The organism is Fenollaria sp. C0166D3 (genome assembly GCF_056590255.1).
Genome location: NZ_JBWPVU010000002.1, coordinates 1 through 115,343 on the forward strand (window position 1 = coordinate 1; position 115,343 = coordinate 115,343).

The following is a 115,343-nucleotide window of genomic DNA, read 5'->3' on the forward strand; positions in this document are numbered from 1 at the left end:
TGGATTGAAATAAATACAAGATTATCAAATGGTACTATACCGCTGGTCGCGCCCCATACGGGCGCGTGGATTGAAATATAGCTTCAAGTAAAACTGTAGGTGTCATTATTTAGTCGCGCCCTTCATGGGCGCGTGGATTGAAATAAATACAAGATTATCAAATGGTACTATACCGCTGGTCGCGCCCCATACGGGCGCGTGGATTGAAATCTTATCCATCAATATCCTCTCCTTTTAAATCTTCGTCAGTCGCGCCCCATACGGGCGCGTGGATTGAAATTACTTCAAGTTTATCTTTATTCAGTCTTTTGCTTTTGTCGCGCCCCATACGGGCGCGTGGATTGAAATCGTCTGTTATTGTACATTTTTACACGAAATGATATTTTGCCCTACTTGGGCGAATGAATTGTAATTTTAAGGAGATGATAATGTGCTTGATCCTAAATATTTATCATATCTAACAAAGAAAAAAGCAAAGACTGAACTCGGTTATGAATGCATCGTTTTGACGAAGGACACGCCTAAGTATTTATTTGATGAGTACATGAAAATTGTCAAGGAGCAAGACGAAAGAATTGCTCGAGGCGAGCGAATAATTATGTATTAAGGCTTAGATTATTTTGGGTATATATTTACTAAGGAGTTGATATTATGAGGAAAAACTTGGGTGTTAAACCATATTTCATGCCGCTTCCTGTCTTGCTTGTAGCGACTTACAACGAAGACGGCTCTGCGAACGCCATGAATGCGGCTTATGGTACTTTGGGCGATTTTACTAAGGTTTCCATTTACATTGGCAAGGGCAAGAGGACCATAATCAATGCTATGCGTGAAAAGGCTTTCACTGTGTCTTTTGCGGATGAGGCTCACATGGTCGATGCGGACTACGTTGGCATGACTAGCGGAAACAAGGTTCAAAACAAGCTTGCGAAAACTTCTTTTGAAACGGCTAAGTCTGAGTTTGTGAATGCGCCTGTCATCACTAATCTACCTATGACTATTGAGTGCGAGCTTATTGACTACGATGAAGTGAGTGAGAACCTTATCGGCGAGATTAAAAATATTTCTATTGATGAGAAATATCTTCGTGAAGATGGCTCTATTGATACAGCTAAGATGAATCTCATTTTTTACAACGCTTGCGAAAACACTTATAATTTGTTAGGCGAAAAGCTTGCTAAGGCTTATGATATTGGCAAGAAGCTTATGGAATAGGAGGGCAATATGATTCTTATTGGATACAAAAAATGCACTACATGCAAGGGCATTGAAAAGATGCTTGATGAAAAGAATATAAAATACACTTACAGGGAGATTGACAAGGATGTTCCGACTGTGAAGGAACTAAAGGCGTGGCACAAGGCGTCGGATCTTGACATCAAGCGTTTCTTCAACACTTCGGGTCTTGTTTATAGGGACATGAATCTCAAGGACAAGCTGGCTGATATGAGTGAGGATGAAAAATACAAGCTTTTATCGACTAATGGCATGCTTGTGAAGAGACCGATACTTATCAAGGACGATGGCTCTTTCGTGGCTGTGGGTCCTGATGTAAAAAAATATTTAGCGTAAGAAAAACGGACTGGGTTCATCTCAGTCCGTTTTCATATGCATTTATTTAATTATTCCTAAATTTATTTTTGCTCTTAATACGCGCAAAACGTGTTCGTCGATATCTGTTTCTTTGATCTCGCCATTTGCCACTGCTGCCTTAACAGCTGCTATGTCATTAATAAAGTCTGTTGAGCAAAGCATGTCGGCGCCTGCCTTAAGTGCAAGTACTGCGGCATTCTTCTTGTCTACAAACTTCTTCACGCCTTGCATTGCCAAATCATCTGTGATGATGACGCCATCAAAGGCTAGTTCATCTCTTAAAATTTTATGAACTGCTGGGGATATGGATGCGGGCGCATTCTTATCCATGGCCTCTACTATATTGTGTGAGACAAGTACCATCGATGCCTTGGCGTCAATCCCTGCCTTGAATGGAAGAAAGTCTTCGCTCTTAAATTTTTCCACTGGTCTTTTGTCATGAACAAGGTCTGTGTGGGTGTCCTTGTTATTGCCATAGCCTGGGAAATGTTTTAGGACGCTGCCCATGTGCGCTTCGTTCATCACACTAACAACGCTTTTTACATATTCTGCGGTTTCGGCTGGGCTCTTCGCGAAGCTTCTTTTGTATATAAAGTCATTTTTATTCGTGGAAATATCTGCGACTGGCGCAAAATTTAGATTGATGCCAATGCTTTTTAATAGCTCTGATTTTTCTTTCGCGTCTTTTTTAATTCGCTCCATGCCGCCATGCTTATACAAATACTGCGGCGAGGCGAATGGATATTTACGGAAATTCTTGTTTGTGCTCACACGATTTACTGTGCCGCCTTCTTCGTCCACAGCTATGAACATAGGGATCGCCAAAGCATTTTGATAGCTTTGTATATTTTTTACTACTACGTCTTTCGTTTTGCCTTTAAAATCTCTTCCAAATAATATATAGCCGCCTAAGTGATGCTTCTTAGCGAGTGCTGCTGCATCTTTCTCGGGGCAGCGCGCGATAAATATCTGGCCAATCTTTTCATCTAAGGACATCTTTTCTAATATCTTTTCCTCTTTTGTCTTCTCTATGAGTTTTTTCTCCTCTATCGGCTTTGCCTTGTCATTTACTTTTGCTTCGCCATTTACTTTTGCCTTGTCATTTACTTTTGCTTCGTCATTTACTTTTGCCTCGTTTTGTAAATTTGCATCGTTTTTCGCCTTACACGTTACAAACACAGTCATTGACATAATAATAAAAAGTGTTAATAAAATTTTCTTTTTCATCTTATTTCACATTCCTTACGAGTATTGCCTTGATCTTGACGTCTTGAGAGCGCCACTTTGTCTCGTACTCGCTGATAAAGTCGTCTTGGAACTCATCTATCATCAAATCGTCCGTCTTGAAAAGTATCTCGAAGCCTTCGTTTTCAAAATATTTTAGCGACGCTTCATAAAGACCATAATCGTCGGTCTTGAGCCTAATAGTCCCATCGCGCTTAAGAATTTTTTTATACATCTTCAGTTGATCGGGGTAAGTTAATCTTCTTTTGTGCTGTTTATTTTTTGGCCATGGGTTCGGGAAGTTTATATAAATTTCTTCGACCTCATTATCAGCAAAGTACTCATCGACGTTTCTGATGTCTGCAAGCACCAGCCTTACGTTCGACGTGTCCTCTTCTTCAAGCATGCGCTTTGCATAAACGAGGCAGCCCTCTTCCATATCGATGCCGACGAAATTTTTCTCCTTAAATGTATTTTTCAAATAATTTATAAAGCTGCCCATGCCCGAGCCAAGTTCTAGGTAGATGGGACTATCATTGCCGAAGTCCTCATGCCATTTGCCATTGTTCTCCATGGGTCTGTATCTAAAGATGGGGCTCTCTTTAAGTTCAGGCAGCGCCCACCATTTTTTTCTCATTCTCATTTTATCACCAAGATTAGTTTAGCATATGATGGCTAAAATTGCAAGTTTGTGTTATAATATTTACATGAAGGGGGTTTATATATGTTAGCTCTTGTAAGTGGCGCTTCGCGAGGAATTGGCAGGGCCATAGCGATTGAGTTTGCCAAAAAAGGATACGATGTCTGCATCAATTACCATGAGCATGGTGATGAAGCGATGAAAATTTTAGATGAGGTTAAAAAATATTCTAACGGCTTTGTTTATGGGGCAGACGTTTCAAATTATGATGAAGTTTGTAAATTAAAGGAAGAAATATTTAAAAGATATAAAAGAATTGATGTGCTTGTGAATAATGCGGGCGTGGCTTTGACTAAGCTTGTGCAAGAAACGAGCGAAGAGGAATATGATTATGTATTTAACACGAATATGAAGGGCGTCTTCAACATGACTAAGGCTTTTATTAAGCCGATGATACATGAGGGCGCAGGATGCATAATTAACGTAACGAGCATGTGGGGCGAGACGGGAGCCGCGATGGAGACTGTTTATAGCGCATCGAAGGGAGCTGTCATCGCTTTTACTAAGGCGGTCGCGAAGGAAGCAGCACCATCGGGCGTGAGAGTGAACGCCATAAGCCTAGGCTGCATAGCAACGGACATGATGAAGGTGTATTCAGAGGCTGAAATAGATATGCTTCGTGATGAAACGCCGCTTGAGGCCATCGGAACGGCAGAGGACGCGGCGAAGGCGGCAGTTTTCTTAGCATCACAGGACGCAAAATTCATTACGGGCGAAGTGCTTCGTGTGAACGGGGGATTTTATATATGAAAAAAAAGAAAACTCTTCCAATTATAATCATCGCTCTGCTATTAGCCATAAATATATTTACTCTTTTATTTTTAAATATAGTAAATGTTACTGGTGATAGCATGGCGCCTGTGGCAAATGATGGGGATAAATTTCTTGCGATTAAAAAGCCTTTATTCAGTGATATTAAAAGAGGCGATATTGTCGGAGCAAGGTCTGAAGCCCTAGGCATTGACATGATTAAAAGGGTAGTGGGTCTGCCAGGTGAACATGTTGAAGTGACAAGAAAAGAAGGACTTTTGATAAATGGCAAGAGAATTTACGAGACTTATCTTGAAGATAAATATATGAATGATTTTTCTTGGGTAGATAGGGACAATGGCTGGACGCTTGCTGATGATGAGGTCTTTTTAATGGGTGACAATAGGGCTATAAGTACTGACTCGAGGTCTTTTGGACCACTTAAGATAGATGAAATTGATCATAAGATAGTATTGAAACTGAAAGATAGCAAAAAAAGATAGGGACTATAAAGTCTCTATCTTTTTTGATATAGCGGGTATCATTTGTTTTTTTCTTGAAAGAAGTCCATCGACTGTAAACTCGTTATCTACAAGCTCTTTATCGAAGGCTGAGGCGATGCTTTCTTTGTACGAGCCTTGCACTAAAACTAGTGAATACTCTTTAAGTATATCAGTTATCATCAGTACGAATGTGTCTTCTTGATTCTTTTCTATCGTTTCTTTCATCAGATTTAGTAAATCATCTTTTCTCTTTTTCACTTCATCCATATCCATGGTCATGACTTGAGCGACGCGTATCTTTTTCTTCGCGATATTAAATGACTTCACATCCATCTTTAGTAGGTCTTCACTCGCTACGTCCTTGATGCTTGCCGCTTCAGTAAACATATCTATAGCGTAGACATCTGGATCGATGCTAGCTATTGGCGCAAGAAAGTCTATCATTTTCGCGTCTGTCCTCGTGCTTGTTGGAGATTTTAATAAAAGTGTGTCTGAGATGATGGCTGAGATTAATAGCCCAGCTATATGCTTTGGAATTACTATGCCATTCTCAATAAACATCTTTGTGATGATGGTAGCTGTCGAGCCCAATGGCTCGTTCCTAAAGTATAGTGGCAGCTTTGTCTCGACGTTGGCAACTCTGTGGTGGTCGATGATTTCAAGGATTTCAGCCTCTTCAATGTCGTCGACGGATTGAGTTCTTTCGTTGTGATCGACTAGGATGATGTTTTTCTTCTTATCGTCAAGCAAGTGATAACGGCTGACTGTGTTTATGACGTTGCCGTCGTTATCAAGGACTGGGAAGCAGCGGAACCTGTTTTTGTTCATCTCGGCCTTGACGTCCGAAACAAAATCTTGTATGTGGAAGGTCTTGATGCCATCCTTTGTCATCGCGTACGACACGGGCACGCTCAGTGGAAGTACCCTCGATGCCATGAAGGAGTCGTACTCAGTCGATATGATGCTGATGCCTTTTTCCTTCGCCAAATTTAAGATTTTCTCGCTTATGTCGAAGCCACCAGTCACTATCATGCAAGAAACGTTTCTCTTGATCGCGTCTTCTTGAGCGTCCTCTCTGTCGCCGAGTATAACGACATCGTCTGCTTCGATACGATCCTCAATCATCTTTGGGTCCATAGCGTATATCGCCATGCGGCCAAGAGGCTTTCTGTAGCCATCGTTAATGACGGTACCCTTTAAGACCTCAACAACATTTTTAAATGGCGTATCAGCCTTGCTAAGGATTGTGTCGTCAAAGATGTTTGTATAAATCTCTGTGATATCCTTAAGACCTATGATGCCACTCATCTTTCCGGCCTTGTCAATGACTATGAGTACATAAGCATTCTTCTCGCGAAGTAAGTTAATCGCTTCGTATAGAGAGGCGTCCTCGTCTATAAGCACGGCGTCATCAAGATCAACATCCTTTAATTTTATCTTCATCGTTGTTAATAGCTTTGGCTCGTCTACGCCAAAGTGCTTTAAAACGAATTTTGTTTCCTTATTTAAATCGCCGAGCCTAACTGCTTTTGCATCGTATTTGCCAAGACTATTGACAAGGTAAGCGTAGGAGATAGCACTCGCGATTGAATCCGTATCAGGTACCTTATGACCTGAGACGTAAACTTTTTTATTCATTAAATCACCTTCCATATTATATTCATATACTATAACACATTTTGATGAAAAAATAAAGGATTTAGTAGTTAATTTTGCAAAAAGCCTTGAAAAATTATTTCGATTGTAGTAAAATTGATTGATATAAAAGAAAAGAGGTACTTATGTCAAAGAATTATGAAATAAATATGACGGAGGGAAAACTCCTTCCAAAGTTAATAAAGTTTTCGATACCCTTGATGCTATCGAGCACCTTGCAGCTATTCTTTAACGCCGCCGATGTTATAGTTGTCGGACGTTACGCAGGGGACGCTGCACTTGCCGCAGTTGGATCGACCGGCGCATTGATTAACCTACTCATCAATTTATTCATCGGTATATCGATAGGCGCGAGCGTGCTTATGGGTCAGGCGATAGGTAAGGGCTCATACAAGGACGCGCAAGATACGCTTCATACGTCGATGCTATCGGGTTTACTTGGCGGCTTCATCATGATAGCCGTCGGCTACTTTTCAGCAAGGCCAATGCTTGAACTGATGCAAACACCCGAGGAAGTCATTGATCTAGCGACACTTTATATGCAGATCTACTTCATGGGCATGCCGGGATTTATGATATATAACTTCGGCGCCTCGATACTTAGAGCAGCAGGCGACACAAAGAGGCCGCTTTACTATTTAGCCATCTCAGGCGTTATGAACATAGTTTTAAATTTATACTTTGTAATAGTTTTAAAGAAGACAGTTGACGGAGTTGCTCTTGCTACCATCATCTCAGAAGCTTTCTCAGCCGTGCTAATAGTTTTGTGCTTGATGAAGAGCGACGGCTACTTGAACTTAAAGCTAGATAAATTAAAGATGGATTGGAAAAAGTTTGGCGAAATGCTTAGGATAGGATTGCCATCAGGCTTTACAGGGGCACTATTTAGTATATCCAATATGCTTATACAATCCTCAATCAACTCCTTCGGTAAGCTTGTTGTCGCTGCAAACACTGCAGCTGGCAACATCGAAGGCTTCGTCTTTATGGCGATGGATGCCATTTACCAAGCCTCACTATCATTTGCCTCGCAAAATATGGGTGCAAAAAAGCTTGACAGAGTTGACGAGATACTTAAGACAACCATCGTCATGGTGTCAGTCGTGGGTCTAGTCCTAGGCATAGGCGCTTATCTAGCAGGTAATTTCTTACTAAAATTATATACACCAAACCCAGAAGTTATCGAGATCGCGATGCTAAGGCTAGGTGTCATATCGACAACATATTTACTTTGCGGCATCATGGACGTTTACTCAGGTGTAATACGCGCGATGGGTTACTCATTAACACCTATGATCATAGCTGTCGTATGCATTTGCGGCTTTAGAATATTGTGGATTATGAGTGTATTTCAAAAGTATCACGAGCAATGGATTTTGTATATCTCATATCCATTGTCCTGGTTATTGACTACCATAGTCTACGTCTTTACTTATATCTATGTGAAGAAGAAGGTTAAAGAACGTTTTGCCTTGGAAGAAAATAATTAGGCGAAGGGCTTGACAAAAACGAAAATTATATATATAATGATTAGTGAACTTAATAAGTCTCATAAAGAGTGACGGAGGGAATAGGCCCTATGAAGTCCGGCAACCTGCTAGCAAGGTGCCAAATCCTACAGCGCAGCTGAAAGATGAGAAGAACGAACCTTCAGCTATGAAGGTTTTTTTATTTTACAAGATGCGCCGCGAGAATATATTTGCGGCTTTATATTAGAAAAATTTATAAAAATTAATAAGGAGGAAGATTATGTATAAAAAACTATTTACATCTGAATCGGTTACAGAAGGTCATCCTGACAAGGTTTGCGACCAAATATCAGATGCAATTTTGGATGAGATACTAGAAAAAGATCCAGAGGCGAGATGCGCGATCGAAACAACTGCATCAACTGGCTACGTTTTAGTATCAGGACAAATCACAACAAACTGCTACGTTGATATACAAGCGGTAGTTAGAAGGGTTATAGCTGACATAGGCTACACTAGAGGAAAATTCGGTTTCGATGCAGAAAATTGCGCTGTACTTGTATCGATCGAAGAACAATCTAAGGATATAGCACTAGGCGTTGACAAGGCGCTTGAGACTAAAGAAAAATCAAAAGATAAATATGATTTAATAGGTGCAGGCGACCAAGGTATGATGTTTGGCTACGCTTGTAATGAGACAGAAGTTTATATGCCACTAGCCATATACTTATCACATAAGCTAGCAAGAAGGCTAGCTGAAGTGCGTAAGGACGGCACACTAAGCTACTTAAGACCAGACGGAAAGACACAAGTAACTATCGAATACGATGGAGACAAGCCAAAGAGAGTCCACACTATAGTTGTTTCTACTCAACATAAAGAAGGCGTTAGTCTTGACAAGATTAAGAAGGACATCATAGAACACGTTATAAAACCAGTAGTTGATCCAAAACTAATTGATGACGAAACTATCATCTACGTGAACCCAACAGGACGTTTCGTTATAGGCGGACCAAAGGGAGACACAGGTCTAACAGGTAGAAAGATTATCGTTGACACATACGGCGGCTACTGCAGACATGGCGGAGGAGCCTTCTCAGGAAAGGACGCTACAAAGGTAGATAGATCCGCTTCATACGCAGTAAGACACGTTGCGAAAAATTTAGTAGCAGCAGGCCTTTGCGATAGATGCGAAATACAAGTTTCATACGCAATAGGCATAGCAAAGCCGATATCCATAAACGTAGATACATTTGGAACAGGCAAGATCGAAGAGACAAAGATACTTGAGATAGTTGAAAAAGTATTCGACCTTCGTCCAGCCTTCATCATCGACTACTATGACCTAAGAAAACCAATTTTCCACAAGATTACTAACTACGGCCACTTCGGTCGTGACGATATAGATCTTCCTTGGGAAAGATTAGAAAAAGTTGACGAGATCAAAAAACTTGCTGGAGAAATTAAATAGTATATAAATTATATATATAATAGGAAGAGAACTATGAGCGACGTGCCCATAGTTCTTTTTTGCTTGTGAAAATGGATGGTATATGCCGAGCGATAGACATATGATGGGAGGTAGACATATGCCGGGCGATAGACATATGACAAGAGGTAGATATATGACGGACGATTGCTTTACGCCGCGTGATTCTTTAATCGCGTCCATCGTTTTGCGCCTACTTTGATATTCGTGAAAGCATTAGCACGGCAAAAGATATTACAAAAAATTAATATTTTATACATTTCACTTATATACTCACTTCTATAAAGATAAAATAAAATATACATAAATAAATTTATATATATGTGATACTTTTACTTGACATATGATTTTATTCGTTATATAATGCAAAATAATCGTTGAAACATAGTAAATATCACGGTTTACGGATTAATATATTTTGAAAATCGTAATAAGAATTAATGAAAGAAGGGGAATCATGAAAAAAGGAAGGAAAATATTAGCTTGTTTGATTTTGATGGTGCTAGTACTAAGCCAAGTGCCAACAAACTTGCTTGTTCGCGCAGAAGAAGGCGAAGAAACGAAATATAATTTAAGTTTCGAGCTTGAAAGAGATGCGAGTGCTTTAAACGAAATTTATCAAAAGCATAATGAGGCTGAGAATGAAAGTGAAAAGGCAGATGAAGAGGCTAGTGATAAAGAGGCCGATGGCGAAGCAGATGCAAATAAAGATAACGAGACAGTAGTTGATTTAAGTCAAGAAACAGAAGCTGAAGAAAATTCATCTGAAGAAACAAAGCCAGTAGACGAAGCAAAACCAACAGAAGAAACAAATGATGAAGCTGATTCAGCTGCAGATGAAGGCGAAGAAGCAGTAGTCTTGCCATCAGGCGGAGGCGAAGGCTCTGCGAAAGAAAAGGCAGAAGAAGTAAAGGACCTAAATATCACATATACACTTCACATAAAAGGCGAAACTGAAAAGACTATGGAAAAGATAGTCACTTATTCAGTAGAAAAAGCCGATTTCCTTGGAGATCTAAAATTCGAAGGCATTGAAACATTAAGCAATGAGCTAGAAGTGAAGTATTACAGTAAAGAAGATGGATCAAGCTTTGACGAGAAATCTGAAAATTTTGATTTGTATTTAGAAACAAACTCAGAAAAAACTGTATTAGAATTACCAAGAATAGGCGAAAAAGAAGATTCACTAAGAGTAAAGGAAAGTAATTTTGAAGAATCAATAGAAATAAACGAAGAAAAAGTTAATGAAGCAGCGGGTAATCCAAACGCTACAGCAATTTATCTAAATGGAACATCAGGTAATGACGACAACGACGGACTATCTATAGAAAATCCTGTAAAGACATTTGCAAGAGCAAAGACATTAGCTACAGCAAATCAAAATATTGAAAAAATAATAGTAACTGGTCAAACATATATTGAAGGAGATATTTCATTATCTGGAACAAATGCAAAAGTAATTAGAAGCATTGATTACAATGGATTTTTATTTAGCGTTCCAAGTGGAAAAACTGTTACACTATCAAATATTATTATAGATGGTAATTATGATGTAAATAAAAACATTGGAAAGTCATTAATTGAAGTAAAATCAGATGCAACACTTAATATTAATGAAGGTGCTGTATTAAGAAATAACAAGATAATGGATATTAAAAACACAGCTTCACGAGGCGGAGCAATAAATGCATTTAATGCGACTATCAATATGACTGGAGGATCTGTAGAAAAAAATCAAGCAACATATGGTGGAGGAATTTATTTATATGGATCTACAATGAATTTCTCTGGCGGCATCGTTCAAAAAAATAGATCGGAACGAGTTATTGATTATGCATATGGCAAACAAGTTTATTCTGCTGGCGGGGGCATAATAGCTAACGAGGGGTCAACTATCAATATGTCGAGTGAAGCCAAAGTATTGAATAATTTTGCGGCTGAAATAGGCGGAGGTATTAGCTTGGGAAGCAACCAAGTAGGAGCTGGAAACACTTTAAATATGAATGGCGGTAAAATTGATGGTAATACAGCAGGTTCATCTGGCGGAGGAATTTTTATACAGGCAAAATATGGTAGAGGAGGAGCATCGAAAGCTTTTATTAGTGGCGGCCAAATTACCAATAACAAAATGGATGGAAGTGGAGTAACATATATGGCTTTTGGCGGCGGCGGTATCTATGTAAATGGTGCTACTTCCAAATATGGCGGGAATGGATACTTATATTTAACAAATGCTATAATAACAAATAATAAAGCTGATTACCAAGGCTCTGGGTACGCTGCTTGCCCTATATCAAAAACTACGATATATGTTAATGATGGTGTTGCTTTGTATGAAAACAAATCAAAAGATTTGTATATTTACTGTAATACTAGTGAAGAAGAATATCTTACACATGCTGGCAACCCTAATTATTGGCTTTCAAAACGAATGCTTGGTGGACCATTGTATGAATGGATAGATTTAAAAAATGGTAAATTATTACCAGAAGAAAATTATGAAACGTTCGTGGAAATTGAACAACATCATGATTATATTCATTTATATACAAAAAACAAAGCAAATAACTTTACAAATGCACTTGCAAAGGTCTATATAACTGGCAATGAATCAGCAACAAGAGGAGCTGGTATAGGAAGTAACGGAACAGTTATATTTGGAACTGATAATAAGACTACAGAATTAAAAGTTAAAAAAGAATGGAATGATGACAACAATAAAGATGAAAAACGTCCAAGCTCTATAAAGGTCAAATTGATGGCTAGTATTGAGGGAGATAGTAATAAATATGAAGTGGAAACCATTGAGCTTAACGAAGAAAACCAATGGAGCTATGAATTTAAAGATCTTCCATCTGAAAGCAATAAAAAAGAAATTAAATATACAGTAAAAGAAGCTGGCGAAAAAGAAGGCAAAATCACTTTCGATGGCAAAGAATTTAAAGTAAGCTATTCTGGAGACGAAAAAGATGGTTATACTATCACAAACACACCTGAAGAACCTGATAAAGAAACAAAAGAAATCAAAGTAAGTAAAGTTTGGGATACAGCTGACAAAAAAGCCTTTGCAAATGAAATCACTGTTGAATTATATAAAAACAATGAAAATACAAAAAAAACATTAATTTTAAACGCAGAAAACGAATGGAAAGGCAGCTTTAAAGATCTTGACATTAAAGACAAAAACGATAATGAAATTACTTACACTATAAAAGAAGCTGGCGAAACATATGGCAAAATCAATTTTGATGGCAAAGAATTTAAAGTAAGCTATTCTGGAAACGAAAAAGATGGCTACACTATCACAAATAGCTACTATCCACCAGAAGAGCCAAATAAAGAATACAGAGACATCTTTGTAGAAAAAGCTTGGGAGATAAGAGGCATGAAGCCTATTAGCCATATCGAAGTAGAATTATATAGAGACGGAGAAGCTACTGGAAATACTCTAGTCTTAAGCGAAGCGAGTGGCTGGAGCGGAAGCTTTAAGAACTTAGAGAAAGCCTCTGATGGCGGACACATCTATGACTATAGCGTTAAAGAAATTGGCGAAAAGTTCTACACTGTAGAAATATCTGGTGAATACTACGAAGTTATATACAGAGGCAATATGGATAGTGGCTTCACTATAATCAATAGAGAAGAGCCAAAGAAGCCTCAAAGAAGAAACATAAGAGTTGTAAAAGTTTGGGACGTCACAAATGAAATACCAGTTGATGAAATTCAAGTTGAGCTATACAAAGACGGAAGAGCAACAGGAAATGTGATTACACTTAGCAAGGCTAATGGCTGGAGGGGACGCTTCGAAGACTTACTTGCTTATGACGCGGAAGGCGTTAAATACGAGTACAGCGTAAGAGAAGTGGGCGAAGCATCGCGCATGATTAGCATATCAGGCAGTGACTACGATGTTAGCTACGCTGGCGATATGGATCACTCATTTATAATCACAAACAGAGAAAATATTCCGCCAAAGAAAAAGACTGAAGTAAGAGTAAGTAAAACTTGGGAAACAAGTGGCGAGACAGAAGCGGTTCAAGCTGAATTATATATGGACGGAGCTGCTACAGGTAAGACTATCACACTTAGTGAGGCTAATGGCTGGAGCGGCGCCTTTACTGATCTTGATCTAGAAGACGCTAAAGGCAATAAGCACGTATACACTGTTAAGGAAATAGGTGAAGCAGGGGGCCAATACACAATTGGCGAAAGAGTATTTACTGTTAGCTACTCAGGCGATATGCATAGTGGCATCACAATAATCAATACTGAAGAACCACCTGAAGAAGAAAGAGAAAAGGAACCGCCTAAACCAAAGCACAAGGACAAACCTGACGAGCCAAAAGAAAAAGAAACACCACCTGAAAAACACTTAATACCAAAGACTGGTGTTGAAGAAGAAACTTTATCCATAATCTTAGCACTACTTGTTCTAGTCGGACTATTCTTTGTAAAGAGAAAAATTAATGAGGGTAAAAGTAAATAGATTTTAGAAGATATCTGCTAGGCGATATATATGCTTAGCAGATATATTTTATATATAATAGGAAGAGAACTATGAGACGCGTTGCCATAGTTCTTTTTTTCTTGTGAAAATGGATGCCATATGCCGAGCGATTGCCATATGACGCGCGATAGATATATGACGGGAGGTAGATATATGACTGGAGGTAGACATATGACGAGCGATTACTTTATGACGGGCGATTCGTTAATCGTGTAAATCGTTTTGCACCTACTTCGATTTTGGCAAAACCATAAGCAAGGCAAAAACGCTTTAGCAAAATTGTAAAAATATTTTAATTATTTGCAAAAAAATGCTTGACATTTGTCTTGACTTATTATATAATTATAAATTGCATAATTAGGATTTAAAATGGGTTTTTATTCTCAAAATCTTAGTTTAGGGTACGACATATAGTAGGTTATTTTGATAAGGGGTGAATATTTGGATGCTACATCCTGTTGAAAACGGAAAAAGAACTAGAATGAGTTATTCTAGGATAAAAGAAGCTTGCGAGATGCCAAATTTTATTGAGGTACAAACTGCATCGTTTGACTGGTTTTTACATGACGGCTTAAAGGAAGCTTTTGACGACATATCACCTATTGATGACAATGGTGGTAGCTTAGTATTGGAGTTTGTCAATTATACTATAGGAAAGGAACTAAAGTATACTGAAGAAGAGTCCAGAATTAAGGACACAAACTACAGTGCTCCTCTTAGAGCAAGGGTTAGACTAATTAACAAAGACACTGGAGAGGTTAAAGAGCAAGAAGTATTTATGGGAGACATACCTATCATGACTGATAAGGGTACTTTCATAATCAATGGTGGAGAAAGGGTTGTTGTTTCACAAGTCGTTCGTTCGCCAGGCTGCTACTACAAGAAGGAAATCAATAAGAATGGTGAGCTTGATTACAGCGCAACTATCATACCAAACCGTGGGGCTTGGCTTGAATTTGAAACTGATGCGAGTGGCGCTTTATATGTAAAGATTGATAAGAACAGAAAAGTTATCATCACATCACTTCTTAGAGCTTTAGGTGTTGTTTCTGATCTTGAAATTGTTGAAACATTAGGTGAAACTAATGATTTACTAACAACTCTTGAAAAGGATACTGCAAAGACTCAAGACGAGGCTTTGATTGAGATCTACAAGAGACTTAGACCAGGCGAACCAGAAGCCGTAGACAGTGCTAAATCACTACTTAATAATCTATTCTTTGACCCTAAGAGATACGACTTAGCTAAAGTCGGAAGATATAAGTTCAACAAGAAGCTATCTATAGCAAGAAGGATAGAAAATCACACTCTTGCCATGGATGCGGTGAACCCTATCACAGGTGAATTAATCTATGAAAAGGGCACTCATCTTGATAGACCTATGGCGCAAAAGATTGAAGATAACTTTGTTAATACCATTGACATAGTTTTGGATAATGGTGAAGAGATCAGGGTTGTAGGTAATAACTTTGTATATCCTGAAGCTTTTGATACAAAGGTTAATTTTGAAGAGCTTGGACTTAAGGATAAGATTTATGCACCACTAATGCATGAACTTATGGACGAAGCTAAGGACGACGAAGAGCTTAAAAACTTAATCATAGAAAATATTAAAGAAATATATCCAAAGAGAATTGAAATTGATGACATAATCAGCGCTATCAACTACCAATTCAACTTAATGCGTGGCGTTGGTCAATTTGACAACATCGACCACCTAGGTAACAGACGTGTAAGAAGCGTTGGCGAATTACTTCAAAATCAATTCAGAATCGGTCTTTCCAGAATGGAGAGAGTTATTCGTGAAAGAATGACTACTCAAGACCCTGAAGCTGCTACTCCTCAAAGTCTTATCAACATAAGACCAGTAGTTGCCTCACTTAAGGAGTTCTTCGGTTCATCACAACTTTCTCAATTCATGGACCAAACTAACCCTCTTAGTGAGTTAACTCATAAGAGAAGAATGTCTGCTTTAGGACCTGGAGGACTTTCAAGGGATAGAGCTGGCTTTGAAGTAAGAGATATTCATAACTCACAATACGCTAGAATGTGCCCTATCGAAACGCCAGAAGGACCAAACATCGGCCTTATCACATCACTTGCATCATTTGCAAGGATCAATGAATATGGTTTTATCGAAGCTCCTTATAGAAAGGTAGAAAAAGGTACAGGAAAAGTTACTGATGAGATTGAATACATCAGCGCTGATGTTGAAGATGAGTGCATCATAGCTCAAGCTAACGAGCCAATTGACGAAAAAGGCTACTTTAAAAACGACATCATTGTTGCTAGAAGTAAGGCTGAAAACGATACTTTGATGGACATGTTCAAAAAAGAAGAAATCGATTACATGGACGTTTCACCTAGACAAATAGTTTCAGTTGGTACAGCGATGATACCATTCTTGGAAAACGACGACGCAAACCGTGCACTAATGGGCTCAAACATGCAAAGACAAGCAGTTCCACTACTTATGACAGAAGCACCTATCGTTGCGACTGGTATTGAGTATAAGGCTGCTAAGGACTCAGGCGTATGTGTTGTCGCTAAAAACGACGGTATTGTTAAAAAAGTTGATGCGAAGAGCATCGTTATTGAAAATAAAGACAAGAACATTGATTCATATAAATTAATCAAATTTACAAGCTCTAACCAAGGCACTACTATTAACCAAAGACCTATAGTACAAGCGGGCGAAAAGGTTAAGAAGGGCGATGTAATTGCGGACGGACCAAGCACTAACCTTGGTGAAATGTCACTAGGAAAGAACATCTTAGTAGCGTTTATGACTTGGGAAGGCTATAACTATGAAGACGCGATACTAATCAACGAAAGACTTGTTTATGAAGATGTATTGACATCTATTCACATAGAAGAATACGAATCAGAATCAAGAGATACAAAGCTTGGACCTGAAGAAATTACTAGAGATATTCCAAACACAAGTGAAGAGCTTCTTAAGAACCTTGACAAAGACGGTATCATAAGGATCGGAGCTGAAGTTAAGGCTGGAGACATCTTAGTTGGTAAGGTTACTCCTAAGGGAGAAAAGGATTTACCTGCTGAAGAAAGACTGTTAAGAGCTATATTTGGAGAAAAATCAAGAGAAGTAAGAGATACATCTCTTAAGGTGCCTCACGGCGAAGCTGGTATAGTTGTTGACGTTAAGGAATTTACAAGAGAAAATGCTGATGAACTATCACCTGGCGTAAACAGGATGGTCAGAGTATATATCGCTACAAAGAGAAAGATCTCTGTTGGTGACAAGATGTGCGGTAGACACGGTAACAAGGGTGTTATTTCAAGAATACTTCCTGAAGAGGACATGCCATACTTACCAGACGGCACACCACTACAAATCCTACTAAACCCAATGGGTGTACCATCTCGTATGAACCTTGGACAAGTACTTGAAGTTCACTTGGGTATGGCGGCTAAAAAGCTTGGTATGTACGTTTCAACACCAGTATTTGACGGTGCTAACGAAAACGACATACTTGAAGCGCTTGACAAGGCAGGATACCCTAAGAGCGGTAAAATCTATCTAAGAGACGGAAGAACAGGAAAGTTATTCGACAATCCAGTAACAGTTGGTTACATGTATATGCTTAAGCTTCACCACTTAGTTGACGAAAAGATTCACGCAAGAAGCATCGGACCTTACTCACTAGTTACTCAACAACCACTTGGTGGTAAGGCACAATTTGGCGGACAAAGATTCGGGGAAATGGAAGTTTGGGCCCTTGAAGGTTATGGTGCAAGTCACGTTCTTCAAGAGATATTAACTGTTAAGTCCGACGATATCAATGGCCGTGTTAAGACATACGAAGCCATTGTTAAAGGAAAGAACATTCCAGAACCAGGTATACCTGAATCATTCAAGGTACTTGTAAAGGAACTTCAAAGTTTACTTCTTGACGTTAAGGTCCTTGACCAAGACGACAATGAGATGGAACTTGATGATGAAGATGATTTCATGAACGAAAGAGAAATCATTGCAGGCGACTTCAAGAGCATGGACACTGATTATAAAGAAGATGAAGAATTTGTAAACTTCTTTGACGAAGAATCATCCAAGGGCACAGATGATGAAGATGACATTGATTACGACGAAGATGATGTGGATGAAGATGACTACGATGAAGATGACGATGAAGACATCGAAGAGGATATTGACGAAGATTTCGAAGATATAGATGAAGAAGATTTGGACATGGACGACGATCTAGACATAGGCAGCGACATCGACGAGATTGATGAAGACCTAGACTTAGATGACGATAGTTCTTTGTAGAAAGACAAGGAGGAAGGTAATTTGTTCGAATTAAATAAATTTAACAGTATTCAAATAGGCCTTGCATCAAGCCAAGACATCAGAGAGTGGTCTAAGGGAGAAGTTAAAAAACCAGAAACAATAAATTACAGAACATTAAAGCCAGAAGCAGAAGGCTTGTTCTGTGAAAAGATATTTGGACCTGTAAAAGACTGGACTTGTCACTGCGGTAAATACAACAAGATTAGATACAAAGGCATGATATGCGATAAGTGCGGCGTTGAAATCACAAGAGCTAAGGTAAGACGTGAAAGGATGGGCCACATAGAGCTTGCTAGTCCATGTACACACATTTGGTACCTTAAAGGAACACCTTCAAGGATAGCCATAGTACTTGACGTTTCACCAAAAGAGCTTGAACACGTTGTTTACTTCGCTTCATATATAGTTATGGATCCAGGCAAAACTGGCTTAAAGTATAAACAAATCTTAAATGAACAAGAATATTCAGAAGCTATAGATATGTTTGGCTACGGCTCATTCGATGCTAGGATGGGTGCAGAAGCTATACTTGAATTGCTTAAGGCCATAGACCTAGATAAAGAAGCACAAGAATTAACAGAAGAGCTTGAAGGCGCATCCACACAAAAGAAGATTAAAGTTTTAAGAAAGCTTGAAACTATCGAATCATTCAGACAATCAGGCAACAGACCTGAGTGGATGGTTATCGAAGCACTTCCAGTTATACCACCAGATTTAAGACCTATGGTTCAACTAGACGGCGGTAGATTTGCGACAAGCGATTTAAACGATTTATATAGAAGAGTTATCAACAGAAACAACAGACTTAGAAGACTACTTGAACTAAACGCACCAGAAATCATTACAAGAAACGAAAAGAGAATGCTTCAAGAAGCAGTTGACGCACTGATTGATAACGGCAGACGCGGAAGAGCAGTAACTGGTCCTGGCAACAGACCGCTTAAGTCTCTATCCGATATGATAAAGGGTAAACAAGGTAGATTTAGACAAAACTTACTAGGTAAGAGAGTTGACTACTCAGGTAGATCTGTAATTGTTGTAGGACCTAAGCTAAAGTTCTACCAATGCGGTCTTCCTAAGATGATGGCACTAGAACTGTTCAAGCCATTTGTTATGAGAAGACTTGTTGAAACAGGCAAGGCTCATAACATTAAGAGCGCTAAGAGAATGGTAGAGAGAGCTAAATCAGATATTTGGGACGTACTTGAATACGTTATCAAGGATCACCCAGTACTATTAAACAGGGCACCGACTCTTCACAGACTTGGTATTCAAGCCTTTGAACCAGTTTTAGTTGAAGGTAAGGCTATCAAGCTACATCCATTGGTATGTTCAGCATATAACGCGGACTTCGACGGTGACCAAATGGCGGTGCATCTACCACTATCAATAGAAGCACAAGCTGAAGCAAGATTATTAATGCTTTCAATTAACAATATCTTAGCACCAAAGGATGGTAAGCCAATTTCAATACCATCACAAGACATGGTACTAGGCTGCTATTACATGACACTTGACATAGAAGGAAGCAAGGGTTCAGGCCACATCTTCGAAGATTACGACGAGATGATAAAGGCTTATCAATTAGGACTTATAGACCTACACGCAAGAGTTAAGGTTAGAGTAAAAATTGATGAAGAGGACAGAGGCAAACTAGTTGAATCAACTGTTGGAAGATTCATTCTTAATAAGAAGATACCTCAAGACCTTGGCTTTGTAAATAGAGAAGAAGATCCATACTCACTAGAAATTGACAGAGTTGTTTCAAAGAAGACTCTCGGAACTATACTTGATAAGTGCTATCAAAAACACGGTAACATCGTTACTAGTAAGCTACTAGACCACATCAAATCAACTGGTTATAAGCACTCAACACTTTCAGCAGTATCTATATCTATGGCGGACGTTGTAGTTCCTAAGGAAAAGACTGAGCTTATAGACAAGGCACAAAAGGAAGTAGAAAAGTACGAAAGAGCTTACAGAGACGGTTTCATGACTGAAGAAGAAAGATACGAAGGCGTTATCAATATTTGGAACGGCATCACTGATGAAGTTACTGAAGCGCTTATGAAGTCACTAGATCCATTAAACAACATCTTCATCATGGCGGACTCAGGAGCCAGAGGTAGTAAGAACCAAATCCGTCAATTAGGTGGTATGCGTGGTCTGATGGCATCATCAACTGGTAAGACAGTAGAAATCCCTATCAAGTCAAACTTTAGAGAGGGACTATCAGTACTAGAGTTCTTCCTATCTTCACACGGTTCTAGAAAGGGTCTATCAGACATCGCCTTGAAGACAGCAGACTCTGGTTACCTAACAAGAAGATTAGTTGACGTATCTCAAGACGTTATAGTAACGGAAGACGATTGCCATACTGATGAAGGACACACTGTTAGAACTATAAGAGATGGCAAAGAAATTCTTGAAGAGCTAGAAGAAAGACTTGTAGGCAGATATGCTTTTGAAGATATAGTAAATCCAAAAGATGGTTCAATCATCGTAAAGAAGGACGAACTTATAGATGAAGAGACAGCTCACTTTATTCAAGAGATAGGCATAGAAGAAGTTAAGGTAAGAAGCGTTCTTACTTGTCAAACTAAGCACGGCGTTTGCGCTAAGTGCTACGGAAGAAACTTAGCAACAGGCAATATCGTAAACATTGGTGAATCAGTTGGTATCATCGCCGCTCAATCAATAGGCGAGCCAGGTACACAGCTTACAATGAGAAACTTCCACTCAGGTGGGGTAGCCAACGCAGACGATATCACTCAAGGTCTTCCAAGAGTTGAAGAACTTTTCGAAGCTAGAAAGCCAAAAGGACAAGCGCAAATCGCTCAAATTTCAGGTACTGTATCAATCAATGAAGACGATCCACAACAAAGAGTCATTGTTATTACAGATGACAAAGAAGGCATCGCAGTTGATCATCCTGTAAATTATGCGGCAAGACTTAAAGTTCATGAAGGCGACTACATCGAAAAAGGTAAAGAAATCACAGAAGGTAACGCATCACCTCAAGAAATCATGAAGGTTCTTGGCGTAGAAGGCGTTGAAGACTATATAATAAAAGAAGTACAAAGAGTATATAGAATGACAGGTATCGATATCAATGACAAGCACATTGAAATCATCTGTAAACAAATGCTTAAGAAAGTAAGGATAGAAGCACAAAACGATTCTTCATTCTTACCAGGAGCACTTGTAAACATATACGACTTCATTCATGAAAACAAAAAACTTAAAGAAGAAGGCAAAGTACCAGCAGAAGGTAAGAGAATATTACTTGGTATATCCAAGTCATCACTAGCAACAGATTCATTCTTATCAGCAGCTTCATTCCAAGAAACAACAAGAGTATTAACAGAAGCAGCCATCAGAGGTAAGAAAGATGAGTTAGTAGGACTTAAGGAAAACGTTATCATAGGTAAGATCATACCAGCAGGTACAGGCATGCTTAAGTACAGAAACATCAAAGTTAAAGAAGACGAAACAGTTTTGAAGAAACAATTAGAAGAAGAACAAAAGAGAAAGAAGAGAGAGATAGACGACACAAATCTATTCAAAGACTTTGATGAAGATGAAAAAGAAAAGAAGACTAAGAAAGAAGAAGATAAAAAAGAAAATGAAGAGGTAAAAGATAATCAAGACGCTATCGAACTAGACAAGATTATCAAAGACCTACTTAATGAAGAAAAAGAAAGAAAGTCTTCTAAAGATAATTAGTATATTTAAAAAATAAATATAAGTGGAGACAGTCAAGATATTTTACCTAAATTTAACGAAAAATATCTTGACTTTTTCCGTAATGCGTGGTACAATTCTCTTATGTGTGAAAGTTCACGCTATTAATAGAGCTAAAGGAGGATGCTTAATGGATACCGACACCTTGGGGCCGAATTGTGTAGTAGGCTATAAACAGGTAACAAGGGGGCTAAAATCCGATCTCTTTAAACAGGTTTTTATCGCTCTTGATGCAGATAAGCACATAAAGACGCTTATCGAAGAAGAGGCAAGTAAAAACTCTGTTGATGTTGTTTATGTAAACACAAAAGAAGAGCTTGGAAAACTCTGTGGTATTGAAATAAACGCAGCTGCCGCTGCTTTATTAAAATAAATTTTTATGTAAGGAGGTGCTTTGATGCCAACGATTAATCAATTGATCAAAAAAGGAAGATCAAAAGTAGTTTACAAATCTAAATCACCAGCTTTAGATACAACTTATAACTCACTTAAGAAGAAACAATCTTTAGTAAATGCTCCACAAAAAAGAGGAGTATGTGTTGCTGTAAAGACAGTTACACCTAAGAAGCCAAACTCTGCCTTAAGAAAAGTTGCTAAAGTTAGACTAGTTAATGGATATGAAGTTTCAGCTTACATCCCAGGAATTGGTCACAACTTACAAGAACACAGTGTTGTTCTTATAAGAGGTGGAAGAGTAAAAGACCTTCCCGGCGTACGTTACCACATAATTAGAGGTACACTAGATACAGCTGGAGTTGAAAACAGAAGACAAAGTAGGTCTAAATACGGTTCTAAGAAACCTAAAGAAGAAAAGAAGTAAAAAACATTTTTAGTCGTTGAAATGCAAAGCATTAAATAGATGATGAGCATTTTGGCGCTAGACGGCTTTTAGAGATTTGCCGAGTACCAATGAATCTACTAAGATAGTTAAGGAGGGAAGAAAAAGTGCCAAGAAAAGGACACGTGCCTAAACGTGAAGTAATGCCTGACGCAAGATACAATGATGTTGTAGTAACAAAGTTAATAAACTCAATCATGCTAGACGGCAAAAAAGGCTTAGCTCAAAGCATAGTTTACGGGGCATTTGATATAGTTGCAGAAAAGACAGGTGAAGACGCTCTTGAACAATTCTACAAGGCTATGAATAACATCATGCCAGTACTAGAAGTTAAGGCAAGACGTATTGGTGGTGCCAACTACCAAGTTCCATTGGAAGTAAGACCTGAAAGAAGACAAACTCTAGCAATAAGATGGCTTGTACAATACTCCAGAGCAAGAGGAGAAAAGACAATGACTGAAAGATTAGCAAAAGAGTTGATGGACGCAGCCAACGGTCAAGGAGCTTCTGTTAAGAAGAGAGAAGAAGTTCACAGAATGGCTGAAGCAAATAAAGCATTTGCACATTATAGATATTAATAATAAGGGGGAAAACTTGTGCCAAGAGAAATTGCACTAAAAGATGTCAGAAACATCGGTATTATGGCGCACATTGACGCAGGTAAAACAACCACAACAGAAAGAATTCTATTCTATACAGGAAAGATTCATAAGATAGGAGAAACTCATGAAGGTGCTGCTACCATGGACTTCATGGCGCAAGAACAAGAAAGAGGTATCACTATCGGTTCAGCAGCAACAACATGTTACTGGAAAAACCACAGAATCAATATTATAGATACACCGGGCCACGTTGACTTTACAGTTGAAGTTGAACGTTCCCTAAGAGTTCTAGACGGTGCGGTTGCTTTATACGACGCTAAAGGGGGAGTTGAACCTCAAAGCGAGACTGTATGGCGTCAAGCAGACAAATACGGTGTACCTAGACTTGCATTTGTTAATAAAATGGACGTCGTAGGTGCAAACTTTGACAGAACACTAAAGATGATGAGAGAAAGATTAAACGCTCATCCAATAGCTGTTCAATTACCAATAGGTAAAGAAGATACATTTAGAGGTATCATAGACCTAATCGCAATGAAAGCTGAATTATACGAAGACGATCTAGGAACAGTGATCCAAGAATCAGACGTTCCAGAAGATCTAGTAGAAACAGCTAAAAAATATAGAGAAGAAATGATCGAAGAAATCGCTGATTTCGACGAAGAAGTTATGGAACTTTACTTAAATGGTGAAGACGTTCCTAACGACATGATAAAAAAAGTATTAAGAAGAGAATGCGTTGCAAACCAAGTAACACCAGTTCTATGCGGTAGTGCATATAAAAACAAAGGTGTACAATTCCTTCTAGATGCTATAGTAGACTATTTGCCATCACCTATCGATATACCAGCAGTTACTGGTACAGATAGAGACGGAGAAATAACTGAAAGACCAGCATCAGATACTGAACCATTAGCAGCATTAGCATTTAAGATAGTTACAGACCCATTCGTAGGTAAACTTGCTTATGCAAGAATCTACTCAGGCGTTCTAAAGAGCGGTTCTTATGTATTTAACTCATCAAAGGGTAAGAGAGAAAGAATCGGACGTATCGTATTAATGCATGCTGATAAGAGAGAAGAAATCGAAGAAGCATATGCAGGATCCATCGTTGCTATAGTAGGATTAAAGCTTACAGGTACTGGTGATACACTATGTGCTGAAGACAAACCAATCATATTAGAAGATATGGAGTTCCCAGAACCAGTTATCTCAGTAGCGATAGAACCAAAGACAAAAGCTTCACAAGATAAGATGACACAAGCACTACTAAAGCTTGCTGAAGAAGACCCAACATTTAGAACATATACAGATGAGGAAACAGGTCAAACAATCATCGCCGGCATGGGTGAACTTCACCTAGAAATCATTGTAGACAGACTTTTAAGAGAGTTCAAAGTAGAAGCAAACGTTGGTAATCCACAAGTTGCATACAAAGAATCAATCAAGTCAGCTGCAGAAGGCGAAGGTAAATACGTTAAACAATCAGGCGGTCGTGGACAATACGGTCACGCAAGAATCAAAATCGAACCACAACCAGCAGGAAAAGGTTACGAATTTGTTAACGCAATCGTTGGTGGAGCTATTCCAAAAGAATACATCGGACCAGTTGACCAAGGTATACAAGAAGCACTACAATCAGGTGTTATTGCTGGATACCCAGTACTTGATGTAAAAGTTACACTATACGATGGTTCATACCACGAAGTCGACTCATCAGAAATGGCATTTAAGATTGCCGGTTCTATGGCAATAAAAGATGCACTAAAGAAAGCAACACCTACACTACTTGAACCTATGATGAAAGTTGAAGTTACTACACCAGAAGAATACATGGGAGACGTAATTGGCGACTTGAACTCAAGAAGAGGTAGAATAGAAGGTATGGAACTTGATAACGGAGCTCAACACGTAAAAGCATTCGTTCCACTTTCAGAAATGTTTGGATACGCAACAAGCCTTAGAAGTAACACACAAGGTAGAGCTAACTACTCAATGCAATTCGATCACTACGATCCAGTTCCAAACAGTATATTAGATAAAGTCATTGGTAATAAATAATTTTTATAGGAGGTAAAAAATGGCTAAACAAAAATATGAAAGAACAAAACCACATGTTAACATTGGTACAATCGGTCACGTTGACCACGGTAAAACAACATTAACAGCAGCTATAACATTAGTACTAAACAAAAGATACGGTAGCGGTGAATTCGTAGACTACGCAAACATCGATAAGGCTCCAGAAGAAAGAGCTAGAGGTATAACAATCAGTACTTCACACGTTGAATACGAAACACCAAAAAGACACTACGCACACGTTGACTGCCCAGGCCACGCCGACTATGTTAAGAACATGATTACAGGTGCTGCTCAAATGGACGGCGCTATCCTAGTAGTATCAGCTGCAGACGGTCCAATGCCTCAAACAAGAGAACATATCCTACTTGCTAGACAAGTTGGCGTTCCTAAGATTGCAGTATTCCTAAACAAAGAAGACCAAGTAGACGACCCAGAACTAATTGAATTAGTTGAAATGGAAGTTAGAGAACTACTTAGCGAATACGACTTCGACGGAGATAACACTCCTATCGTTGTAGGTTCAGCACTTAAAGCTCTAGAAGATCCAGACGGAGAATGGGGAGACAAGATCATTAAACTTATGGAAGAAGTTGACGAATACATCCCTCAACCAGAAAGAGCTACAGACCAACCATTCCTAATGCCAGTAGAAGACATCTTCTCAATCACTGGTAGAGGTACAGTTGCTACAGGTAGAGTAGAAAGAGGTACAGTTAAGGTTGGAGATACAGTTGAACTAGTTGGTTTAACAAACGAAGTAAGAGACGTAGTAGTAACAGGCGTTGAAATGTTCCACAAACTACTAGACGTAGCAGAAGCTGGAGATAACGTAGGTCTATTACTAAGAGGTGTTCAAAGAAACGAAATCGAAAGAGGTCAAGTACTTGCTGCACCTAAGACAATCAAACCACACACTAAATTTAAATCAGAAGTATACGTATTAACAAAAGAAGAAGGTGGACGTCATACTCCATTCTTCAACGGTTACAGACCACAATTCTACTTCAGAACTACAGACGTTACAGGTAACATCACACTTGAAGACGGAGTAGAAATGGTAATGCCTGGTGATAACGCTAGATTTAACATCGAACTTATCACACCTATCGCTATTGAAAAAGGACTTAAGTTTGCTATCAGAGAAGGCGGTAGAACAGTAGGAGCCGGAGTTGTAACTGAAATTATCGAATAATTTCGATTGATATAGTTATATAGATTTTAAAGAGAGCTGAAAGGCTCTCTTTTTTTGTGTGTATTCTGTAAAATTTTGTTTTTATTCCTTGCAATATTAAGCATAAAGATGTATAATAGACAAATATAATGTAATTTATTATTTATATTATATCATGCAAATTACTTTGTAAATATATAAATGGAAGGAGGTGAAAATAGTGAAAAAAAGAGTTATAATAATTTTTTTAACTTTGCTTTTTACTATTCTAGCATTTGGTAAAGTAGATCTAAATGCAAAAACAAAAGATGAAGGAACACAATTGGAGGTAACATCCCTAAGTGAAGCAGCATCAGAAACAGAAGAAAGAAAAGAAATAGTGGAAACACCTCAAGAAGATAAAGAAAGTAAAAAAACAGATGAAAATCTAGAGGAAAAACAAAATCTTGAAACAAAAGAAGAAAGTGAAAATCTAGAAGAAAAGGCAGAAAAAAAGTCATCTGAGGAAGAAAAAGAAGCTAAAGAAGCAGAAAAAACTGAAACAGAAAACAAAACAGAAGAAGAAATAAAGAAAGAAATAAAAGAAGAAGCAGAAGATCAACATGTTTCTGATGCAGAAAAAGACGCTGTTGATCAAGAAAGCAAAGAAGAAAAAATTACAAAAGACGAAGAAAAAGCTGAAGAAAAGATCGAAGAAGAAAAGAAGCCAGAAGAAACAAAAGATGCTGATGCTAAAACAGACGAAGAAAAGGCTAAAGAAGGTACAGAAGAAAAGGCTGAAGAAAAAGCTGAAGAAGGCGAAAATACTGAAGCAAATGCAGATGCAAAAGAGCTAAAGGCTGGTGAAACACTTGAAATATCTGAACTAGCTGAAAACCCTATAGCTTTAGGAGCAGGACAAGGCCAAGGCAATGGAACTGTTGTTGAAGTAAGAACGTTTGAAGAATTGAAAAAAGCAATTGAAGAAGCAGGTTCTAATCCAACAGTTATTAAAATAATGCAAAGTTTTACATTACCAGAAACTTTAACTATCGGAAAAGATCAAGATATTACTTTAACTGCAAATAACGATCGTATAGAAGAAACTTGGGATCCGATAAAAAGACCAGCTGATTATGCTGATGAAGGTGAAGCAAAACAAAGAGAGATTATCGAAGAAGGCAGGAAACGTGGTGAAAAAGCTTTAGAAAAAGCTGATTTAGAGAAAAATCCACTACCTAGTGAAGAGAAAGACATCATTATAAAAAGAGCTGCTGACTTTATTAATGATACTTTATTTAATGTCAAAGGTAAACTTACCCTTGGTACAGAAGACTCTGCAGTTTATATCGACGGAAATGGGGACAAAGCACGTACTGCATTTGACAACAAAGGCTCTGTTATAGATGTTACTGGCGAACTTACAATGAAGAATGCCGTTATTATGAATTCGTATAATAAGCATGGCTATACTGGCCCAGTACGCATTAATGAAGGCGGAAAATTCACTATGGAAGGCGGTAGAATTTCTAAAAATACTTCCTTCGAGCAAATTGACCAAGATTACACACGTCCTTATGCTGCAGGAGCAGTATTTGTACAACCTGGTGGAACCTTTACCATGAAAAACGGTTTGATTGATAATAACCACGGCGGTCTAACTGGTGGCGTATTCGCTGGAAGTCTATGGGGTTCTAGTGGAAAACCTGCTGAAGTTTTGATTAACGGAGGTATAATTGCTAACAATCGTTCAGCCACTCGCTATCAAATGGGTGGAGGCCTTAATGGTTTTCCAGCTTCAAAAATAACAATTACCGACGGAATTATTGCAGGAAATAAATCTTCCAATACCGGTGGAGCAATTGGCATTTCCTCCCAATATATTGGCAGTCCAGACAATACCTTAGGAGCTGAAAAAGCATCTATTAATACAAATTATGATAATTTCATAAAAACAAACAAAGCTGAGGCTTTTATTGACGGTGGTTTGATTTACAAGAACAGAGCCATTTCATCCGGCGGCGGCATCTATATAGACTCCAATGATGTCAATCTTGGCAGAACTATGATTTTAGATAATAAAGCAGGACAATTTGGCGGAGGTATTTATGCTTCCTTCCCACCAATTACACAAAAACTAGAAGATATTCTAATTACTGAAAACAAAGCAAAGGGCTGGTATTCAGCTAGTATTATTGGCGGTAGCAATGGCGGTGGCCTTTGGAACTGTCCTACAGGCTTTGTTCACATCGGTGACGGCCACAGCGTTTATGTTTACAACAATGACTCCGGTAGCTATGGAAAAGATATTACTTTCTCTAAAAAGACTTGGAGTTACAAATTAAACAAGATTAATCTTGAAGGCGAATTTTATTCACACATTTCTCCAGTTACTAAAGACAAGAACATTATAAAGTTTTTAGAAGACGGTCCGAAAAAAAGCGAGGGAGTAGATATTCCAGAACGCCTTTCTTACCATAGACAATTCACTCACTTGAAGGCCATTTATAGCGAGGCGCTTATCAAAGAAGCTTGGAAAAACTCTAAGACTTTTGTTTTGGGTAACCAAGCCAATAATGGCGCTGGAGTTGGCTCAAATGCCAATATTACAACACCAAAAGACAAAGGCGATTATGGCATTGAAGTAAATAAAAAATGGGATGAACGAATTGATAAAAAAGATATTCCTAAAGAAATAAAGGCGGATCTTTTCATAGTGCCTCTAGATAAGGATCAAAAATATGTAAAAGCAAATTACGGCAATGATAATTCGCTTTTCAAATACGGTGAAATTACCCTAAGCAAAGAAAACAATTGGCACAGTCGTTTTGACACAAATTACTTCAATGGGGCTAATAAAGAAGAAATTCTTAAAAAGCTTGGAATAAAAGATTTTTCAGATATCGGTCTACCTGATGATGCTTATCAAATGGACCATGGACTACCTTTTACTGCAAAAGAATTGGAAGCAAAAGGCTATAAGTATATGGTCATAGAGCAAGGTGACGATTTCTTTGTAGAATATTCTGAAGAAAAACCGACAGAAGGTAAAACTGAAAAAGCTGGTGTACTTGAAATCACTAGAGAATATAATGAAAAATATGATGATGCAGACGTTAGAAGTGATAAAGATTTATACTTATATTTCTATGACCCAGTAAAACAAGTTTTAACTCGCCTTGGTAAAACAAGTATTCATGAAGATGAAAATACACCAGGAATAGGAAAAGCAAGTTTTACACACCCACTTCTATTAAAAAAGGTTTCAGAATATAAATATTATGGAGCTTACCGTAAATTTACTGAATATGAAGGTTGGGGCGATGTTGAAGGCTATCACAATAGGAATCACGGTTATGCTATTGTTTTAACAGAAAATAAAGACGGCACATTAACTGTAGAAGTACCATATTTATGGCTTAACGACTTTTACGAGGATGTAGGATTTACAGCAAGTCAAACTAAAGAGAAAAAAGATTATTCAGTTCAAGGAAATAAAAACCATAGCTTTACTCTATCGAACTCACCTTGGGGCAAATTAGATGTAGAAAAGTCTTGGAAGAATATTAAAGAAGAAGATCAACCTAAGTCTATTGACTTTTACTTGCTATTAGATGGCAAACGTGTTATAGATGACTATGATGAGAGCGGAAAGCCTATCTATAAAAAACTTACCTTAAGAGATAAAGACAAGTGGAAGGGTAGCTTTGATAAACTTGATCCAAAAGCATTAGCAGCTGGAAAATATACTCTTGAAGAAGACTCAGATATCTTTGCACCAGAGTTTATCAACAATATAGAAAAGTTTATAATTCGTATAGGCTACGCTAATACCTATCATGAAGAAGGTCAAGCGGAAAACGAAAGTACTTCCACGAGCGGACATTTTAAATCATATGTTTATAAAAATGAGGACGGGACATATCGAGGCGTCAAGTTGAATTTATATCTTGATGGTAAAAAAGTGGATACTCAAGAATTTACGTTCACTGCACAATATGATGAGTCATTGGGTAGGACGTTTACAAACATGAAAGACCATGTCTTGTTTAAAGAGCTTGAAGTTGAAACTTATGGTCAAAATATTCCTGTTAAATACTATGATGTGATTAGCAATGAAACAAATCTTGAAGAATACAATTTCTATATAAAAAGAGATGAAGATGGAGCCTATGCTCTATACTTACCTCGCTTGGTCATTGATGGAGTACCATATGCAGATTTATTTATTGCTGAAAAGTTAGAGCCTAATCCACCTTATGATAGTCACGAGAGAACAACTATCATTAATCCTTTAAAAGCTAAAGAAGATTGGCAAATAAAGGCTGACAACAACTATGGTCCAGATCATATGATTGAATTTTTGAAGGAATGGTTTGGTGGAGACAATAATATTCCTGAAGAAATTACAGTTATTGTGACAAACGAAAAAGGTGAGCTTAAAGAAATCAAACTTACTAAGGAAGGTAATTGGCAAGAGACTATAGAAAACTTAAAGGGAACTCTTCGTAAGCATGGATATTCCATTAAGGAAGTGGAGGTTCCAGGCTATACTAGTGAGATTAAGACAGAAAAAGCTGGATTAAAAGTAATCGGAAAGGATGAGGATGGCAAAGAGATTATCCTTAATTATATGAGTGATGAAATTAAAAATATTTTAGCAAAGGGAAATTATCGTTATGAAGTTTTTGAGCTTTCAGAAGAAGATAAAGAAAAAGAATTTAATGAAGCTAATTTAAATACCTTTATCAAAGTAGAAAAACAAAAAGACGGTAGATATATCATCCGCTATGCAAAAAATATGACACTAAGAGAAGTGTTCTCTGTTAACATTAAAAACACAGAAACACCACCAGAAACGCCACCAGAAACACCACCTGAAACACCACCTGAAACACCACCAGAAACGCCACCTGAAGAACCTGAGGAACCAGAAGAAAGGTCTAAAGAACCAGAAAAACCAAAAGAAAAACCAAAAGAACCAGAAAAACACATAATACCAAAGACTGGCGTTACAGAAGATGTTTTAGGAATCTTCTTAGGCTTAATGATTTTACTTGGACTTGTATATATCAAGAAAAAGTATATCTTAGAAAAAAGTAAATAGTTAGATCTATTATCACAGATATCTGCTAGGCAATATGAGCTTGGCAGATATTTTTTGCAAAAAAATAGTAGGAAGCATCTCTTCCTACTATATATACATATCTATTAAAAATTATCTACTTAAACTCAAATGTAGTCATCTTTTCTTCGCCGCCATCGCCTTTGTAGACTAGCTCGAACTTTTCGGCTTTGCCTTTTGCGTGATTGAAGTAGAAAAGCGCGTGCTCTGTCTTGCCGCTTGCGATATTTATCTTGAACTTGGCTGCATCGTACTTACCTCTGTCTGTGTAAAGTGTTGCGCTAAGCAGCTCTCTGTCCCATTTCTCAGTGCTCATAAGTTTTGCTCTTACTTCCATACCCTCAGTAACTTTACCAAGTGATATGAACTGTATATTGATTTTGTCTTTATCAAAGTCACTTACTTGCCAAGCGTGTGGCTCGTACATCGATGGTGCGAACTTGAATACATCGTCTTTATCCTTGTAGATGTAGATGTACTGCGCCGTATTTGAGTTGTTAAAGCTCAAAGTGTATCTAAGCTCGATTGCATGTTCATCAACTTGGCTCGCTTCAACGTCTGATACTTCGATGTCAATGTCTTTAAGTGCTTCGCTCGTCTCTTTGTTAAGTGCCCTGTATTCATCACGCGTCATGTCAACCGCTGTCAAATACTCATCGCTAACCATCTCTGAGAAGGCTTCATAATTTTTCTCTGCTATACTCTTCTTAATAAAGCGTTTAAGCGCATTAACAAAGTCGTCGTCGATGTCATCAGCTTTTGGCTCTTTGCCCTCAGTAACGTTCCAGTCTTTTATCTCTTCTTTTGTAAACTTCGTCTCTTTTTCTGAACATGCTGTCAATGCCATAAGCATGGCCACTAGCATAGTTATAAATAAAATAAATTTCTTTTTCATAATTCACCTCAACATGAATATATTACTACATCCACGGCAATTTGTCAAGCTTGACAAAACGCGGCTCTTGATGTAAGATTTAGCTAGTAGGTGATAAGATGGATTTAGTTTTATATAGAAGATTTTTTCACAAAATCCCCGAGCTCGGCTTTGAAGAAGTGAAGACGACTAAGGAGATCATTAAAATACTTGAAAATTTTAATTGTAAACTTTATTATGGCAGGGCGCTTTACGAAAAGGGCGCCAAAAGCGATATGAGTGACATCGACAAGGGCTTTACTGGGGTAATGGCTGAGTTTGGCGTGGCTCCGTACTTTTTATTCAGGGCCGATATCGACGGGCTCAAGATAAAGGAAACGGCGGATATAACGCATTTGCCGAATATATTTGGTTTTGCCTCGACTAATGGCAATATGCATGCCTGTGGTCACGACGGACACATAGCCTTGGCACTTAGCTTATGCGAGCGCTTTAGCAAGTCTGGGGAAGCGGCTAGAGTGCTTTTTCAACCCGCAGAAGAAGGGGTTCGCGGCGCAAGAAGCATGGCGGATTTTATTACGGAGGATGTGGGTGGATTTTTATCCTATCACATTGGTTTAGGCGAGGAAAAGGGCTACATCGGCGTTGGAACGACTGATTTTTTAGCGACTACCAAGCTTGATATGAGCTTTTTTGGAAAGGCGGCGCACGCAGCAAACGCTCCTGAAAAGGGAATCAGCGCCCTTACTATTGCCATGGCTTTCATGGATATGATAAAAGATCTTACAATTGACGCTCACAGCAAAAAATTTATAAACATCGGTATAATAAATGGCGGCGGCCAAAGAAATGCTGTCATGGACAAAATCACTTTGGGTATGGACCTTAGAAGTGATAGTGACGAAGCGATGGATGAGATGCTTGAGTCGATGGAGAAGATTGCGAAATGTGTATCCGAGGCAAAGGGCGGAAAATACGAGATGAATGTGCTTGCGAGGGCCAATGCATATAAGGAAGAGAATATTGGTTTAGTTGATAGAGTGATTGAAAAACTTAAGGCAAATGAGATAAAGACTCACAGGATGCCAAGTTTTGGCGCGAGTGAAGATGTGACTTTTTATCTTAAGAAGCTTAAGAGCTGCGGCGTTCCAGCCATGCACATGATGCTGGGAACGAATTTAAAGGGACCGCACCACAGCGACACATTTGACTTTGACGAGGAGGACTTAGAATACTTCTACAAGGCTATTGGCCTAGCATATGAGGAGATGAAAGAAGAGTGATAAGCTCTTCTTTTTTAGTCTCTTTAAACTTTTCGCGTATCATCTTGATAAAATCATTGCAAAAAAAATCTATATGTGTTATAATATTTTTGTGAAGAAATTATTATCTTCACGCTAAATTTTTTTACATATAACGCTTTTATAAAGTAAATTGATAAAATAACTATATTTATATGAGGAGGAAAAAATATGAAGGCTTACGATGCAAGCAAAATCAGAAACGTATCCCTTTTGGGACACAGTAGCAGTGGTAAAACTATGCTAGTTGAATCACTTTTATACGCAACAGGGGCTATCTCTAGGATGGGTAAGGTTGAAGACGGAAATACTGTTGGAGACTTCTCCAAAGAAGAGATACAAAGAAAGGTTTCTATCAATACAAAGGTTATTCCTGTAGAATATAATGATGTTAAATACAATTTCCTTGATACACCTGGTTACTTCGACTTCATTGGCGAGATGTATGGTGCAAAGAGAGCGTCGGAAGGCTCTATACTAGTTATTGACGCGCAAGCAGGCGTTGAAGTAGGAACTGAAAAAGCGTGGAAGAACTTAAATAAATATCACACTCCAAGATTTATCTTTTTAAATAAGATGGATAAGGAAAATGTTAAATTCGACGAAGTTTTGGAAGATATAAAAACAAAACTTGGTGGACACATAGTTCCGCTAGTTATGCCGATAGGTGAAGCTGAAGGCTTTAAGGGCATGGTTGACTTAATTCAAGATAAGGCTTACAGCTACGAAGGTAGAAAGAGAACTGAAATTCCTGTTCCAGCTGAGTGGGATGGCTACATTGAAAAGCTTAGAGGCGAGTTAAATGAAGTCGTTGCTGAAACATCTGAAGAGCTTATGGAAAAGTATTTCGCAGGTGAAGCCTTTACTGATGCTGAATTTAAAGAAGGTATAAAGCAAGCTGTTAGAAATGGTGAATTAACTATACTTATGGTAGGCAGCGTTGAAAAAGGCATAGGCATGGAACTACTTCTTCATAAGATACAAAGATATTTTCCTGCACCAAACGAAGTAGGCGCATACACTGGTACTTGGGAAGATAAAGAAGAATTGAGAAAAGTTGATGAAAACGAACCATTCTCGGCAGTTGTTTTCAAGACTATAGTTGACCCATTCGTAGGAAAGTTATCACTATTTAAGGTTATATCTGGTAAGATTACTAAATCTACACCATTATACAATGCAAGTCAAGAAGTAGATGAAAAGCTTGGCGGATTATTCTACTTAAGAGGTAAGACTCAAATCGATACTGATAGCATCATCGCAGGAGATATCGGTGCTACAAGTAAACTTGAACACGCTCGCACTGGCGATACGCTATGCGACAAGGCTCATCCTGTTATATTCGAGAGAATTAGGTATCCAAAGCCAACTTTATATATGTCGGTAAGACCTGTAAAGCAAGGCGAAGACGAAAAGATAGGCGTTGCGCTTAACAAGATGACTGCAGAAGACCCAACATTTGAAGTAATTAGAAATCATGAGACTAAGGAACTTTTAATTGGTGGTCAAGGTAACATGCAATTAACAGTTATTAAAGATAAATTGAAAAACACATTTGGCGTTGAGATTGAACTTGACGATCCAAAGATTGCTTACAGAGAAACTATTAGACAAAAGGCTGAAGTTCAAGGTAAGCACAAAAAACAATCAGGCGGCGCTGGTCAATACGGTGACGTTTGGGTAAGATTTGAACCGCATGATGGAGATGACTTTGTCTTTGCCGAAGAAGTATTCGGTGGAGCAGTTCCAAAGAACTTCTTCCCAGCAGTTGAAAAAGGTCTTAGAGAATCGCTTGAACATGGCGTTTTAGCAGGCTACCCAGTAGTACATGTTAAGGCAACATTATACGATGGTTCATACCACGACGTTGACTCAAACGAAATGGCGTTCAAGATTGCTGCACAACTAGCATTTAAGAAGGGTATGCAAGAAGCAAAACCAATCCTTCTTGAACCTATAGTTAAGGCAGAAATAAAAGTGCCAGAAAGCTATCTAGGCGACGTTATGGGCGATATGAACAAACGTAGAGGAAGAATCTTAGGTATAGACTCACAAGATGATGGTACACAAGTAATTACAGCAGAAGTACCTCATTCAGAAATGTTTAGATACGCAATAGACCTAAGAGCGATGACACAAGCAAGAGGCTCCTTCCAAATGGACTTTGTTAGATACGAAGAAGTACCACAAGACCATGCAAATAAGATTATAGAAGCAGCAAACGCAGAAAAAAATAAATAATAATAAATATACGCAAATAGTATTTAATATATTTTTTCATGTTTTACATCGCTGAAAGCGATGGCAAGGTTCACGGGACCCACCCGAAGCTAAAAAAGCATACACAAATAATATTAATATATTTTTTCAAGTGCGAAGCACCAAGGTTCTCGGGACCCAATAGACGCTTTAGCGTCGTCATTGGGTGAGGTCCTTCTATTTATTCTCTTCCGCTGCCGGAGGCAGCGGTACGAGCAAGAAGAAAAATTTTATAATAAATTGAATATACACAAATAATATATTTTTCATATTTATTCTCTTAGAGAAACACATGGGTTAATACTCATGTGTTTTTCTTTTATCCAAACAAGTCCATTCACAATTCTGGTGGAAATTTATACAAAATAGTTACACTTAATGTTTATCCATTGCACATCTTGGGTACTTATGTTATAATAGTCAAAGAAGGTCAAAGGTGAGAATATGTTAAGCGATGAAATACAATATTTTTTAAACAATTTAATTGAAGAAGAAGGCGGCAGCATACTTATCAAAAGAAGTGATATTGCCGTTAGATTCAACTGTTCGCCAAGTCAAATCAACTATGTTTTGACGACAAGGTTTGCGCCTCACTTTGGTTACTACATTCAGTCGAGAAGGGGCGAGGGCGGCTATATCAAGATCGAGAAGCTTGATCTTTTAGAGGATGAAGACGCATACAAAGAGATACTCATGGAAGCTATTGGCGACAGCATCACCATAAAAGAAGCTCACGACATCATCAGAAAGCTTTGTGATGACGAGATCATTACAAAGGATGAGAAGGAGATAATACTTGCTTCGATTGACGATAGGGCTCTTGCCATTGACATAGACAAGAGAAATGCACTTAGAAGCGATATATTAAAGAACATCCTATTGGTTTTACTGAAAAGGGGGTAGTAAAATGTTATGCGATGAATGCCACAAGAATGAAGCGATGATTAATTTAAAGCTGATATTGGACGGCGAAATAATTGAAAAACACTTATGCACTGAATGTGCACTAAAGGACTTTAACGAAATGAATCAAGGAGAATATGGAGAATATACGGATATGAATATAAATGAAAGCGATATAAGGAGCCTTTTTGAGGGCTTGCAAAAGCTATTTGGCTCGTTCGAAACTTATGAGTTCGAGGAAAAGGAGTGCCCGAACTGCCACATGAAGTTCAGTGATTTCAACAAGAACAGAACGCTTGGCTGCGAGGAGTGCTACAAGACTTTTGCCTACGAGATCAGACCGATTTTGAACTCTCTAAGGGGCGAAAAAACTTATGAGGGCCTACTACCAAAGAGGTATATGGACGCAAATCCTATGCACATGGAGATTATCTCTCTTAAGAAGGAGCTAGAAGCCGCAATACAAGATGAAAACTACGAGAGAGCTGCTGAGCTTAGGGACGAGATCAAGGCGAAGTCCACGAAGGAGAAGGTGGAAGATGGCGAAATCAATGACAATTTACAATAAATATATACTAAACACGATAGTTTCTCTAAAGAGGAACATCAAGGGCTACAAGTACCCTGACATGCTGATGTGGTCTAAGCTTAACGAGATTTTGAATATGGTTTTGGAAGCTTTAAAAAACACTAGCTACAGTTTTATGCTTTATGAAGTATCAAATATGGATAAGGAAAAGTTTGAATACTTTTTAGCTAAGGGTTTTATGGATGAGTCAGTCAAAGAGAATATTACTAGAACGAAGCTTTTGCTTGATGAGGACAAGTCCATCGCCATAGTTATAAATAACAATGACCATATTGAGATCAGAGTTCTTGGCACGGCAAGCGCTGACGAGCTTGTTGACATCGCCATAGACGTGGAGCGTGAGCTTGATAAGTCAATCGAGTTCCAATTCGACGAAAACTACGGTTATCTTACGAGTGACCCCGTTAACATTGGTAATGGCATAAGTATAGCCAAAATCGTTCACTTATACAGAAGGGACGAGTTTAACAAGGACGAGCTAAAGAGCGATGATATGTCTAAGATTAGGCTTACACCGCTTGTGGGACCAAATGGTTCTAAGATAGAGGACATCTACATCTTAGACGCTAATGTAAACAAGTTTACTAATATTGAGTCGTTTAAAAAGCTTTCCATGCTGACTGACCAAAACGTAATTGTTTATGAGAATGAAAATAGACGCAGGTACCTTGAGCAAAATTACATCTTGATGAAGGATAGAATTATGAAGGCTTTGGAGATGATTAAGGTGGCGAGCCTTATCAGCTACGACGAGGCACTTATCTACCTATCGAACCTGATGTTCGCAAGGAGCATGGACTTACTTGATCCAGCTGATGTAAGCATCGACGCGGCTCTTTACCAAATGATAACGCCTGAAGCTATCGAGTATACTTATTCCATTAGCAATAAGTCAGAAATTGACCAAAAGAGAGCGACTATACTTAGGGAAAAGCTTGGCAAAGTAAAATTCATTGACAAGGATATTAAGGAAGAAGAAAATAATTTATAGATTTATATATAAGAAAGGAGATAAATATGGCAGTTTTTGGAAGATTTACTAGAAATGCAAGATTCTCATTTCAAATAGCCGAGGAAGAAGCTAGAAGGATGTTCAAAAGCGAAGTTGATCTTTCTCACGTTTTAATCGGCATTTTAAGCGCAAACACGACTAAGGCATCTGAAATTTTGAGGCAAAACGGCCTCGAAATGGAAGCCCTTAGAGAAATGGTGGAAAAACTATCTGTGCTTGACGTGAAAAAGCCAGAGGATATATATTATTCAGCAAGTTTGAAATATGTGATTGAGGAGTCCATCAAGATGGCAAACCAAGCAGGAGCGCCAATTGTAACGACTGAGCACATACTATACTCAATTATAAAAATGAACGAAGCGCCTGTATCCATTATCTTGGAGAGATTTGGCGTAGATAGAGAGAGGGTTCTTTCAGCTCTTTCAAGCTACCTAAATAGCCTAAGAAGCTTTAATCAAGGCGGCTTCCAAGACGAAGACGGCTTTGATGATGATGCCGCTGATGATGGTGAAGCACTTCAAAAATACACTTTGGACTTAAATGAGCTTGCGATAAAAGATAAGATAGATCCTGTAATTGGCAGAGCATCTGAAATTGAGAGACTTATTCAAATACTAATGAGAAGGACGAAGAACAATCCTGTTCTAATCGGTGAACCAGGTGTCGGCAAGACAGCCATCGCCGAAGGTCTAGCTCAAAGGATTGTTTCAGGCAATGTTCCTGAAATCATCAGAGATAAAAAGATATTCTCCCTTGACTTAACTAGTCTAATAGCTGGATCAAAGTACAGGGGCGAGTTTGAGAGCAGAATCAAGAATTTACTTGAAGAGCTTGGAGAAAGAGACGATGTAATTCTATTTATAGATGAAATTCATACTATAGTAGGAGCGGGCTCGTCAGAAGGTTCGCTTGACGCGTCAAACATACTAAAACCATACCTTACAAGAGGCGAGATACAAATCATTGGCGCGACTACTGTTGATGAATACAGAAAATATGTTGAAAAGGATGCGGCACTTGAAAGAAGGCTTCAAACCATCATGGTGGAAGAGCCTAGTGAAGAAGATGCTATAAAGATTATAGAAGGACTTAAAGACAAGTACGAAGCGCATCACAGAGTATTAATCTCGCACGAAGCCATCGAGGCGGCTGTGACATTATCAAAGAGATATATCTCAGATAGATATTTGCCAGACAAGGCCATAGACCTAATCGACGAGGCACAATCACTTGTTAGAATGAAAAATTATGTTAGACCACTATCACTTAAGGAGATAGAGGACGAGCTAAAAGAGATTGCATCTGAAAAGATTCAGGCGATACAAGCACAAGACTTTGAAAAGGCGGCTCAGCTAAGGGACAAGGAGCGCGAGCTTAAGGACAAGATGGACCTAGACAGAACTGAGTGGAAGCAAAAGTCCGAGCTTAACAGCATGAAGATTGGCTTTGACGATATTGCAAGAGTTGTCTCGAAATGGACTGGCATACCTGTTGAAAAGCTTAGCGAAGAAGAAAAGGAAAAACTATTAAACTTAGATAAGAAGCTAAAATCAAGAGTCATAGGTCAAGACGAGGCGATAGATGTACTTAGCCACTCGATAAAGAGGGCGAGGGTCGGCTTAAAGGACAAGAACAAGCCGATAGGCAGCTTTATCTTTGTTGGACCGACTGGTGTGGGTAAAACTTATCTTGCCAAAGCGCTTGCAGAGAGCCTATTTAACGATGAAAACGCTATGATACGTATAGACATGAGTGAGTACATGGAAAAGTACAGCGTATCTAAGCTTATAGGTTCGCCACCAGGTTATGTTGGCTACGATGAAGGCGGACAGCTAACTGAAGCGATTAGGAAGAAACCATTTTCGGTAGTTTTATTTGATGAGATTGAAAAAGCGCATCCAGATGTATTTAACGCTTTACTACAGCTTCTTGACGATGGTAGATTAACTGACTCAAAGGGAAGAACTGTCGATTTTAAAAACGCTGTCATCATCATGACTAGTAACGTTGGTGCAAGTAGATTCAAAAAGCAAAATACTTATGGTTTTGGCGATGCATCAAGCGAAGAAAGAAGTGAAAAGAAGAAGATTTCCGAGATTGCTAACGAAGAGCTTAAGAAGACATTTAGACCAGAGTTTTTAAACAGGGTCGACGACATCGTTGTATTTAATCAATTAAAAGAGAAAGATATAGAAAAAATCGTTCACTTGATGGCGGAAGACCTTAAGGCAAAACTTAAGGAGATGGGCCTAAATATCGAGATAGACAAGTCTGTTGAAGATGAGATTGCGAAGAAGGGCTTTGACCTTGAATATGGCGCAAGACCTTTAGAGAGAACATTTAAGAAGATGATAGAGGATAGATTATCTGAAGAAATTTTGAAAAATAATGTTTCTAAGGATAAGAGCATCACTATTTACTATAATGGTAAGGAATTGGAATTTAAAAATGGCAAAGAAGAAGAGCTTGTACAAGTGTAGCGAGTGCGGCTACGAATCCAGCGGCTACTTAGGCAAATGCCCCGAGTGTGGTTCTTGGGGCAGCCTTAAGGAAGTTTTGGAGGATACAAAAAAAGCAGTAAAAAAAGAAAAAAGCGTAAGAAGCAAGGCGATGCAGCTAAAGACTGTCACTTCCTCAAACTCAGATAGGCTTAAGACAAGCTTCGAAGAGTTTAACAGAGTTATGGGCGAGGGCATAGTTAAGGACTCGGTCACAATACTTACAGCTAAGCCGGGCGCCGGCAAAAGTACACTTCTTTTGCAAATAGCGAACGACGCGTGCAAAAAAGGCCTTAAAGTTTTATACGCTTCTGGAGAAGAGTCAGAGAGCCAAATCAAGCAAAGGGCAGACAGGATACTTGATACTATCGAGGATGATCTATACATCATAAGCGATATGAGCCTTGACAATATTAAGGAAGAAGTCCTTAGGGTCGACGCGGACATGGTAGTCGTTGACTCAATACAAACTGTTGAGCTAGATGAGTACAAGCCATCAAGACCTGCCTCACCAACACAAACAGTTGAGTGTGCTTATGAATTAGTTAATCTTGCAAAAAATATACAAAGGCCTCGTATAGTTTTTATCGTGGGTCAAATGACTAAAGATGATGAATTAAGAGGCGTTAGAACACTAGAGCACCTTGTAGATACCGTTCTAGTTATGGATACTTATCAAAACGATTCCTTAAGAACCATTGTCGCGAGCAAAAATCGTTATGGAGCTACAGGCGAGATGGGCTTTATGAATATGCAAGAGAAGGGCCTTGTATCGATTGACAATCCGAGCGAGTACTTTGTTTCGTCAAGGAAGGAAAACAATTTCCCTGGCAGTGCCATAACCGTAAATATGGAGGGGACTAGACCAGTTATACTTGAGGTCGAAGCTCTTGTAACGAAGTCATATACACCATATCCATCGCGTATAAGCGAGAATATGTCAAGAGAAAAACTAAATACACTGCTTTCGATCATGGAGAAGAGATTAAATGTCGATATGTTTGATAAAAACGTCGTAATCAAGTCCATGGGCGGACTTAAGCTTAAAGAAGACGCATCAAACCTTGCTTTAATCGCGGCAATATATTCACAGCTAGTGAACAAGGTATTGCGCTCAGACACTGTATATATAGCCGACATATCTTTAACGGGCGAACTTAAAAAAGTGCCTCAGCTTGAGAGGAGACTTAAAGAAGCCGAACGCATGGGCTATAAGAGGGCAGTGATTAGTAGCGAAGCAAAACTATCGACAAAGTTTACAAAACTAGAGCTAATTAAATGCTCTTCCTTAATAGATGCACTAAAAATATAATAGATGCACTAAATATTTGAAAAAAATCTATAAAAGGCTTGACAAAGATTATATAATATGATATCATAAAACTTTACTTTTTAGCCAAACTGTGATATAATATACTATAGGTATGAGATTATCATCTAAGGAAAAGGGAGGCGAGAAGTATGTATGAAGTAGGAGATATGGTTTGTTATCCAATGCATGGAGCGGGCATCATAGTTGACATAGAAAAGAAAAACATTCTAGGCAAGAGTGAGGAGTATTTTGTTGTTAAGATACCTATAGGTGCTATGAAGGTTATGATACCTGTTAAAAATGCAGAAAAAAGAGGGATAAGATCAATCATTGAGAAAGAAAAGTTAAAAGATGTAGTTGAAGTATTAAAGGAAGAACCGACAAAGATGAGCACTAACTGGAACAAAAGAGTTAGGGATAATACTGCGATTTTGAAGGAAGGAGACATCTTCGAAGTTGCTAAAGTTTACCGTAACCTAAAGAGCTTGGATGATAAGAGAAATCTTTCGACCGGAGAAAAAAAGATACTTCACGACACAAAGAACATTTTGATGAGTGAAATGATACTCTCTTCCGGCAAATCATACGAAGAAATTGACAAGATTATCTACGAGGCAGTAGAGTAGGAGGAAAAATGTTTAAAAAAATTATGAAAGTCGTCATGCTCCTCATAGGCGGAGCAGCAGGCTACGGCGTAAGTTTATTGGCCATCAGCCTTGTACCAACATTTCATAATTATAGTATCTATGTATCGGTATTTTTATCCATTTTATTTGCAATTATTTTTTATTTATTGTCAGATACTATATTTACACGACTTATTAATGTTGGTGACAGGGTTGAGATTGAGCTAAGAAGGTTCACAAGCTTGGACCTTATCTTAGGTTTAGCAGGTTTATTACTAGGGCTAGTCATAGCATTTTTGCTATCGCAGCTCGCTATGAACATAGGTATACCAGTACTTGGACCAGTTTTGTCCGTTATATTCTATATACTATTTCCATATATTGGGATTATAGTTACGACTAGAAGAAAGGACATTTCAAATATTGGAGAGAAATTTACTCAAAAGAGCACAGTAAAAAAATCAAAGAAAAAAGATACAAATCTATACAAAATTCTTGACACATCTGTTATAATAGATGGTAGGATTAAAGACATCGCTAGCTCAGGTTTTATTGAAGGTACTTTAGTAATACCTAATTTTGTCTTGCAAGAACTTCAGCACATAGCTGATTCGGCGGACGATCAAAGAAGAAAAAGAGGTAGACGCGGTCTAGACATACTTAAGCAAATGCAAAACGAAGCGATAGTTGATATTGAAATATCAAACGAAAAGATTGATACAGTCGAAGAGATTGATGACAAGATACTTGAACTTGCCGCTATGATGGACGCAAAAGTCCTTACTAATGACTACAACCTAAACAAGGTTGCCCAAGTTAGAGGCATAGAAGTCCTTAATATCAACGAGCTTGCCAATGCAGTTAAGCCAGTTATATTACCGAGCGAAGAACTTGTAGTTGAGATAGTTAGAGCGGGTAAAGAAAAGAACCAAGGCCTTGCTTATCTTTCTGATGGCACGATGATAGTTGTTGAAGAAGCTAAGAAGAGGATAGGCGAAAAGCTCAAGGTCGAGATAACAACAGTGCTTCAAACAGCTGCTGGCAAGATGATGTTTGCTAAGATTAAAGAATAGTTGGAGGAAATTTATGATAGAGAATAACTTTGTCTCAGTTATAATTGCCGCTGCAGGCATGAGTAACAGGATGGGTTCAAAGGTCAACAAAGCTTTTCTGCGCATAAATGACAAGCCAATACTTGCTCATACCATAGAAAAGTTTGAAAGATCAAAGTACATCGACGAGATAATTATTGTCTGTAAAGAAGACGAGATAGATTACACAAGAAAAGAAATTGTGAACAGATATAAATTTACTAAAGTCGTTAACATTGTTAAAGGCGGTAAGGAGAGACAGGATTCAGTATATAACGGCATCAAAGCCATAAACGTTAATGCTGACATAGTTTTAACACACGATGGAGCGAGACCTTTTATCAGAACTGAAACCATTAACAAAGCTGTTGAAACGGTTCTAAATTGCGATGCCTGCGTTGTTGGCGTCAAGGTTAAGGACACAATCAAGTCAGTTAACGAAGACGACACAGTTCATCATACGCCAAAGAGGTCGCTTTTGTGGCAAGCGCAAAGCCCACAATGCTTTAAGAAAGAAATTTTGCTTAAGGGCTACGAACATGCTATAAAAGAAAATATATTAGCAACAGATGACTCGGCACTCGTTGAATTTGCTGGAGTTGAGGTAAAGATGCTTGAAGGTCACTACGACAATATCAAGATAACTACGCCAGAAGATTTAGTTATAGCCGAGATCTTCAATACGAACTGGAAGCAAAGGCTTAAAAGCACAGGAGCATTCTAATGGATATCAGAATTGGTAATGGCTATGACGTGCATAAGCTGGTCGAAGGCAGAGATTTAATACTTGGCGGAGTAAAGATAGATTACGAGAAGGGCCTACTGGGTCACAGCGACGCAGATGTACTTATACATGCGATCATGGACGCCATCTTAGGCGCTATGGCGAAGGAAGATATTGGCTATCACTTTCCTGACACAAGCGACGACTACCTTGACATCGACTCAAGAGTGCTTCTTAGAAGGGTCTATGCCATGGTCAAGGAAGAGGGCTACAGCATTTCAAATATAGATGCGACTGTCATCATGCAAAGGCCAAAACTAAGACCATATATAGATGAGATGAGAGCAAATATTGCAAAAGACCTTGAGCTAAGCATAGACAGAGTGAGCGTAAAAGCTACAACTACTGAAAATTTAGGCTTCGAAGGTAGAGAAGAAGGCGTAAGCTGCATAGCGAGCGCACTACTACTAAAGTAGTATTTATTAACATTTTATTAAGATAAGATTAAAAAAATTTACAATCACGCTTAAAAGTGGTATAATAACTATGGTAAAATTTTAAGGAGGTAATACACATGAAAAAATTATTATCATTAGCTTTAGTGCTTGTACTAGCATTTTCACTAGTAGCTTGCTCAAAGCCAGCAGAAAACAAACCAGCAGATCAAGGAACAGAAAGCGTTCCAGCAGATCAAGCTGATAGCGTTCAAACAGGAGAAAAAGCAACTATGACAGGTGATGAAGTAGTAGCACTACAAGCAGACGCTGAACAAGAAGGCAAATACGTTATCGTTGACGTAAGAAGCGCTGAAGAATACGCTGCAGGTCACATCAAAGACGCAAAGAACATTCCTTTAGATGACATCAAGAACGATGCATCAGTTCTAGACGCTGACAAAGACAAAAAGATCGTTTTATATTGCAACTCTGGTAAAAAATCTGGAGAAGCTCAAGACGCTCTATTAGCAGCTGGTTACACAGACGTTGTTAACGCTGACGGCGTTAAGACTTATGAATACGATTTAGTAACTGAATAGTATTTAATCTATTAAATGAAAAAGAGCGAATGATCGCTCTTTTTTTATGGCTGTATAATATCTATTGGGGAATAAATCCTCAATAAATATTATACAGCCTATTTATTTTACAGGCAATTTACAAATATCTAATGTCACTCTTACAAATTACTAGTATCATGTACAAGGATTATGACAGAGAAAAGCTCTATCAATAATCAATTGATGATTACTATAATACTGGAGGAAACATTGAAGAAGCTAATAAACGTAACACTTGTAATCATACTGATTGCAATATACATATTTTATAGAAGAGTTGACTTTGGCGATGTCAGGTGGGACACAAAAGATGTTCACTATGTTAAAGCAGAAGTTTTAGAAGTTTTGGAAGAAGACCTTAGTGAAAAGTATAATTATCTAAAGCTTGGCTCACAAAAGTTAAAGGTTAAGATATTAGAAGGCAAAGAAGCTGGTAAAGAGAAGATTATTGACAACACTTTGTTCAATACTAGTTCTATACTTGCTAAGAGCGGTATAAGGATTATATTATTGATAAATTCACCAGAAGGCGTAGAACCATATTATACAGTGTATAACTATGACAGAAGCATTGCTATAGCCATATACATAGGACTCTTTATACTCCTACTTTACGCTGTAGGTAAGAAAAATGGATTAAAGAGTGCTTTAGCCTTGATTATAAGTATATACATCATAGCTTTATACATGCTTCCATCTATCTACATAGGAAGACCAATAATACTTGTTACTCTTGTGACCATACTATTAGCAAGTTTATACTCTGCTGTGATTATCTTTGGTTATTCGCTCATAGGCTTGGTTAATATAATCTCAATACTAATATCATTTATCCTAGTCGCAGTCCTATCATATCTAGTATCACTTACATCACACCTTTCAGGTTTTGTTGATCCTAATGCAGAAGGCTTGTTCTATATAGTAGAAAAGACAGGTATGCAGCTTCAATATCTTTTCTTTGCAGGCATTGCTATATCAACATATGGAGCTGCAAAAGATGTGTCTGTATCCATAAGTTCTGCTTTGCTAGAAATTAAAACATTAAACAAAAAAATGGGTTCAAAAGATCTATTTAAATCAGGAATGAATATAGGCAAAGACATAATCGCAACGATGGTAGATACACTTATATTTGCTTTTATAGGCAGTTCACTTACAACAGTACTTTCACTTATGTCATATGGCGTGCAATTCAACCAGCTTATTAGCAGTAACTTCTTTAGCATGGAACTTGCCAATGGTTTGATTGCTACAAGTGTTGTAGTTATGATGGTACCTATATCGGCATACATTTCAAGTCTAGTATACAATGTTGAAGATAAAAGCATGTTAAGGAAATTTTTAACAAAATAAATCAATTCTATTCAAATTCATATCAAGTTTTAAGGAGGAAAAAAATGAAATCAAAAAGAATTGTAAGCTTAGTTTTAGTTTTTCTAATCTTATTAAGTACTTTTTCATTTGATTTGAAAGCAAATGATGCTATCATAAATGAAGAAGTCACAAGCGAAGATAACGAAGCAAAGCTTTCGGATGAAGCAAATGAAGAAGAAGCAAGCGAAGACAATGAAGAAAAGCTTTCAGATGAAACAAATGAAGAAGAAGCAAATTCACCAGTAGATGAAAGTTTATCAGAAGAAAACACAGATGAAGCTAGTGATGATACTATTTCTTTCGATGATAATTGGACATATTTTGAAGATGGAGTGGATCCATCATCAAATGCAGGATCCAATATGTGGGCCTTTGGTCAATACAATAAAGATGCTGCAGCCAAAACTGGACAAGCACCTTTTGGAGCAAAAAGAGGAGAAGCTTACAACGTTGGTGGACTTAAGAGTGAAACAACACTAAGACATTATAAAGATGATAACTCTACTACAATTCCTACATACTTTTTTGTAAAGAAATTCAATGTAGAAGATACAACGTCACTTTGGGGCAAGAGCTTAAACTTTGATATCACGTATGACGACGCTGTTATTGTATATTTGAACAGAAACAAAATTTATGAAGGCAATATTCCAGAAGGTGGATTTGCTTCGATTCTTGATTACGGATGTGCTAGACAACTGGCAGATCCAATAAAAGACAAAGTGAGCATACCTGAAGACACTTGGAGAGTATACTTATCTAGTGGAGAGAATGTTTTAGCAGTAGAATTACACCAAGGATCAAAATCAAGTTCAGACATATACTTTGATTTAGAAAACTTTAGATTTGAAGACGTAACAGAAGTTAAAGATGAATTCTATACACCAGTATTGACTATAGGTAGTGATGAAAGCGAAAGAAACTTCACTTGGTATAACAAGGTTGTAGCCAATGGATATCTTGAAGTAAAGAATCTTAGTGACGCGCAAGATGTACAATTAATCGAATGCGCTCCGCATGAAGATAACAAGAAGGCAGGATATGCTAGCTACCAAGCAAAAATCACTGGATTAAAAGCAGACACTGAGTATGAATATACTTATTGGAACGGTGAAGGCGGAGAAAAATCAGAGCCTGTTAGATTTAAGACAGCCAAAGAAGGCGACTTCTCATTCTTCCTTGTAGGCGACCCACAAATAGGTGCGAGCCGCGATGGACTAGGCACAGATACAGATAGATGGGACAATACTTTAAACATCCTTAAAGATAGAATGAGTGATGACACTAAGAACTTTGCATTTTTATTAAGCGCAGGAGACCAAATCAACAACTACTCATTTAACGAAGAAGAGTATCAAAGCTTTATCGAAAGAAGTGCATTAAAAGGCATGACACTTGCACCAGTTATCGGTAACCACGATGGCGAAGGCGACGCAAGAAGTGGTTACTTTGAACACTTCGCACTACCTGATTTAGAGGACAGTAACAGAGCAGACTATGCTTATGTATACAACAAGACACTATTCATATCTCTTGACTCAACAAAAGGTTGGGATGCTGCAAGACACAACGATTTTGTTAAAAAGACTGTTGAAAAATACAAAGACAAAGTGAACTGGAAAGTATTGACATTCCATCACGCAATATATTCAGTTGCATCACACGCTATCGATGCTGATATATTTAATAGAAGAAAATATATTCCTGAGCTTGTTAAAGACAACGGCATAGATGCAGTTCTTATGGGACACGATCACGTTTATGTAAGATCACACATAATGGATGGACCTCAGGCACTAGTTAAGTGGGACAATGATGAGGAAGGAAAGGCACCGAGCGAGTATACAAATCCAGAAGGTGCGCTATATATAACAGTAAACTCTGGAACAGGAACAAAACATTACAATATAAGAAATCAAATATTTGAATATTCAGCAGTACAAAATCAAGAATATGTTCCAAACTATTCTGAAATCTCTGTTACTGATAATACATTCAAAGTTGTAACTTATAGACTTGATGGATCTGTTGTAGATGAAGTGACATTGAAGAAAGATTCAGATGAAAAACAAGAAGAAAAACTTCCTGATGGCGAGATTTCACAAACTTGGACATACTTTGATGAAGGCATTGATCCAGCAAAAGTTGAAGACAGATATAGTTGGACAAAGGGCGAATTCAATCAAGACGTAGCCGCAAAGGAAGCTAGTGGTAACTTCGGTTCACTTAATGGAGAAAAGTACTACTTAAAAGATGAGTACTATGACTACGCATTTAGCGCTGACAATCAATTAAAGCAAAAAGAAAATAAGAAGAACTATCCAGCATATTTCTTTGTAAACTCATTCAATGTAGAAAATCTAGAAGAATTCAAAGCTAAGTATCCAAACATAAATCTAGGTATTGGATATCAAGATGCAGTTATTATGTATCTAAATGGTCATAAGATTTGGCAAGCAAATGCATTAGATTCATACGAAGACAATCTTTCATATGGAGCTGGAAAAACTACAGGCGTAGTTTATAAGATTATAGACAATGCATGGAGGACTGCAATTGCACCAGTGGAAGAAGAAACAGTTCTTACTAACAGAAAGTTTGCTGATTATTTACAAGAAGGAAAGAACTATATCGCATTTGAAGTGCATTCTAGAGATGAAGAAAGTTCAGGAGTATATTTTGACTTATACGACTTTGCTTTTGAAGACGGCATAGCACCTGACAAAGCCTTATTCTATACACCTGTTATGACTATAGGTAATGATCAAAGCGAAAGAAACTTTACTTGGTATAACAATGTTTTAGCACAAGGTTATGTAGAAGTTAAGGAACTTGGCAAAGACGACACAGCTAAAACATTTATGGCTCAAATGAATGAGAACAATCGTAAGAATGTATACGTTAACTATCAAGCAAAAATCACAGGACTAAAAGCAGACACTGAGTATGAATATACTTACTGGAATGGTGAAGGCGGAGAAAAATCAGAACCTGAAAGATTTAAGACAGCTAAAGAAGGCGACTTTTCATTCTTCTTAGTAGGCGACCCACAAATTGGCGCAAGCGGCGATAAGGAAGGCGACGCAAAAGCATGGGATACTACATTAAATAAAATGTCTGAAAGAATGAAAGACGATAGCAAGAACTTTGCCTTTTTACTAAGCGCAGGAGACCAAATCAATAATTTTGATAACAATGAAGATGAATACAAGTTATACATCGAAAGAAGTGCATTAAAAGGTATGACACTTGCACCAGTCATTGGCAACCATGATGGAGAAGGAAACGCAAGAAGCGGATACTTTGAACATTTTGCTCTGCCAGACTTAAATGAAGAAGGAAGAGCAGACTATGCTTATGTATACAACAACACACTGTTCATGTCACTGGATTCGACATATGGATGGGATGCTGCAAGACACAACGATTTTATTAAAAAGACTGTTGAAAAATACAAAGACAAAGTTGACTGGAAAGTGTTGACATTCCACCACTCAATATATTCAGTTGCATCGCACGCTGAAGACTCAGATATATTAAACAGAAGAAAATATATTCCACAAATAGTAAAAGAAAATGGCATAGATGCAGTTCTTATGGGACACGACCACGTTTATGTAAGATCACACATAATGGATGGAGCTGAGCCACTTGTAAAGTGGGAGAATGACGAGGAAGGAAAAGCACCAAGCGAGTATCTAGATCCTAAGGGAGCTCTATACATCACAGCAAACTCAGGTTCAGGATCAAAACATTATAATATTAAAAATCAAAAATTCAACTACTCAGCAGTACAAAATCAAGAATATGTTCCTAACTACTCAGAAGTATCAGTCACTAAAGATACATTTAGAATTGTGACATATAGAGTGGCAGATGGAACAGTTGTTGATGATGTTACATTGAGAAAAACTGTGGAAGAAACTCCAGAGCCAGAACCAGAAGATCCAACTCCAACACCAGAACCAGAAAAACCAACACCAAAGCCAGATGATAATGACGATGACGATGCTATAGTACTACCAATAGATGAAGAAGTAGTAAGAAGACCAAGAAGACCAAGAACAGATAAAAAAGAAGAAAAGAAAGAAGAAGCGCCAAAAACAGAAGAAAAAACAGAAGAAATCAAAACAACAAAGATAAGTCCTATAGAAGTAGCTGATAAAGTCTTGCCAGTTAATTTCACAGACATAGTCAATGAAAGAAGGGCAGATGCTATCATTAATCTTGCTTCAAGAGGCGTCTTAGCAGGTATGAGCAAAGATAAGTTCATGCCAGAAACAACAGTTACAAGAGCCATGGTAGCTGCAGTCTTCATGAGAATATCAAGAGATAAGTTTATAAACACAAGTATGAGCGCAAAAGATATCACTGTGAAAGACTGGTATTTCAATTCAGTTAAGTGGGCAATGACACATGGTATTGTGGCCGGATACCCAGACGGATCATTCAAGCCTATGAAAAAAGTAAGTAGACAAGAATTAGCCGTTATGCTTGAAGGACTACTTAAACTATATAATATAAATATGCCTAACGTAGTTGACGTTGACTATAGCGCATATAGCTACCTACCAGCATGGAGCCGCGATGCAGTTATAGACGTAGTTAGAAAAGGCTTGTTAGAAGTAAATAAGGAAGGAAAAGATGCATTTGATAAAGAAGTAAGCCGTGCTGACTTTGCATACGCAATTGATAAGATAGTTGAGTTTGCATTAAACAATTAGTTTTTAATAAGATATAGCTAAGAATAATTGATATGTACCCTCTTTACTTGATGAACGAGTAAGGAGGGTATTTTTTTGTAAAATTATATTAAATAAAAATCAAATACTTTACTCACACTTAACATATTGCACATACAAGATTAACAAAGCTCATGTATCATAAACAAGTAATTGAGATATGAAAATTATTTAGGAGGATGTATGAGTAAGATTTCTTTAAGACATGTATATAAAAAGTATGAGAATGGAATCGATAACGCTGTTAAAGACTTTAATCTTGAAGTAGAAGACAAAGAGTTCATAGTCTTTGTTGGGCCATCGGGCTGCGGCAAGTCCACAACGCTTAGGATGATAGCTGGACTTGAAGACATTAGTGAGGGTGAGCTACTAATCGATGGCAAGAGAATGAACGAGGTAGCACCAAAAGACAGAGGCACCGCAATGGTCTTTCAAAATTATGCTCTGTACCCACACTTAAATGTTTATGACAATATTGGTTTTGGGCTAAAGATTCGTGGCGTTGACAAGGATATTAGAGATAAAAGTATTAGAGAAACTGCCGAAAAACTTGGTTTAACTGAGTACCTAAAGAGAAAGCCGGTTGAGCTATCAGGCGGACAAAAGCAAAGGGTAGCTTTAGGCAGGGCCATAGTTAGAGACGCTGAAATCTTTTTAATGGATGAGCCTCTATCGAACCTTGATGCTAAGCTTAGAATACACATGAGAGAAGAGCTTGTTGAGCTACAAAGGGAGCTGGGCTCAACTGTTATATACGTAACTCACGATCAAACAGAGGCTATGACTATGGCTACAAGGATAGTTTGTTTAAAAGATGGCGTGATTCAACAAGTTGGCACTCCAAAGGAGCTTTATGAAAACCCTAGCAATGTCTTTGTTGCGGGCTTTTTAGGAGCACCGCCAATGAACTTTATCAAAGGAAAAATTAGATATGGAAAACTTTATAATAGCAAAGGAAGGGCTCTTGCAAATTATTCTAATGTTGATAATAAAGATGTAATCATGGGCATTAGGCCTGAGCACATTAGAATTACTGATAATGAAGATGACTTTGCACTAAAGATTAAGATGGTAGAGCTATTAGGAGCAGATTACCATATACATGGTGAGCTAGATGGAGATGAGATAACTCTTAGAGCAGATGCAAAGCTTGATATCGAGTCAAAAAGCGAGATACATATTGCTTTTGTGACAGAAAATATCTTGTTATTTGATGCTAAGACTCAAAACAGAATTTTCTGGGAGGCGACAGATGGAGCTAAGTAGAGAAGTAAGCAAAGCAAAAGAAAAAAGCAAGGCAAAAAGAGTTCGTGGAGTAAAAAGCATAAGCTTCTCAGGCTTCCTTGTCTATATAGTTTTGCCACTAATACCGCTTTTGGTATTTTGGTTCATTCCGATGATAGCGTCATTCTTACTAAGCTTTACAGATTGGGACTATATCAGCCCGACATTTAATGTAGTTGGCGCACAAAACTACAAGGACATACTTAGTAGTGATGCCTTTTGGCAAGCACTTAAAAATACTTTGTTATTTGGCCTAGGAACAGTAGTTCCGACACTTATCTTTGGTTTTTTGATGGCAATACTCATAGATAAGTTTAGACGCGGCAAAGAGCTTATACAAGGCTTTTTATTCGCACCATGGATTACACCGATGGTTGCTATGTCTATAGTATGGAGCTGGATGTTTAGACCAGATATCGGCCTTATCAATAGAGGGCTAGCTATTTTTGGAATAAGTGGACCAAACTGGTTAACAGACTCAAACACAGCGCTTATCGCTGTAATGATAGTAACCGTATGGAAGACATCGGGCTGGTGCATGCTTTATTATGCAGATGCCATCAGCAAGATACCAAAGGATTTATTCGAAGCATATGAGCTTGAAGGCTCAAGCGTTTGGCAAAAGATAAAGTACATCTATATGCCGATGACAGCAAAGACAACACTGTTCTTAGCTGTTATAAGCCTTATCAACTCAATACAAGCCTACGACCAAATCAGTGTACTAACACGTGGCGGCCCAGCAGGATCAACAAGAACACTGCTTTATTTATTCTATCAAATGGCCTTCGAGCAATTCAACATGGGTAAGGCGACAACGGTAACCATGATTATGGTCGTCATTACTGGTATACTCGCTGGACTTATGTTTATCTTGCAAAAGAAGTTCGCAAATAGGTGATAAAGATGAAAAAACAAATTAAATTAGTAAATATAATAATAGTTACAATAGTAAGTATCATTACCTTCTTCCCACTTTTATGGATGTTTTCAAACTCATTTAAGAGTGCGGAAAGCATAATCAGAGAGCCGATGAGATTAGCTCCAGAATTCTTTGACTTAAGAAATTTTAGAGGCGTTTTAGAGCAAGCACCATTTGACCTATATATTTTTAACAGTATAATCACATCCATCGCGATAGTTGTACTTCAAATGCTAACGTCTATACTCATGGGATATGGTTTGTCACGCTTTAAGTTCAAGGGAAAGAAAGTTTTATTTGGGGCAATACTACTAACGTATATGCTGCCAGCTGCGGCAACTTATGTACCGAGCTATGTAATACTTGCTAAGATGAATTTAATAGATACACTAACAGGCATCGTAATATCAAACGCAGCGAGCGTCTTTGCCATATATATGATTTATCAAACATTTTCATCCATACCAAAGGAGCTTATCGAAGCGGCTGAGATGGACGGAGCAAATAACTGGCAGATTCTTTGGAGAGTTTTGGTACCAGTAGCAAAGTCTACAATACTTACAACTGCTTTAATTCAGTTCGTGGCGATGTATAATAACTACATGTGGCCATCACTTATAACTAACAGCAAAAAGAATTATCTAATAAGCGTTGGCTTAAATATATTCTTTAATTCAAGAGGAAATTTTACTCAAAACCTACCTATGCTCATGGCAGCTAATGCGATTGCGGTACTTCCGCTATTAATATTATTTTTAGTATTACAAAAGTGGTTTATCAAAGGCATCAGTGACAACGGCATAAAAGGCTAAAATTATCATTATAGGAGGAAAAAAATGAAAAAATTAAGAAGTTTAGCTGTAATACTTTTAGTATTATCACTAGTATTTACAGCATGTTCACCAGCTGCTAAGGAAGCTATGGACGAAGGAGATAAGACTACAAGCGCTGAAGCAAATGAGTCAAAGAGCGAAGAAAAGAAAGATGAAACAGCTAGCGATAAGCCAGTTGAAATTCAATTCTGGTATGGATTAGGTTCTGTAGCTGGAGAAACTATGGAAGAAATTATTAATGATTTTAACAATTCACAAGACAAGGTAAAGGTAACAGGCGTTCAACAAGCCGACTACGACGAAACTTATCAAAAGGTTCAAGCAGCTATTGCAGCTAATCAAGCACCAGCAGTTTTCATAGGTAGCAAGATTAAAGAAATGGGTGAAGCAGGTCTATTGGCTGACTTAACACCATATATCGACGAAAGAACACCTCTTGATGATTATCTAGATGTATTCATGAAGCCGGATCAAATCGATGGCAAAGTATATGCCTTTCCAGCTTATGGCACAACTCAAGTTATTTACTATAGAAAAGATTTACTTGAAGAAGCAGGATTAGATCCTCAAGATGTATATTCATCTTGGGACAAAATTTTCGAAGCATCAAAGACAATGCAAGAAAAAGGCATAGCTGACTGGGGTCACCTAGTTATGTGGGGTCCAGATAACCTATCAGACATTGCTTATAGCAATGGCGGTACTGTATTGTCAGAAGACGGTAAGACAGTAACTATCAACTCGCCTGAATGGATTGAGGCTTGGGACTTTGTTAGAAAGCAAATTTTTGATAATAAAACTACTAAAATTGAATCAGGCGGACAAGGCTGGGAATATTGGTACAGAACTATTGATAACGTTATGAATGGTACTGCAATGAGCTATACAGGTTCATCAGGAGATAAGGGCGACCTTGATTTTACAAAGATCGACTCGATTCCTCAACCATCACTACATGATAAGAATGGTAAGGCTCAAGCGGGCGCACACAGCTTATTAGTTCCAGCATGTGTATCAGAAGAACAAAAGAAAGCTGCTTATGAATGGATAGCATACTTCACAAGCCCAGAAATATCTGCTAAGTGGTCAATGAAAATTGGTTATATCCCTGTTAGAAAGAGCACTATGGATATCGAAGAGTACAAGAAATTTACAGAAGAAAGTCCATATGCAAAGGTACCTTATGAACAAGCACTTACAGCTACACCAGTGTTTGTAGACCCAACTAAGGGACAAATCATAGACGCTTTAAAGATAGCTGCAGATAAAGTTGAATTACAAAACGTTCCAGCTAAGGAAGCACTTGACGAAGCACAAAAAGTAGCTCAAAAAGCACTTGATGAAGTACTAAATAAGTAAGATTATAATTTGGGCGTCTCTATATGAGGCGCTTATTTTTTAATGAGAGGTATATATGCAAAGAGAAAAATTCTTAGATATAAAGTTAAATAAGGCTTATGACGTAGTAAATTTCACTATTGATAAAGATATCAAGGCCCTAACAATTAAGTGGAGCAATAACAAACAGTTTTTTAGCGCCTACGTTTTCGGTCCAGATAAAAAGCTTTATGCACAGATAATAGCTGCGAAGGAAAGTGGCGAAAGGCGCATAGCTACTATCCAATCTAGCTGTTCGCCTTGCTGCCAAAGCTTTAAGCCTAATATAGCTAAGGGCGTTTGGAGTCTTGAATATGGCGTTCTAAATATGTGTGACGCAGATGATATCAGTCTTGAAATTTATGAAGGAGATTTAGATAGTGAAGAAAATATTTTTAATGAAGTAAATTTATTTGATAGCATAAAGATGATGGATGATGGACCTAAGAAAACTTCTTATGCGGCGGACTTCCACACTCACACCATATATTCAGACGGTAAAATGTCTAGAGAAGCCAATAATGATGTGGCGATAAAGCAAGGACTGGACTTCTTTGTGCCAACAGATCACAATGTCTATCACTACACATGGCCAAAGCATGAGGGCTTAAAGATCTATCCAGGCATAGAGATAACATCTAGCCTTGGTCACATCAACCTATTATTTGCAGAAAAAACGCCATTTGCAGAGCATGCGATATATGAGATTGAAGACGAAGAAGCACTTGTAAGGATAATCAAAGAGGCAAAGGACTACTCACTGATTTCAGTGAACCATCCATGCATGCCGCCGTGGGACTTTCATGCAAAATCATTTCCGCTTGACTTAATCACGTTTATGGAAGTGATCAACGACCCGACATATATGACATCTAAAAAGGCAATCAAAGACGCCATAAAAGCCTGGAACTACTTATTAAACGACGGCTACAGAGTCATATCCATAGGCGGAAGTGATTCACACTTACTTCCAGAAGAAAAATATGAGGGTTCAGTATATCCATCGCTTTTAGGAGACCCAAAAACCATAGTTTACGCAAAAGAGAACACAGCCGAAGCTCTTAAAGACGCGATGCTGGCTGGAGAAGTGTCTGTGACTAGATCAAAGGAGATAAAGCTTAGTGCCAATGGCTTAGCAAGAGAAAATGAAAACTTCACTGGAAGAGCAAGCTTAAGAGCGGAATTACTCGAAAACAATTTTCATTCATCAGCTCTTCATATATCTTGGCTAATCGATGGCGAGTGCGTTAAAGATGAAAAGGCTAAAGAGTCGATGTTCAGTATTGAAATAGACAGCGCTTACCACTGGATAAGGGTAGATGTTTGGGACGAAGATGGCAATCTTTATGGCTACACTAATCCCATTTTCTTCAATAGAAAGACTAAAGAGCATGAAATGAAGGTCTGGGGCGATTTGATGGAGAAGATGTCAAATGAAAAATAATATAAAGGGCGTAATATTTGATAAAGACGGAACGCTTTTAAAATTTACTGACATTTGGAGGCTTAGTTTAGAAGATCTTTTTGATTATTATGAGCTTGGTGAAGCTGATAAGCTAGATATAAGGCAGGTAGTAGGAGTGAATGAAGACCACAGTATTAGAGAAAATTCTATACTTGCCTCAGGGACTATAGCTGATTTAGCAGAAGTATTTAGTAAATATGTTGACAAAAGTAAAGAAGCTCTTGATAAAGAGATAAGTGATTTCTTTTTAGCTTACTTAGATAAGCATCCAGAATTGATTGTGGGGACGTGTGATGTTAAAAAATGTTTTGACGCGCTAAAGAAACTTGATATCAAAGTAGCTGTCATAACAGCTGATAGCTTTAAGCAAGCGAAACTAAGTTTTGAGATGCTTGGCGTATATGATGAAATAGATTTTTTAGCAGCAGCTGATTTTTATCCAAATAAACCAGATCCATCATCATTAGATGCTTTTTGTAAAAATTTTGGACTAAGTAGAAAAGAAGTAGCCGTTGTAGGCGACTCACTAATAGATTTAGAGCTAGGTAAAGTAGCTGGGCTTGCTGTTGGAGTAACGTGCGGCGTAGGCACAAAAGAGATGCTTATAAAGGATGCGGATATAGTTTTGGATACGCCACTTGATTTAATAAAAGTATTAAGATAAGTAAATAAATATTAATTGGGTATAAGAGATGTGTGAAGCGTATATTGCTTTACACATTTTTGCGTTTAAGGAGATATATATGAAGAACTTACTTATTATTTTTACAAGGGTACCCATTGAGGGGCACACAAAGACGCGTCTCGAAGATTTTTTATCTAAGAAAGATATAGTTTTATTTCACAAGAATCTTATTAAAAGGCTTGTAAATGAACTTAAGTCTGATAAATGGGATTTAGAAGTGCATGCGACGCCTATTGACAAGGTAGATGTACTTAAAGAAATTTTACCAAATGAAGTATACAAGGCGCAAGCTGAGGGAAATCTCTTTGAGAGAATGGAGCTTGCCATCGATACGGCTCTTAAGAATTATGAAAAGGTCGCTCTCATTGGTTCTGACATCTATGACATTAGCAAAAAAGATATCGAGGCCGCCTTTGCAGCGCTTGATACAAACGATATAGTTTTTAATCCATCATCGGACGGTGGCTATTCACTAGTCGCGTCGAAGATTAATTTAGCGAATAAACTTAATATAGATTTTAAAAATAAATCAATGATACTCGAAGAAACTATTAAAAATTCTAATACTTCGCTAATTAAGAGCCTTAGAAGCATTGATGATATTGACACGAAAGAGGATCTATTATATAATTACTTTGGAAAAATTGTAGATTTTTTAAGTAAGGATGAGATTATCTTAGATGGCAAAAAAATAAAGCTTGACGAGACAATTTTTCACGACTTAATTAATATAAATAATTGGGGGAATAATAATGAAGAAGAAGAAAATTTCTAAGATAGTACTTATTTCTATCATATTACTAGTAATAGTACTGTATTTTGCAGTACCAAGTTTTAATGCGACTATGAAAAAATTCGTGACAGAGCTAGGAAGCTTGAATTTAGAATCGGTTATTGAGTTAATCAGAGGTTACGGTGCGTATGCAGCAGTTATTTCATTCTTTTTAATGATCCTTCAATCAGTACTTGCACCCATACCAGCGCTTTTAATCACTTTATCTAATGCGGCAGTATTTGGCTGGTGGAAGGGCGCACTTCTTTCATTCTGGTCAGCTATGGCTGGAGCTGCATTATGCTTCTATATCGCTAGAACACTAGGTAGAGACTATGTTGAAAAGGTTGTTACTAAGACTGGCCTTGCAAAAGTTGATGAATTCTTTGAAAGATACGGCAAAAACTCAATACTTATCTGTAGACTACTTCCATTTGTTTCCTTTGACATAGTTAGTTACGCAGCAGGCCTAACACCTATAAAGTTCTGGGACTTCTTCCTAGCAACAGGTCTTGGACAACTACCAGCAACTATCGTTTACTCATACTTAGGTAATTTAGCTGGCTCTACAAAGACTATATTTATATCTATAGTTTCCGTTGTTGCTCTAAGTGCCTTAGTTTATATGATAGGCAAGATATATAATGACAAGAAAAAAGCAAATAAATCCAATTAAAATACTGAGCCTATTACTCATAATAATAGGCTCCGTTCTAGTTATAAAGTACGTGCCGATGGAAAAGCTCAAGGCCTTTATCGAAGAGCGAAGAGAGCTTTCAGAAGTCTTATACGTAGCAGCTTTTGCGATACTGCCTGTATTTTTCTTCCCAGTGCCAGTCCTTGCGCTTATAGCCGCTGCCTTATTTGGCTTTGTAAAGGGAAGTCTCTTGACCATGGTAGGAGCGCTTTTAAATATGTCTATCATGTTTGTCATCGCAAGATACATCGGCAGAGACTTTGTCAGCGCCTTGGTTCATAAGCACGTGAGCAAAAAGACTTACGATAGATATTTTGCCAAAGATGCCAAGATCGCATCAGGACTGTTTTTACTTAGGCTTACGCCAATCATTCCATACAATATACTTAATTATGCTTATCCCTTAACTGATATTAGCTTTTGGAAGTATTTAATCGTTTCTTTCTTGGGGATAATGCCTGGAACGCTTGTTTACCTAAACCTAGGTGACAAGATTAAAGACTACAAGTCCAAAGAGTTTCTGATTGCAGTTTTAATCATGCTCGCACTTGTAATAATTTCAGTTTTGCTGACAAAGTATGTTAACAAGAAAAATGATAGCAATAGTAGTTCCAGTATATAAGGAAGAAAAAAGCATAGAGCGCTTCATAAGGCACTTATATAGCTTAGATGGAGACTTCAAAGTCTATATAGCTTATGCCGGTGGTGGAGACGCTACGCTTGATGTGCTTCATAAACTAAACAAGGAATTTCCATTTAAGGTAGTTATGAGCGAAAAATCTCGCTCAATTCAGATGAATACAGGCTTTAAAGAAACTACCGAAGAAAAAATAATGTTTTTGCACGCAGATTCATATTTAGATAAGGACGCCATAGTCAAGATGGACAAGGCACTTGATAAATACAGCGCCGCAGCCATAAAGATAAAATTTACTAGCAAAAGATTTTTAATGAAAGTCGTTGCCTTTAGATCAAATCTAAGATTAAAATTATATAATATTGCCTATGGAGATCAAGTTATGTCATTTAGGCGCGAGAAGTTCATAAACATGGGCATGTTTAAGGAACTGCCACTTATGGAAGACTACGAAATGTCTAGGAGACTCAAAAAAGAAGGAACAAGGATAAAGGCTATAGACTCATACGTTACGACAGATGCAAGACGCTTTGAACAGACGGGTATACTTAAGACCATAATACTAATGAAAAAATTAAAATTTATGTTTTTGCTTGGCTACCCGATTGAAGAGATCACAAGGAGATACAGAGATGAAAGATGATAATAAAAATTATTTAGAATATGTCAAAGAGACTTGCCTCGACTGCTCGCTATGCACACAAAACTGCGATTTTCTAACGAAGTATGGCCTTGACCTAGCAGATTTTGCGTCAAGAGATGATTTAGCCTACTCATGTTTTTTATGCGGTAGATGCTATGAGGTCTGTCCCGTTGATTTAGACGGCAGAGAGATCTCACTAATACATAGGAAAAATGAGGGCTTCGGCATGATGAAGTTTGAGAAGTCCCTATATAAGTTCAGAAATAACTCAAATAAAGAGACGAAGGATTTATTATGGCTTGGCTGCTCATTTCCAAGAGCATTCCCAGAAACAACAAAGAAGATGATAGAGATATTTAAGGACGATGGCTGTGACTACTCAATCGACTGCTGTGGAAAGCCAGTCTTTGAGAGCGGTGACAAGGAGCGTGCGCAAAACAACATTGATCACGTCAAAATGCTTTTACTTAAGAAAAAAGTAAAGAGAGTCGTTACATGCTGCCCAAACTGCTACCACTTCTTTAAAGATTACACAGACATAAACGTAATAACAATATATGAAAAGCTTCACGAGCTAGGCGTAGGCAAGGTTTTTGAAGATGAGTTTCATATCTATCACCCATGTCCAGACAAAGTTCATAAAGAGATGTTTAAAGATTTAAAATACTTTATGCCAAACGCCAAAAGCGATTACAAAGACGTTCTATGCTGCGGCCTAGGTGGACTTGCTAGCCGCGATGAACCCGAGATAGCGAAAGCATTCCTAGATAGACTTAAAAATTATGAGAGCATGGTCACAACATATTGCGCAAGCTGCTCGATACAGTTTACAAAAAATCAAATACCTAATCAGCACGCACTTACCATGATACTTGGCACAAACGAAAAAGTCGTTCCAACAAGCCTAGCTAGATTAATAAAGATGAAATTTTATGGCGGAAGATAAATTATAGACGGAAATACAAAAGCAGATGCACATCACATAGTGCATCTGCTTCTTTTATATCTGATATATTATTCTTCTTTTTTTACCTGCAAATACTTTGGCCTTTTATAAAATGTATCTAGTAGTGGCACCATAAAGGCAGCTATGAATCCACCGGAGAAGCCGTTATTATAAAGGTTCAGTCCAGCATGAAGGCCGCCGACGTTGTTTATAAGCGCCATGTGCAAGAAGCCTGCCAAGAAGCCTGCGAAGCTACCGTAGTAGTTTGAGATTGGGCAAAGTGTTGTGCCGAAAAGGCTAGCAAGTAGAAGTGCTGTGTCATGCGGGTTGTAGACATTGATCAGGCTCGCGACGTATATGCCTAAGAATATTGGCAGGGCGTTTCTTATGTCTTTACCGATAAAGGCAAAGCCCATGATTGTCAGTATGCCGCCGATGATTGGCCCGTTTAGCTCGCCTCCGACAAGTATTACATAAAGCGTCGATACTATGCCAAGTGTGCCAGCGTTTATCAGGCAGGCGCCGCTACCAAATTCTGCTTCGTAATTTTGAAGCATGGGCCCTATCCTCTTAAGAAGTTTAAAATAATTTATAAGTGCATTTTTTTCGCAAAATCCCAAAATTATGAAAAGCATCGACAAAAGCAAAAGTAGTGGCAGGAACTTATCGTTGTATCCACTCAAGACTATGTGTCTTTGTGGCAGCTCTATATTTATGGTCTTTAAAAAGCCTGAGTAGAACATGGCGATGATGCCTGCTGTGAATCCGCCATTGTAAAGGTTAAAGCCCTTATGAAACTCTTTGAATGGTTTTAAAAGCGGCGTAAATATAAAGCCTACTAAAAAGCCTGCGAAGAAGGCACAGACCACGCCAAAGACGCCGCCAACTAGTAAGTAGACGTTCGTCACCATGGGTGCAAGCGATGTAACGAAGAGGGCGTTTGCGATATTGTCTTCGATCTTGATTTTGTAAAGCCTTGTGAAGGCGATGACGCCAAACATTAGCGGCATTGAATTAAGTAGATTCTTGCCGAAGAGCGAGAAGCCCGACACAACGAAGACGGCGGCTATATGTATGCCTCTTAAGTCTATCTTTCTAATATTCATTATCATTATCGAGAATAAAGTGACTATGGAGCTATTAACAAGGGCGGCACCGATGTTTGCAAGCTTCATATAGTCTGTCACGAGAGATGCCGATGAGACGCAGATGATATTTAGACCATTCACAATTTCATCTGGCGTGTTAAAGGCAAAGCCCGTTATAAATAAAAATATGGCGTATAAGTATAAAATTAAGTACTTATTTTTATAATCACTAAGGTTAATCATGCTATGCGCCTCCTTATCTTATATATATTTTACCATAAATATGGATAAAATTGATATAATATTTTTTGTGATTTATTTAGGCGGATTGGGTATATATAAATTGAGCGAAAGGCTCAATAAGGAGGTAAAAATGACAAATTTAATAGGTAAACAATTAGACGAATTTAAGGTAAATGCATTTCAAGCAGGAAAGGACTTCTTTCAAGTAACAAACGAAGACTTAAAGGGTCACTGGAGTGTACTTTTCTTCTACCCAGGAGACTTTACATTTGTATGCCCAACTGAACTAGAAGCACTTGCTGAAGAATATGAAAACTTTAAGAAAGCTGGCTGCGAAGTATATTCAGTTTCAACTGACTCTGAATTTGTTCACATGGAATGGCAAAAAACATCTCCAGCTGTATCAAAAGCAAAATACGTTATGCTAGCTGACAGAGCATTTGAACTTTCTAGAATGCTAGGAGTATTAAACGAAGAAGAAGGACAAGCTTACAGAGGATCATTTGTAATCAATCCTGACGGCGTTATCACTGCTTATGAAATCCACGACATGGGTATAGGCAGAAGCCCTAAGGAATTACTAAGAAAGGTAGAAGCTTCAAAATTTGTTAACGAGCACGGAGACAAAGTCTGCCCAGCTAACTGGATGCCAGGCGAAGACACACTTACACCAGGCATGGACCTAGTAGGTACAATCTAAGATATTTACAAGAGTAGGCGCATCTATGCCTACTCTTTTTTACGTCTAGTCCATTTTAAAAAATTATCAAGATAAAGGGATAATTCGCTTGACGTATTAATATATTTGGATGTATAATAAATATATAGGCAAAACTATGTGTGTAAATTAAGGAGGTTATTTTATGAGAAAAACAGAGTGTACAACTATATTAGTTGGTAAAAAAGCGTCAATAGATGGAACTATCATCATCGCGAGAAACGAAGACTACCACGACGCTATAAACCTAAAGAAATTTGTGGTTCATGAAGATAAACCAAACGGAAGCACTTATGAATCAGATAACACAAAGGTTAAAGTTGAATTGCCAAAGGGCGCAATGAGATATACAGCTATCCCATCAGATGATAAGAACGAGCCAGGTGCTTATGCCGAAGCAGGTTTTAACGAACTAGGCGTTGCAGTTAGCTCGACTGAAAGCTTATACGGCAACGAAAGAGTTTTAGCTCTTGACCCACTAGTTCTTGATGGTATCGCAGAAGACGCTATAAATGACTTAGTTACACCATATGCAAAATCAGCTCGTGACGGAATTAAATTCTTAGGCGAACTTATTAAGAAATATGGTTCAGCTGAAGGCAATGGTATCTTGTTCGCGGACAAAGACGAAGCTTGGTATATGGAGATACCTACAGGACATCACTGGGTAGCTGTTAGAATACCTGATGATTGCTACGCAGTTGCTCCAAACCACGTTTGCATCGAACAAATAGACTTTAATGACAAAGAAAACTATATGTGGTCAGAAGGCATGGAAGAATTTGTTAAAGAAAATAACTTAAATCCAGACTTCGAAGGATTTAACTTTAGAAAAGTTTTCGGCACATATAGAGAGCTAGACAGAGTTTATAACACACCAAGAGCTTGGTACGCACATAAATTATTATCCTCATGCGACTGCGACCCAACTTGCGGCGACATACCATTTATAAAGAAAGCTACAAAAAAGATTTCAGTAGAAGACTGCGCTAAAGTTTTAGGCTCACACTATAACGAAACAGAATTTGACCCACTAGGCTGGCAAGGAACAGAGCAAGAAAAGAAGAGATTCAGATGCATCTCACTTTCAAGAACAGCTCACTCACATATCTTACAAGTATATCCAGACCTAGACGAAAAACTTAGAGGAGTAACTTGGTTATCCTTCGGAACAACAGCATTCAACCCATACGTACCGTTCTTTAACTACGTTGAAGACACACCAAGAGAATACAGAACAGTTCCTGAAAAGATGGACATCGACAACGCTTACTGGCTAGCAAAAGTCTTCGCATACTATGCAGAAGAACATTACAAGCTTTTCAATAGAGACACACACGAGTTCTTACAACGTATGGCAATCTATGGCAGACAAAGAGTTATGGAAGTTCAAAAAGGAGCAAAGGGCTTAGACGACAAAGCACTTATGAAGTACTTGACAGAAGAAAACCAAAAGACAGCCACTTACTTCATCGAAGAAACAAAGAAGCAATTACAAGATTACGCAACAAGAGCTTTGTTCACTTCAAAATTAACTTTCCAAATGGATAAAAACTTATAGAATTTAATATTATGTATATGGATGGGGCCTTATGATGAGGCTCCATTTTTTGCTTTAGCATGAAAATAAATTATATGAGCTTGACAAATAATATGGTGGGGGTATAATGTATATATAGTCTAAAATAACTGGAGTAATTAATGAAGGAGGTACTTTATGAAAAAGTATATTAAAGCAAATTTAAAATATTTGATTCTGTCAATTTTATTTGCACTACTAAGCACTGTATCATTTTATTTTATAACAAGAAATATGGGTAAAGTTGTTGATGCGGCAGGAGCAGGAAACTTCGAAATCATCAAAAAAAGCTCTTTATATGCACTTTTATTCATAGTTCTATGGGTTTTTACTTCTTATCTAATGCTTAATTCTAGCAACAATTTTTCAAATAACGTTGCCTTATCATTAAACAGAGATTATTGCAGAGCAGTATTTTTAATGCCAACTGCTATATATGATAAGAAATCAAATGATTATTACATAAATTTAATGAACGAGGACTTAAACATACTTAGAAGAGATTATTTTTTAACTCTTAGTCGTTTTGCAAGCTATGTAATACAAGCTATAGTTTTTTTAGTTGGTTTATTTTTAATTAGCCCGTATTTTTGTGCACTTAGCTTAGTATTTTCACTTTTACCATTCTTTATAAGTAAATTTATAACTAAAAAATTGCAAGCGCTGCAAATGGAAGTTTCTCAGTCAAATGAAGAAAAATTTGGTGGAATAAAAGAAATTGTTTTTGGATCACACCCTATAAAACAATCAGGCAATGAAGAAACTTTTATAAATCGCTATTTAAAAGTCTTAGGTAAAAACTTATCAACAATAAAAGAGTCAAATATAAAAATGAATATCTTTAATCAATCGATGCGTGGAGTAGGTTTATTGAGCCAATTAGTAATTTTATCTTTAGGCGCTTTATTAATACTAAAAGGCACAGTTACTACAGGTGACCTAATCATGTCAATGTTCTTCATAACATCAGTTTCAGACGCAGTTGGAAATGCCATAGAGACGTATAACAATATAAAATCGACTAAGGGCGTTGGAGATAAATTCTTAAATATGCTTAAGAGTAACGAAGAGCTTCCAAAGGGAAGAGTCTTAGCACTAGAAGCAGGAAAAGTGAAGGACGGAGTAAGTGTTAAAAACTTTAGCTTTGCCTTTGGAGATAGAGATATATTTAAAAACTTTTCATATGAATTAGCAGATGGAGGTGCCTATGCAGTCATAGGCGAGAGCGGTAGCGGTAAATCAACATTTGCAAGACTATTAACAAAAGAGCTTGACGGATACAAAGGTGAAGTAACAGTCTACGGACAAGACTTAAACGATATATCAGAAAAGTCCTTGTTTGAAAGCGTCGCAGTAGTGCCACAAGAAGCCATGATATTTAAAGACAGCTTATTTAACAACATCACAATGTATGACAGCTCTATAAAAGAAGATAGTGACGAGTATAAAGAGATAATTAAGAAATTAAATCTCGAAGGCTTAGCAAAGAAAGAAAAAGAGGGTACACTTGATGTACTTCAAGCTTCTGGTGGAGAAAAAGAAAGAATATCCATAGCCAGAGCTATGATTAGAAATCCAAAGATACTTATACTAGACGAGCCAACAACAGGACTTGACCCAGACAACGCAAGAGAAGTAAAGAAGATAATCACAAACTTAGACGGAGTCCTAAGACTAGTTATAACACACGATTACGACGAAGAATATCTAAAGAAGTTCGATGGAGTAATATTTATGAACGAAGTTTGTGCTTAATAAATTGATTATAGGTGGAGAGAAATCTTCACCTATTTTATTGAATAAATAAAGGTATTGCACTTTATTTAAGGTCATGATATCATATATATAGGCTTGGGGGTGATAAACTATGTGGAAGTTAAGAAAATATGTTTCGAATAAAGATTTATTTAGCTACATAGTCATATATATACTATATAAAATAACTTTTCTCTTAAGTCCATATCTATCTGGTATATTTATAGATGCATCAGTTGCGAAGGACTTTGACAAGATGATTTTATACGCTATATACAATATAATTTTGTTTGTGGCAGGACAAGGAGTTATGTACTTTTTTGACATCATTGAGGGAGAGGCAAGTACACGCTCGACCATTAATATATATGAAAAGCTTGATGATAATCTTTTAAGATACAATCTCAAAACTAATAATATTAGCCGAGACAAGATCAATCAAGAGATAACGCATAACCTTGATGCTGTTAGTAAATACATATTCAAGACACCAGTCAATGTAGTTTTTCAATTTTTGACAATGATTTTCATCTTTGTGATTATGCTTACTATATCGGTACAACTTGCTTTTGTCATGCTTATAAGTGTGCCAGTCGGTGCTTACGTTTCATACAAGCTTGGAGATAAAATTTCTGATTACTCTGAAGAAAATATTCAAAACACACAAAATATCAATGGTTACATTCTAGATAAGTACGAGATAAACAAGTCTGAAAGGCTTTTAGATAAGAAGCAGCTATTTAATATTAAAGATTATTTGGATAAATATAAAAACACTTTGTTTAAAAAATTTAAACTACAATCTTTAGTAGAAAATTGGATGATATATTTTATTTTAAATGGCGTTATACTTATGATGACCATACTATCAGGTTACTATGTTTTCAACGGCAGTATAAGCATAGGTGCATTCTTTGCTTCACAGCTCTATGTTTCTCAGTTTTGGGGACCAGTGCAAGAGCTCTTTGATATAAGAAATGAGTATTTGAGCGATAAACCAGCTATCAATAATTTTGCTGAATTTTTAGAGATAGAAGCAGCAAAGTATAAAGATGATAAAATAAAAACTATTGAACTAAAAGATTTTGAGTGTTTAAGTAAAGATAATACTATTTTGAACGAAAAAGTCAACGCTTGCTTTGATGCGTCACATATCAATATTATCTGCGGGGACAATGGTACTGGAAAGACAACCATAGTCGAAGCTATACTTAATTATAACAAGAGATATAAGGGTAAGATATATATTAATGATGAAGAATTAAAAGACCTTTCATACTCGGACATAGTTTATATACCAGCAGATTACTTGATATCAAAGTTTGGCGTGCTTGAGGACAAAGCTAAGATGTCGTCAGGACAAAGAAAAAAGGCGCAATTTGACTTATCACTACTAACAGATAAGAGCGTGTATATAATAGATGAGCCAACAAACTTCTTAGACCTTGAGAATAAAGAAGCAATTGCAAGGCTTATATCGGATCTACATGATAAAGGAAAGATAATTATAATGATTACACATGATAAAGACATTATTAATAAATTAAACAATGTAGATACTATATATTTAGAAAGAAAAGTCGTAGCTTAATAAATTGACATAGGTGGAGAGAAATCTTCACCTATTTTTTTATCTAAATGGGTACATATATAAAAGAGGTGATGATATGCTAAAGAGATTTTTTGATCTTAGTGGTGACGAGATCATTAATTTAAATAAAGATGAATTGAAACAAGCGATTAAGTCTTGTGAAGCAAGGATAGTTTTGTCGGAGAATGTTGTGGTTCAAGAGCCAGCAACTTATGGCGTGACATCGTCTGAGCTTGCTAAGGCTTTTGGCGCTGACCTAATTTTATTAAATTTCTTTGATGTAAATGAAAAGAAAATTAAGGGCCTTGATTATAGTGGTGATGACATCATTAAAAAGCTAAAAAATCTTGTAAAGAGACCTATCGGTTTAAATCTAGAACCAGTTCAAGATAAGAATATGTTTAGCGAAAAGAAAATTATTAGCGAGGGAAGAAAGGCAAGCGAAGAAAATATTAAAAAGCTTGATGAGATGGGCTTCGACTTCGTTATGTTTACTGGAAACCCTGGTACTGGCGTTGACAACGAAGGCATTAACGAGGCGATAAAACTTGCGAAAAAATATTTTCATGGACTTATCTTTGCTGGCAAGATGCATTCATCGGGCGTTGACGAGAAGATTGCAGACCTTGATGTTTATGAAGGCTTTTTAATTGCCGGCGCTGATGTTCTTTCTGTACCAGCTGTTGGCACATGTCCAGGCGTTTTCGATGAAGACGTTAGAGCTATCGTAGAGCTTGCACACAAAAACGGCGCTCTTGCCATGACTACCATCGGCACTTCGCAAGAAAGTTCGCCAAAGGAAGTCATTAGGGACATTGCACTTAGAAATAAAATTTTAGGCGCTGACATTCAGCATATAGGCGACTCTGGTTACGGTGGCCTTGCCATTTGCGAGAATATTTTTGAACTTTCAAGAACCTTAAGAGGAGATAGACACACATTTAAGCTTATGGCTGCGTCTATAAATAGATAATGGATATAGAAAAGTTTATTCGTTTTAGAAAAGAGCTTCACAAGATGCCCGAGGAGGCTTTTAAAGAGGATAAGACTAGGGCTTTTATCAAAAATGCTTTAAAAGATGTTAATGGTCTTGAGCTTATTGAGGACAAATCTTATTTACTATATAGATTTTTTAAGGGCGAGGACAAAAAGTCAATAGTTTTGCGCTGTGATATGGACAGCATTGTAAATAGCAACAAGGAGCGCTTTCACGGCTGTGGACACGATGGCCACATGGCGATAATGCTTGGTACTATACTTTCAATAGACGCAGCTAAGCTTGACAAGAACGTTTACTTTTTATTTCAAGCGGCTGAAGAGACTGGTTATGGAGCGCTTGATGCTCTTGAAATTTTTGATAAGTACAAAATTACCGAGGCTTACGGCCTTCATAACTACGCTGGAATCAAGACAGGAACTATATCTACAAAAAAGGGACTATTGTTTCTATCGTCATTTGGCTTAAAATTAAATATACTGGGAAGGCAGTCGCACGCGTCCATACCAGAAAATTCGCTAAATCCGATATATGCATGCAGCGAGATTATTAAAGATATAGAGCCATTTATTAAAAAAGATGCTTACAAAGATTTTACTCTTCAAGGCGAAAAATTCTCTGACAACATCTTTATAACCGTTGTTGGCGTAAAGCTTGGCGGAGAAAATTTTGGTGTGTCGCCAGCAAATTTAGAGCTAGATTTAACCTTGAGAGCATATAACGACGATGATTTAGCAAAACTTAAAAATATTTTTGAAAATAAATATAAAAAGGCTTTAGAAGAGATGGGTTTTGTGGTAGAATTAAATAGTACGGATGAGTTTTTATCGGTTGTGAATGACGAAGAGCTTTATGAGGACTTCGTTAAAGCTATTGATGCGGATGGACTTCCATTCGAAGAGAGAAAAGAGATAATTAGAAGCAGTGAGGACTTCGGCTACTATAGGCGTAAGGCGAGAGAACTATTCTTCCTACTAGGCGTGGGCGAGGATCATAAGGACATTCACGACGAGGCGTATGAATTTAATGATGAGGCTATAGAGAATGGCGTAAAAGCGTTTTTATCTATAGCGTATAGACTTTAGGAGGGATTAGATGAGCTGTGATAACGATTGCAAGGCGTGCAAAGACAAGTGCGCATTTGAAAAGCTACAAGCGAATGATAAATCAAAGATAAATAAGGTAATAGGAGTCGTGAGCGCAAAGGGCGGCGTTGGCAAAAGCTACGTAACAACGCTACTTGCGAACGCTTTGGCAAAAAAAGGCTACAAGGTCGGTATACTTGACGCGGACCTTACAGGACCATCGATACCGGCATCTTACGGCCTTCATGGCATGATTACTTCAGAAGATGGTGTGAACATCGAGCCGGCTGAAGCGGCTAATGGCGTTAAAGTTGTGTCAATGAACTTACTTATGGAGCACGAAACAGATCCACTCGTTTGGAGAGGACCTATGCTTATGGGCGCCTTGAGACAATTCTACCAAAACGTTAACTGGGGCGAGCTTGATTATCTTTTAGTTGATATGCCGCCAGGAACATCAGATATACAGCTAAGTATATATCAGCTATATCCATTAAACGGACTAGTTATAGTTACATCGAGTCAAGAGCTTGTTGACATGATAGTTCAAAAAGCCTTTAAGATGGCTGGACTAATGCACATCAAGGTATATGGCCTAGTTGAGAACATGGCATACTTCATCTGCGACGAGTGTCAAAAGAAGCACTACATCTTTGGTGAGCCAAAGGCAGAGGCACTAGCTGAAAAATTTGGCGTGAAAGATTATGCGGCACTAGCACTCAAACCAGAGAACACAAGACTTGTTGACTCAGGTCAAGCAGATTTGATAGAAGAAAAAGATTTGGACGGCATAGTAAAAGCACTAGAAGAATAGTTTTAACAAATATAATGCACATGGCAGAGTATGATTTTCGTACTCTGTTTTTATTTGAAATAAGAAAGCGGAAAATGGATTCTTATTTCAGAAAATGATGATTATTTGAAATAAGAAATGGAAAAATGGATTCTTATTTCAGAAACTATTGACTTTTTGAAATAAGAAGTATATAATGTAATCACTATTTCAAATTGGAGCTGATTATATGATGAGTAAAGAAAGAGCGGGTAAGTTAATAAAAAATCTTTCTGGGATAATCGAGTACTATTCATTCAGACCAAGTCCACTGCCACCAGAGCCTGCTATTGCAGTTGACAATGAGCTTAACAATTTAATAATAGATGCACATAAGATGCTTGCCATTTTGGACGATAGAGCAGAGAAAATTCCTGATATGAATTTATTTATATCGATGTATGTGAAGAAGGAAGCGCTTCTCTCATCACAAATAGAAGGCACACAGGCAACGCTTGAGGACATCTTTGAAGTGAATCGCGATGAGAGCATAAACGAAGACGTCGAAGAGGTAGTTAACTATGTAAAGGCGGCGAACTATGCTATAGATAGATTAAATACCTTGCCGCTATGCAATAGACTGCTTTTGGAGACGCACGAAATTTTGCTTTCAGGCGTAAGAGGAAACGAGAAAAATCCGGGCGAGTTTAGATGCAGTCAAAATTGGATTGGCTCAAAGTCTTCAAATATCACTACGGCGAGGTATATACCGCCAAATATTGACGATATGAAAGAAGCTTTGTCAGATTTAGAAAAGTTTATCAATGACGATGGACCATACGATGCGCTGATAAACGCGGCTCTTGTGCATTATCAGTTTGAAAGCATACATCCATTTTTAGATGGCAATGGCAGGATAGGTAGGCTACTTATAGTTTTGTATCTACTTTATAAAGGCACTATCAAGACGCCGGCTTTGTATCTATCGTATTATTTAAAGGAACATAGAATTGAGTACTACGATAGAATGACATCTGTTAGAGATAGCGACAACTATGAGCAATGGATTAAATTCTTTGTGCGCGGTGTATATATTTCATCAAAGTCAGCGATAGAGAGCGCCGACAAGCTTATTGAGCTTAAAAATTTTGATGAAGACAAAATAAATAGCCTCGATATAAGTGATAGAAGAAAGATAAATATAATGAAGCTTTATAGACATCTCTTAGCAAAACCTATAATTGATATAAAGGGCGCAGCTGAAGAGCTTGAACTTGCATACAACACAGTAAAATCTGCAGTTGACGTGCTTATGGACCTAGATATACTTAAGCAAGACAATAATCAAGAAAGAAATAAAGTTTTTTCTTATGAAGCTTATTTAGCTGTATTAAGAGAAGGAACAGAGATAATTTAATAGATGAAAAACGCCTCGATTGTGAGGCGTTTTTATCTGTGGGTAATTATTTAATTATTTCTTAATTATTCCAAGAATTCTTTTTCCTAAGTTTTTCCATGAATACTCATGCAAATCTCTTGATATTTCTTCTGTAAATAAATTCTCATCAAGCCTTTCTATTTGCGTTTCTATATTTGCCACAAGTCTCTCGACATAGGCGTGGATGTCCTCTGTATATGGTTTATCAACGTCGCGTATACGAGGAAGCTTTGTAAACTCAATTATGCCGCTATTTACAAGTTTTTTACCAAGCAATTGTCTTAGCCCATCTATCTCTGACGCGACTACTAATTTGTGGCAGGCAAGTGCCTCTATCGCAACTAAACCAAGGGCTTCGAAGTATGATGGCAAGATGAATATATCTGAGCGTCTTAGGTCTTCTGCCATAAGCATTTGGTTTTCAGCGTCTCGTATAAATAAATTTTTGGAGTAGTTTGCCTCCATCATCATCTTTTCTTTATCTTCATCTGATGCGTTTCCTATGATGTGCAGCTCGACATTGTCGTGATTTTTCTCTAGATATGGCAGTGCTGCTGCTAGAGCAAAAATGCCTTTTGACTCAACTATCTTCCCAGCGTACATAAGTCTGATTTTGCCATCATCTTCATGATTTTCACTAGGGTAGAAGACTTTGTCGTTATAAGCGCCACCAACAAGATGAATATTTTCCTTAGCTATGCCAAGCAGCTCCACGATTTGCTCGTGCTCAGCTGGAGTTACAGTGAGTACTTGATCAAGGTCCTTAATATGAGTAAGTCTCTTTAAAAATCTTTCGTGCTGCATGATTTGCCTTATGTCAGTGCCGTGGCTGATGCCAACGACTTTCACATCGTCAAAAACTTCGCGAACGAGGTCCGTTAAAAACATTAGGTGGTGAGAGATAACTAGGTCTGGCTTAAAATCGTTTTTCACTTTAATAAGTCTCTTGCGAAAGGCGTCAAGCATCGTATCTATCATGCCTTCACTCATCTCGCTATATATAGTCGACTCGTATGGCATGGTGTCACTCATACCGCAGATGTGGAAAGGCACTTCATCCGTGTCATACAAAACTTCATATGTCATGTCCGCGTCTACATTTATCAAGTCTCTGTGTTTTTCTTCAGCGCCGTATATGGCAGCATTCTCTACGCCTGAGGCCTTGAAAGCCGATATTAAATTTGCGAAGTAAACGCCGCTACCAGTTTTAGCAGGAAGCTGTGTCAAGACGTGTAGTACTCTCATCTATGTCCTCCATTTCATATTTAACCTTAATTTTATCGCCAATTTGATAATTGACGTCGTCGTTTAAAATTAGCATTTCTAGCTTATGCTCATCATTTTCTATATCCAGTTCAATGGTCTCGCCATTAAAAGTTATGTCCTTAATTACAAATTTTTCGCCATTTGCATCAGGGCGAATTTTTTCTGGTCTTACATATTTATCCTTGATAATATTTTTGTTGCCGATAAAATCAAGAGTGAATTCGTTTTTCGGATGATTGTAAATATCTTGCGGAGCGCCTTTGGCAACAAGTTCGCCCTGATTTATGATGATAATCTCATCCGCCATAACAAAGGCTTCCTTTTGATCGTGCGTTACGAATATGGTTGTTATGTTAAACTCTCTTTGTATTCTTCTTATCTCGAATTGCATCTCGCTACGAAGTTTTGCGTCAAGTGCGCTCAGTGGCTCATCCATAAGCAAGATCTTTGGTCTAACTACAAGGCTTCTTGCGAGAGCAACACGCTGCTTTTCGCCGCCCGATAGCTCAGATGGATACCTTTTTTCGTAGCCATTTAGTCCGACGATGCGTAAAACTTCTCTCGCCTCAGCTTCTTTTTCTTTCTTTGATTTATCTTTTTCCTTAAATTTAAGACCATACATAACATTTTTCAAAACATTCATGTGAGGGAAGAGGCCAAAGCTTTGAAAAACGGTCGAAACGTCTCTATCTTCAGGAGAGAGATCCTTAATGCTTTTGCCGTCAAGGATTATCTCTCCCTCATGTTTGATAAAGCCGCCAATTGAGTGAAGTATAGTTGACTTACCCGAGCCAGATGGCCCAAGCAAACAAAGGAACTTGCCTTTCTCCAAAGAGAAGCTCACGTCCTTTATCGCGTATTTGTCCTCATATTTTTTGGAAATATTTTTCACTTCTAAAAACATTTACTTCACATCCTTTCTTGTAAATATCTTTGTAAATTTATTTTTAATATTCTCTCTAAAATCTCTGCTCATCAAAAGCCTTAAACATATGTTAAAAGCAAGGCAAATTAGTATGATGTAGAAGGCGATTACAGAGCCAACGCCATATTTCCCGCTTTGAATTACGTCAAACATAACGAGCGTCATCAGTTTCTTGCCAGGGTAGACAAGGAAAATGATTGTTCCGACAGTTGTCATCGTCGTTGTGAACGCGTTTATCATCGATATCATTATCGAATTTCTTGAAAGAGGCAAAACACCGTCAGTAATTTCGTTTATAGATGAGCCGCCTAAGTCTCTGATTGAGTTAAGTGTATTCGTGTCAATGTCCATCATAGCTGCGCTTGATGCCCTCGTTGAGAAAGGTAGCTGCTTAAATAAAACGTTTAAGACAACTATCGCCGCTGTTCCTGTTATTGCTATAGGAGGCGACCTAAAGAATAACAAATAACCTAGTCCAAAGAAAGTTCCTGGTATGATGTATGGCAGATTTGCTATCGTGTCAATGACCTTCATATATTTATAGCGTTTAATAATTAAGTAGTAGCCAATTAAAAGTCCGATGAAAGTGCCGCCAATAGCTGAGATTATACTATAAGCAATACTTCTAAGCGCGACGCCGCCTATAAAGACCTTAGTATTCTGAAAATTATCAAGAGTAAATACAAGTTCGCCGACACGCATCTTTGTAAAAGCATTTAAAATGATGGACGCATATAAAGAAACTATCCAAAATATGAAAAATATTGCAAAAGTGCTGATTATATAATACAAAATGCCATTTCTCTTAAGCGGAACCTCTTCCTTACTAGGTGAGCCGCTTGCTAGTGTGCCTGATTTAACTGCCTTTGATGAGAATAAAAATATAATTAGTGTTGGCACTAGTATAAAGACGTTCATGGCAGCCGCTCTGCCGAGATTACCATTGGCAATGACTTGAAAGTAACTTTCAAGGGCCAATACTTCGTAATTACCACCGATTATGGCTGGCGTACCGAAGTCTGAAACACTTCTAAAAAAGCTAAGCATCATGACAGCTTTGATACCATTCTTCATTGCGGGAACAATGATATCGATGATTATGTCATTAGTGCTTGCGCCCAAGCTTCTTGCCGAGTTGATTATGCTCTTGTCAAGACTTTGAAGAAAGCCTATGAGCAAGAGACTGTTTAGAGATAAATCCGATAGAGCCTGCATAAAGACAATGCCCCACATGCCATAAGGGTTCATGTTTAGGCCTAAGAGCTTGTATGTTATTATCCCGCGTCTACCAAAAAGTGTGATATAGCTTAGCGACGATACGAAAGGCGGGCTTATTAGAGTGATTGAAAGTATTAGTATGATAAGTGTCTTTACTTTTTTCCTCGATAGATAATAAAATATAGCTACGAAAGATGAGGAAAGTGTTGCGACTAGTGTAGTAAGCACACCCATCTTAAATGTATTTGTAATGAGCTTTTTATTAGAGAGAATTTTTTGGTAATGCTCTAAAGAAAAAGCACCATCTACATAGAAACTCTCTTTAAAAACTGTTAAGAAGGGGATGAGTATGAAGATTACGACTAGTGCCGAGAGCACAGCCGCAATTGTGTAGTCTATTAACTTAGATGATTTAATCTTTTTCATATAAACTCCTATATTTGATATGTTTTAGGCCATATGCCTAATATGTAAAAAAATAGTGTGACAGTAAAAACTATCACACTATAGATTATTTAAACTTATTTGTCTTCAGTTTTACCTTTTGAAATTTCGTTAAACTTTTCTAAGATTCTTTCTCTGTCTGAACCAAATGTTGATAGGTCTTCCTTAACTAGTCTGTCCTTTGGTAAACCTAGGTCAAAGCCTTCAATACCAGGAACGATAAGTTGGTTAGAGTCCTTTCCGTCGATTTCAGCAATCATCTTTTGAGCGTCTTCGCTTAACATGAAGTCGATGAAAGCCTTTGCAACGTCAACGTTTTCGCTACCTTTGAATATAGCAACTCCTTCTGGTACCCAGCAAACGCCGTCTTCTGGATAGATAACTGTTAAGTTATTGTCCTTAGCTGCGTCAAATGCTTTCTTGTCAGCAGGAATTATACCGATGGCGAATTCGCCTTGAACAGTTTTTTCTTGTGGGTCTTTACCTCTCTTTGAGTAGAAGTCAATGTTATTGTTGATGCCTTCAAATACTTTCCAGCCTTCTTCTTCTCCGTAGATGTCTAGTAAGCCCTTAAGAGCTGCATAGTTAGTACCTGATATAGCAGGGTTACTCATGATAACTAAGTGTTGGTACTTAGGATCAGCAAGGTCCTTCCAAGTCTTAGGTGCTTCTAAGCCTTTTTCTTCTAGAATTGCATCGTTAACGATGAAACCAACAACAGTGATACCCTTAGAGATGTATGCGCCGTCTTTGTCCTTGTATTCTTCAGGAACTGTAGCAGTTACATCAGATGTGTAGTTTTCTAGAAGACCGTCATCTCTAGCAGCCATGAAAGCGTCAAGTCCACCTCCGAACCAAAGATCAGCCATTGGCTTGCCTTCAGCCTTAGTTCTTGAGATAACTTCACCACTTGACATAGATAGGAATTCTACCTTTGCGCCAGTTTGTTCAGTGAACTTGTCAAATAAAGGTACATAAGAATCACTTGTAGCAACTACGTTTAAAGTTTTGCCTTCAAAGTTTTGTGTATCTTTATTTTCTTCTTCTTTGTTTTCTTCTGTGTTTTCAGCTGTTTCTGTTTGAGTGTTTTCTTCAGCTGGTTTTGTTTCGTTGTTATCTTTTTTACCGCAGCCAACTATTACTAGTGAAGCCATGATTAAAACTGATAACAATACTAAAAATTTTCTTTTCATAGTTTTATCCCTCCAGACGATATTGTAACAGAAACTTTACAAATAATCAAGATATATTGATTTATTAAATATTGAGTGCTATTGCTATAGAAAATATTTATACTTCTTTTACCTTAGTGACGTGTCACTATGTTTTACAATATAGTCAACAATCTTTTCTAAGTATTCCTTGTCAATGGCGTCAAAATTACTATATTCATAAGAGTCGATGTCCAAGACACCAACGCCGCGCGTCATATTATATATAGGAACGACAATTTCACTTTTACTCATAGCATCACAAGCGATGTGACCAGCAAAGCTATTAACATCGTCAACGATTTGAGTTTTCTTACTTGAGTAAGCAGTACCGCAGACGCCTTTGCCAAGCATTATCCTGTTACAAGCGGGTTTGCCTTGGAAGGGACCAAGTACAAGATTAGTTCCGTCATATAGGTAAAAGCCCGACCATGATACGCCATCAATCAAGTGATATATGATGGCAGCAGTATTCGCAAGGTTCGCTATAAAATTCGTCTCCTCTTGAAATTGACGCCTAATCATCTCGATGGCAAGCTTGTATTTATCTTCTTTACTTAAATTATTTGCTCTACTTATGTCAATCATTTAATCACCTCAAGAAAATATTAACATAAATATGATATTTTGTAAATAAAATTCATAATCTTGGGTAATAGTATAATGAGGAGGAGATATTATGTTATATTCAATTATAGTTGGAGCACTATCAGGCTGGATAGCTTCATTAATTATGAAAGTTGATAAACAAATGGGCTGGATCAAAAACATCCTTGCTGGTATCATAGGCGGCGGCATAGGCAAATGGATTGCGAAGCTTGCTGGCTTCGAAGCAAAGGGCGGCATGATCAACGACATCATAGTTGGTATTGTCGGCGCAGTTGTACTGATCTGGTTAGTTAATATGATTTTTGGAAGAAAAAGATAAATATTTAATTAGATGAAGAAACTCTTGGGCACTTGCTCAAGAGTTTTTTTGCTATATATAATGCGAAGTGACATTTAATAAATATAAAAAGCAAGTGCATATATTGTTTTTGAAAAAAAATGTGCTATAATGTATCTATCATAATTAGTATTAATTATAACATTATATATAATAGGAGGCAATTATGAAATTAGAAATCAAAATTTTGGGAAAAATAAAAAAATCAACCATAATAGAACTTATTTTTTCACTATTATATACTATGTGTATAGCGTTAATACCATATGTTCAAAAAGAATTGTTTAACGGTATAGGTAATAATACTAAAAATTTATTAATAAATTTAGGATTTACATATTTGGCATTAATCTTAGGTAGCGCTATATTTCAATTTATATCACAATACAATGAATGGAAGAGGGATAAAGAATTCACAAAGTACACCAAAGACGTTATTTTTAAGTCGATTTTTGGAAGGCCTAATTATGTATTTAAAGAAAAAAGCGTTGGTGAGTATTTAACCATAACAAATAATAATGTTGAAATCATAGAAGATGAATATTTGTCAACATATGTCGATATAATTAAATCTATTGTTCAATTACTTATATATACAGTTTCCTTAGTTGTTTTTGTGGACTATAGGATAGCCATTGCTATTATTTTAGCATCGCTTATAAGTGTAATAGTACCTAAAATAACTGCTAAGAAATTAGCAGAAAAAAGAAAGTTTTATCAAGATAGCTTTGGTAATTATACTGACACTTTAAACGATTTCTACTTGGGACATATGGGCTTGGATGAAGCATCAAAAGATGGAATAAGAAAATATCATTATCAAAGATTATCTGAAACAGAAGATCAAAAATTAGCATTTGGCAAATTTAAAACTTTTGTTAATATTGTTAACGGTTTTGTTATGGATTTAGTTAGTCTTACAGCTTTTATAATGGTAGGCTATTTACTTATTAGTGGTGAAATTACCATTGGAGCAGGGGTTGCAACATTTGCTTATATTGAAAGTTTTATTTATCCTATTAAATATATTTTAAATGATATAAATTCAATAAACTCTTGTAAGGAAATCGTTAGAGAAGCAAAGGAAATAGGCAATGAATATTTAGAAAATGAAAAAGAAGATAGCTGCATACTGCCTGAATATAATGAAATATCGTCTTTGAAATTAGAAAATTTAGAATATGCAATAAATGATTTTCGTTTAGGACCGGTAAATATTGAATTTGAATCAGGAAATAAATATCTAATCATAGGTGAAAGCGGCAGTGGTAAGTCAACGCTACTAAAGAGTATCGTTGGACAAATTGATCGCGATAGAGGGGACATTTATATAAATAATGAAAGCATAAGTAATAATTTGTCTGAATTTGCTTCAGAAAAAATATTTTATATTACTCAAAATTCACATGTTTTTTCAGTACCTTTTCTTGAACAACTTACGCATTTTAATGCCTATGATGACAAAGACATTTATTCTTATTTAAACAAATTACCTAATACCATTGTTAACAGACTAGTAAATTCAAATAATTGTAATGAACTAAGTGGCGGTGAGAAGCAAGTATTAAATATTTTGACCTGTGCTTTAGCTAAAAAAGATATTATTTTAGTCGATGAAGGATTGTCAGCTATTGATATTTATACTAAAAAACTTGTTCGTGATGAAATTATCTCCAATTACAATAGTAAAATTTATATCGAAGTATCACATGATCTTGGCACAGATAATATTGATTATTTTGACTATATAATTCGAATAAAAGAAGGAGAAGTTTCAAATGTATATACCAAGCAAGAATATATCTTGGTAAACAATATTTAATGAAACATATAATAGGAGGCAAGTATGATAAGAGATAAATACAAAAAGAATTTTCCTAAAATCTTATTATTATTTTTAACTGGAATAATCGTAGGAAGTTTAAGTATCTTCCCTATGGTTTTCATACAAAAGGTGATTGACTACTTAACATTAGGCATACAAAGTGAATTTATAAAATATATAATACTTTATTCGCTTGTATATATTTTTGTTAATATGTTTAAGATAGCTCTTGTAAATTTTGGATCAAAATTTGAGTTAAATTTAAATAAAGAAATAAAAGATGATATAGTCGAAAGCGTTCTTAATACAAAGATTGATCAGCTTGAGCAAGCTGGACGCAGTAATGTCTTTAATGTTATTATCGACGATTTAAAAGCGCTTGACGATAAACTTATACCGCTAATATTTGACCTAGGCTTTTCAATATCAAGCTTTATAATTGGGTCTATCATAATTATTAAGTACGACTACATCATGCTATTTGCGATGATTATAATATCTGCCATATCGACACTAGTTATTCAAAAGATTTTACAGAGCTCTGAGACAGCGTCTGAAAAGAGCCAAATACAAAGGCTTAATGTAATTAATAAATTTTTCGACATCATTGTTGGCGCGAGAGATATAAAGCTATTTAACAAAGAGAAAGTATTTACAAATGAGTTTCACGAAGAGAATCATGAATTAACTAAGCTTGATAAAAAAATCGTAAACATTAAAAATGTTTCTCAAGCACTTGTTAGTTTATTGTTTAATTTGATTATGGCGACACTAATTTTTATTGGAGGTATGCGTGTTAGTCAAGGCAGTCTCTCTGTAGGAGCCTTAATCGCCATAATATTGTATGCATCGATGATTACTGATCCAATATTTAATATCATAGAAAATCAAAAAGAAATATCCGCTTTTAAAAACTCAGTTAAAAGAATAGATGAGACTTTCAACAGCATAGAGAGAGAAAATATCGATTTAATCGAAGACTTTAAGAAAATCGAATTTAAGGACGTTTCACTAAAATATGGAGATAATCAAATCTTGAAGGATTTTAATTTAATCATAAATAAAAATGATAAATTAAAGATTAACGGCAGAACTGGTTCGGGTAAGTCGACCATCGCAAAATTAATTACGAATATGTATAAGCCGACTTCTGGTCATGTTTATGTCGATGGCAAAGAAAATCAAATGATATCTTTATCAGCAGTTTTTCAAGAGAATAAATTATTTAACATGTCAATCATTGATAACATCACATTCAAGTCCAAAGTAGATGAGAACAAGCTCAATAAAATCATTAAGATATGTAGATTAGATGAAGTTATTGAAAAATATGGCTTGAATAATATTGGTTTTGATAGCAGCACTCTATCTGGCGGCGAAAAGACAAGAGTATTATTAGCAAGAGCCTTATACAAGGACTGCGAACTATATATATTTGATGAGATAAGCACGGGACTTGACGAGACGCTCTTCTATGAGATATTTGATGACACTATGAAATATTTAGCAGCTAAAACAATTATCACTATCGACCATAAATACATTGACGAAAAGTATTTTACAAAGAGCATTGCTATATAAATGTTTTTGAAGAGAAGATAATATACGAGATTTAATAAATGGATAAGAATTTAATTTCTTATCCATTTTTTTGCATAAAGAAAGGCAGAACCATTTCGTTCTGCCTAATATAATTCTATTAAACTTTGCCTGTCACTATCTTAAATGCTAAATAAAATATCGATGCGACTTCTTGTAAATAGTTTTTGACTAGTATATCTTGTGGCGTCTTGGCTGAGTATAGCTCGTGCTTGATGCCGAGGTACTTACTTATTAAATCGATTCTAAACATATGAAAGCCGTTTGACACGATTAAGTACTCTTTATCTTTGCCGGCTATGTCGCTTGCGTACTCAAGATTTTCTATAGTATTAGTAGAGTGCTCTTCAGTAATTATGTCTGCTTCATCAACGCCAAGCGATACAAGATAGTTCTTTGCTATCATCGCTTCGCTTATAGTTTCGCCTAGACTCTCAGCGCCTGTCGTGATTATCTTGACAGCTCCATGTATAGTGTAGTACTCATACGCTGCGTTGAGCCTATACTTAAGTGCGAGCATCGGCTCATTGTTCTTGCATCTCGCTCCCGGTACTATGATGTACTCGGGTGAGCCAGATGGTCTCTTGCTATTGTTAAAAATAACTAAGATTTCTAAAACTATTGCCAAAGCTAAAAATATTTTGATTAATAGCTTAATTATTTTCTTTATCATTGTAAGATGTAGACCATAACTGGTCTTCTACCAAATTGTAAGCACTCCCAAACTGTGTCCATGAAAAGGTCAATCTTATTACCTTTAATAGCGCCGCCGGTATCTTGAGCGATGGCAAAGCCATAATCAGGAACGCCTGGTGTAAGGCTCTTTATATATAGCTTAGTGCCAAGCGGAATTACGCGTGGATCGACTGCAACAGTGCCTCTCTTAGCTCTTGCGCCTGAAGCAGTGATGCCGTAGCCCTTGTCGCCAGGTCTCTTGCCAGTTGATCTTGGGCCTGCTTCATATGCAGTTGCCACCATCTTGATGGCTTTTCTTGCGGTGAAGTCGCCTCTGTCGTTAGTAAAAACGTCTTTTGTTCCTTCTTCAAAAATTTGGTCAATAGGCTTAACAATAGTCTCAACGTGAATTACTTCTTCTTTAATAAGCTTGTCACCTGCATAATATTCTTTGCATTTGACTTTGTTCTTGCCGTTCACGCCTTGAACTAAAATTCTGCTTTGCTTATGTGTTAGCTCTTTGTTTTTCTTCTTAATAGTTTTAAAAGGCGCTTCGACTTCTTTTTCGATGACTTTAACGTCTACCTTTATTATACTTATCTTTCCTTCGCTCTTAAGCTCTGTATCTAAGTCCGGTATGACGATGTCGTCATCATCAACTTTAATCTTTAGATCGCTTAATAGTTCTTTAACAGTTTTACACGATGTCTTATATGTTTTTACTGTGCCATTGTTATCAATCTCATATACGTGAGTTTTTGCATCTTTAGCAAAAGAAAGACTTGTTACTATTAATAAGAATAGTATAAAATTAATTATTTTCTTCATAGTCTTCTCCTTTCGAATTTGTCATATATGATATTATAACAAAATTAAATCGCATTTGTCAAATCGAGGCTAAAACTCTATATCAAGTGAGACTGGACAATGGTCTGAACCTAAGACGTCATCAAGGATTGCTGCGTCCTTAATATTACCTTCAAGCTCCTTTGATACCAAGAAGTAATCGATTCTCCAGCCAGCGTTTCTCGATCTTGCTCTAGTTCTGTATGACCACCAAGAGTATTTATCTTCAAGATCAGGGTAGAAGTACCTGAATGTATCGATGAAGCCCGAGTCAAGTAGCATGTTGAACTTTTCTCTCTCTTCATCAGAGAAGCCCGCCTTGCCTACGTTTGCCTTTGGATTCTTAAGGTCAATCTCGTTATGAGCCACATTTAAGTCGCCGCACACAACAACGCCCTTAGTTTTTCTTAGGCCATTAAGGTAGTCTCTAAACGCGTCCTCCCAATCCTGTCTGTACTTTATCCTCTTAAGGCCATCTTGCGCATTAGGCGTGTAGACATTGACAAAGAAGAAGTCCTCGTACTCAAGCGTTATGACTCTTCCTTCAGTATCGTGCTCAGCTATGCCAAGACCATAAGTCACGTTTATGGGCTCAGTCTTAGTTAGTATCATAGTGCCCGAGTAGCCTTTCTTTTCAGCGTAGTTCCAGTACTCGTGATAGCCTTCACGCTCCATCATCAGTATTCCTTCTGAGATTTTAGTCTCTTGAAATGCGTATATATCAGCCATAGTGTCATCCAAAAACTCATTAAAGTTTTTTTTAAGGACGGCCCTTATACCATTAACATTCCACGAAATAAATTTCATTTAATCACCTCTTTTAAAAATTTTCACATCCTTATCACTATTCTATCACAAAAGACATTTATAATAAAGTTAGAAAATCAAAAGGAGGACAAGATTATGAAATTCGATGAATATGGTAATGAAATCATTGACGATGATGATGTCATTGAAAATCCAGAAGTAGAAGAGCTTCATGATGATGAAGAAAGTACTTTCACTCAAACAGATGAAGACGTTTATGAGAGAAGGACATATAGAAGGGCCAATGGTCCTGATAGGAATGATTACGATAGGCCAAGTGCAAGAAAGGCAAAGTTCTCATACAACGAAGTTAATAAAAAAGAAAAGAAGCGTTATGGCAAAGGCGTTCTTGTATGGTCAATTATATTTGCCATCTTCTTTGGTACGCTAACAGGTTTTGGCGGCGCTTACATCTTTAATAGAGCGAATAATGCATATAATTATGTGCATAGTGAGGCTAAAAACGATACACAAAAGATTACTATCGATCAACCGACTGAAATAGTCGAAGCGGCCACTAAGAAGGCTATACCATCTGTTGTAGGTATAACTACTCAGGTTATATCGAGAGACTTCTTTGGTAGACAAGCCCTTGGCAAAGGCACTGGCTCAGGCGTTATCGTTAGCCCTGACGGCTACATCATTACAAACGCACACGTGGTTAAATCAGAAGTGCAAAACACAAACGAAGGCTTCGACGATTTTCCATTTGGAGACGACTTCCCATTTGGCGGAGGCAGCTCAGGCAATAAGCAAGGCAAGACTAGTGATGACGACGATGATATTGATATAGATGAAGATAATAACAAGGCTTATGATTACAGCAGCAAAGATAAAGATAATATGAAGCAAAACAAAGGCGGTAAGATAAGCGTTTTACTTGATGATGGTTCAACACACAAGGCAAAGATAGTGTGGATGGACGAGGACATGGACCTTGCCATAATCAAAATAAATGCAAAGAATTTACCAGTTGCCGAACTAGGCGATTCAGACAAAGTGCAAATCGGTCAGATAGCTATCGCCATAGGTAATCCACTAGGACTTGACTTTAACAGAACAGTTACTTCAGGCGTTATCTCTGGTAAGGACAGAACCATAAAAGTAGATAAACAAGTTATAAACAATTTAATTCAAACAGACGCATCCATCAACCCAGGTAACTCAGGCGGACCGCTACTAAACTCAAAAGGTGAAGTTATCGGCATCAACACAGTTAAGCTTACAAACGCAGAAGGCCTTGGCTTTAGCATACCTATCAATATGATTAAAGGCGTTTTGAACTCAATTTTAAAGACAGGCAAGGCGCAAACAGCTCAACTAGGCGTATCCATCTACAATGCAAAGGACTACGAAGCCGCTCTTAGAGTCAAACTTAACACAAATAAAGGCGTTATCGTTCTAAGCGTTGCGAATGGAACTGCAGCCGACAAAGCCGGTATCATGGCAGGCGACATACTACTAAAGGTAGATGATAAAGAAGTGACTGATGTCAATACACTTAAGTCGATAATGTTTGGCTACAATATAGGCGACGAAGCGACTCTTAAGATAAACAGGAATGGCAAGGAAATGGACGTAAAAGTCAAGTTCACAAGCATGAATAAAAACTAATACTTTAGTACAATTATAAAATAAATTTATATAAATGATTGACAAATCTTATTATGTATGCTATACTATATATAGATGTAGATCAAGTATATGAAGGGTGGGATTCATCTTATGAACGAAATTAAGAGAATTAGAAAGAGTGTTGAGAGTATTTTAGGTAAAAAAGTGCATCTAACGACAAACGTTGGTCGAAATACCTTTGTCGAGGCACAAGGAGTGATTACCTCAGCATATCCAAATCTATTCACAGTTACGCTAGAAGATGGACAAAATAACGATCAGGTTATATCGTATACTTATTCAGATGTATTGACATCGACGGTAGTAGTAAAAATAATCTAAAAAATTTTCCTCACAGTGATGTGAGGACTTTTTTTTGCCTTTTTTCGTTTTTTTCATTTTTTCTTTAGCGGGGATGATGGCAGGGCCACTTCGTTTGTAAAAGTGATTTCATTATGACGAGCGAATGATATATGACGAGCGAATGATATATGACGAGCGAATGACAATTGACGATCAGATGGCATATGACGGGCGCTTATATAAGCACGCGCAAATCATATAAAAAATAAAACTATACATTGAATTTAAAATGTGTTATAATTAAATTAACAGTGGAGGAGTATGTGAAGGTCATGATAAAAACAAAATCTTATGCGAAAATCAATTTGCATCTTGAAGTCGTTTCTAAAAGGAACGATGGCTTTCACGATATCATCACTCTTATGTCTAAAATAAATCTTTATGATGAGCTTGTTTTTAATAAGGCGAGTGGCTTCACCATTAGCACGGATACTGATATAAAAGATAATATCATGAAGAAGGCATATGATTTTGTAAGAGAGATAAGAGATATACAGGGGCTAAGTATAGAGCTTAAGAAGAACATACCTATGGGCGCTGGCCTTGCTGGTGGCAGCTCAAACGCTTACGAAACACTTAAGGCGCTTGACGAGCTTTATGATCTGTCCTTGACAAAGGAAGAATATTTTGATATCCTTTTAAAACTTGGTAGTGACTGTAACTTTTTTACTTCGAAGTCGGCTGCCATATGCACAGCTAGAGGCGAAAAAATTAAGGAAGTAGAGGGACTTAAGAAGCATCACGTGCTCTTGGTTAATCCTGGTATTAATATTAGCTCAAAAGAAGTTTATGAGGGCATGGACTTTAGCGGCGAGCACTTAAGTAGTGAAGAGATTGAAGAGCTTATAAATAAGGATGACTTTACTAAGTTTAGAAACAATATGCAAGACTTTGTCTTTGAAAACTACATAGCTGTTAAAGAGCTTTACGACGAGATGAGCGCTTTAGGCGGCTTCAAGACTATGATGAGCGGCTCCGGCTCGAGCATCTTTAGTCTATATGACGACGAAGAAAAGCTTGATAAGGCTTATAAGCATATGAAAAACCGCTACCAATTTGTGATCAAAACTCAATTGATATGAGGTGATTTTTTGTTACAAAAGATATTAGAACCAATATTTACATTTTTATATATATTAATAATCATCGTTATGGATAATTTTATCAACAAGTATAATTATGCTGATAAGGATTTTAAGCTGCAAAGCATATTCACAAAGACTTATGTGGTCTTCGTCACCGCCTTCTTAGGCATCAGGACTTATGCTTTGTTCTTAAATGATGACGAAAAGATAATAAGGCTTACAAACATCTCTTTGTTTATAAGTTCACTTATGGTGCCAATACTACTGATAATATTTTATTATCTAGCGGCTAAATCGCTTCGCAAGAGAAGAATGCCTGAGGCGTCGAGCATAATATATTTACTTGTGGCGATACTATTAATATTAACGCTACTACCACAAAATGGCTGGTTCCAAGACAGAATCAGTAGATTTATGGAAGTCTTTAGGACCATAGTCATGCTCGTACTAACGGTACTAATCTTTATGAGTGTATTTAGAAATGCCGTCAGACGAAGAAATATCTCTATACAGAGGGCGTCCTTAATATTCTTTTTAGCGGGACTATTCTACAGTCTTGGCAATCTTTTAAAGTCTGTTAGGGTAAAGAACATATTTTATGTATTAAGTTTAGTACTTATACTAATTATGATATATTCGTGGTACAGAACCATTCGCAAAAAAACTGAAATATATAGAGTATAAAGGAGTTTTTAATGAAAAGACCTGTTTTTGAAGCACTATCAAAATTAAAAGATGAAAATTCTGTATCTTTCCACATGCCTGGTCATAAGGGAAAGAACACGCTTTTCAACTGGGGCGACTATATCCCAGCTATTGACACGACAGAAACTTATGGTATGGACAACCTACTTGAACCAAGAGGGGTTATTCTTGAGAGCGAGAAGGAAGCTGCTAAAGTATTTGGCGCAATGAACACTTTTTATGCTGTTAATGGCTCTACTGGAAGTATATACATCGCTATAGCGACTATTACTAAGCCGGGCGATACTGTTATTGTTCAAAGAAACTGCCATAAATCAGTATATAATGCTTTGATACTAAATAGACTAAATCCTGTTTATGTATATCCAAAGTATAACGACGACTATCACGTATTAACTGGTGTTGATCCAGATGAGATAGAGGACTTAATTCTTGACAATCCTGAGGTAAAGGCTGTTATAGTAACTCACACTAACTACTACGGCATCGCTTCAGACCTTGAAAGGATAGCTGAGATTTGCCATAACTATGGCAAGATACTTATGGTTGACGAGGCTCACGGACCTCACATGAAGTTCGATGACAGACTACCTAAGTCGGCTCTTGAATGTGGCGCGGACATCGTTATTCACTCAACTCATAAGACGCTAACTGGATTTACACAAACATCGATGATACATGTTGGCTCTGAAAGGATAGATATCAATAAGTTAAAAGACAGATTCCAACTATATACAACTACATCGCCATCGTATTTATTTACGCTATCGAATGAAACAGCTTGTGCGTATATGGACGGCGAAGGCAAAGAAAAGCTTCATCACAATGTAACTAAGTGCTTGGAATTTATTGAAGAGCTTAAGAAGATTGACAGAGTTGAAGTTTTTGAAGGCGATGACTTTGACAAGACTATCAAATCAAAGGATAACACAAAGATACTATTCAAGCTTGAAGGGGTTAAGGGCTCAAGGCTTAGAAAAGAGCTTTATGAAAGACACAATATTAGGCTTGAAATGAGTGACTACTACTACGCTCTAATATTTGCAACGCTAATGAATGAGGATGAAGACTACGAAAAACTTCTTGAAGCAATCAAAGACTTATCTAAGAACCTTTCTTACGAAGAGGTTAAACATATAAAGGTTAATATGCCTGATCCGAAGATCATAATCAGACCAGCGGATGCATATTACTCATCAAAGAAGATAATTAGCCTAAAGGACTCACTTGGAGAGATAGTTACTTCGCCAATAATTCCTTATCCACCTGGAGTGCCACTACTAGTGCCAGGCGAAGAGATTACTGAAGAGATACTTGATCACATACAATTCCTTAAGGAGTCAGACCTTAACATAGTTGGTCTACTTGGCGACGATCAAGACTCGCTGGTTGTAGTTGACTAATGAAGGGACTTGTAATAGCTCTTGAGGGACAAGACGGAACCGGCAAGAGCACTGTAATAGACGCAATCACAGGCTACTTCGATGAGATGGGCCTTGATTATATAAACGGGAGAGAGCCAGGATCGACTGATATTGGCGAGAAGATAAGAGATATCTTAGCTGACAAAGCTAATAAGGATATGGATTATCACACAGAGGCGCTTCTCTTCGCAGCATCGAGATCCGAGCTATATGACAAGGTGATTAAGCCAAATGTGGCTAAAGGCACATCGGTCATATTAGATAGATTCTTACTATCGTCACTTGCTTATCAAGGCGTAGTCAGAGGGCTTGGCGTAGATGAGGTCATGAAGATAAATGATTTCTTCTTAGATGGCTTTAGACCCGACCTTACTATACTTATGGATTTGGATGCGAAAGAATCTTATGAAAGACTGAAAAAGCTTGGTGAGCTTGACAGGATAGAGTCTTTGGGAGAGGACTTTCAAGAGAGAGTTCACCTAGCATACTTAAAGCTTTATGAAGAAAAACAGATGAAGCTAATTAAATTGGATGGTACTAAGGACAAAGCGAGCCTTGCTCACGAAGCCTTAGAGGAAGTAAAAAAATTAATGAAGGAGTGTTAGTATGAAACTAATTGTAGCAATCGTTCAAGATCAAGATGTTAATGCACTAATGGATGCTCTTACAGAAAAAAAGTATAGAGTAACAAAGCTTTCTTCAACAGGCGGCTTTTTAAAATCTGGCAACACTACATTGCTTATAGGTGTTGAAGATGACAAAGTAAATGAAGTTAAGGAACTTGTTGATCATAATTGCAAGACAAGAGAGATAACTACATCTTTACTTACTGTAACTATGCCTGGAGATACTTTTGTTCCATATCCACTTGAAGTAAAAGTTGGTGGAGCAACATTATTTGTGTTAAACGTAGAAGAATTTTTAAGAGTTTAGGAGTAAATTTGTGTTTGAGAAAATATTTGGGAATGATGAAGTAAAAAAAATACTTTATAACGATATCAATAATAATAAAATTGTATCGTCCTATATTTTTGAAGGCAAAGACAGTGATTATCTAGAAAGCCTTGCGATGGAATTTGCAGGGCTTCTTCTTAAGTCAAAAATTCCTGAGAAAAAAGCAGACTTTGCTTTGTTTGGTAAGAGTGATAAGATCAAGAAAGAAGACGCTCAAAGCATAGCAAAGGATGTTTACATAAGGCCCTTCGAGCTAGATCGAAAGGTCTATATGCTTCTGGGCGCAGAAGACATTCAAGTCGAGAGCCAAAATGTTTTATTAAAAACGCTTGAGGAGGCGCCAAGTTATGTTGTAGTCATCTTAGTTACTAAGAGCCTTAACATGATACTTGACACCATCATCTCAAGAAGCAAAGTCATTAGAGTAATGCCTCTTAGTAAAAATGAGCTTATGGATTATATCAATGAAAATTATCCGAAGCTTGATAATAAAGAGCTCTACGCATCCATTGCCATGGGCGATATAAGTGCGCTTAAATCCTTTATTGAAGATGAAAACCAGATGCAGCTTAGAAAGAGGGGCGTAGCTGCAGCCATAAACGTGTTAAAGGCAAAGCGTTATGAGAGCATCAAGGACCTTGCGTTTTTAGAAGAGAAGAAAGATGATATTGAAAAAATACTTACATACTTTGAAATTTTTATCAAGGATATAGCCTCGAGCGAAGAAAGGATAATTAATCTTGACTACAAAGACGAGATTAAAAGCCTTAAAGGGCTCGCTCTATATGACTTGGCCCACAGCATTGACATGATAGAAGAGACTAAAAGATACTTGAGTAACAGCGGCAATTTTAGACTGCATCTCGAGACTTTAGGTTTAAATATGATAGAAAAATTTGATAGGTGATTAAATGAATAAAAAAATAATTGGCGTAAGATTTAAGCCCATAGGAAAAATTTTTTACTTCGATCCTATGGAGCAAGAATTTACTACTGATGACAAGGTCGTAGTTGAGACTGTTAGAGGTCTTGAGCTAGGTGATGTTGTCATCGCAAACAAGGAGATAGACCTTGATGAATTTGGCATACCTCTTAAGCCGATCATCAGAAAGGCGACTGAGAGGGACATTGCTCAAAAGCTTGACAATGATAAGAGAAAGGCTGAAGCGAGAGAGATATTTGTTCAAAAGAATGAAGAATATGGTCTTGGAATGAACTTACTTGACGTTGACTTCACTCTTGATTTAAACAAAGTTATCTTTTTCTTTACAGCTGAGGGCCGTGTTGACTTTAGAGAGCTAGTTAAGGATCTTGCAAGAATATTTAAAATGCGTATAGAGCTTAGACAAGTTGGCGTCAGAGACGAAGCAAAGTGCATACCGTCAGTTGGTAAGTGCGGCAGAAAGACTTGCTGCTCGTCATTCTTGGGTGACTTCTCACCTATAAGCATAAGTCTTGCGAAGAACCAAGACCTAACGCTTAACGGAAGCAAGCTATCTGGCCTTTGCGGTAGACTTATGTGCTGCCTAAACTATGAGGCGGATCAATATAATGAATTAGTTGATAAGATGCCAAGGATAGGCGCAATAATTATCACTGAGCAAGGCAAGGGCGTTGTTATCGACAGATACATTCTTAAGCAATCCTTAAAGGTCGAGCTAAAGGAAGGCGACAACGTTGGCAAAGTTATATTGACTTTTGCTGATGAAGTTAAGGACACAGGCAAAATCGATAGAAATTATGTACAAGAATCATATACAGACGATGATAATGAAGATATTAAAAATATAGAAGGTGACTAGATGTTTATACAAGATAAAAAATTACTTATTGAATATGCTAAAAAGATGATTATAGATGAGCTAAGCGTCGGTACAGCTGGCAATCTAAGTATATACGACCCAGATGAAAAGGCGATGGTTATCACACCATCTGGCATTCCATACGATCACATGAACTTTGATGACCTTGTGGTTATGGACCTTGATTTAAATATACTTGAGGGCAAGAACAAGCCATCGACAGAATCATTTTTACACGCACTTGTTTATAAGAACAGACCCGAGATAAGAAGCATAGTTCATACGCACTCGATATATGCAACTAGCTACAGCACACTTCGTAGGCCACTTGAAGCGCTTCACTACATCATGGCTGACCTTGGCGGTGAGGACATAAAGTGCGCTGAGTACGCTACATTCGGCACGCAAGATTTAGCTGAGAAGGCTCTTAAAGCACTTGCCGATAGAAAGGGCTGTTTACTAGCTAATCACGGCGTTTTAGCACTAGGCAAGGACCTTAGAGAAGCCTACTCTAATGCTAGAACCATAGAATACATCGCGAAGATGTATCACATAGTGCGTTTCGAAGATGATGTTCACGTATTAAGCAAAAAAGATATAGATGCAGTTATTGAAAGGATGAAGTCCTATGGACAATAAAGATAGGATGGACAAAGACCTTGGCTTCATGCTAAAGTATGAGAACGTTGCTTGGTTTGAAGACGGCAAGGTTAAGATACTTGATAGAAGAGTCTACCCGATTGAAACGCGCTACGAAATTTGTTCTAACTATAAAGAGGTAAGAGACGCGATTAAGAACATGGTTACTCAAAGCGCTGGGCCATATACAGCCGCTTTTATGGGCATGGTACTCGCTGCATACGAAGCAAAAGACTTTACTGAAGGTAAATTCATTAAGCATATGAACGAAGCAAAGCTAGCCCTTGCCAATGCTAGAGAAACAACATCTTTTAGAATGGCGCAAGTAACACAAAGGGCCTATGATATTGCCAAAGACGCGATAGAGAAGGACCTAGTTCCATACGAAGAGATATTCAAAGGAGCAGTTGAGTCACTAGAGAGAAGGTACTCAGCCATAAACGAGGTGGCAAAGAACTTAGCAAAGCTAATGCCTGACGAAGGCGCCATCATGACGCAGTGCTTTGGCGAGACCATAGTCGGCTACATGATGCTTAGAGCGAAAGAGCTCGGCAAAAAGATTAAAGTTTATTGCCCAGAGACAAGACCATTCTTACAAGGGGCGAGACTAACAGCCTCAGTACTAAGGAGTCAAGGCGAGGACGTTACAGTCATCACTGACAATATGGGCGCGTGGACGATGAAGGAGAAAAACATTAGTTTATTCACTTCAGCAGCTGACAGCATCACTAAGGAAGGCTACGTTGTTAACAAGGTAGGAACTTTGCAGCTCGCAATTTGCGCAAAATACATGGGTATACCGTACTTTGTAACGGGCATACCTGATTTAGGTAAATCGATTGACGATATAAGTATAGAAAAGAGAGACCCTCATGAAGCGACATCCTTTATGGGTAAGAGCCATGTAATGAAGGGCGTTAAGGGATTTTATCCAGCCTTCGACGTGACACCGCCAGAACTAGTTTCGGCAGTCGTTACTGACAGAGGCGTCTTTGCACCATATGATTTAGCTTCATATGGCAATATGGGAGAAGTGGATTATTATTAAAATGTTTAAGGAAATGAATATTTACAAACAAATACTCATCACTATAGCTGTGGTTTTAATCTTATTTCTTGCAGCGACTTTTGCTTTTCCTGATAAAGTAGTCGGCTTTTTGACTAAGCTTCATCTTAAGAGAGAGAAGACCCTTAGTCTTGATAAAGTTTATTCAAGGAATTTGACTTCGGATATGAGAGTTTGCTTTAGAGATGGCCACATCTATTATCATAAAGATGGTACTCTCGTTATGACTGGGATGAGCGACGAAGAACTGATGAGAAGGGACTTTGAAGCGAAGACTGCGAATGTGCTTTTTAAGGACAAGTACATCTACTCGACTGATGCGCCAAATGGCATTGTCAATATTTTGAGCTACGATGACTTAAAGGACGTGAAGGATTTTAATTATGACGAAGCAATCTCATTTATAGATGAAAAGGGTGGCAGATACACTGCTTGGCTAAGCGACAACTTCAATGAAACGCTACGTGCTTATGACGACGACTTCACTGAGCGCTTTAGATACAAGGCCTTAAACCCGATACTCACATACAATGTCGACAAGGACTTCAAGACTATGCAGATAGCATCTTTCGACCCGTATTCAAGTGAGATTAAGGCATCTTTGTACAAGGAGATCAATAGAAAGGGCGAGAACAAACTTTATTACAAGTTTAACGACGAAGTCATTGCCTTTATCGCGGATCTTAAGGACATGAAGCTAGTCGCAACAAACAAGGCGCTATACTATATGCAAGAGGATGCGATTGTATTCAAAAAAGAGTACACAACTCTTAAGGACATAGCTGTCGATGGATCAAAAGTCTATTTGCTAGCAGACGATAAGCTTATGACGCTTAATAATAAAGCTGAAGTTCTTGACGAACACACATTTAATCAAAATGTCAAGAGCATGCTTAAGTATAATAACGACTACATCGTTTACTCAGAAAGAGAAATCTATATACCATATAAGGCTAAGTACTATATGAAGGATATGCAAGAGGATATAAGAAATATTTATGTGAGCGGAGGCTTTATCGCTGTAGTCTCTGATGAGAACATAACAATTTATTCAATAAAGATAGCTTAAAGTATAAGAATTATTTATAATAGTATAAAATATCTTGACAGAAATCTATTTTAAGTATAAATTATAAGTAGGAGGCGGTATTTATGAAGGAAATAGATGCAAGAAAATTGGCATGTCCAAAGCCAGTTATATTAACAAAGAAAGAATTGGACGCAATGGAAACAGGTGTAGTATGCACACTTGTAGATAACAAGGTTGCTACTGAAAACTTATCAAGACTTGCTGAGTCCATGGGACTTAAGGCTACAGTTGAAGAAGTGGGCGAAGACTACAAAGTAACTATCAACAAAGATCACGCTGTTGAAGTGAAAGCAGATGACGAAACATTTGTTATAGGTGTAGGCACTAACGTTATGGGTCACGGCGATGAAAAGCTTGGCGCAATACTTATCAAGAGCTTCATGTACACTGTTTCACAAACAGCTCCACTACCAAAGACTATAGTTTTCTTCAATGGCGGAGTTAAATTAACTTGTGAAGGCAGCGAAGTGCTTGAAGACATTAAGAACATGGCAGACAATGGCGTTAAGATCATTTCATGCGGCACTTGTCTAGACTTCTACGGCTTAAAAGAAAAGCTTCAAGTTGGCGAAATCTCTAATATGTACACTATCTATGAAACATTAGAAAAGGCAGATAGAAACATAGTTTTATCATAATGAAGAGATACGTTTTAAGCTTCAACTCAACTCACCACGCAATACTTGCTGAAGGCGTTTTTAAGAGTGAAGCAATCGAGTACAAGATGATACCAACACCAAGACACGTTAGCTTGTCTTGCGGCTTATCAATAGTCTTTAACAAGGATGACCTTGATAGAGTAAATAAACTTATCGAGGACAAGAAAATCGAAGGCGAGGTCTTTGATTACTAATGCTTCTATATAAGTTAAATGACCTTGTTAAGATGAAGAAGGCCCACCCATGTGGCTGTGATGAATTTAAAATCATCGCAATGGATGGAGCACTCACTCTTAAGTGCAGTAAATGCGATAGAGTAATCGAGTTTACTAAAGAGGACTTTGAGAAGTACGTGAGAAAAATCTATAGAGACGGAAAATTTATTAGCATAAGATGATGGAGATGCGATTATGATTTCGCATCTCTATTTTTTGCGCGCATCAAAAAAATGGCGGCACTTTAAGTGCCGCCATTAGCGTATATAAATTATTTTTCTTCGTGCTTATATGGTTCCAAAAATGCGTGGAAGTGTCTCATAGGTAGGTTCTTACCCCAAAGTATTCTCATATTTGGAATGCTTTCTCTATCTTCATAAAGTGCTTTTACAGCTGCTATAACATAATCTAGGTGCTCTTGAGTAAGTCTGCTCCTATCTATAGCAAAGCGCACAACATTAGCTAGTTCAGCTTGTTGCTCAGGCGTCTTAAGGTCATACTCCATAGAGAAGTCGCCAAGTTCAGCAACTCTTATGCCGTAGCGTCTAATAAGTTCAAGTGAAAAGCCTTGGCCAGCGAAAGTATCGTGACCGCGCTTGCCATCGAAGAACTCATCCATGTTGATGTAGACTGCATGGCCGCCAGCAGGCAGGACAACGCCCTTAACGCCCGCCTTGTAGAAGCCTTGAGCAAGATACTCAACTTGCTTAACACGGCTATCCATGTAATTAAAGTCGCAGCTTTCATATAGACCAACAGCTAGTGCCATGATATCGTGGCCGCTCATGCCGCCGTAGGAGTCGTTGCCGTAGCAAGAGATTTGCTTAACTTTAAGTCTTACGCCGACATCCATCTTCATGGAGCCGTCTTCATTAAAGTCAGAGAACTTTTGCCAGAATAGGCCCTTGTCTCTAAAAGCTAGCATGCCACCCATATTAGCGTGGCCATCCTTTTTAGCTGACATACAGAAGCCGTCGCAGTATGAGAACATCTCAGTCGCTATCTCGGCGATGGACTTGTCTTCGTAGCCTTCTTCGTTCATTTTGATGAAGTAAGAGTTTTCTGCCCAACGAGCCACGTCAAAGATAAGTGGTATGTCATATTTGTGAGCGATTTTATTTACTTCTCTGATGTTCGCCATGGAAACGGGTTGACCACAAACAGTGTTATTAGTGATGCACATGAAGATCAGTGGAACGTTTTGGACGCCAACGCCATTTATTAACTCTTCTAATTTTTCTAAGTCCATATTGCCTTTGAATGGATTCTTGTCATATTTACCGCCCTCAGGTATTTCATATAAAAGTTTTTTGTTATATAAATTTCTTGGTATAGAGCCCATTTGCTTGATATTGCCTTCAGTTGTATCGAAGTGACCGTTCGATGGTATAGTGAAGACCTTGCCTGGATGGCGCTCAGTCAATATATTTCTAACTATCTCCATAAGAACCGATTCAGCAGCACGTCCTTGTTGAATGATAAAGGAGTTAGGTCTTTCCATTTGCGCTGCGCCGCCATTGAAGAGGCCGCCTTCGTACTCGCATAGATAAACTTCGTCCATCATCTTTTTAACGTCTCTGCAATCAGTTCTAACTAGATCTAGAGTTTTCTTCCAGTTCTTTTCGCCGCCGCGTTCAAAGATGTCTCTAAAAGTATCAAGAAGAACGTAGTAGCCAGTGTTTCTGCCATATGCCTCGTCACCTAAGAACATCGATGACCACTGAGTGTTAGTCATGGCAGTAGTACCCGAGTCAGATAACATGTCAATAGTTAAGAGTCCCGACGGAAACGCAAACTCATTGTAGTGAGTCGCCTTAAGTGCCTTTTCACGCTCTTCTACTGTCACCTTTGGAAGGTCTTTCACCACATATGTAAAGTGTGTTGGCGTAGGAACATTTAATGGATATTTTTCACTCATAATATACCTCCTTTGAATTTTATGTGAGCCTAGTCCACTAATTCTAGTATAAGCTTTTAGCATATGAAAGTCAAGAGAGATTATTATATAAAAAACTTGCAAAAACTTTTTAAATGTATTATAATAAAGATATAAATACATAGTAAATTGATAGCATAGTAAAACTTTTTGTAATGAATTTGAGGGAGGTTTATCATGAAGGATAATGAAAATAGGGACCTAGACCCTATAAAAGAAAATCAAGATTATAATGACGATTATGATTATAATCAAGACACTAGCCCTGACTATGATGCAGTAGATAACGAAGACTATGGCGAAGACTACAACGACTACGCAGATGATGGATACGCTGATGACTACGCAGATGATGGATATGCTGATGACTATGCAGATGATGGATATGCAGATGACTACGCACAAGATGACTATAGAGATGATTATTATGAAGAAAGAAGATCACAAAACAGAGGCGGCAGAAGAAATGACAATCGCCAAAAGAGTTTAGGCAGCGGCAATAGACAAAGACAAAACAATAGGCGCAGAGACAATAGATACGCTCAAAACAATCAATACTACGATGCAAGAGTGCCATCTGAGTTTAGAGGCGGCTACTTTGACTATATAGGTAGAATTCTTTTAGGAGGTCTTCTAACTATAGTAACACTTGGAATTATGCTTCCGTGGGCTATTGTTCTTATTAACAGATATGAAATAGATAACACATATATCGAAGGAAGAAGATTGTACTTCGATGGAACAGCAATGCAATTATTTGGTAACTATATTAAATGGTGGTTCTTCTCAATCATTACCTTTGGTATATATGGCTGGATCACTCGTGTAAAGATGAGACAATGGATTGTTAAGCACACACACTTTGCTTAAGATATTTACTTAAGCTATCAAAAAATATTCTTAATACAAAAAGTTTTAAGGAGGGGCGATATAGCCCTTCTTTTTTTGCCTCTCATATCAATTTTACTTATCAAAGCAAAAAGGCTTTCATTAAGCTGAGCGCTTTAAAAACAATTTTTCTTTTCACTCAAAATTTATTTATAAAAAACCATTTTCTCCTTTTTAAAATCATTGAAGTAAAGACTTTTTTGTGTTATAATCATCTTGGAGATTATTTTTTAGGAGTGATACTATGACTAATGAAGAAAAGGAGCTTCTTGATATCATCAAAGAAGATACCATGCCTGCCCTTGGATGCACCGAGCCTATCGCCGTGTGTTACCTTGGAGCGTTTATAAAAAAGTACATAAAAGATGACATTGCTAAGGCTAATGAGATCGATGTAGTTGTTAGCAAGAACATCTATAAGAATGGTAAGAGCGTTACTATACCTAATACCGGCACTTGCGGTCTTGACCTTGCGGCTATCTTGGGCCTAAGCGGAGGCAATAAGGACGATGGGCTACTTGTTTTAACTAAATTTACTGACGAGATGATAGCTAGAGCGAAAGAGCTTAGAGAGACTTTAAATATCAAGCTAAGCTACGATGAAGATACACCTGATATATACGTTAAGATGAGTGTAAAATTTGACGACATGACAGTAGAGGGCCTATTACAAAAGGGACATACTAATGTTGAATACATAAAAGTGGATGACGAAGTTCTTTATGAAAATAAGCTAGACGAAGCAAAGGACGATGTGAAGGAATTTATGTCAAAGCTTACTCTTAAAAAGATTAAAGAGCTTGTTTTATCCACGCCAATGGAAGAGCTTGCCTTTATTGAAGAAGGCGTTGAGATGAATATGCGCGCCGCAAATGAAGGACTTAAGCTTAAGAACTCGAATCTTTTAGGACAAAGTCTTAAGAAGATGGAGAACAAAAACATAATTTCAAATGACGCCTATACAAGGACTAGGATACTAACTGCGGCAGCTGCTGATATGAGGATGTCGGGCGGTAACTGCATGGTTATGACAAGCGGCGGCAGCGGTAACCAAGGTATCAACGTTATCATACCGATATACTTAATATATGAAGAATTCGATCTAGATAAAGAAGACATGATTAGAGCAATATACTTCGGTCACGCCATCAATCGTTTTGTCAAGACTTTCTCGGGAAAGTTGTCTGGCATGTGCGGCTGCGCTATAGCAGCTGGTCTTGGTGCTGCAGCTGGCATCACGATGATGATGGGTGGAACAGACGAACAAATCGAAGGCGCGTGCTCAAATATGTTTGCAAACCTTACTGGTCTTATCTGCGACGGGGCAAAAAACACTTGCGCCTTAAAGCTATCGACATGCGCAGGCGAGGCAGTTCTTAGCGCGTTTTTAGCACTTAACGGCTGCACTCCTAAGGAAAATGTCGGAGTTGTTTCGGGCACTATTGAAGACACTATCAAAAACGTTGGACTTCTTTGCAGAAGCGCGTTTAACAGAGTTGACGACGTGATGCTTGAGATTATAAAATAAATTTTAACAGGAAAAAATTATGGAAAGAAAATTTAAAAAAGCCATCAGCTTAGAAACATTTATCTTTTTGGCAGTACTATTTGCCTTTTTCTACTATCTTTCATCTAAGATGGGAGCCATTAACTTAATCAATACCTTTATGAATACAGCTTATGCCTTGCTTATGGAAGTCTGCTTCTATATCATGGCCATAGCCGTTGTGGCAGGAGGACTATCGGCCATACTAAGTGAGTTTGGTGTTATATCCTTAATCAATAAGCTCTTGTCAAAGCTAATGAAGCCGATATACGATTTGCCGGGGGCGGCATCTGTCGGCGTTTTGACATGCTACTTGTCAGACAACCCATCGATACTTGCTCTAGCCAAGGACAAAAACTTTTTAAGGTATTTTAAAAAGTATCAAGTGCCAGTCTTGACAAACATAGGCACAGCCTTTGGTATGGGCTTTATCACGACTACTACTATGATGGGTCTAAAGATAGACGGCAGCATAAAGGCGGCGCTTATAGGCAATTTAGGCGCAATCATTGGTTCAATCGTAAGTGTTAGAATTATGATGATATTTACTAAGAAGAAATTTGGCACTGAGGCGATGGCTGTCGGCGATGCAGACGCATCTAAGGTAACTATGGACCTAAGACCAGTTAGAGAAGGATCGATTTTTAATAGATTCATAGACGCCTTACTAGACGGAGGCAAGATTGGTGTAGACATGGGCTTATCAATAGTTCCGGGCGTTATACTTATCTGCACTGTGGTACTTATACTAACTAATGGACCGGGACCAGATGGGCTTTACACAGGCGCAGCAAAGGAAGGCGTTAAGCTACTTCCAATGATTGCGGACAAATTAAGTTTTATAATTAAACCAATTTTTGGATTTACTTCAGGAAAGTGCATAGCCGTTCCAATCACAGCACTTGGCTCAGCAGGAGCTGCCATAGGTCTAGTACCTGAACTTATTAACACAGGCGCAGCAAGTGCTTCAGACGTAGCTGTCTTCACAGCTATCTGCATGTGCTGGTCAGGTTATCTTTCTACACATATTGCGATGATGGATGCCCTTGGCTATAACGACTTAGCAGGCAAATCAATATTCGCACACACTATAGGCGGCTTAGCAGCTGGCTTTTCAGCACACATACTATTTACACTATTAGCATAGATAGGAGAAGAAATGGACGAGAGACAAAGAGTAATTTCATTATTTAAATACATTAGGCAAACTATTGACGACAAGTACAAGCCTATATTAAACGTTAAGGATGAGCTTTGGAACAAGTATTTGGACGAGATTAACTTTAACAATAAATTCCTCTACTTTTCTTGCGGAAGCGATTCGACAAGCGATGTGATTCTTAGAATCACTAGACCTTATTCGCAAAAAACGCAAGAAGATATTAGAGTGCAAAATTTGTTCAAGGATTTCAGAGAGCTATATTACAAGCTTGAGAACGAATCGCACCTATATGAATTAGTCTTTGCCAATGGTATTTTAATATCAAAATACGATGCCAATATCTATCATCCTATATTAATAAAGAGGGCGGCAATTGATTTTGACTCAAGGAAAGATAGTATAGCGATACGCGATACAAACAGAGACATGACTCTTGACATCAAGCTAATATCTATGATTGACAGTATTAATCACTTGGAGCTAAAGAATATCATGGAGCACATCTCCATGAACTACTACCACCCATTTGACACAGCGTCAATGGCTGAGCTAATGAAGTCTATGGCGAAGAGATTACATACGGACTCATCTTATGAAGAGACGGGTGTGAGCGAAACGGATAAGGCTTTTACAATAATTAATAGACCACTATTATTCTTAAGAAATAAAGAGACTGATTTTATACAAAATCTTGACGAGATGATTGAATCCATAGAAAAGGGTTCGGAAGTGAACAAGAGCCTACTTAATCTATGCGGCGTCAACATCAAGGAAAAGGAAGTAGAAGAAAGAGCTGAGACGCTTGAGGACAAGATCAGAAACATCGAAGGCATTTCACAAAGCGTTTTATTCACTAAAGAAGCGAACAAGGAGCAGCTTGAAGTAGCTGAGAGAATTGCTAACTACGATACTGTTTTGGTGCAAGGGCCGCCGGGCACAGGTAAAACGCATACCATAGCGAATCTATTGGGCGATATACTTGCAAGAGGCAAAACTGTTTTAGTTGCTTCACAAACAAAGAAGGCACTATCGGTACTAAAGAGCATGACCCAAGAAGAGATCAGGGCCCTTTGCGTATCGACTATTGACGACAATAACGAGGACATGGAGAAGTCCATCGACTCGATCACTGATTATATAAGCAATCACTCCATAGAAGAGCTTAAAGAAAAGATACAAAAGCTCAATATGGATAGAAACATTCTTATCGAGAGACTTAATGAAACAAGAAAGAAAATCTTTAGCATCAAATCATCTGAGCTAAAGAGTATTAATATAGGTGAAGAAGTCTTCAGCCCAATAGACGCGGCAAGATTTTTGCATGATCACGACGGTCTAAACAAGATACCGGGCGAGGTTAAGCTATATGAGGCGCTACCGATATCAAAGGGAGACATAGACTTTTTATACTACTCAAACGAGGCACTTACTAGAGAGGACGAAAAAGAATTAAATATAGGTCTACCAGATCCAAACACTATACTTAATCCGGAAGATCTTGAAAAGACTATAGATGCGATGGATGCAGCACTTCTTAGAGCGAAGACGCTTAAGGAAGAGATCAGAAGAAACATCACTTTAAAGGAAAGAGTCTACCTTGATCAAAATGCTCTATATAATGGCAAGGCCGATGAAGATTTTAGTGATATCTACGAGAAGATTGATTATATCAATAGTCTTGACGAGCTGGAAGATTGGCAGATAAAAGCCATTGTTAGTGCCAAGGCAGGAAATGCTGATAAGAAGAGCTATATTAGGCTAACAGAGCTAATCACAGAGCTTGATGACTACTACGATAGAAACGTAGAGCACCTAAGAGGCAAGAGACTTATCTACCCAGCTGATATGAATCAAAAAGAGCTAAGACAGTCACTTGAAGAGATGAGATCAAGACTTGTTGATGGCAAAAAAATTAAGGGTATATCCGCGATGTTTAAAAACTCGTGGAAGAAAGTACTTACAAGTGTTAGCATCAACGGCCAAGGCCTAGTAACTGTCGAGGATATGGACGACGCTATAGTCAACATCAACCTAGATATCAAGATAGCTGAGCTAAAAGCCTTATTCGACGAGCTTATATACAAGACAAATGATGATTTTGATAGAGAAAAGCTAATTGAAAATAAAGAACTATTAAGCTATTTACCATTAATCACAAAGCTAATGAAGTTCTACGACGAGAACGTTCAGTCCTTATTTAAGCTAATGCAAGACAAGGGCATCAACGTCAACAGTATCTTTGTCAACAATAAAGTTCTTTCACCGCACGATTCATTTATTAAAGAGATGAAGCTGATTAAAAACGATTTAAGAAAGTACATTGAACTCGCTGACGAATATGATTTAAAATACATTCCTGCAAAGGCGAAGCTTGATGATACACTTGATAAATTAAAAGTTGATGAAGATAATAAATCTGATTTACTCTTATTAATGAATACTGCGATTGAGACTAAGTACTACGACAGCTATAGAGATAGTTTTGAAAATCTTAAAAAGACTTATGAAAAGATTAAGATACTTAAGAAGAGAAACGAACTTCTTGATGAATTGGCAGCTGTTGCACCTACTTGGAAAGAGTTTATATATAACCGCTTCGATATACATGGACTTAAAGATGCACCTGAAAATATCGAAGAGAACTGGTATTACAAGCAATTTGATGGCATCATCTCAAAGATAAATAGAACGCCTTATGAAAAGTATCAAAAGATGATGACTTGGTACAAGAAGCAGCTTTATGATATAACGAAAGAGCTCGCTTCGAACATGGCATGGCACTCATTTATGCTTAAGATCAAGGACGATATAGAGAAAAAGCAAGCACTACAAGGCTGGCAGCTAACAATGAAGAAGATTGGTAAAGGTACTGGCAAGCAAGCGATTGGCCTAAAGAAAGAGGCTAAAGAGCTTATGAAGAAGTGCCAAAGAGCTGTTCCTGCTTGGATTATGACCATTGACAAGGCGCTTGAAAGTCTTGATTACAATCAAAAATTTGACTATCTAATCATAGACGAAGCATCTCAAGCAGACATCTCGGCTATACCTATACTTCAATTAGCAAAAAAGGCTATCATAGTCGGCGACGATGAGCAAGTAAGCCCACAAGCGGTCGGCATAGACCAAGACAAGCAAAGAAATCTTATAGATATGTATATTAAAGACAAGGTGGCAAACAGCCATTTATATGATTTAAACTCATCTCTATACGATATACTTAAGACAAGCTTCCCAGTCTTAACGCTTAAGGAACACTTTAGAAGCGTGCCAATGATAGCTGCTTACTCAAATTTCATTTCTTACGATGGCATAATAAAGCCACTAAGAGAGTCATCATCGACAAAGGTTCAGCCTGCGCTTAAATTAGTAAAGGTCGATGGCATAAGAGATGAAGATAGAGTGAACGAGGCAGAAGCAAATTACATTGCAGATGAAATCCTAAGGATAAAGGACGAGCCTGATTATGAAGGCAAAACAATCGGTGTAATATCGCTTGCGAGCGAAGATCAAGCTAAATTTATAGATAAGCTTCTTATAGAAAAGCTAAGCCTACAAGATTATGATAGGCTAAACATCTTATGCGGCAGACCAGCAGCTTTCCAAGGCGATGAAAGAGACATCATCTTCTTAACGACTGTTGATTCAAACGACAAGGACGAAGCGATGAAGGTCTTAAATGAAGGCGCCTACGATGTGAACAAGAAGAAATACAACGTAGCAGTATCAAGGGCCAAGGACCAAGTAGTTTTAGTCACTTCGCTTGATTACAAGAAGGACCTAAAGCTAGGCGATATTAGAAGAACTTTAATCGAGTTCTTTATAAATCCTGAGGACAAGATGGTCTTTGACAAAAGAAATAGATATGAGCTGTCGTCATTTGAAGAAGACATTAAGAAAGAGCTTGAAGCAAGGGGCGTCGAAGTAAAAACGAATGTCGAAGCAGGTCTATATAACATAGCCTTACTCGCAATTAAAGACGATAAGAAATTTATAGTAGAAGCAGAAGGATCAGAATTTGATATAGATGACGAAACAATCATCGACCAAATGGAAAAGAGAGATATTTTGGAAAGAGTTGGCTGGAACTTTGTCAGCATCAGAAGCACAAAGTATTACTACGATCCATCAAAGGCGATAGATGATTTACTTAACGATATGAAGTAGAAGGTGATTTTTTGGATACACTTAGAGAAGCAGGCATACTTTTACCTATAAGTATATTAAAGAGCAAATATAAGCACGGCACATTCAAAGACGCCATGAAGGCGGTTGATTTTTTAAACAAAGCAGGTCAAAAGATTTGGCATATCGAGCCAATCATGTATATGGACGGAGATTTAAGAAGCGAAAAAAACATTTCTCAGTTCGCCCTTGACCCAATATACGCGGATTTGGATGAGTTCATCAACATGGGTCTACTTAGCACGGCAGAGATATTTAAGCTAGATGAAGAGGCAGAGAAAAAATTCGAAGCGCACGACAATGAGCTAATCAAGGCTGAAAAGATAAAAGCGCTGCGCCTTGTATATAAAAGAGCTTATCAAGACTTCACGAAAGAGGCCATTTACCAGGACTTCATCAATGAAAATCAATATTGGCTAAAAGATTTCTCACTTTTCATGACTATATATAATAAGAAGAAAGTCTTTGAAGAATTTTCAGATGAAGAGATAAATATCGCCATTTACAAGGAGCATATCGATGAAGAAATCGAAGAAGAAGCGAAATTCCAAGAATTCGTTCAGTTCTTATTGTATAGGCAGTATCTTAAGTTAAAAAATTATGCCAATGGCTTAGGCGTAAAAATTTTTTGCGACGTTCCTTTTTATGCTAATGAAATATCTTCAGAGGCGTGGGCAAAGAAGGATTACTTTGAAGTCGATAAAAAGCTAAGACCACTTAATTACGCTATAAAAGCGTATGAACAAGATAAGGACCTAAATCAAATTGATAAACGATTGGTTTATAGTTTTGATTTTATCGCCTTCGACGGATATGAATATATAAAGGAAAAGTATTCTTATTATGCAAAGCTATTTGATTATATTAGGTTAATCGATATTGAAGACTACGAGACAACAATCAAAGTCGATGCGAAGACTATGGACCTAGATACTATAAGCGCGGATAAAAATCCTATAGAAGAAATTTTTTCTGTATTGAAAGATATCGATGTAGTAAATAAAGTATTTACTGATTATATTAGATGCAATTCGAAAATCATTAGAAAGATAATGAAAGATGATAGGATAATCGAGTCAAGGACTATACAAGACGCCTTTGACGTAAATGCTGATGAGAAGAACTTGCCGCTTAATGTTGACAAGACTTGCTTATACTACAGCTCGGACTTTGATATGAAAGAGCTAAGTAAGTACTTAAACTCATCGAGCGATATGAAGCTAAGGATAGAGGACTACACGATGAAGAAGGACTTCAATAACTACGACATCATCGAAAGGATGTATAGCTCTAACGCTTCTAAGGTAATTATTGCTCTTTGGGACTTAAGTGGCGAGGTAAATAAGAAGACTTGCGAAGTCGATATTAATGAAATAAGCCTTAAGCTCGAAACGATTTTGAAGCAATATATGATACAATTCTCACGATAGACGAAATAAAATATAAGCACATAGACGACCACATGGCTCCGATATATGAATTTAAAAGTTCAATATCGGGGCTTTATTATTGATTATTATTCAAAAAACTTGACTTTTATCATTAGAAAGTTTATAATAGTCATTGTAGATACTAATTTTATTTTAAGGAGGAAATTAAAATGAAAAGCAAAAAGTTTTTAGCTTTACTATTAGTTTTAGTAATGGCTATAAGCGTACTAGCAAGTTGTAAACCAGCTGACGAGCCAACAGATGCTGACAAACCAGCTGAAACAACAACAGATGAAGGAAAGGATACTCCAGCAGAAAACGAAGAAGAACAATCTGCTGAAATCCCTACAGGTGGAGAACCAGATGCTGATCAATACATCAACACATTTGACGACTCTCACCCAACTACTCTTGACCCTGCAAAAGGAAACGATAGATATGGTAACAGTATACTTATAAACGTACTTGAACCACTTATCAGAATCCAAGACGTAGAAGGCAAATTAGGCGAAACTGAATATGTTCCAGCAGGAGCTGAAAGCTGGGATATCTCAGAAGACGGTCTTACTTACACATTCCATATCAGACAAGGTAACAAATGGAACGACGGCCAAGAAGTTACTGCAAAGGATTATGAATACGGTATTTTAAGATGTATCGATCCAGCTACAGTTTGTCCATATGCTAACATGCTATACAACATCGAAAATGCTGAAGCTGCTAACGGCGGAAAAGCATCATTAGAAGAAGTTGGCGTTAAAGCAACAGATGATTACACACTAGAAATCACACTAGCAGCTAAGACACCTTATTTCTTAGACCTAGTAACTCAAAGAGTTTTCTTCCCAGAAAGAAAAGACTTAGTAGAACAATACGGTGACTCTTACTCAACAAGCCCAGAAACAACTCCACAATGTGGACCATTCATTCTAAACGATTGGGTTATCAACTCAGAACAAAACTATGTTAAGAATGAAAACTACTGGGATAAAGACAACGTAAAATTAAGTAAATACAAAGTATCTATAATCAAAGACTCAAACACAATCTACAACGCACTTAAAGCAGGTCAAATCGACTTCGCAGGTGTAGGTGACCCTAAGTGGAGAAGCCAATTCTTAGACAACCCTGATTACTATAGCTTCGTAAGAGCTAACCCAGGTACAGATTACTTCATGTTCAACTTAACTGAAGATTCTAGAGTTAAGAGCGCTAAGATTAGACAAGCTATCTCTATAGCTCTTGACAGACAAGAATTAATCGACACATGCATGAACGGTGTTCCAACACCAGCTTATGACTTTGTACCACCAGCTGTTACTTGCCAAGCTAAAGAATTCAACAAACTTGGTGAAGGTTGGGTTTCTAAGTTAATGGAAGAAAATCCAGATCCAAAGGCTTTATTCATCGAAGGCATGAAGGAAGACGGACTTGGAGAAGATCCATCAGCAGTTACTTTAAGATTACTTGGTTCTAACACATCTCAAGATGGTAGAAAATCAAGTGAATTTATTCAACAAAACTTAAGCGAAGTTTTAGGTTGCCAAGTTGAAGTAGATAACCAAGAATGGTCACAATTTATCAATATTGTTAATACTGGTAATGATTGGGATATCGCATGGTTAGCTTGGAATGCTGACTTTAACGACCCTGCTAACTTCCTAGAAACTGAATATTCTAAGACAGCTGCTTATCCAGTAGGATATGTTAACGCTGATTTCGATGCTTTAATTGAAAAAGCAAGAGAAACTATCGACCCAGAAGAAAGATGCCAAATTCTTCATGACGCTGAAAAGATCATCGTTCATGACGATCCAGCTCTAGTTCCAGTTGTACACGGTATAGCTCACATCTTCAGAAGATCATACATCAGAAATGCAAGCTATAACTACTTCTCAACTATGGGTATGTCAAGAATATACACAAGCGGTAGAAAATAGTTAGTAAAACAATTTATAAACTAGAAAAGGGGATTCTTCCCCTTTTCTTAGCTTATAAGAAGAAATTAGGAGGATAATATGATAAAGTATATCGTAAAAAGAGTTGTTTATTTATTTATTACTCTTTTTATAATCACTACAGCAACATTTTATCTAATGCATACTATTCCTGGAGACCCTTTGACCGTTAGAGTCCAAAAGAACTTACCAGAACAAATCAGAATTAACTTTGAAAAGAAGTATGGCTTGGATAAACCGTTGCATGAACAATATGGAATGTTCTTAAAGAACTTAGCTCAAGGAGACTTCGGTGAATCAATTACATATCCAGGTGTAAAGATTGCGGATAGAATATTCAAGACAGCGCCTATATCAGGTGCTTTAGGCGGAACAGCTCTAGTTGTAGGCTTCATACTAGGTATGACCTTAGGTATCATAGCCGCGTTAAACAGAGGTAAGTGGCCTGACTACTTAGTTATGTTCCTTGCAATTATAGGTATAGTACTACCATCATTCGTATTAGCGACATTACTTCAATATATATTTGCTAATAAACTTAATGTGCTACCAGTATTTGGTTGGGGAACAGTTAAGCACGCTGTGCTTCCTGTTATAGCGCTAAGCTTTGGTACTATAGCAACTTATGCAAGATACATGAGATCTTCAGTACTTGAAGTTATTAACTCAGACTATATCTTAACAGCGAGAGCAAAAGGCGTAAGCGAATTTAACATTATAAGAAAGCATGTGTTTAAAAATGCATTTATTCCATCACTAACTATACTTGGACCACAAATTGGTGGTATCTTTGCAGGTTCCTTCGTTATAGAAAAGATATTCTCTATACCAGGCTTAGGATTCTTCTTAGTATCATCAATCAATGACAGAGACTATCCGATGATCATTTCATCAACAATATTCTTTGCCTTCTTATTTATAGTTGCTACATTAGTTGTAGATATACTATATGTAATCATAGACCCAAGAATCAAGTTATCAGAAGATTAATCAGGAGGTAGACATGGAAGAAAAAGATTTAAAACTTACTCCTGAGATGTTCAAAAGGATACCAAAAGACAATGAAGAAGCAGAACATATTGCTAGACCTTCAATATCTTTTTGGCAAGACGCATGGAGAAGATTAAAAGAGAATAAAGTAGCTATGCTAGCACTTGTTTTGCTTGGCATACTTGTATTTTTAATTATATTTGGACCATACTTTAACAGTTACAGTCCTATAGCGATGTCTTCAAAAACAAAAGACATACTACCTAACTCACAATTCTGGTTTGGTACCGATAGTGCCGGCCGTGACATATTTACAAGAGTTTTCTACGCAGGTAGAACATCACTTGTTATCGGTCTTGCGGGCGCACTTATATCAACAATAGTTGGTTTATTATATGGTGCTATCTCAGGATACGTTGGTGGCGCAGTTGATATTGTAATGATGAGAATCCTAGAAATTCTAGCTTCACTACCATATTTACTAGTAGTAATCGTACTACAAATCAGACTACAATCAAAAAACATTGGTACTCTATTACTTGCCTTAACTATAACAGGTTGGACAGGTACAGCTCGTATAGTACGTGCTGAAGTACTAAGAATAAAGGCTCAAGAATACGTTCTTGCAGCTCAAACACTTGGCGTAAGCTCTTGGAAGATAATTACAAGACACTTAGTACCAAATGCTATGCCTATACTTATAGTAGGTATTACATTTGACGTTCCAGGCTTTATATTCTCAGAAGCCTTCCTATCATACTTAGGTATAGGTCTTCAATCACCTGCAACATCTTGGGGTATTATGTGTTCTGAAGCGACAAGTACCTTCATGTACTTGCCACATCAAATGTTCTTCCCATCACTAATGATAGCTATAACAATGTTATGCTTCACACTATTAGGCGATGGACTTAGAGACGCACTTGATCCAAAACTAAGAAAGTAGGAGGCTAATGATGGAAAACAATAGAGAAAAACTATTAGATGTTAAAAATCTTAACGTTTCTTTCCATACTTACGCTGGTGAAGTAAAGGCAGTTAGAGGTTTAGACTTCCACCTTTATCCAGGTGAAACATTGGCTTTCGTAGGTGAAAGTGGATGCGGAAAGAGCGTTACAGCAAAATCACTAATGAGACTACTTCCAAAGGACAGTAGTGAAATAAAGAAAGAATCACAAATTACATTTAACGGTAAGGATGTCTTAGCTATGAACTCCAAGGAATTAACAGACCTTAGAGGTAATGATATATCTATGATATTCCAAGACCCAATGACTTCATTGAACCCAACTATGCGTATAGGGGACCAAATCAAAGAAGCATTAAAGATACACAGACAATTAAGCGGCGCTGAAGCTGACAAGGTTGCTGTTGACTTACTAGAACTAGTTCAAATACCAGAAGCAAAGAACAGACTTAAATCATATCCACACGAATTATCAGGCGGTATGAGACAAAGAGTTATGATTGCGATTGCACTTTCATGTAATCCAAAGCTTCTTTTAGCTGACGAGCCAACAACAGCACTTGACGTAACTATTCAAGCACAAATACTTGACTTATTACAAGACCTTAAGAACAGATTAAACACAGCCATCATACTTGTAACTCATGACCTTGGCGTTGTTGCTAACTTTGCTGAGAGAATTCAAGTTATGTATGCAGGTGATATCGTTGAAGAAGGAACTACAGATGAAATCTTCTACAATGCTAGACACCCATACACATGGGCTCTACTTAACTCTATTCCAAAGGTTCACGCAAAAGACGTTGAGCTTAGAGCTTTAGGCGGTACACCACCAGATCTATTACTACCATTACCAGGATGCCCATTTGCAGCTAGATGCTCTAGAGCGATGGAAATCTGTAAAAAGGCACACCCTCCTAAGACTGAACTATCTCCTACACACCACAACTGGTGCTGGCTAGAACATGAATTAGCTGGAGATATTGACTGGGATGCAATGAGAGGAGGAGCATATTAATGGCTAAATTTACTGAAAAACTTATAGAAGTTAAAAACTTAAGTAAACACTTCAATGTTGGCAAGGGTAAAACTCTTAAAGCTGTTGATAATGTTAGCTTTGATATCTACAAGGGCGAAACATTTGGCGTTGTAGGTGAATCTGGTTGCGGCAAGACAACTTGTGGTAGAACAGTTCTTGGTATGTACAGAGCTACTAAGGGTGAAGCTTTATTTAACGGTAAAGACATTCATTCACTTAGAGGTAAGGAAGCTATTGACTTCAAGAAGAATGCTCAATACATCTTCCAAGACCCATATGCATCACTTGACCCAAGAATCACTGTTGGTGACATCATTGCTGAAGGTATGGATGTTCACTTCAACTATAGTCATGAAGAAAGACAAGCTAAGATAAATGAATTACTTGACAAGGTAGGTCTAAACAAGGAACACGCTCTTAGATACCCACATGAGCTTTCAGGTGGACAAAGACAAAGAGTTGGTATAGCAAGATCACTTGCTGTAGAACCATCATTCATTGTCTGCGACGAACCTATCTCAGCTCTAGACGTATCTATTCAAGCGCAAATCGTTAACCTACTAAACAAGCTTCAAGACGAACTTGGCTTAACATACATGTTTATCTCACACGACTTATCCATGGTTAAGCACATTTCTGACAGAATCGCAGTAATGTACCTTGGATCAATCGTTGAACTTGCAGAAAGTTCACAAATTTATGAAGCATCACTTCACCCATATACACAAGCTTTGATGAGTGCTATACCAGTACCAGACCCACATGCAGGATCAGCAAAGAACAGAATCAAGCTTGAAGGAGAAGTGCCTTCACCAATCAACACTCCACCAGGATGTAAATTTGTTAACAGATGTAGATATGCAATGGACATCTGCCACAAAATTGAACCTGAACTTAAGGAGTTAAAGCCTGAACACTTCTGCGCTTGCCACTTGTATGACAACGGTTTGATAGACTTAAAAGATGCAAAGGTAACACAAGATTTAGGAAACAAATAATTAAATAAAGAATATGATTAAAGGGGGAAGAGATTTTCTTTCCCCTTTAAATATTAGGAGCCTAAGAAATGAAAAATAAAAAATTAATAAAAATATTATTTTATATCTATATTGCTTTTTTGATTCTCTTTGTCGTTTTAAAATTCGATGGCAGTTTTGAAAGAATCATATCCTTACATAATAGCATAATTGAAAATGAAAAAGATGGTTTAAGAAATATAAACTTAATTCCATTTAAAAGCATATCTCCATACCTAAGAAATATTACAGAGCCTTATGCTTTTAAAAACATTATTGCAAACATTCTAGTCTTTATACCCTTAGGATTTTTTATTTCGAATAAGAACAGTAAAAATGTATTTAAGACTGTAGTCATTTGCATATCTGTAATACTTTCAATTGAGTGCATACAATTATTATTCAAAATTGGATTTTTCGATGTAGACGATATAATATTAAATTTTATAGGATCATTAATTGGCATGGGTATTAATAAAATTTTGATTAAAGAAAGTTAAATTATTATTTATTAAGTATGTAGTGATATCTTATTAGTATATTGTAATTAATTAGAAGGGAGTACTATACTTTGACTATTAAAAATTTATAGACTAAGCTCTGAATCAATTCGGGGCTTTTCTTTTGCCTCTTATATGAGATTAAATGCATCTTAAGTTAAAAACATATTTATATTAGTAAACCTATAGTATAATTAAGACAAGAAAGGAGGATATAGTATGAAAGTTAATATAGAGCTCTCAAACGAATACAAAGAGCCAGAGATACTTATTCGAACTGATAAAGTCACTGACGAAGTCAAGAGACTAGTAGCATTATTAGATAGTGCCAGTAAACCCATCATCGTAAAAAAGGATGATGGCAAAATCATAATTAAGCCAGAGGAGATATATCTTTTGCGAGTGGAGGCAGAGGGAATTGCTATATATCTTGAAAGTGATAGATATATATCTAAGGACAGTTTAAAAAGTTTCGAAGAGAGGCTTTCCAAGAATTTTATACGCATTTCAAAGCAGGTCATCATCAATGCAGACAAGCTGAAACGAGTGGAAGCCGGTTTTAACGGTAGCTTAACAGTCTTTCTTGAAAACTCGCTGAAAGATTATGTAACGAGAAACTATATCGCTCTTTTGAAAAATTATTTAGGAATATGAGGTGTTATTATGAAGTTTAGAGATTTAATTAAGTCTACGTTATATGCTATAACAGTATCCT

The 115,343-nt window shown here is 37.5% G+C and carries 94 protein-coding genes, 1 CRISPR repeat array and 1 riboswitch (1 of these 96 running past the window's edge); of the genes, 80 read left to right on the forward strand and 14 right to left on the reverse strand.

Going from position 1 to position 115,343, the window contains the following annotated elements:
• The first annotated feature begins 45 nt into the window (after nt 1-45).
• A CRISPR array of direct repeats spans nt 46-348; the repeat unit is 32 nt; unit sequence GTCGCGCCCCATACGGGCGCGTGGATTGAAAT.
• A gap of 82 nt (nt 349-430) precedes the next feature.
• The 3 genes from AC1EJ0_RS01295 to AC1EJ0_RS01305 are packed head-to-tail and all read left to right on the forward strand — an operon-like array spanning nt 431 to nt 1,572.
• Nucleotides 431-607, forward strand: coding sequence for a hypothetical protein (locus tag AC1EJ0_RS01295; protein WP_480023100.1), 177 nt, complete (start codon nt 431-433; stop codon nt 605-607).
• Nucleotides 608-651: 44 nt separating this feature from the next.
• Nucleotides 652-1,215: a flavin reductase family protein gene (locus tag AC1EJ0_RS01300; RefSeq protein WP_480023099.1), complete on the forward strand. Its 564-nt coding sequence runs from the start codon at nt 652-654 to the stop codon at nt 1,213-1,215.
• Between the two features lie 9 nt (nt 1,216-1,224).
• Complete coding sequence (locus tag AC1EJ0_RS01305; protein WP_480023098.1) at nt 1,225-1,572, forward strand: Spx/MgsR family RNA polymerase-binding regulatory protein; 348 nt, start codon at nt 1,225-1,227, stop codon at nt 1,570-1,572.
• A 42-nt stretch (nt 1,573-1,614) separates the two neighbouring features.
• Here AC1EJ0_RS01305 and AC1EJ0_RS01310 read toward each other — a convergent pair whose 3' ends face one another.
• Both AC1EJ0_RS01310 and trmB read right to left on the reverse strand, forming a co-directional pair.
• Nucleotides 1,615-2,820: a glycoside hydrolase family 3 N-terminal domain-containing protein gene (locus tag AC1EJ0_RS01310; RefSeq protein WP_480023097.1), complete on the reverse strand. Its 1,206-nt coding sequence runs from the start codon at nt 2,818-2,820 to the stop codon at nt 1,615-1,617.
• Nucleotide 2,821: 1 nt separating this feature from the next.
• Nucleotides 2,822-3,460: a tRNA (guanosine(46)-N7)-methyltransferase TrmB gene (gene trmB, locus AC1EJ0_RS01315; RefSeq protein ID WP_480023096.1), complete on the reverse strand. Its 639-nt coding sequence runs from the start codon at nt 3,458-3,460 to the stop codon at nt 2,822-2,824.
• Between the two features lie 81 nt (nt 3,461-3,541).
• Here trmB and ymfI point away from each other — a divergent pair, with 81 nt between their 5' ends.
• Both ymfI and lepB read left to right on the forward strand, forming a co-directional pair.
• Nucleotides 3,542-4,267: an elongation factor P 5-aminopentanone reductase gene (gene ymfI / locus AC1EJ0_RS01320; protein ID WP_480023095.1), complete on the forward strand. Its 726-nt coding sequence runs from the start codon at nt 3,542-3,544 to the stop codon at nt 4,265-4,267.
• Nucleotides 4,264-4,770 carry a signal peptidase I gene (gene lepB / locus AC1EJ0_RS01325; RefSeq protein WP_480023094.1) on the forward strand — a complete coding sequence of 169 codons (507 nt, stop codon included), beginning with the start codon at nt 4,264-4,266 and terminating at the stop codon, nt 4,768-4,770. Before ymfI ends, lepB begins: the two co-directional genes overlap by 4 nt.
• Nucleotides 4,771-4,773: 3 nt before the next feature.
• On the opposite strand, the gene AC1EJ0_RS01330 is transcribed toward lepB, so the two are convergent.
• A complete protein-coding gene (locus AC1EJ0_RS01330) occupies nt 4,774-6,408 on the reverse strand; it encodes a putative manganese-dependent inorganic diphosphatase (protein WP_480023093.1) in 1,635 nt (544 codons plus the stop codon).
• Between the two features lie 143 nt (nt 6,409-6,551).
• Here AC1EJ0_RS01330 and AC1EJ0_RS01335 point away from each other — a divergent pair, with 143 nt between their 5' ends.
• From AC1EJ0_RS01335 to AC1EJ0_RS01385, 11 genes are all read left to right on the forward strand, one after another.
• Complete coding sequence (locus AC1EJ0_RS01335; RefSeq protein WP_480023092.1) at nt 6,552-7,916, forward strand: MATE family efflux transporter; 1,365 nt, start codon at nt 6,552-6,554, stop codon at nt 7,914-7,916.
• A gap of 56 nt (nt 7,917-7,972) precedes the next feature.
• Nucleotides 7,973-8,066: riboswitch (SAM riboswitch) on the forward strand.
• Between the two features lie 109 nt (nt 8,067-8,175).
• Nucleotides 8,176-9,366 (forward strand): methionine adenosyltransferase, encoded by a 1,191-nt coding sequence (gene metK / locus AC1EJ0_RS01340; protein ID WP_480023091.1) that lies wholly within the window; start codon nt 8,176-8,178, stop codon nt 9,364-9,366.
• Nucleotides 9,367-9,841: 475 nt separating this feature from the next.
• A complete protein-coding gene (locus tag AC1EJ0_RS01345; RefSeq protein ID WP_480023090.1) occupies nt 9,842-13,870 on the forward strand; it encodes a Cna B-type domain-containing protein in 4,029 nt (1,342 codons plus the stop codon).
• A 466-nt stretch (nt 13,871-14,336) separates the two neighbouring features.
• Nucleotides 14,337-18,185 (forward strand): DNA-directed RNA polymerase subunit beta, encoded by a 3,849-nt coding sequence (gene rpoB / locus AC1EJ0_RS01350; protein WP_480023089.1) that lies wholly within the window; start codon nt 14,337-14,339, stop codon nt 18,183-18,185.
• 21 nt (nt 18,186-18,206) lie between these two features.
• Nucleotides 18,207-21,932, forward strand: a complete 3,726-nt coding sequence (gene rpoC, locus AC1EJ0_RS01355; RefSeq protein ID WP_480023088.1) for a DNA-directed RNA polymerase subunit beta' — start codon at nt 18,207-18,209, stop codon at nt 21,930-21,932.
• 148 nt (nt 21,933-22,080) lie between these two features.
• Nucleotides 22,081-22,323 carry a ribosomal L7Ae/L30e/S12e/Gadd45 family protein gene (locus AC1EJ0_RS01360; RefSeq protein WP_480023087.1) on the forward strand — a complete coding sequence of 81 codons (243 nt, stop codon included), beginning with the start codon at nt 22,081-22,083 and terminating at the stop codon, nt 22,321-22,323.
• Between the two features lie 24 nt (nt 22,324-22,347).
• Entirely contained in the window at nt 22,348-22,770 is a 423-nt protein-coding gene (gene rpsL / locus AC1EJ0_RS01365; RefSeq protein ID WP_058259475.1) for a 30S ribosomal protein S12, read from the forward strand.
• Nucleotides 22,771-22,895: 125 nt separating this feature from the next.
• Complete coding sequence (gene rpsG, locus AC1EJ0_RS01370) at nt 22,896-23,366, forward strand: 30S ribosomal protein S7 (protein WP_058259474.1); 471 nt, start codon at nt 22,896-22,898, stop codon at nt 23,364-23,366.
• Nucleotides 23,367-23,384: 18 nt separating this feature from the next.
• Nucleotides 23,385-25,451 (forward strand): elongation factor G, encoded by a 2,067-nt coding sequence (gene fusA / locus AC1EJ0_RS01375; RefSeq protein ID WP_480023086.1) that lies wholly within the window; start codon nt 23,385-23,387, stop codon nt 25,449-25,451.
• A 19-nt stretch (nt 25,452-25,470) separates the two neighbouring features.
• Nucleotides 25,471-26,664 (forward strand): elongation factor Tu, encoded by a 1,194-nt coding sequence (gene tuf, locus AC1EJ0_RS01380; RefSeq protein ID WP_480023085.1) that lies wholly within the window; start codon nt 25,471-25,473, stop codon nt 26,662-26,664.
• Nucleotides 26,665-26,863: 199 nt separating this feature from the next.
• Nucleotides 26,864-31,729, forward strand: coding sequence for an LPXTG cell wall anchor domain-containing protein (locus tag AC1EJ0_RS01385; protein WP_480023084.1), 4,866 nt, complete (start codon nt 26,864-26,866; stop codon nt 31,727-31,729).
• A gap of 115 nt (nt 31,730-31,844) precedes the next feature.
• Here the strand turns inward: AC1EJ0_RS01385 and AC1EJ0_RS01390 are convergent, their stop codons facing one another.
• Complete coding sequence (locus tag AC1EJ0_RS01390; RefSeq protein ID WP_480023083.1) at nt 31,845-32,642, reverse strand: hypothetical protein; 798 nt, start codon at nt 32,640-32,642, stop codon at nt 31,845-31,847.
• 98 nt (nt 32,643-32,740) lie between these two features.
• On the opposite strand from AC1EJ0_RS01390, the gene AC1EJ0_RS01395 reads away from it, so the two are divergent.
• The 25 genes from AC1EJ0_RS01395 to AC1EJ0_RS01515 all read left to right on the forward strand — a co-directional run bounded on the left by AC1EJ0_RS01395 (nt 32,741) and on the right by AC1EJ0_RS01515 (nt 62,370).
• The gene (locus AC1EJ0_RS01395; RefSeq protein WP_480023082.1) at nt 32,741-33,904 is read left to right on the forward strand and encodes an amidohydrolase; all 1,164 of its coding nucleotides are present in this window, start codon (nt 32,741-32,743) and stop codon (nt 33,902-33,904) included.
• Nucleotides 33,905-34,093: 189 nt separating this feature from the next.
• Nucleotides 34,094-36,163: an elongation factor G gene (gene fusA / locus AC1EJ0_RS01400; RefSeq protein ID WP_480023081.1), complete on the forward strand. Its 2,070-nt coding sequence runs from the start codon at nt 34,094-34,096 to the stop codon at nt 36,161-36,163.
• 462 nt (nt 36,164-36,625) lie between these two features.
• Nucleotides 36,626-37,084, forward strand: a complete 459-nt coding sequence (locus tag AC1EJ0_RS01405; protein WP_320603797.1) for a CtsR family transcriptional regulator — start codon at nt 36,626-36,628, stop codon at nt 37,082-37,084.
• 4 nt (nt 37,085-37,088) lie between these two features.
• The gene (locus AC1EJ0_RS01410; RefSeq protein WP_480023080.1) at nt 37,089-37,652 is read left to right on the forward strand and encodes a UvrB/UvrC motif-containing protein; all 564 of its coding nucleotides are present in this window, start codon (nt 37,089-37,091) and stop codon (nt 37,650-37,652) included.
• A complete protein-coding gene (locus AC1EJ0_RS01415) occupies nt 37,624-38,664 on the forward strand; it encodes a hypothetical protein (RefSeq protein ID WP_480023079.1) in 1,041 nt (346 codons plus the stop codon). The genes AC1EJ0_RS01410 and AC1EJ0_RS01415 overlap by 29 nt, the downstream gene beginning before the upstream one ends.
• Nucleotides 38,665-38,690: 26 nt before the next feature.
• Nucleotides 38,691-41,165, forward strand: coding sequence for an ATP-dependent Clp protease ATP-binding subunit (locus tag AC1EJ0_RS01420; protein WP_480023078.1), 2,475 nt, complete (start codon nt 38,691-38,693; stop codon nt 41,163-41,165).
• Nucleotides 41,134-42,495, forward strand: coding sequence for a DNA repair protein RadA (gene radA / locus AC1EJ0_RS01425; RefSeq protein WP_480023077.1), 1,362 nt, complete (start codon nt 41,134-41,136; stop codon nt 42,493-42,495). The genes AC1EJ0_RS01420 and radA overlap by 32 nt, the downstream gene beginning before the upstream one ends.
• Before the next feature lie 149 nt (nt 42,496-42,644).
• A complete protein-coding gene (locus tag AC1EJ0_RS01430) occupies nt 42,645-43,121 on the forward strand; it encodes a CarD family transcriptional regulator (RefSeq protein WP_058259905.1) in 477 nt (158 codons plus the stop codon).
• A gap of 8 nt (nt 43,122-43,129) precedes the next feature.
• A complete protein-coding gene (locus AC1EJ0_RS01435) occupies nt 43,130-44,194 on the forward strand; it encodes a PIN/TRAM domain-containing protein (protein ID WP_058259906.1) in 1,065 nt (354 codons plus the stop codon).
• A 13-nt stretch (nt 44,195-44,207) separates the two neighbouring features.
• Nucleotides 44,208-44,936, forward strand: coding sequence for a 2-C-methyl-D-erythritol 4-phosphate cytidylyltransferase (gene ispD / locus AC1EJ0_RS01440; protein ID WP_480023076.1), 729 nt, complete (start codon nt 44,208-44,210; stop codon nt 44,934-44,936).
• A 5-nt stretch (nt 44,937-44,941) separates the two neighbouring features.
• Nucleotides 44,942-45,412 (forward strand): 2-C-methyl-D-erythritol 2,4-cyclodiphosphate synthase, encoded by a 471-nt coding sequence (gene ispF / locus AC1EJ0_RS01445; RefSeq protein WP_480023104.1) that lies wholly within the window; start codon nt 44,942-44,944, stop codon nt 45,410-45,412.
• A gap of 98 nt (nt 45,413-45,510) precedes the next feature.
• Nucleotides 45,511-45,972: a rhodanese-like domain-containing protein gene (locus tag AC1EJ0_RS01450; protein ID WP_480023075.1), complete on the forward strand. Its 462-nt coding sequence runs from the start codon at nt 45,511-45,513 to the stop codon at nt 45,970-45,972.
• Nucleotides 45,973-46,203: 231 nt separating this feature from the next.
• The gene (locus AC1EJ0_RS01455) at nt 46,204-47,346 is read left to right on the forward strand and encodes a YibE/F family protein (protein ID WP_480023074.1); all 1,143 of its coding nucleotides are present in this window, start codon (nt 46,204-46,206) and stop codon (nt 47,344-47,346) included.
• A 44-nt stretch (nt 47,347-47,390) separates the two neighbouring features.
• The gene (locus AC1EJ0_RS01460) at nt 47,391-52,091 is read left to right on the forward strand and encodes a metallophosphoesterase (protein WP_480023073.1); all 4,701 of its coding nucleotides are present in this window, start codon (nt 47,391-47,393) and stop codon (nt 52,089-52,091) included.
• Between the two features lie 171 nt (nt 52,092-52,262).
• Entirely contained in the window at nt 52,263-53,375 is a 1,113-nt protein-coding gene (locus AC1EJ0_RS01465) for an ABC transporter ATP-binding protein (protein WP_480023072.1), read from the forward strand.
• Entirely contained in the window at nt 53,362-54,294 is a 933-nt protein-coding gene (locus AC1EJ0_RS01470; RefSeq protein ID WP_480023071.1) for a carbohydrate ABC transporter permease, read from the forward strand. The genes AC1EJ0_RS01465 and AC1EJ0_RS01470 overlap by 14 nt, the downstream gene beginning before the upstream one ends.
• Before the next feature lie 5 nt (nt 54,295-54,299).
• The gene (locus AC1EJ0_RS01475) at nt 54,300-55,127 is read left to right on the forward strand and encodes a carbohydrate ABC transporter permease (RefSeq protein WP_480023070.1); all 828 of its coding nucleotides are present in this window, start codon (nt 54,300-54,302) and stop codon (nt 55,125-55,127) included.
• 24 nt (nt 55,128-55,151) lie between these two features.
• Nucleotides 55,152-56,507, forward strand: coding sequence for an ABC transporter substrate-binding protein (locus tag AC1EJ0_RS01480; protein ID WP_480023069.1), 1,356 nt, complete (start codon nt 55,152-55,154; stop codon nt 56,505-56,507).
• A 55-nt stretch (nt 56,508-56,562) separates the two neighbouring features.
• Nucleotides 56,563-57,969 (forward strand): CehA/McbA family metallohydrolase, encoded by a 1,407-nt coding sequence (locus AC1EJ0_RS01485; RefSeq protein WP_480023068.1) that lies wholly within the window; start codon nt 56,563-56,565, stop codon nt 57,967-57,969.
• On the forward strand, nt 57,959-58,654 hold the full coding sequence (locus AC1EJ0_RS01490) for an HAD family hydrolase (protein WP_480023067.1): 696 nt from the start codon (nt 57,959-57,961) through the stop codon (nt 58,652-58,654). Before AC1EJ0_RS01485 ends, AC1EJ0_RS01490 begins: the two co-directional genes overlap by 11 nt.
• Nucleotides 58,655-58,733: 79 nt before the next feature.
• Nucleotides 58,734-59,450 carry a TIGR04282 family arsenosugar biosynthesis glycosyltransferase gene (locus tag AC1EJ0_RS01495; protein ID WP_480023066.1) on the forward strand — a complete coding sequence of 239 codons (717 nt, stop codon included), beginning with the start codon at nt 58,734-58,736 and terminating at the stop codon, nt 59,448-59,450.
• Nucleotides 59,428-60,123 carry a TVP38/TMEM64 family protein gene (locus tag AC1EJ0_RS01500; RefSeq protein WP_480023065.1) on the forward strand — a complete coding sequence of 232 codons (696 nt, stop codon included), beginning with the start codon at nt 59,428-59,430 and terminating at the stop codon, nt 60,121-60,123. The genes AC1EJ0_RS01495 and AC1EJ0_RS01500 overlap by 23 nt, the downstream gene beginning before the upstream one ends.
• On the forward strand, nt 60,092-60,766 hold the full coding sequence (locus tag AC1EJ0_RS01505) for a TVP38/TMEM64 family protein (RefSeq protein WP_480023064.1): 675 nt from the start codon (nt 60,092-60,094) through the stop codon (nt 60,764-60,766). Before AC1EJ0_RS01500 ends, AC1EJ0_RS01505 begins: the two co-directional genes overlap by 32 nt.
• The gene (locus AC1EJ0_RS01510) at nt 60,723-61,424 is read left to right on the forward strand and encodes a TIGR04283 family arsenosugar biosynthesis glycosyltransferase (protein ID WP_480023063.1); all 702 of its coding nucleotides are present in this window, start codon (nt 60,723-60,725) and stop codon (nt 61,422-61,424) included. Before AC1EJ0_RS01505 ends, AC1EJ0_RS01510 begins: the two co-directional genes overlap by 44 nt.
• Entirely contained in the window at nt 61,414-62,370 is a 957-nt protein-coding gene (locus AC1EJ0_RS01515; protein ID WP_480023062.1) for a heterodisulfide reductase-related iron-sulfur binding cluster, read from the forward strand. The genes AC1EJ0_RS01510 and AC1EJ0_RS01515 overlap by 11 nt, the downstream gene beginning before the upstream one ends.
• Before the next feature lie 68 nt (nt 62,371-62,438).
• Here AC1EJ0_RS01515 and AC1EJ0_RS01520 read toward each other — a convergent pair whose 3' ends face one another.
• A complete protein-coding gene (locus tag AC1EJ0_RS01520) occupies nt 62,439-63,701 on the reverse strand; it encodes a DUF1576 domain-containing protein (RefSeq protein WP_480023061.1) in 1,263 nt (420 codons plus the stop codon).
• A gap of 130 nt (nt 63,702-63,831) precedes the next feature.
• On the opposite strand from AC1EJ0_RS01520, the gene AC1EJ0_RS01525 reads away from it, so the two are divergent.
• From AC1EJ0_RS01525 to AC1EJ0_RS01560, 8 genes are all read left to right on the forward strand, one after another.
• Nucleotides 63,832-64,401, forward strand: a complete 570-nt coding sequence (locus tag AC1EJ0_RS01525; RefSeq protein ID WP_058259922.1) for a redoxin domain-containing protein — start codon at nt 63,832-63,834, stop codon at nt 64,399-64,401.
• A gap of 163 nt (nt 64,402-64,564) precedes the next feature.
• The gene (locus AC1EJ0_RS01530) at nt 64,565-65,980 is read left to right on the forward strand and encodes a C69 family dipeptidase (RefSeq protein WP_480023060.1); all 1,416 of its coding nucleotides are present in this window, start codon (nt 64,565-64,567) and stop codon (nt 65,978-65,980) included.
• Nucleotides 65,981-66,136: 156 nt separating this feature from the next.
• Nucleotides 66,137-67,753 (forward strand): ATP-binding cassette domain-containing protein, encoded by a 1,617-nt coding sequence (locus AC1EJ0_RS01535; protein WP_480023059.1) that lies wholly within the window; start codon nt 66,137-66,139, stop codon nt 67,751-67,753.
• Nucleotides 67,754-67,865: 112 nt separating this feature from the next.
• Complete coding sequence (locus AC1EJ0_RS01540; RefSeq protein ID WP_480023058.1) at nt 67,866-69,344, forward strand: ABC transporter transmembrane domain-containing protein; 1,479 nt, start codon at nt 67,866-67,868, stop codon at nt 69,342-69,344.
• A 76-nt stretch (nt 69,345-69,420) separates the two neighbouring features.
• Nucleotides 69,421-70,317 carry a DUF7916 family protein gene (locus tag AC1EJ0_RS01545; protein ID WP_480023057.1) on the forward strand — a complete coding sequence of 299 codons (897 nt, stop codon included), beginning with the start codon at nt 69,421-69,423 and terminating at the stop codon, nt 70,315-70,317.
• The gene (locus tag AC1EJ0_RS01550; protein ID WP_480023056.1) at nt 70,317-71,426 is read left to right on the forward strand and encodes a M20 metallopeptidase family protein; all 1,110 of its coding nucleotides are present in this window, start codon (nt 70,317-70,319) and stop codon (nt 71,424-71,426) included. Before AC1EJ0_RS01545 ends, AC1EJ0_RS01550 begins: the two co-directional genes overlap by 1 nt.
• 10 nt (nt 71,427-71,436) lie before the next feature.
• A complete protein-coding gene (locus AC1EJ0_RS01555; RefSeq protein WP_320603821.1) occupies nt 71,437-72,240 on the forward strand; it encodes an Mrp/NBP35 family ATP-binding protein in 804 nt (267 codons plus the stop codon).
• 208 nt (nt 72,241-72,448) lie between these two features.
• A complete protein-coding gene (locus tag AC1EJ0_RS01560) occupies nt 72,449-73,615 on the forward strand; it encodes a Fic family protein (protein ID WP_480023055.1) in 1,167 nt (388 codons plus the stop codon).
• Between the two features lie 54 nt (nt 73,616-73,669).
• On the opposite strand, the gene AC1EJ0_RS01565 is transcribed toward AC1EJ0_RS01560, so the two are convergent.
• From AC1EJ0_RS01565 to AC1EJ0_RS01585, 5 genes are all read right to left on the reverse strand, one after another.
• Nucleotides 73,670-74,881 carry a glycosyltransferase family 4 protein gene (locus tag AC1EJ0_RS01565; protein WP_480023054.1) on the reverse strand — a complete coding sequence of 404 codons (1,212 nt, stop codon included), beginning with the start codon at nt 74,879-74,881 and terminating at the stop codon, nt 73,670-73,672.
• Nucleotides 74,844-75,806: an ABC transporter ATP-binding protein gene (locus AC1EJ0_RS01570; protein ID WP_480023053.1), complete on the reverse strand. Its 963-nt coding sequence runs from the start codon at nt 75,804-75,806 to the stop codon at nt 74,844-74,846. Before AC1EJ0_RS01570 ends, AC1EJ0_RS01565 begins: the two co-directional genes overlap by 38 nt.
• Nucleotides 75,807-77,471, reverse strand: coding sequence for an ABC transporter permease (locus AC1EJ0_RS01575; protein WP_480023052.1), 1,665 nt, complete (start codon nt 77,469-77,471; stop codon nt 75,807-75,809).
• A 95-nt stretch (nt 77,472-77,566) separates the two neighbouring features.
• Nucleotides 77,567-78,682, reverse strand: coding sequence for an ABC transporter substrate-binding protein (locus AC1EJ0_RS01580; protein ID WP_480023051.1), 1,116 nt, complete (start codon nt 78,680-78,682; stop codon nt 77,567-77,569).
• A 108-nt stretch (nt 78,683-78,790) separates the two neighbouring features.
• Nucleotides 78,791-79,288, reverse strand: coding sequence for a GAF domain-containing protein (locus AC1EJ0_RS01585; RefSeq protein ID WP_480023050.1), 498 nt, complete (start codon nt 79,286-79,288; stop codon nt 78,791-78,793).
• 91 nt (nt 79,289-79,379) lie between these two features.
• Here AC1EJ0_RS01585 and AC1EJ0_RS01590 point away from each other — a divergent pair, with 91 nt between their 5' ends.
• The 3 genes from AC1EJ0_RS01590 (at nt 79,380) to AC1EJ0_RS01600 (ending at nt 83,052) form a co-directional block, all read left to right on the forward strand.
• Nucleotides 79,380-79,628: a GlsB/YeaQ/YmgE family stress response membrane protein gene (locus AC1EJ0_RS01590; protein WP_480023049.1), complete on the forward strand. Its 249-nt coding sequence runs from the start codon at nt 79,380-79,382 to the stop codon at nt 79,626-79,628.
• A gap of 184 nt (nt 79,629-79,812) precedes the next feature.
• The gene (locus tag AC1EJ0_RS01595) at nt 79,813-81,468 is read left to right on the forward strand and encodes an ATP-binding cassette domain-containing protein (protein WP_480023048.1); all 1,656 of its coding nucleotides are present in this window, start codon (nt 79,813-79,815) and stop codon (nt 81,466-81,468) included.
• Between the two features lie 24 nt (nt 81,469-81,492).
• Nucleotides 81,493-83,052 (forward strand): ABC transporter transmembrane domain-containing protein, encoded by a 1,560-nt coding sequence (locus AC1EJ0_RS01600; RefSeq protein WP_480023047.1) that lies wholly within the window; start codon nt 81,493-81,495, stop codon nt 83,050-83,052.
• Nucleotides 83,053-83,170: 118 nt separating this feature from the next.
• On the opposite strand, the gene AC1EJ0_RS01605 is transcribed toward AC1EJ0_RS01600, so the two are convergent.
• The 3 genes from AC1EJ0_RS01605 to AC1EJ0_RS01615 all read right to left on the reverse strand — a co-directional run bounded on the left by AC1EJ0_RS01605 (nt 83,171) and on the right by AC1EJ0_RS01615 (nt 85,398).
• Entirely contained in the window at nt 83,171-83,743 is a 573-nt protein-coding gene (locus tag AC1EJ0_RS01605) for a YdcF family protein (protein ID WP_480023046.1), read from the reverse strand.
• The gene (locus AC1EJ0_RS01610) at nt 83,740-84,573 is read right to left on the reverse strand and encodes a G5 and 3D domain-containing protein (RefSeq protein ID WP_480023045.1); all 834 of its coding nucleotides are present in this window, start codon (nt 84,571-84,573) and stop codon (nt 83,740-83,742) included. The genes AC1EJ0_RS01605 and AC1EJ0_RS01610 overlap by 4 nt, the downstream gene beginning before the upstream one ends.
• Nucleotides 84,574-84,642: 69 nt before the next feature.
• The gene (locus AC1EJ0_RS01615) at nt 84,643-85,398 is read right to left on the reverse strand and encodes an exodeoxyribonuclease III (RefSeq protein ID WP_294984272.1); all 756 of its coding nucleotides are present in this window, start codon (nt 85,396-85,398) and stop codon (nt 84,643-84,645) included.
• 96 nt (nt 85,399-85,494) lie between these two features.
• On the opposite strand from AC1EJ0_RS01615, the gene AC1EJ0_RS01620 reads away from it, so the two are divergent.
• From AC1EJ0_RS01620 to AC1EJ0_RS01690, 15 genes are all read left to right on the forward strand, one after another.
• Nucleotides 85,495-87,012, forward strand: coding sequence for a S1C family serine protease (locus AC1EJ0_RS01620; RefSeq protein WP_480023044.1), 1,518 nt, complete (start codon nt 85,495-85,497; stop codon nt 87,010-87,012).
• Between the two features lie 111 nt (nt 87,013-87,123).
• A complete protein-coding gene (locus AC1EJ0_RS01625) occupies nt 87,124-87,354 on the forward strand; it encodes a Veg family protein (RefSeq protein ID WP_058259979.1) in 231 nt (76 codons plus the stop codon).
• A 293-nt stretch (nt 87,355-87,647) separates the two neighbouring features.
• On the forward strand, nt 87,648-88,457 hold the full coding sequence (gene ispE, locus AC1EJ0_RS01630) for a 4-(cytidine 5'-diphospho)-2-C-methyl-D-erythritol kinase (protein ID WP_480023103.1): 810 nt from the start codon (nt 87,648-87,650) through the stop codon (nt 88,455-88,457).
• Nucleotides 88,458-88,466: 9 nt separating this feature from the next.
• Nucleotides 88,467-89,144: a hypothetical protein gene (locus AC1EJ0_RS01635; protein WP_480023043.1), complete on the forward strand. Its 678-nt coding sequence runs from the start codon at nt 88,467-88,469 to the stop codon at nt 89,142-89,144.
• 11 nt (nt 89,145-89,155) lie between these two features.
• On the forward strand, nt 89,156-90,568 hold the full coding sequence (locus AC1EJ0_RS01640; protein ID WP_058259982.1) for an aminotransferase class I/II-fold pyridoxal phosphate-dependent enzyme: 1,413 nt from the start codon (nt 89,156-89,158) through the stop codon (nt 90,566-90,568).
• On the forward strand, nt 90,568-91,194 hold the full coding sequence (gene tmk / locus AC1EJ0_RS01645) for a dTMP kinase (RefSeq protein ID WP_480023042.1): 627 nt from the start codon (nt 90,568-90,570) through the stop codon (nt 91,192-91,194). The genes AC1EJ0_RS01640 and tmk overlap by 1 nt, the downstream gene beginning before the upstream one ends.
• A gap of 1 nt (nt 91,195) precedes the next feature.
• Nucleotides 91,196-91,522: a cyclic-di-AMP receptor gene (locus AC1EJ0_RS01650; protein WP_058259984.1), complete on the forward strand. Its 327-nt coding sequence runs from the start codon at nt 91,196-91,198 to the stop codon at nt 91,520-91,522.
• 10 nt (nt 91,523-91,532) lie between these two features.
• On the forward strand, nt 91,533-92,450 hold the full coding sequence (locus tag AC1EJ0_RS01655; RefSeq protein ID WP_480023041.1) for a hypothetical protein: 918 nt from the start codon (nt 91,533-91,535) through the stop codon (nt 92,448-92,450).
• 4 nt (nt 92,451-92,454) lie between these two features.
• Nucleotides 92,455-93,345 (forward strand): PSP1 domain-containing protein, encoded by an 891-nt coding sequence (locus AC1EJ0_RS01660; RefSeq protein ID WP_480023040.1) that lies wholly within the window; start codon nt 92,455-92,457, stop codon nt 93,343-93,345.
• Nucleotides 93,346-93,984, forward strand: coding sequence for a class II aldolase/adducin family protein (locus tag AC1EJ0_RS01665; protein WP_480023039.1), 639 nt, complete (start codon nt 93,346-93,348; stop codon nt 93,982-93,984). It abuts the gene before it with no gap.
• Nucleotides 93,974-95,032 (forward strand): S-methyl-5-thioribose-1-phosphate isomerase, encoded by a 1,059-nt coding sequence (locus tag AC1EJ0_RS01670; RefSeq protein WP_480023038.1) that lies wholly within the window; start codon nt 93,974-93,976, stop codon nt 95,030-95,032. Before AC1EJ0_RS01665 ends, AC1EJ0_RS01670 begins: the two co-directional genes overlap by 11 nt.
• A 1-nt stretch (nt 95,033) precedes the next feature.
• Nucleotides 95,034-96,119, forward strand: coding sequence for a hypothetical protein (locus tag AC1EJ0_RS01675; protein WP_480023037.1), 1,086 nt, complete (start codon nt 95,034-95,036; stop codon nt 96,117-96,119).
• An 83-nt stretch (nt 96,120-96,202) separates the two neighbouring features.
• Nucleotides 96,203-96,778 (forward strand): sulfurtransferase-like selenium metabolism protein YedF, encoded by a 576-nt coding sequence (yedF, locus tag AC1EJ0_RS01680; protein WP_320603840.1) that lies wholly within the window; start codon nt 96,203-96,205, stop codon nt 96,776-96,778.
• The gene (locus AC1EJ0_RS01685) at nt 96,778-96,993 is read left to right on the forward strand and encodes a putative Se/S carrier protein (RefSeq protein ID WP_058259991.1); all 216 of its coding nucleotides are present in this window, start codon (nt 96,778-96,780) and stop codon (nt 96,991-96,993) included. Before yedF ends, AC1EJ0_RS01685 begins: the two co-directional genes overlap by 1 nt.
• Nucleotides 96,993-97,196, forward strand: coding sequence for a DUF951 domain-containing protein (locus tag AC1EJ0_RS01690; RefSeq protein WP_480023036.1), 204 nt, complete (start codon nt 96,993-96,995; stop codon nt 97,194-97,196). The genes AC1EJ0_RS01685 and AC1EJ0_RS01690 overlap by 1 nt, the downstream gene beginning before the upstream one ends.
• An 89-nt stretch (nt 97,197-97,285) precedes the next feature.
• On the opposite strand, the gene AC1EJ0_RS01695 is transcribed toward AC1EJ0_RS01690, so the two are convergent.
• Nucleotides 97,286-98,932: a tryptophanase gene (locus AC1EJ0_RS01695; RefSeq protein ID WP_480023035.1), complete on the reverse strand. Its 1,647-nt coding sequence runs from the start codon at nt 98,930-98,932 to the stop codon at nt 97,286-97,288.
• A 195-nt stretch (nt 98,933-99,127) separates the two neighbouring features.
• On the opposite strand from AC1EJ0_RS01695, the gene AC1EJ0_RS01700 reads away from it, so the two are divergent.
• From AC1EJ0_RS01700 to AC1EJ0_RS01760, 13 genes are all read left to right on the forward strand, one after another.
• On the forward strand, nt 99,128-99,820 hold the full coding sequence (locus tag AC1EJ0_RS01700) for a DUF898 family protein (RefSeq protein ID WP_480023034.1): 693 nt from the start codon (nt 99,128-99,130) through the stop codon (nt 99,818-99,820).
• Between the two features lie 262 nt (nt 99,821-100,082).
• Nucleotides 100,083-101,366 (forward strand): L-cysteine desulfidase family protein, encoded by a 1,284-nt coding sequence (locus tag AC1EJ0_RS01705; protein WP_480023033.1) that lies wholly within the window; start codon nt 100,083-100,085, stop codon nt 101,364-101,366.
• 19 nt (nt 101,367-101,385) lie between these two features.
• Complete coding sequence (locus AC1EJ0_RS01710; protein WP_480023032.1) at nt 101,386-102,531, forward strand: CD0519/CD1768 family membrane protein; 1,146 nt, start codon at nt 101,386-101,388, stop codon at nt 102,529-102,531.
• A gap of 12 nt (nt 102,532-102,543) precedes the next feature.
• Entirely contained in the window at nt 102,544-106,710 is a 4,167-nt protein-coding gene (locus tag AC1EJ0_RS01715; protein ID WP_480023031.1) for an AAA domain-containing protein, read from the forward strand.
• Between the two features lie 11 nt (nt 106,711-106,721).
• Nucleotides 106,722-108,158 carry a 4-alpha-glucanotransferase gene (locus tag AC1EJ0_RS01720; RefSeq protein WP_480023030.1) on the forward strand — a complete coding sequence of 479 codons (1,437 nt, stop codon included), beginning with the start codon at nt 106,722-106,724 and terminating at the stop codon, nt 108,156-108,158.
• 170 nt (nt 108,159-108,328) lie between these two features.
• A complete protein-coding gene (locus AC1EJ0_RS01725; RefSeq protein ID WP_480023029.1) occupies nt 108,329-110,098 on the forward strand; it encodes a peptide ABC transporter substrate-binding protein in 1,770 nt (589 codons plus the stop codon).
• A gap of 78 nt (nt 110,099-110,176) precedes the next feature.
• The gene (locus AC1EJ0_RS01730) at nt 110,177-111,106 is read left to right on the forward strand and encodes an ABC transporter permease (protein WP_480023028.1); all 930 of its coding nucleotides are present in this window, start codon (nt 110,177-110,179) and stop codon (nt 111,104-111,106) included.
• A gap of 13 nt (nt 111,107-111,119) precedes the next feature.
• A complete protein-coding gene (locus tag AC1EJ0_RS01735; protein WP_480023027.1) occupies nt 111,120-112,052 on the forward strand; it encodes an ABC transporter permease in 933 nt (310 codons plus the stop codon).
• Between the two features lie 10 nt (nt 112,053-112,062).
• Complete coding sequence (locus AC1EJ0_RS01740; protein WP_480023026.1) at nt 112,063-113,091, forward strand: ABC transporter ATP-binding protein; 1,029 nt, start codon at nt 112,063-112,065, stop codon at nt 113,089-113,091.
• Nucleotides 113,091-114,110 carry an ABC transporter ATP-binding protein gene (locus AC1EJ0_RS01745; RefSeq protein ID WP_480023025.1) on the forward strand — a complete coding sequence of 340 codons (1,020 nt, stop codon included), beginning with the start codon at nt 113,091-113,093 and terminating at the stop codon, nt 114,108-114,110. The genes AC1EJ0_RS01740 and AC1EJ0_RS01745 overlap by 1 nt, the downstream gene beginning before the upstream one ends.
• Before the next feature lie 68 nt (nt 114,111-114,178).
• On the forward strand, nt 114,179-114,628 hold the full coding sequence (locus tag AC1EJ0_RS01750; RefSeq protein WP_480023024.1) for a VanZ family protein: 450 nt from the start codon (nt 114,179-114,181) through the stop codon (nt 114,626-114,628).
• 219 nt (nt 114,629-114,847) lie between these two features.
• Entirely contained in the window at nt 114,848-115,282 is a 435-nt protein-coding gene (locus tag AC1EJ0_RS01755; protein ID WP_480023023.1) for a LytTR family DNA-binding domain-containing protein, read from the forward strand.
• A gap of 9 nt (nt 115,283-115,291) precedes the next feature.
• Nucleotides 115,292-115,343, forward strand: partial view of a DUF3021 domain-containing protein gene (locus tag AC1EJ0_RS01760; protein ID WP_480023022.1) — the beginning only. 377 nt of this gene lie beyond the right edge of the window; only the first 52 of its 429 coding nucleotides appear in the window; its start codon is at nt 115,292-115,294; the stop codon falls past the right edge of the window.

Bases quoted from the DNA above. Each gene is read 5' to 3' on its own strand.
- AC1EJ0_RS01300 (WP_480023099.1), top strand. From the start codon at position 652: ATGAGGAAAAACTTGGGTGTTAAACCATATTTCATGCCGCTTCCTGTC.
- AC1EJ0_RS01305 (WP_480023098.1), top strand. From the start codon at position 1,225: ATGATTCTTATTGGATACAAAAAATGCACTACATGCAAGGGCATTGAA.
- AC1EJ0_RS01310 (WP_480023097.1), bottom strand. From the start codon at position 2,820: ATGAAAAAGAAAATTTTATTAACACTTTTTATTATTATGTCAATGACT.
- trmB (WP_480023096.1), bottom strand. From the start codon at position 3,460: ATGAGAATGAGAAAAAAATGGTGGGCGCTGCCTGAACTTAAAGAGAGC.
- ymfI (WP_480023095.1), top strand. From the start codon at position 3,542: ATGTTAGCTCTTGTAAGTGGCGCTTCGCGAGGAATTGGCAGGGCCATA.
- lepB (WP_480023094.1), top strand. From the start codon at position 4,264: ATGAAAAAAAAGAAAACTCTTCCAATTATAATCATCGCTCTGCTATTA.
- AC1EJ0_RS01330 (WP_480023093.1), bottom strand. From the start codon at position 6,408: ATGAATAAAAAAGTTTACGTCTCAGGTCATAAGGTACCTGATACGGAT.
- AC1EJ0_RS01335 (WP_480023092.1), top strand. From the start codon at position 6,552: ATGTCAAAGAATTATGAAATAAATATGACGGAGGGAAAACTCCTTCCA.
- metK (WP_480023091.1), top strand. From the start codon at position 8,176: ATGTATAAAAAACTATTTACATCTGAATCGGTTACAGAAGGTCATCCT.
- AC1EJ0_RS01345 (WP_480023090.1), top strand. From the start codon at position 9,842: ATGAAAAAAGGAAGGAAAATATTAGCTTGTTTGATTTTGATGGTGCTA.
- rpoB (WP_480023089.1), top strand. From the start codon at position 14,337: ATGCTACATCCTGTTGAAAACGGAAAAAGAACTAGAATGAGTTATTCT.
- AC1EJ0_RS01360 (WP_480023087.1), top strand. From the start codon at position 22,081: ATGGATACCGACACCTTGGGGCCGAATTGTGTAGTAGGCTATAAACAG.
- rpsL (WP_058259475.1), top strand. From the start codon at position 22,348: ATGCCAACGATTAATCAATTGATCAAAAAAGGAAGATCAAAAGTAGTT.
- tuf (WP_480023085.1), top strand. From the start codon at position 25,471: ATGGCTAAACAAAAATATGAAAGAACAAAACCACATGTTAACATTGGT.
- AC1EJ0_RS01390 (WP_480023083.1), bottom strand. From the start codon at position 32,642: ATGAAAAAGAAATTTATTTTATTTATAACTATGCTAGTGGCCATGCTT.
- AC1EJ0_RS01395 (WP_480023082.1), top strand. From the start codon at position 32,741: ATGGATTTAGTTTTATATAGAAGATTTTTTCACAAAATCCCCGAGCTC.
- fusA (WP_480023081.1), top strand. From the start codon at position 34,094: ATGAAGGCTTACGATGCAAGCAAAATCAGAAACGTATCCCTTTTGGGA.
- AC1EJ0_RS01405 (WP_320603797.1), top strand. From the start codon at position 36,626: ATGTTAAGCGATGAAATACAATATTTTTTAAACAATTTAATTGAAGAA.
- AC1EJ0_RS01410 (WP_480023080.1), top strand. From the start codon at position 37,089: ATGTTATGCGATGAATGCCACAAGAATGAAGCGATGATTAATTTAAAG.
- AC1EJ0_RS01415 (WP_480023079.1), top strand. From the start codon at position 37,624: ATGGCGAAATCAATGACAATTTACAATAAATATATACTAAACACGATA.
- AC1EJ0_RS01420 (WP_480023078.1), top strand. From the start codon at position 38,691: ATGGCAGTTTTTGGAAGATTTACTAGAAATGCAAGATTCTCATTTCAA.
- radA (WP_480023077.1), top strand. From the start codon at position 41,134: ATGGCAAAGAAGAAGAGCTTGTACAAGTGTAGCGAGTGCGGCTACGAA.
- AC1EJ0_RS01430 (WP_058259905.1), top strand. From the start codon at position 42,645: ATGTATGAAGTAGGAGATATGGTTTGTTATCCAATGCATGGAGCGGGC.
- AC1EJ0_RS01435 (WP_058259906.1), top strand. From the start codon at position 43,130: ATGTTTAAAAAAATTATGAAAGTCGTCATGCTCCTCATAGGCGGAGCA.
- ispD (WP_480023076.1), top strand. From the start codon at position 44,208: ATGATAGAGAATAACTTTGTCTCAGTTATAATTGCCGCTGCAGGCATG.
- AC1EJ0_RS01450 (WP_480023075.1), top strand. From the start codon at position 45,511: ATGAAAAAATTATTATCATTAGCTTTAGTGCTTGTACTAGCATTTTCA.
- AC1EJ0_RS01460 (WP_480023073.1), top strand. From the start codon at position 47,391: ATGAAATCAAAAAGAATTGTAAGCTTAGTTTTAGTTTTTCTAATCTTA.
- AC1EJ0_RS01470 (WP_480023071.1), top strand. From the start codon at position 53,362: ATGGAGCTAAGTAGAGAAGTAAGCAAAGCAAAAGAAAAAAGCAAGGCA.
- AC1EJ0_RS01475 (WP_480023070.1), top strand. From the start codon at position 54,300: ATGAAAAAACAAATTAAATTAGTAAATATAATAATAGTTACAATAGTA.
- AC1EJ0_RS01480 (WP_480023069.1), top strand. From the start codon at position 55,152: ATGAAAAAATTAAGAAGTTTAGCTGTAATACTTTTAGTATTATCACTA.
- AC1EJ0_RS01485 (WP_480023068.1), top strand. From the start codon at position 56,563: ATGCAAAGAGAAAAATTCTTAGATATAAAGTTAAATAAGGCTTATGAC.
- AC1EJ0_RS01490 (WP_480023067.1), top strand. From the start codon at position 57,959: ATGAAAAATAATATAAAGGGCGTAATATTTGATAAAGACGGAACGCTT.
- AC1EJ0_RS01495 (WP_480023066.1), top strand. From the start codon at position 58,734: ATGAAGAACTTACTTATTATTTTTACAAGGGTACCCATTGAGGGGCAC.
- AC1EJ0_RS01500 (WP_480023065.1), top strand. From the start codon at position 59,428: ATGAAGAAGAAGAAAATTTCTAAGATAGTACTTATTTCTATCATATTA.
- AC1EJ0_RS01505 (WP_480023064.1), top strand. From the start codon at position 60,092: ATGACAAGAAAAAAGCAAATAAATCCAATTAAAATACTGAGCCTATTA.
- AC1EJ0_RS01510 (WP_480023063.1), top strand. From the start codon at position 60,723: ATGTTAACAAGAAAAATGATAGCAATAGTAGTTCCAGTATATAAGGAA.
- AC1EJ0_RS01515 (WP_480023062.1), top strand. From the start codon at position 61,414: ATGAAAGATGATAATAAAAATTATTTAGAATATGTCAAAGAGACTTGC.
- AC1EJ0_RS01520 (WP_480023061.1), bottom strand. From the start codon at position 63,701: ATGATTAACCTTAGTGATTATAAAAATAAGTACTTAATTTTATACTTA.
- AC1EJ0_RS01525 (WP_058259922.1), top strand. From the start codon at position 63,832: ATGACAAATTTAATAGGTAAACAATTAGACGAATTTAAGGTAAATGCA.
- AC1EJ0_RS01530 (WP_480023060.1), top strand. From the start codon at position 64,565: ATGAGAAAAACAGAGTGTACAACTATATTAGTTGGTAAAAAAGCGTCA.
- AC1EJ0_RS01535 (WP_480023059.1), top strand. From the start codon at position 66,137: ATGAAAAAGTATATTAAAGCAAATTTAAAATATTTGATTCTGTCAATT.
- AC1EJ0_RS01540 (WP_480023058.1), top strand. From the start codon at position 67,866: ATGTGGAAGTTAAGAAAATATGTTTCGAATAAAGATTTATTTAGCTAC.
- AC1EJ0_RS01545 (WP_480023057.1), top strand. From the start codon at position 69,421: ATGCTAAAGAGATTTTTTGATCTTAGTGGTGACGAGATCATTAATTTA.
- AC1EJ0_RS01550 (WP_480023056.1), top strand. From the start codon at position 70,317: ATGGATATAGAAAAGTTTATTCGTTTTAGAAAAGAGCTTCACAAGATG.
- AC1EJ0_RS01555 (WP_320603821.1), top strand. From the start codon at position 71,437: ATGAGCTGTGATAACGATTGCAAGGCGTGCAAAGACAAGTGCGCATTT.
- AC1EJ0_RS01560 (WP_480023055.1), top strand. From the start codon at position 72,449: ATGATGAGTAAAGAAAGAGCGGGTAAGTTAATAAAAAATCTTTCTGGG.
- AC1EJ0_RS01565 (WP_480023054.1), bottom strand. From the start codon at position 74,881: ATGAGAGTACTACACGTCTTGACACAGCTTCCTGCTAAAACTGGTAGC.
- AC1EJ0_RS01570 (WP_480023053.1), bottom strand. From the start codon at position 75,806: ATGTTTTTAGAAGTGAAAAATATTTCCAAAAAATATGAGGACAAATAC.
- AC1EJ0_RS01575 (WP_480023052.1), bottom strand. From the start codon at position 77,471: ATGAAAAAGATTAAATCATCTAAGTTAATAGACTACACAATTGCGGCT.
- AC1EJ0_RS01580 (WP_480023051.1), bottom strand. From the start codon at position 78,682: ATGAAAAGAAAATTTTTAGTATTGTTATCAGTTTTAATCATGGCTTCA.
- AC1EJ0_RS01585 (WP_480023050.1), bottom strand. From the start codon at position 79,288: ATGATTGACATAAGTAGAGCAAATAATTTAAGTAAAGAAGATAAATAC.
- AC1EJ0_RS01590 (WP_480023049.1), top strand. From the start codon at position 79,380: ATGTTATATTCAATTATAGTTGGAGCACTATCAGGCTGGATAGCTTCA.
- AC1EJ0_RS01595 (WP_480023048.1), top strand. From the start codon at position 79,813: ATGAAATTAGAAATCAAAATTTTGGGAAAAATAAAAAAATCAACCATA.
- AC1EJ0_RS01600 (WP_480023047.1), top strand. From the start codon at position 81,493: ATGATAAGAGATAAATACAAAAAGAATTTTCCTAAAATCTTATTATTA.
- AC1EJ0_RS01605 (WP_480023046.1), bottom strand. From the start codon at position 83,743: ATGATAAAGAAAATAATTAAGCTATTAATCAAAATATTTTTAGCTTTG.
- AC1EJ0_RS01610 (WP_480023045.1), bottom strand. From the start codon at position 84,573: ATGAAGAAAATAATTAATTTTATACTATTCTTATTAATAGTAACAAGT.
- AC1EJ0_RS01615 (WP_294984272.1), bottom strand. From the start codon at position 85,398: ATGAAATTTATTTCGTGGAATGTTAATGGTATAAGGGCCGTCCTTAAA.
- AC1EJ0_RS01620 (WP_480023044.1), top strand. From the start codon at position 85,495: ATGAAATTCGATGAATATGGTAATGAAATCATTGACGATGATGATGTC.
- AC1EJ0_RS01625 (WP_058259979.1), top strand. From the start codon at position 87,124: ATGAACGAAATTAAGAGAATTAGAAAGAGTGTTGAGAGTATTTTAGGT.
- ispE (WP_480023103.1), top strand. From the start codon at position 87,648: ATGATAAAAACAAAATCTTATGCGAAAATCAATTTGCATCTTGAAGTC.
- AC1EJ0_RS01640 (WP_058259982.1), top strand. From the start codon at position 89,156: ATGAAAAGACCTGTTTTTGAAGCACTATCAAAATTAAAAGATGAAAAT.
- tmk (WP_480023042.1), top strand. From the start codon at position 90,568: ATGAAGGGACTTGTAATAGCTCTTGAGGGACAAGACGGAACCGGCAAG.
- AC1EJ0_RS01650 (WP_058259984.1), top strand. From the start codon at position 91,196: ATGAAACTAATTGTAGCAATCGTTCAAGATCAAGATGTTAATGCACTA.
- AC1EJ0_RS01660 (WP_480023040.1), top strand. From the start codon at position 92,455: ATGAATAAAAAAATAATTGGCGTAAGATTTAAGCCCATAGGAAAAATT.
- AC1EJ0_RS01665 (WP_480023039.1), top strand. From the start codon at position 93,346: ATGTTTATACAAGATAAAAAATTACTTATTGAATATGCTAAAAAGATG.
- AC1EJ0_RS01670 (WP_480023038.1), top strand. From the start codon at position 93,974: ATGGACAATAAAGATAGGATGGACAAAGACCTTGGCTTCATGCTAAAG.
- AC1EJ0_RS01675 (WP_480023037.1), top strand. From the start codon at position 95,034: ATGTTTAAGGAAATGAATATTTACAAACAAATACTCATCACTATAGCT.
- yedF (WP_320603840.1), top strand. From the start codon at position 96,203: ATGAAGGAAATAGATGCAAGAAAATTGGCATGTCCAAAGCCAGTTATA.
- AC1EJ0_RS01685 (WP_058259991.1), top strand. From the start codon at position 96,778: ATGAAGAGATACGTTTTAAGCTTCAACTCAACTCACCACGCAATACTT.
- AC1EJ0_RS01690 (WP_480023036.1), top strand. From the start codon at position 96,993: ATGCTTCTATATAAGTTAAATGACCTTGTTAAGATGAAGAAGGCCCAC.
- AC1EJ0_RS01695 (WP_480023035.1), bottom strand. From the start codon at position 98,932: ATGAGTGAAAAATATCCATTAAATGTTCCTACGCCAACACACTTTACA.
- AC1EJ0_RS01700 (WP_480023034.1), top strand. From the start codon at position 99,128: ATGAAGGATAATGAAAATAGGGACCTAGACCCTATAAAAGAAAATCAA.
- AC1EJ0_RS01705 (WP_480023033.1), top strand. From the start codon at position 100,083: ATGACTAATGAAGAAAAGGAGCTTCTTGATATCATCAAAGAAGATACC.
- AC1EJ0_RS01710 (WP_480023032.1), top strand. From the start codon at position 101,386: ATGGAAAGAAAATTTAAAAAAGCCATCAGCTTAGAAACATTTATCTTT.
- AC1EJ0_RS01715 (WP_480023031.1), top strand. From the start codon at position 102,544: ATGGACGAGAGACAAAGAGTAATTTCATTATTTAAATACATTAGGCAA.
- AC1EJ0_RS01725 (WP_480023029.1), top strand. From the start codon at position 108,329: ATGAAAAGCAAAAAGTTTTTAGCTTTACTATTAGTTTTAGTAATGGCT.
- AC1EJ0_RS01730 (WP_480023028.1), top strand. From the start codon at position 110,177: ATGATAAAGTATATCGTAAAAAGAGTTGTTTATTTATTTATTACTCTT.
- AC1EJ0_RS01735 (WP_480023027.1), top strand. From the start codon at position 111,120: ATGGAAGAAAAAGATTTAAAACTTACTCCTGAGATGTTCAAAAGGATA.
- AC1EJ0_RS01740 (WP_480023026.1), top strand. From the start codon at position 112,063: ATGGAAAACAATAGAGAAAAACTATTAGATGTTAAAAATCTTAACGTT.
- AC1EJ0_RS01745 (WP_480023025.1), top strand. From the start codon at position 113,091: ATGGCTAAATTTACTGAAAAACTTATAGAAGTTAAAAACTTAAGTAAA.
- AC1EJ0_RS01750 (WP_480023024.1), top strand. From the start codon at position 114,179: ATGAAAAATAAAAAATTAATAAAAATATTATTTTATATCTATATTGCT.
- AC1EJ0_RS01755 (WP_480023023.1), top strand. From the start codon at position 114,848: ATGAAAGTTAATATAGAGCTCTCAAACGAATACAAAGAGCCAGAGATA.